Annotated in this window: 84 protein-coding genes, 5 tRNA genes, 1 rRNA gene and 1 other RNA gene (1 of these 91 cut by a window edge); 51 read left to right on the top strand and 40 right to left on the bottom strand. The window is 35.9% G+C overall.

What is annotated here, in order from left to right:
- Both rrf and QWY88_RS09835 read left to right on the top strand, forming a co-directional pair.
- A 5S ribosomal RNA gene (gene rrf, locus QWY88_RS09840) occupies positions 1-90 on the top strand; the annotation flags it as partial.
- Positions 91-169: 79 nt separating this feature from the next.
- Positions 170-246: transfer RNA gene (locus QWY88_RS09835), tRNA-Thr, on the top strand.
- A 7-nt stretch (positions 247-253) separates the two neighbouring features.
- On the opposite strand, the gene aat is transcribed toward QWY88_RS09835, so the two are convergent.
- Genes aat through QWY88_RS09815 form a run of 4 tightly spaced genes read right to left on the bottom strand, consistent with a single transcriptional unit; the run spans position 254 to position 4,661 of the window.
- The gene (aat, locus tag QWY88_RS09830; protein WP_304546212.1) at positions 254-931 is read right to left on the bottom strand and encodes a leucyl/phenylalanyl-tRNA--protein transferase; all 678 of its coding nucleotides are present in this window, start codon (positions 929-931) and stop codon (positions 254-256) included.
- On the bottom strand, positions 912-3,116 hold the full coding sequence (gene clpA, locus QWY88_RS09825; protein WP_304546211.1) for an ATP-dependent Clp protease ATP-binding subunit ClpA: 2,205 nt from the start codon (positions 3,114-3,116) through the stop codon (positions 912-914). The genes aat and clpA overlap by 20 nt, the downstream gene beginning before the upstream one ends.
- Positions 3,117-3,119: 3 nt before the next feature.
- A complete protein-coding gene (clpS, locus tag QWY88_RS09820) occupies positions 3,120-3,419 on the bottom strand; it encodes an ATP-dependent Clp protease adapter ClpS (RefSeq protein WP_304546210.1) in 300 nt (99 codons plus the stop codon).
- 6 nt (positions 3,420-3,425) lie between these two features.
- Positions 3,426-4,661, bottom strand: a complete 1,236-nt coding sequence (locus tag QWY88_RS09815; RefSeq protein ID WP_304546209.1) for an aminotransferase class I/II-fold pyridoxal phosphate-dependent enzyme — start codon at positions 4,659-4,661, stop codon at positions 3,426-3,428.
- 124 nt (positions 4,662-4,785) lie between these two features.
- Between QWY88_RS09815 and QWY88_RS09810 the strand changes: the two genes are divergently transcribed.
- The 5 genes from QWY88_RS09810 to QWY88_RS09790 all read left to right on the top strand — a co-directional run bounded on the left by QWY88_RS09810 (position 4,786) and on the right by QWY88_RS09790 (position 6,868).
- Positions 4,786-5,013 (top strand): hypothetical protein, encoded by a 228-nt coding sequence (locus tag QWY88_RS09810; RefSeq protein ID WP_304546208.1) that lies wholly within the window; start codon positions 4,786-4,788, stop codon positions 5,011-5,013.
- A 6-nt stretch (positions 5,014-5,019) separates the two neighbouring features.
- On the top strand, positions 5,020-5,238 hold the full coding sequence (locus QWY88_RS09805) for a hypothetical protein (RefSeq protein ID WP_304546207.1): 219 nt from the start codon (positions 5,020-5,022) through the stop codon (positions 5,236-5,238).
- Between the two features lie 63 nt (positions 5,239-5,301).
- Positions 5,302-5,378: transfer RNA gene (locus QWY88_RS09800), tRNA-Arg, on the top strand.
- A gap of 141 nt (positions 5,379-5,519) precedes the next feature.
- A complete protein-coding gene (locus QWY88_RS09795; protein ID WP_304546206.1) occupies positions 5,520-5,909 on the top strand; it encodes a hypothetical protein in 390 nt (129 codons plus the stop codon).
- A gap of 65 nt (positions 5,910-5,974) precedes the next feature.
- Positions 5,975-6,868 (top strand): esterase-like activity of phytase family protein, encoded by an 894-nt coding sequence (locus QWY88_RS09790; protein ID WP_304546205.1) that lies wholly within the window; start codon positions 5,975-5,977, stop codon positions 6,866-6,868.
- 7 nt (positions 6,869-6,875) lie between these two features.
- Here the strand turns inward: QWY88_RS09790 and trpA are convergent, their stop codons facing one another.
- Entirely contained in the window at positions 6,876-7,616 is a 741-nt protein-coding gene (trpA, locus tag QWY88_RS09785; protein WP_304546204.1) for a tryptophan synthase subunit alpha, read from the bottom strand.
- A 2-nt stretch (positions 7,617-7,618) separates the two neighbouring features.
- Complete coding sequence (locus QWY88_RS09780) at positions 7,619-8,020, bottom strand: Hpt domain-containing protein (protein WP_304546203.1); 402 nt, start codon at positions 8,018-8,020, stop codon at positions 7,619-7,621.
- 78 nt (positions 8,021-8,098) lie between these two features.
- Here QWY88_RS09780 and panB point away from each other — a divergent pair, with 78 nt between their 5' ends.
- The 3 genes from panB to QWY88_RS09765 all read left to right on the top strand — a co-directional run bounded on the left by panB (position 8,099) and on the right by QWY88_RS09765 (position 11,077).
- On the top strand, positions 8,099-8,890 hold the full coding sequence (gene panB / locus QWY88_RS09775) for a 3-methyl-2-oxobutanoate hydroxymethyltransferase (RefSeq protein ID WP_304546202.1): 792 nt from the start codon (positions 8,099-8,101) through the stop codon (positions 8,888-8,890).
- A gap of 20 nt (positions 8,891-8,910) precedes the next feature.
- Positions 8,911-9,924 (top strand): Holliday junction branch migration DNA helicase RuvB, encoded by a 1,014-nt coding sequence (gene ruvB, locus QWY88_RS09770; protein ID WP_304546201.1) that lies wholly within the window; start codon positions 8,911-8,913, stop codon positions 9,922-9,924.
- A gap of 91 nt (positions 9,925-10,015) precedes the next feature.
- Positions 10,016-11,077: an AI-2E family transporter gene (locus tag QWY88_RS09765; protein WP_304546200.1), complete on the top strand. Its 1,062-nt coding sequence runs from the start codon at positions 10,016-10,018 to the stop codon at positions 11,075-11,077.
- Here QWY88_RS09765 and QWY88_RS09760 read toward each other — a convergent pair.
- Complete coding sequence (locus QWY88_RS09760; protein WP_304546199.1) at positions 11,074-11,970, bottom strand: lipid A biosynthesis lauroyl acyltransferase; 897 nt, start codon at positions 11,968-11,970, stop codon at positions 11,074-11,076. The genes QWY88_RS09765 and QWY88_RS09760 overlap by 4 nt on opposite strands.
- Entirely contained in the window at positions 11,958-12,959 is a 1,002-nt protein-coding gene (gene waaC, locus QWY88_RS09755) for a lipopolysaccharide heptosyltransferase I (RefSeq protein WP_304546198.1), read from the bottom strand. The genes QWY88_RS09760 and waaC overlap by 13 nt, the downstream gene beginning before the upstream one ends.
- A gap of 82 nt (positions 12,960-13,041) precedes the next feature.
- Here waaC and QWY88_RS09750 point away from each other — a divergent pair, with 82 nt between their 5' ends.
- From QWY88_RS09750 to QWY88_RS09720, 7 genes are all read left to right on the top strand, one after another.
- A complete protein-coding gene (locus QWY88_RS09750; protein ID WP_304546197.1) occupies positions 13,042-13,947 on the top strand; it encodes a PDC sensor domain-containing protein in 906 nt (301 codons plus the stop codon).
- Positions 13,948-14,559 (top strand): imidazole glycerol phosphate synthase subunit HisH, encoded by a 612-nt coding sequence (gene hisH, locus QWY88_RS09745; protein ID WP_304546196.1) that lies wholly within the window; start codon positions 13,948-13,950, stop codon positions 14,557-14,559. It abuts the gene before it with no gap.
- A 25-nt stretch (positions 14,560-14,584) separates the two neighbouring features.
- The gene (gene hisA, locus QWY88_RS09740) at positions 14,585-15,295 is read left to right on the top strand and encodes a 1-(5-phosphoribosyl)-5-[(5-phosphoribosylamino)methylideneamino]imidazole-4-carboxamide isomerase (protein WP_304546195.1); all 711 of its coding nucleotides are present in this window, start codon (positions 14,585-14,587) and stop codon (positions 15,293-15,295) included.
- A gap of 69 nt (positions 15,296-15,364) precedes the next feature.
- Positions 15,365-15,739, top strand: coding sequence for a response regulator (locus tag QWY88_RS09735; protein ID WP_304546194.1), 375 nt, complete (start codon positions 15,365-15,367; stop codon positions 15,737-15,739).
- A complete protein-coding gene (locus tag QWY88_RS09730) occupies positions 15,739-16,566 on the top strand; it encodes a 50S ribosomal protein L11 methyltransferase (protein WP_304546193.1) in 828 nt (275 codons plus the stop codon). The genes QWY88_RS09735 and QWY88_RS09730 overlap by 1 nt, the downstream gene beginning before the upstream one ends.
- Positions 16,567-16,569: 3 nt before the next feature.
- Entirely contained in the window at positions 16,570-18,531 is a 1,962-nt protein-coding gene (ftsH, locus tag QWY88_RS09725) for an ATP-dependent zinc metalloprotease FtsH (protein WP_304546192.1), read from the top strand.
- Entirely contained in the window at positions 18,521-19,153 is a 633-nt protein-coding gene (locus QWY88_RS09720; RefSeq protein ID WP_304546191.1) for a phosphatidylserine decarboxylase, read from the top strand. The genes ftsH and QWY88_RS09720 overlap by 11 nt, the downstream gene beginning before the upstream one ends.
- Here QWY88_RS09720 and QWY88_RS09715 read toward each other — a convergent pair.
- From QWY88_RS09715 to QWY88_RS09705, 3 genes are all read right to left on the bottom strand, one after another.
- Entirely contained in the window at positions 19,141-21,477 is a 2,337-nt protein-coding gene (locus QWY88_RS09715; RefSeq protein ID WP_304546190.1) for a tetratricopeptide repeat protein, read from the bottom strand. The genes QWY88_RS09720 and QWY88_RS09715 overlap by 13 nt on opposite strands.
- 175 nt (positions 21,478-21,652) lie before the next feature.
- Positions 21,653-22,903: a serine--tRNA ligase gene (serS, locus tag QWY88_RS09710; protein ID WP_304546189.1), complete on the bottom strand. Its 1,251-nt coding sequence runs from the start codon at positions 22,901-22,903 to the stop codon at positions 21,653-21,655.
- A gap of 12 nt (positions 22,904-22,915) precedes the next feature.
- On the bottom strand, positions 22,916-23,827 hold the full coding sequence (locus QWY88_RS09705; protein WP_304546188.1) for a methylenetetrahydrofolate reductase: 912 nt from the start codon (positions 23,825-23,827) through the stop codon (positions 22,916-22,918).
- Positions 23,828-23,848: 21 nt separating this feature from the next.
- Here QWY88_RS09705 and serB point away from each other — a divergent pair, with 21 nt between their 5' ends.
- The 3 genes from serB to QWY88_RS09690 all read left to right on the top strand — a co-directional run bounded on the left by serB (position 23,849) and on the right by QWY88_RS09690 (position 25,241).
- Positions 23,849-24,505, top strand: coding sequence for a phosphoserine phosphatase SerB (serB, locus tag QWY88_RS09700; RefSeq protein ID WP_304546218.1), 657 nt, complete (start codon positions 23,849-23,851; stop codon positions 24,503-24,505).
- The gene (locus QWY88_RS09695; RefSeq protein ID WP_304546187.1) at positions 24,505-24,828 is read left to right on the top strand and encodes a hypothetical protein; all 324 of its coding nucleotides are present in this window, start codon (positions 24,505-24,507) and stop codon (positions 24,826-24,828) included. Before serB ends, QWY88_RS09695 begins: the two co-directional genes overlap by 1 nt.
- A 71-nt stretch (positions 24,829-24,899) precedes the next feature.
- Positions 24,900-25,241 carry a cytochrome C gene (locus tag QWY88_RS09690; RefSeq protein ID WP_304546186.1) on the top strand — a complete coding sequence of 114 codons (342 nt, stop codon included), beginning with the start codon at positions 24,900-24,902 and terminating at the stop codon, positions 25,239-25,241.
- Between the two features lie 25 nt (positions 25,242-25,266).
- On the opposite strand, the gene QWY88_RS09685 is transcribed toward QWY88_RS09690, so the two are convergent.
- From QWY88_RS09685 to rpsF, 4 genes are all read right to left on the bottom strand, one after another.
- Complete coding sequence (locus QWY88_RS09685) at positions 25,267-26,976, bottom strand: OmpA family protein (RefSeq protein WP_304546185.1); 1,710 nt, start codon at positions 26,974-26,976, stop codon at positions 25,267-25,269.
- A gap of 93 nt (positions 26,977-27,069) precedes the next feature.
- Positions 27,070-27,333, bottom strand: coding sequence for a 30S ribosomal protein S18 (gene rpsR / locus QWY88_RS09680; RefSeq protein WP_193113175.1), 264 nt, complete (start codon positions 27,331-27,333; stop codon positions 27,070-27,072).
- 27 nt (positions 27,334-27,360) lie between these two features.
- Positions 27,361-27,963, bottom strand: coding sequence for a single-stranded DNA-binding protein (locus QWY88_RS09675; protein ID WP_304546184.1), 603 nt, complete (start codon positions 27,961-27,963; stop codon positions 27,361-27,363).
- Between the two features lie 14 nt (positions 27,964-27,977).
- Positions 27,978-28,361 carry a 30S ribosomal protein S6 gene (gene rpsF, locus QWY88_RS09670; protein WP_304546183.1) on the bottom strand — a complete coding sequence of 128 codons (384 nt, stop codon included), beginning with the start codon at positions 28,359-28,361 and terminating at the stop codon, positions 27,978-27,980.
- 237 nt (positions 28,362-28,598) lie between these two features.
- On the opposite strand from rpsF, the gene QWY88_RS09665 reads away from it, so the two are divergent.
- From QWY88_RS09665 to QWY88_RS09645, 5 genes are all read left to right on the top strand, one after another.
- Positions 28,599-29,600 (top strand): divergent polysaccharide deacetylase family protein, encoded by a 1,002-nt coding sequence (locus tag QWY88_RS09665; RefSeq protein ID WP_304546182.1) that lies wholly within the window; start codon positions 28,599-28,601, stop codon positions 29,598-29,600.
- 2 nt (positions 29,601-29,602) lie between these two features.
- Positions 29,603-30,385: a DNA-processing protein DprA gene (locus tag QWY88_RS09660; RefSeq protein WP_304546181.1), complete on the top strand. Its 783-nt coding sequence runs from the start codon at positions 29,603-29,605 to the stop codon at positions 30,383-30,385.
- An 88-nt stretch (positions 30,386-30,473) separates the two neighbouring features.
- Positions 30,474-31,304 (top strand): PhnD/SsuA/transferrin family substrate-binding protein, encoded by an 831-nt coding sequence (locus QWY88_RS09655; protein ID WP_304546180.1) that lies wholly within the window; start codon positions 30,474-30,476, stop codon positions 31,302-31,304.
- Entirely contained in the window at positions 31,301-33,601 is a 2,301-nt protein-coding gene (locus tag QWY88_RS09650; RefSeq protein WP_304546179.1) for a sensor domain-containing diguanylate cyclase, read from the top strand. The genes QWY88_RS09655 and QWY88_RS09650 overlap by 4 nt, the downstream gene beginning before the upstream one ends.
- Before the next feature lie 122 nt (positions 33,602-33,723).
- Positions 33,724-34,287 (top strand): porin family protein, encoded by a 564-nt coding sequence (locus tag QWY88_RS09645; protein WP_304546178.1) that lies wholly within the window; start codon positions 33,724-33,726, stop codon positions 34,285-34,287.
- 116 nt (positions 34,288-34,403) lie between these two features.
- Here the strand turns inward: QWY88_RS09645 and QWY88_RS09640 are convergent, their stop codons facing one another.
- Together QWY88_RS09640 and QWY88_RS09635 are read right to left on the bottom strand one after the other, a co-directional pair.
- Positions 34,404-36,665 carry a bifunctional diguanylate cyclase/phosphodiesterase gene (locus QWY88_RS09640; protein WP_304546177.1) on the bottom strand — a complete coding sequence of 754 codons (2,262 nt, stop codon included), beginning with the start codon at positions 36,663-36,665 and terminating at the stop codon, positions 34,404-34,406.
- 18 nt (positions 36,666-36,683) lie between these two features.
- A complete protein-coding gene (locus tag QWY88_RS09635) occupies positions 36,684-38,840 on the bottom strand; it encodes a DctP family TRAP transporter solute-binding subunit (protein ID WP_304546176.1) in 2,157 nt (718 codons plus the stop codon).
- Positions 38,841-38,927: 87 nt separating this feature from the next.
- Here QWY88_RS09635 and uvrB point away from each other — a divergent pair, with 87 nt between their 5' ends.
- Positions 38,928-40,910 carry an excinuclease ABC subunit UvrB gene (gene uvrB / locus QWY88_RS09630; RefSeq protein ID WP_304546175.1) on the top strand — a complete coding sequence of 661 codons (1,983 nt, stop codon included), beginning with the start codon at positions 38,928-38,930 and terminating at the stop codon, positions 40,908-40,910.
- A 15-nt stretch (positions 40,911-40,925) separates the two neighbouring features.
- Entirely contained in the window at positions 40,926-41,483 is a 558-nt protein-coding gene (locus QWY88_RS09625; protein ID WP_304546174.1) for a DedA family protein, read from the top strand.
- A 20-nt stretch (positions 41,484-41,503) separates the two neighbouring features.
- Here the strand turns inward: QWY88_RS09625 and pckA are convergent, their stop codons facing one another.
- Entirely contained in the window at positions 41,504-43,087 is a 1,584-nt protein-coding gene (gene pckA, locus QWY88_RS09620) for a phosphoenolpyruvate carboxykinase (ATP) (protein WP_304546173.1), read from the bottom strand.
- Positions 43,088-43,295: 208 nt separating this feature from the next.
- Here pckA and QWY88_RS09615 point away from each other — a divergent pair.
- Positions 43,296-43,370 (top strand) — tRNA-Val (locus QWY88_RS09615).
- Between the two features lie 28 nt (positions 43,371-43,398).
- On the opposite strand, the gene QWY88_RS09610 is transcribed toward QWY88_RS09615, so the two are convergent.
- Entirely contained in the window at positions 43,399-44,769 is a 1,371-nt protein-coding gene (locus QWY88_RS09610) for a methyltransferase domain-containing protein (protein WP_304546172.1), read from the bottom strand.
- Positions 44,770-44,944: 175 nt separating this feature from the next.
- Here QWY88_RS09610 and QWY88_RS09605 point away from each other — a divergent pair, with 175 nt between their 5' ends.
- The 7 genes from QWY88_RS09605 to QWY88_RS09575 all read left to right on the top strand — a co-directional run bounded on the left by QWY88_RS09605 (position 44,945) and on the right by QWY88_RS09575 (position 55,891).
- Complete coding sequence (locus QWY88_RS09605; protein ID WP_304546171.1) at positions 44,945-45,535, top strand: TetR/AcrR family transcriptional regulator; 591 nt, start codon at positions 44,945-44,947, stop codon at positions 45,533-45,535.
- Positions 45,536-45,546: 11 nt separating this feature from the next.
- The gene (locus QWY88_RS09600) at positions 45,547-47,901 is read left to right on the top strand and encodes a TolC family protein (protein WP_304546170.1); all 2,355 of its coding nucleotides are present in this window, start codon (positions 45,547-45,549) and stop codon (positions 47,899-47,901) included.
- Positions 47,898-48,896 carry an HlyD family secretion protein gene (locus QWY88_RS09595; RefSeq protein ID WP_304546169.1) on the top strand — a complete coding sequence of 333 codons (999 nt, stop codon included), beginning with the start codon at positions 47,898-47,900 and terminating at the stop codon, positions 48,894-48,896. Before QWY88_RS09600 ends, QWY88_RS09595 begins: the two co-directional genes overlap by 4 nt.
- Entirely contained in the window at positions 48,893-51,613 is a 2,721-nt protein-coding gene (rbbA, locus tag QWY88_RS09590; protein WP_304546168.1) for a ribosome-associated ATPase/putative transporter RbbA, read from the top strand. Before QWY88_RS09595 ends, rbbA begins: the two co-directional genes overlap by 4 nt.
- On the top strand, positions 51,613-52,737 hold the full coding sequence (locus QWY88_RS09585; RefSeq protein WP_304546167.1) for an ABC transporter permease: 1,125 nt from the start codon (positions 51,613-51,615) through the stop codon (positions 52,735-52,737). The genes rbbA and QWY88_RS09585 overlap by 1 nt, the downstream gene beginning before the upstream one ends.
- Before the next feature lie 38 nt (positions 52,738-52,775).
- Positions 52,776-53,732, top strand: coding sequence for a lipid A deacylase LpxR family protein (locus QWY88_RS09580; protein WP_304546166.1), 957 nt, complete (start codon positions 52,776-52,778; stop codon positions 53,730-53,732).
- Between the two features lie 179 nt (positions 53,733-53,911).
- Positions 53,912-55,891, top strand: a complete 1,980-nt coding sequence (locus tag QWY88_RS09575) for a molybdopterin oxidoreductase family protein (protein ID WP_304546165.1) — start codon at positions 53,912-53,914, stop codon at positions 55,889-55,891.
- 20 nt (positions 55,892-55,911) lie between these two features.
- On the opposite strand, the gene QWY88_RS09570 is transcribed toward QWY88_RS09575, so the two are convergent.
- A complete protein-coding gene (locus QWY88_RS09570; RefSeq protein ID WP_304546164.1) occupies positions 55,912-57,813 on the bottom strand; it encodes a ferredoxin--nitrite reductase in 1,902 nt (633 codons plus the stop codon).
- A gap of 2 nt (positions 57,814-57,815) precedes the next feature.
- Positions 57,816-59,069, bottom strand: a complete 1,254-nt coding sequence (gene cobA / locus QWY88_RS09565) for a uroporphyrinogen-III C-methyltransferase (RefSeq protein WP_304546163.1) — start codon at positions 59,067-59,069, stop codon at positions 57,816-57,818.
- Positions 59,070-59,242: 173 nt separating this feature from the next.
- On the opposite strand from cobA, the gene QWY88_RS09560 reads away from it, so the two are divergent.
- The 3 genes from QWY88_RS09560 to QWY88_RS09550 all read left to right on the top strand — a co-directional run bounded on the left by QWY88_RS09560 (position 59,243) and on the right by QWY88_RS09550 (position 63,521).
- Positions 59,243-60,523 carry an MFS transporter gene (locus QWY88_RS09560; protein ID WP_304546162.1) on the top strand — a complete coding sequence of 427 codons (1,281 nt, stop codon included), beginning with the start codon at positions 59,243-59,245 and terminating at the stop codon, positions 60,521-60,523.
- 63 nt (positions 60,524-60,586) lie between these two features.
- Entirely contained in the window at positions 60,587-61,840 is a 1,254-nt protein-coding gene (locus QWY88_RS09555) for a hypothetical protein (protein WP_304546161.1), read from the top strand.
- A gap of 46 nt (positions 61,841-61,886) precedes the next feature.
- Positions 61,887-63,521 (top strand): bifunctional protein-serine/threonine kinase/phosphatase, encoded by a 1,635-nt coding sequence (locus tag QWY88_RS09550; RefSeq protein ID WP_304546160.1) that lies wholly within the window; start codon positions 61,887-61,889, stop codon positions 63,519-63,521.
- A 69-nt stretch (positions 63,522-63,590) separates the two neighbouring features.
- Here QWY88_RS09550 and QWY88_RS09545 read toward each other — a convergent pair whose 3' ends face one another.
- Complete coding sequence (locus QWY88_RS09545) at positions 63,591-64,763, bottom strand: OmpP1/FadL family transporter (protein WP_304546159.1); 1,173 nt, start codon at positions 64,761-64,763, stop codon at positions 63,591-63,593.
- A gap of 117 nt (positions 64,764-64,880) precedes the next feature.
- Between QWY88_RS09545 and QWY88_RS09540 the strand changes: the two genes are divergently transcribed.
- Positions 64,881-65,756, top strand: coding sequence for an AraC family transcriptional regulator (locus tag QWY88_RS09540; RefSeq protein WP_304546158.1), 876 nt, complete (start codon positions 64,881-64,883; stop codon positions 65,754-65,756).
- A gap of 18 nt (positions 65,757-65,774) precedes the next feature.
- On the opposite strand, the gene QWY88_RS09535 is transcribed toward QWY88_RS09540, so the two are convergent.
- Positions 65,775-66,344, bottom strand: coding sequence for a cytochrome b/b6 domain-containing protein (locus QWY88_RS09535; RefSeq protein ID WP_304546157.1), 570 nt, complete (start codon positions 66,342-66,344; stop codon positions 65,775-65,777).
- 259 nt (positions 66,345-66,603) lie between these two features.
- On the opposite strand from QWY88_RS09535, the gene QWY88_RS09530 reads away from it, so the two are divergent.
- Genes QWY88_RS09530 through QWY88_RS09520 form a run of 3 tightly spaced genes read left to right on the top strand, consistent with a single transcriptional unit; the run spans position 66,604 to position 69,215 of the window.
- Positions 66,604-67,872 carry a sensor domain-containing diguanylate cyclase gene (locus tag QWY88_RS09530; RefSeq protein ID WP_304546156.1) on the top strand — a complete coding sequence of 423 codons (1,269 nt, stop codon included), beginning with the start codon at positions 66,604-66,606 and terminating at the stop codon, positions 67,870-67,872.
- 52 nt (positions 67,873-67,924) lie between these two features.
- A complete protein-coding gene (locus QWY88_RS09525; RefSeq protein ID WP_304546155.1) occupies positions 67,925-68,266 on the top strand; it encodes a DsrE family protein in 342 nt (113 codons plus the stop codon).
- 28 nt (positions 68,267-68,294) lie between these two features.
- Positions 68,295-69,215: an A/G-specific adenine glycosylase gene (locus QWY88_RS09520; RefSeq protein WP_304546217.1), complete on the top strand. Its 921-nt coding sequence runs from the start codon at positions 68,295-68,297 to the stop codon at positions 69,213-69,215.
- A 4-nt stretch (positions 69,216-69,219) separates the two neighbouring features.
- On the opposite strand, the gene QWY88_RS09515 is transcribed toward QWY88_RS09520, so the two are convergent.
- Genes QWY88_RS09515 through QWY88_RS09500 form a run of 4 tightly spaced genes read right to left on the bottom strand, consistent with a single transcriptional unit; the run spans position 69,220 to position 74,082 of the window.
- Positions 69,220-70,314 carry an ABC transporter permease gene (locus QWY88_RS09515; protein WP_304546154.1) on the bottom strand — a complete coding sequence of 365 codons (1,095 nt, stop codon included), beginning with the start codon at positions 70,312-70,314 and terminating at the stop codon, positions 69,220-69,222.
- Positions 70,311-71,402: an ABC transporter permease gene (locus QWY88_RS09510; protein WP_304546153.1), complete on the bottom strand. Its 1,092-nt coding sequence runs from the start codon at positions 71,400-71,402 to the stop codon at positions 70,311-70,313. The genes QWY88_RS09515 and QWY88_RS09510 overlap by 4 nt, the downstream gene beginning before the upstream one ends.
- The gene (locus QWY88_RS09505; protein ID WP_304546152.1) at positions 71,399-73,105 is read right to left on the bottom strand and encodes an ATP-binding cassette domain-containing protein; all 1,707 of its coding nucleotides are present in this window, start codon (positions 73,103-73,105) and stop codon (positions 71,399-71,401) included. Before QWY88_RS09505 ends, QWY88_RS09510 begins: the two co-directional genes overlap by 4 nt.
- An 8-nt stretch (positions 73,106-73,113) precedes the next feature.
- Positions 73,114-74,082, bottom strand: a complete 969-nt coding sequence (locus QWY88_RS09500) for an HlyD family secretion protein (RefSeq protein WP_304546151.1) — start codon at positions 74,080-74,082, stop codon at positions 73,114-73,116.
- Between the two features lie 101 nt (positions 74,083-74,183).
- On the opposite strand from QWY88_RS09500, the gene QWY88_RS09495 reads away from it, so the two are divergent.
- A complete protein-coding gene (locus QWY88_RS09495) occupies positions 74,184-75,311 on the top strand; it encodes a hypothetical protein (protein ID WP_304546150.1) in 1,128 nt (375 codons plus the stop codon).
- Here the strand turns inward: QWY88_RS09495 and QWY88_RS09490 are convergent.
- Complete coding sequence (locus QWY88_RS09490) at positions 75,301-75,588, bottom strand: type II toxin-antitoxin system HicB family antitoxin (RefSeq protein ID WP_304546149.1); 288 nt, start codon at positions 75,586-75,588, stop codon at positions 75,301-75,303. The genes QWY88_RS09495 and QWY88_RS09490 overlap by 11 nt on opposite strands.
- Before the next feature lie 98 nt (positions 75,589-75,686).
- On the opposite strand from QWY88_RS09490, the gene QWY88_RS09485 reads away from it, so the two are divergent.
- On the top strand, positions 75,687-76,037 hold the full coding sequence (locus QWY88_RS09485; RefSeq protein ID WP_304546148.1) for a DUF3147 family protein: 351 nt from the start codon (positions 75,687-75,689) through the stop codon (positions 76,035-76,037).
- Here the strand turns inward: QWY88_RS09485 and QWY88_RS09480 are convergent.
- From QWY88_RS09480 to QWY88_RS09465, 4 genes are all read right to left on the bottom strand, one after another.
- A complete protein-coding gene (locus QWY88_RS09480; protein ID WP_304546147.1) occupies positions 76,032-76,583 on the bottom strand; it encodes a protein-methionine-sulfoxide reductase heme-binding subunit MsrQ in 552 nt (183 codons plus the stop codon). The two genes, QWY88_RS09485 and QWY88_RS09480, sit on opposite strands and share 6 nt — an antisense overlap.
- Complete coding sequence (msrP, locus tag QWY88_RS09475; RefSeq protein WP_304546146.1) at positions 76,580-77,536, bottom strand: protein-methionine-sulfoxide reductase catalytic subunit MsrP; 957 nt, start codon at positions 77,534-77,536, stop codon at positions 76,580-76,582. The genes QWY88_RS09480 and msrP overlap by 4 nt, the downstream gene beginning before the upstream one ends.
- Positions 77,537-77,760: 224 nt before the next feature.
- A complete protein-coding gene (locus tag QWY88_RS09470) occupies positions 77,761-78,495 on the bottom strand; it encodes a hypothetical protein (protein ID WP_304546145.1) in 735 nt (244 codons plus the stop codon).
- A 529-nt stretch (positions 78,496-79,024) separates the two neighbouring features.
- The gene (locus QWY88_RS09465) at positions 79,025-79,504 is read right to left on the bottom strand and encodes a hypothetical protein (protein WP_304546144.1); all 480 of its coding nucleotides are present in this window, start codon (positions 79,502-79,504) and stop codon (positions 79,025-79,027) included.
- A gap of 552 nt (positions 79,505-80,056) precedes the next feature.
- Here QWY88_RS09465 and QWY88_RS09460 point away from each other — a divergent pair.
- The 4 genes from QWY88_RS09460 (at position 80,057) to QWY88_RS09445 (ending at position 81,829) form a co-directional block, all read left to right on the top strand.
- On the top strand, positions 80,057-80,227 hold the full coding sequence (locus QWY88_RS09460) for a helix-turn-helix transcriptional regulator (RefSeq protein WP_304546143.1): 171 nt from the start codon (positions 80,057-80,059) through the stop codon (positions 80,225-80,227).
- Positions 80,228-80,240: 13 nt separating this feature from the next.
- Positions 80,241-80,903: a hypothetical protein gene (locus QWY88_RS09455; protein WP_304546142.1), complete on the top strand. Its 663-nt coding sequence runs from the start codon at positions 80,241-80,243 to the stop codon at positions 80,901-80,903.
- Positions 80,900-81,217 carry a hypothetical protein gene (locus QWY88_RS09450; protein WP_304546141.1) on the top strand — a complete coding sequence of 106 codons (318 nt, stop codon included), beginning with the start codon at positions 80,900-80,902 and terminating at the stop codon, positions 81,215-81,217. The genes QWY88_RS09455 and QWY88_RS09450 overlap by 4 nt, the downstream gene beginning before the upstream one ends.
- 171 nt (positions 81,218-81,388) lie before the next feature.
- On the top strand, positions 81,389-81,829 hold the full coding sequence (locus QWY88_RS09445) for a hypothetical protein (RefSeq protein WP_304546140.1): 441 nt from the start codon (positions 81,389-81,391) through the stop codon (positions 81,827-81,829).
- Here QWY88_RS09445 and QWY88_RS09440 read toward each other — a convergent pair whose 3' ends face one another.
- The 8 genes from QWY88_RS09440 to mraY form a co-directional block, all read right to left on the bottom strand.
- Positions 81,830-82,726: a tyrosine-type recombinase/integrase gene (locus QWY88_RS09440; protein WP_304546139.1), complete on the bottom strand. Its 897-nt coding sequence runs from the start codon at positions 82,724-82,726 to the stop codon at positions 81,830-81,832.
- On the bottom strand, positions 82,723-83,985 hold the full coding sequence (locus QWY88_RS09435; RefSeq protein ID WP_304546138.1) for a tyrosine-type recombinase/integrase: 1,263 nt from the start codon (positions 83,983-83,985) through the stop codon (positions 82,723-82,725). The genes QWY88_RS09440 and QWY88_RS09435 overlap by 4 nt, the downstream gene beginning before the upstream one ends.
- Positions 83,986-84,170: 185 nt before the next feature.
- Positions 84,171-84,545, bottom strand: a transfer-messenger RNA (tmRNA) gene (gene ssrA / locus QWY88_RS09430).
- 86 nt (positions 84,546-84,631) lie between these two features.
- Positions 84,632-84,707, bottom strand: a tRNA-Phe gene (locus QWY88_RS09425).
- Positions 84,708-84,731: 24 nt separating this feature from the next.
- A tRNA-Phe gene (locus QWY88_RS09420) sits at positions 84,732-84,807 on the bottom strand.
- 45 nt (positions 84,808-84,852) lie between these two features.
- Positions 84,853-85,452 carry a trimeric intracellular cation channel family protein gene (locus QWY88_RS09415; protein ID WP_304546137.1) on the bottom strand — a complete coding sequence of 200 codons (600 nt, stop codon included), beginning with the start codon at positions 85,450-85,452 and terminating at the stop codon, positions 84,853-84,855.
- Positions 85,440-86,003, bottom strand: a complete 564-nt coding sequence (purN, locus tag QWY88_RS09410) for a phosphoribosylglycinamide formyltransferase (protein WP_304546136.1) — start codon at positions 86,001-86,003, stop codon at positions 85,440-85,442. The genes QWY88_RS09415 and purN overlap by 13 nt, the downstream gene beginning before the upstream one ends.
- A complete protein-coding gene (gene mraY, locus QWY88_RS09405) occupies positions 86,000-87,061 on the bottom strand; it encodes a phospho-N-acetylmuramoyl-pentapeptide-transferase (RefSeq protein WP_304546135.1) in 1,062 nt (353 codons plus the stop codon). The genes purN and mraY overlap by 4 nt, the downstream gene beginning before the upstream one ends.
- A gap of 83 nt (positions 87,062-87,144) precedes the next feature.
- On the opposite strand from mraY, the gene gpmI reads away from it, so the two are divergent.
- The 3 genes from gpmI to acpP form a co-directional block, all read left to right on the top strand.
- Complete coding sequence (gene gpmI / locus QWY88_RS09400; protein WP_304546134.1) at positions 87,145-88,620, top strand: 2,3-bisphosphoglycerate-independent phosphoglycerate mutase; 1,476 nt, start codon at positions 87,145-87,147, stop codon at positions 88,618-88,620.
- Between the two features lie 27 nt (positions 88,621-88,647).
- A complete protein-coding gene (fabG, locus tag QWY88_RS09395) occupies positions 88,648-89,394 on the top strand; it encodes a 3-oxoacyl-ACP reductase FabG (RefSeq protein WP_304546133.1) in 747 nt (248 codons plus the stop codon).
- Positions 89,395-89,456: 62 nt separating this feature from the next.
- Positions 89,457-89,483 carry the 5' portion of an acyl carrier protein gene (gene acpP, locus QWY88_RS09390; protein WP_193113119.1) on the top strand. The gene runs 204 nt beyond the window's last position, so only the first 27 of its 231 coding nucleotides appear in the window; the start codon lies at positions 89,457-89,459; the stop codon falls past the right edge of the window.

Below are 89,483 nucleotides of genomic sequence, written 5' to 3'. Positions count from 1 at the left end.
GCCTGGTCCCATTCCGAACCCAGAAGCTAAGCCTCTCATCGCTGATAATACTGCACCCCACGGGTGTGGGAATGTAGGTCGCTGCCTAGTTCGATCAAATTCTTTTTATTTCACATTTTACTTACTATTCATTTGAAAAACTAGAAGAGTATAGAAGTGTTGAAAATTTGCCGACATAGCTCAGTTGGCTAGAGCAGCTGATTTGTAATCAGCAGGCCCGGGGTTCAAATCCTCGTGTCGGCACCACTCAAAACTAATCCTTTATTCCCCATTGATGATCTAAATTTTCAAAAGCAGATTGTTCTAATCTATAAAGAAAATAATCTCTTGCAACCTCTTTAGCACCTAAACTTTTAAGATGATTGGTTGGGACTTGACAGTCGATAAAATCGTATCCCCATTCTTTAAGATGTAGGATAAGAGTAGCATAAGCAGCTTTTGAAGCATCACTCATATGAGCAAACATAGATTCACCGCAAAATACTTTACCAACTACTACTCCATACAGACCACCGACTAATTCACCGTCATAGTAACTCTCAATAGAATGGGCATACCCCATATGATGAAGCTCAGTATATGCTTCAATAACATCATTGTTGATCCACGTACCCATTTGGTCTTTTCTCGGTGTAGCAGCACATTTAATCATCACTTCTCGAAAGTTTGTATCAAACTTATATGTAAACTTTTTCATACTTTTTTTGAGTGACTTGGAGAGTTTAAAGTCTTTAAGTTCCATAATAAGTCTAGGATCCGGTGACCACCAAAGAATAGGATCACCGTGTGAGTACCAAGGGAATATACCGTTTTGGTAAGCACGAAGAAGTCTAGAAGGGTTTAAGTCACCACCCCAAGCCAAAATACCGTCTTCGTTGGTATCTCTTGGATTTGGGAATGTCAGGGAGTATTTATTGAGCTCCGGTATCATCTGTCTCAATTGCTCTAAAAGCAAGTTCTAAATTATCTGTAGTAGCTGTAACATCTACATAGCCACCGTTTTTGAGTTTTCCAAAGAGTATCTCGTTGCTGAGTTTATTTGTAATATTGTCTTGTATATATCTTTTAAGCGGTCGAGCACCCATCTCTTTAGAATAAGCAGATTTAGCAATGAATTTTTTTGCATCTTCATTAATAGTTACAACGATTTTTTTCTTTTTAAGTTCACTATTTAAATCGTTTATAAATTTCTCAACAATTCCCTCTACGATCTCTTGTGTCAGTTGATTGAACTCTACAATGGCATCTAGTCTATTTCTAAACTCCGGTGCAAAGAAAGATTTTAGTTCCTCATCTTTTGAAAGAGAATCATCTTTATTAAATCCCATAACAGCTCTTGAACCTGCTGTAATGTTTGAGGTCATAATAAGTACTACATTTTGGAAGTTTGCTTTATATCCATTGTTATCGGTCAATGTTGCACTATCCATAATTTGAAGTAAAATATTTACAAGATCGGGATGCGCTTTTTCTATCTCATCAAGTAAAAGTACACAATAAGGGTGTTTTTTGATAGCTTCTGTAAGCAATCCGCCTTGCTCATATCCTACATATCCTGGAGGTGCACCTACTAAGCGAGAAAGTGCATGTTTCTCCATATATTCACTCATATCAAATTTTTCAAAATGGATACCAAGTGTTTGACTCAAAGCAAGAGCTAGTTCAGTTTTACCTACACCTGTAGGACCAGAGAATAAAAATGATGCAATAGGTTTATTCTCTGGTGTGAGTCCCGCTTTAGATATTTTGATCGCTTGGGCTACAATATCGACTGCTTTGTCTTGTCCTATCACTCTTTGTTTGAGTTTACTTTCGAAATCTTCTAAGAGTTTAATATCGTTACTGCTCATCTGCCCATTTGATATTCCTACCATCTTTGAGATAGTATTTTGTATATCTTTTGCACTCACTTTTACTTTATGAGATTTTTTAAGATGGAAAGATGCTGCTGTCTCATCGATTAGATCAATAGCTTTATCTGGTAAAAATCTGTCGGTAATATATCTTTTTGAAAGATCTACGGCTGTTTTTAATGCTTTGTTTGTGTATTCAACATTATGGTGTTGTTCATACTTACTTTTTAGACCTTTTAAGATTCGGTAACTTATATCTGCAGATGGTTCATCAACATCAACTTTTGAAAATCTACGGCTTAATGCCTTGTCTTTCTCAAAACCGTTTCTATACTCGGCAAAAGTAGTAGCACCCATACATTTGATCTCACCTGAAGCCAGAGCCGGTTTTAGCTGATTTGCTGCATCCATAGTCCCGCTTGTGCTTCCTGCTCCTATGAGTGTATGTATCTCATCAATAAATAAAATAGCTTTAGGCTTTTTCTTGAGTTCATCCATTACGGCTTTAAGACGTTTTTCAAAATCACCTCTGTATTTAGTACCTGCTAGTAAAGCTCCTAGATCAAGTGCGTAGAGCTCAGACCCTTGAAGAAGTTGTGGTACATTATCTGCAGCAATATTAAGAGCTAGACCTTCTGCAATAGCAGTTTTACCGACACCCGGTTCACCAACTAAAATAGGATTGTTCTTTTTACGTCTACATAAAATTTGTGTAACACGTCTGATCTCTTCATCGCGACCGATAACGGGATCGATTTTTCCCTCTTTTGCTTTTTTGATTAGGTTAATAGAATACTTTTCTAATGCTGATTCTTTATCTTCTTGGATATCTTCTTTTATATCTGTATGGGAGATCATCTCTAGAATATCGAGTCTAGAGATCTGGTAGTGCTCTAGCAGCATATATGCAAAGCTGTTTTCTTCTTCATATAAAGCGGCGATCAGATCACCTACATCGGCACTCATCTGTCCAGCTGATTGGATATGACGTACCATTTTATCGATCAAGCGTGAAAGAGCTACACTTTCGTACGGCTCTTGATGTACATTCTCCGGCAGTTTTTCAATATTGTCTTTGATGTAGTTTGCCAAAGCAGTTTTCATCTGAAGAACATCTCCACCACATGCCTCAATAATATAAGCCCCTTCAGATGAAGATAGAAGAAGATAAAATACATGCTCAATTGTTAAGTATTCATGGCGTGATTCTTTAGCGAACAGTATAGACTTTTGAAAGATATCATTTAAAGTAGGGCTTATCATAGCTTATTCCTCTTCCATAGTGGCTTTTAAAGGGAAACCATTGTCTTTAGCTTTAGTGAGCACTTGCATCACTTTCGTCTCTGCGATTTCGTGTGTATAAACACCACAAAGACCTCTCTCTTTTTTGTGTACCTCTAACATTATATCTTGTGCTTCTTCATAACTTTTACGAAAGATATTCATCAGCACGTCGATCACAAAATCCATAGTAGTATAGTCGTCATTTAAAAGATAAACTTTATATTTTTTTGGATACTGTAGTTTTAAATCTTGTGAAACTTCATATATTGTATCAGTTGCCATCTTTAATTACCTTGCTGCGTTTAAAAAATCTTCAATGATATCCTGTGGATTTTCTAGTCCGATAGAGACACGGATAAGTCCATCTGTTATACCTAGGAATTCTCTCTCATCTTCATTAAAATCACTATAAATTGTAGATGCCATATGAAGAGCGAGAGTTCTGCTGTCTCCGATATTTGCTGTTATAGTTGCAAGTTTTGTTCTATTGAGAAACTGGTATGCTTTTTCTTTTGAACCCATATCGATAGTAAGCAGTGTTCCACACCCGTTTTTAAAGTCACTGTTATAACGTTCGTGATGTGGATGAGATTCTAAACAAGGGTGGTTGATCGCCAGACCGTTTTTGCTTAACTCTTTTGCAATAACCTCTACACTATTTACGACTCTTGGCATTCTAAGAGCTAAAGTTTCTAAGCCTAGCATTGTTTGATACGATGCATGTGCATTTGCACTCATCCCGAAATCTCTAAGTGCTCTTTTTTTAGCATTTGGTACAAGTGCCATTTTCCCGGCACCTTTAATAAATTTCGCCATAAAAGGGTATCTTTCAGACTTAAATTTGTCATCCCCTTCATTGATTGGACGGAAAACTGCACATCCGCCAAGTGCTGAAGCATTTCCAGAGATAATTTTTGTTGTTGAATAGACTACTATGTCTGCACCTAACTCTAGCGGTTTAATACTAAGGGGTGTAATTGTATTGTCAACAATTAAAGCAACACCTGCATCATTTGCGATCTGAGCAACTGCTTTGATATCCGGCAGTCTCATATTTGGATTACCTACACTCTCTAAAAATATGATTTTAGTATTTGCATTGATCGCTTTTTTGATATTATCTAATTCATCAACATCGAAAAAGTGTGTTTTAATCCCAAATCTTGAGACTGTTTCATTGAAGAATGAATATGTCCCGCCAAAGAGACCACCGATACTTATAACTTCATCCCCGCTAGAAAGTAAGCTCATAACACTTAAACTGATAGCGCCCATTCCTGAACTTGTAGCTACTGCACCCACTCCATCATCCATCATTGCCATTAAAGATTCTAATTTTGCACTTGTTGGATTGCCGACACGAGAATATAAAGGCTTTTTTACACTGCCGTTAAATATACCTTCTGCTGTCTCACAATCACCATATGCAAATGATGCTGAAGAAGTTATTGTTGGAGAAATTGCCCCTTCTTTAGAGCCAACCTCTTGAACAAACTGAGTACAATATTTTTCAAAGTTATCCATCTTGATTCATACCTAATTCTTAATTTTATAAATTATATCCAATTTGATATAAAAAATATCCTATTGTATTGAATTATGATAGAATTACAAGAATATAAATGAGAAATAAATTTTAGGATTACAGATGGAAGAAAAAACTTCTTTAGATGTTTTAAGTGAGAAGGTTTCAGAGATTTTACAACAGTTATACGACTTAAAAGGTGAGAATGAAATTCTTAGAAATGAACTGGTGACTTTAAAAGCTGAGAAAGAGCTCAAAGACCAAGAGATCGAAAAGTTAACAGAGTTAAATTTACAAAAAGATCAAGAGATTGATGAGATTGTAAACAAAATTGAAAGTATATTGGACTAAATCTTAATGAGTAAAAAGTTAGGCTTGCATATTGGCGGTAGAAGATTTGACGTAGATGTTGATGATGATTTTGCCAAGTTTTTACAATCACAGATGGAGAGAGATTTCAACTATGATGGAAATAATGATGCAAAGACTATGCTTCAAGCTTATGTAAGACAGTCGTATGAACTTTACATGCAAAATAAAAAAATAGATGAAATTATGGAGAAAATAGATAAATAGCTTTTTGTTTTAGGAAACTCTAAGCTTTAGGTGCTATAATTTCAGCCTCCTTTAAATGGATGTGCGCTCGTAGCTCAGCTGGATAGAGCACCGGTTTGCGGTACCGGCGGTCAGGAGTTCGAATCTCTTCGGGCGCACCATTAACTTTCTTTAATAAACTTCAAAATATAATAAATAATCAACTTTTCATTTAATTAACAATTGAAACGGGCTTATAGTACAGTTACAAGTGGTCATCTTAAGTTTGATCAAAATTTATCACCGTATATTAGGTTAGGAATATGAAAATATTTGCTTTACAGTCACCGGCAGGTGGTTTTTTAGATGAGGATCTTCATCATTTTAACAAAAAATTTGATGATTGGTGTGTTCAGTGTGAGACTTTTGAAGATGCTGAGATACTAGCAGAGAGTCTAAAGAAAAGAGAGAGTGTCGAGATCGTTGAAATTACACCTTTGAGTTATCCACAATATTTTTTCCCGACGCTTCAAGGCAATATTCATGCAACACGTCAAATAGGGGAGAAAATTATCTGTATTGTCGAACCGTATATGGGTTCAAGTTTTCGTATAGCGGTTTGTGATCTAAAAACAAAACGGGTACAGCTTACAAATACAAAATATAAAAGTGTTCTCAGCGTTGAAGGTGCATTTGCTAATTTTACTGAGTAAAGTTAGTAGATTTCTTTTGACGCACCATTAAGTTACACAAACTTCAAACACGCTATAATCATAATATGAAACTTTTAATTATCCCCTTTTTACTCTTAAGCAATTTATTCGCATATACAATTTGTCCAAATGGAGAACAAGAGTGTCAAATAGGGAAGATCCATATATTAGATACAAAAAAACTCTCTTCATTCGATGATAAACTGAGTGAATTTTCTGCACTGGTCTTAAAAGAGAATACTCTTTACTGCTTAAGTGATAAAGGAAGATTACTTCATTTTGATTTTGCTATCAAAGATAAAAAGATTGAAACATTTAAATATAAAAACAGTTACTCTTTAAAAGATAAACAGGGTAAAAAACTCTCTAAAAATTTTCGAGATGCAGAGGGGATGGATATCTACGGTAAAGGTGTAGCTATCTCTTTTGAGGGAAAAAACAGAGTTGAACTGTATGATCTTTACGGAAATTGTTATAAATCGATTAAGCTCAATAAAAAACTTCGAAAAAATGAGAACTATGAGAGTATAAACAAAGGCTTAGAATCAGTTGCTTACAGCTCTTTGTATGGAATTATTACCGCACCCGAAGCCCCTTTGAAAAAGAAGAAGAAACATAGAATTTATTCGAGAGATTTTACTTGGAAATTTGATGCAGAGGGATTTATCACCGATATCAAGTTTATAGATACCCACAATGTAATAGTGTTGATGAGAGATACTAATATCTTTACAAGAGCAAGAACTACACAGATCTTAAAAATTGATCTCTCAAGTTGTATAGATGGTACTTGTAGTACAGAATCATTGGCTAAGATAAGTTCTCAAGATGGATGGAAAATAGATAATTTCGAGGGGATTGAAAAAGTAGACAAAAACACTTACCTGATGGTAAGTGACGATAATGACAGTTTATTTCAAAATACCCTTTTAGTATTGTTTGAAATAGTAAAAGGGTAAAGTTTACTTAACTGTTGATTTTATCTTTGATCTCTCTTGCAAGATCGGAACATCTGTGGATCTTTTCGTTGAAAGAGAGAGAGTCTTGAAGCAAGATATTGATAAATGCACTTCCGACAATTACACCGTCAGCACCTTTTACTTTATCTTTTGCCGTTTTTTCATTTACACCGAAACCTACATAAACAGGAGTTTGCGTAAACTTTTTGATCGTAGCTAAAAACGGTTGTAAATCTTCACTCACACCTGCACCTGTAATTCCAGTATATGCAACCATATAGATAAATTTTTGTGCATCACTTACAACTTCTTTAATACGTTCAGGACTATCTGTAGGTGCTACAAAGCTAATGTTTGCAAGGTTGTTTGCATCAAACAGGTCTTTATATCTCAGTGCTTCTTCGTGAGGAAGATCGGGAATAATTAGTCCGTTTACACCAAGCTCTTGTGCTTTTGGAAGAAGCAAGTCCATATTTTGCTGATAAAAACTGTTAAAATACCCCATCCATAAAGTATCTACCGCAGGAGCAACTGCGTGTGAGATCTCAAGTAAGTCTTTAAACTTGAATCCAAGTGATAATGCTTTATGATTTGCAGCTTCAATTGCCGGTCCGTCTGCAACGGGATCGGAAAACGGTACACCTAACTCTAGTGTATCTACACCGTTTTCTCCTAAAGAGAGTGCTAAATCAATCGTAAAGTCTTTTTCTGGATAGCCAGAAGTTATATATGCTACTAAGTCTTTCAAAGTTATTTGTCCGTATCTGGGATTTTTAATAAAGAGAATTTTATTTTAGAGAGCTCGTTATCGAGCTTTAGATCATCTTGCCATGCTGCAAACATATCACTTACTTCAAGAAGCCAGTTAATTGTTTCATCATTTATAGGGGGTTCTTTTTCACGTAACTCTTCAAGTTCCGATTCAACAAAGGCAGCAAGTTTTGCCATAGGTTCAATTTTTAAATAGCTTGAAGCAGATTTGATATTGTGAAATACGCGGAAAAGTTCGCTTACGCTTCTTTTATACATATTTGGCTTGTCAAGGTCTATAACCATCACTTCCATACTATCGATCATCATAGAGTAGTGATCCAGAAACTCATCGACTATTTCAAAATCAAAATTGGCATCTAAATCACTTCTTATACCCATTAAATAATTCTCCTGTATTGTTCAAATTATAGCAATTTTTGGTTAAAATACTAGAATTAATATAAAAAGAGTCTTTAAATGGGTAAAAAATTAACTATATCTTCTATAAAAAAGCAAAAAGGTGTAAAACCGTTAGTAATGATCACTGCATATGATGCGCTTTTTGCGAAACTTTTTGAAAATAGTGCAGATATGATTTTAGTGGGTGATAGTTTAAATATGAGCTTTGCAGGCAAAGGCGATACTATTAGTGCTACACTTGATCAGATGATCTACCATACAAATGCAGTATGTAATGGGGCAAAAGATACTTTTGTCGTATGTGACATGCCTTTTGGTACATATTTAAACAAAAAAGAAGCACTGAAAAATGCCACAAAAGTGTTTCAAAACACTTCAGCTGACTGTGTGAAGATTGAGGGTGGAAAAGATAAAGCCGACATTATCAAACACCTTACAACAAATGGGATCGCTGTATGTGGTCACATAGGGCTTTTACCACAGTCTGTAAGAAGTGAAGGCGGGTACAAAGTTAAAGGCAAATCCGAAGAGGAAAAAGAGCAGCTTTTAAAAGATGCTAAAGCGGTTGAAAAAGCGGGTGCTTTTTGTATGGTGATCGAGGGTACTAAAGCAGATGTTGCCAAAGAGATTGCAGAGTCTGTTGCTATCCCTGTAATTGGGATAGGTGCAGGTGCCGATGTTGATGGACAGGTGTTGGTATTTTCTGATATGCTTGGATTTTTCGAAGAGTTTACTCCGAAGTTCGTAAAAAAATATCTTGACGGTGCGACAGTGGTAAAAGATGCAGTTGCACAGTATGCCGATGAGGTACAAAACAAAACATTTCCAAAAGAGGAACATACCTATTAAGATGAAGAAGAGTTGCTAAGATGGAACGCGTAGTAGAGATTGAGACATTTAATGCTGAAGAGGAGAGTTCTGAAGTAACTTTACGCCCTGATGCTTGGAGTGAGTATATCGGCCAAGATCAGATCAAAAAAAATCTTGGCGTATTTATAGAAGCGAGTAAAAAGCGTGATGAAGCGCTTGACCATGTTCTCTTTTACGGCCCTCCGGGACTAGGGAAAACTACACTCGCCCTTATTATCGCTAATGAGATGCAAAGTAATATAAAAGTAACTGCCGCACCTATGATAGAAAAAAGCGGGGATCTTGCCGCAATTTTGACAAACTTGGAAGAGGGTGATATCCTTTTTATTGATGAGATTCATAGACTATCCCCTGCGGTTGAAGAGATTCTTTATTCCTCTATGGAAGATTATCGCATTGATATTATCATTGGAAGTGGTCCCGCAGCTCAAACGGTAAAAATAGATTTACCTCGTTTTACACTCATCGGTGCGACAACACGTGCCGGGATGCTTTCAAACCCATTACGTGATAGATTCGGTATGAATTTTCGCATGAATTTTTATACTCCGGATGAGTTGGCACAAATTATTGCGCAAGCTTCAAGAAAACTCGATAAAGAGATCGTTCATGAGTCTGCTTTAGAGATCGCAAAAAGAAGTCGTGGAACTCCCCGTATCGCTTTAAGATTACTGCGTCGTGTACGAGATTTTGCTGATGTTGCAGATGAGCGGACTATTACATTTGATACGACTCAGTATGCCTTAAATGAACTAGGAATCAATTCACACGGGTTTGACGAGATGGATATAAAACTGTTAAATCTTTTGGTGAGCTCAAAAGGAAAGCCTATGGGGCTTAGTACTATTGCAGCAGCACTGAGTGAAGATGAGGGGACGGTTGAAGATGTTCTTGAACCGTACTTGATCGCAAACGGATACTTGGAAAGAACAGCAAAAGGGAGACGTGCTACACGTGCAACTTTTGATGTTCTTAATATGGATTATGTAAATGCAGACGGGACTTTATTTTGAAAAGCGAAATGAAAAATCTCGCCGTAAGGCGTAGCTTTAGTGAGAGGAATTTTACAAAGAATTTACTTCTTTGTAAAAGGAGACAAAAATAATGAAACCACAATATTTTATAGCAATACTATTTGCAACGGCACTATACTGGATGTATCTGTTATATGCACCGTATCTAATGGCTATTACGATCGCTGCACTTTTAGCAATTTCAACATCCAATATTCAAAACTACCTGGAAAAACATCTTCATTCTAAACTGGCTGCTTCATTTGTCTCAAGCTTATTACTTGCAGCACTCTTTTTTGCACCTTTAGGATACTTTCTAACTACATTAACATTACAATTAAATAACCTTGAAGCAGATACTATTAAAAAGGTTGAAGATTATATTCGTGAACTGATTGCTAATCCTCCAAGTTATTTACTCTTTTTTAAGCCTTATATAGCAGGAGGTTTGGAAGACTTAGATGTAAATGCTTTAACGGCGGGAGCAATAAAATTTGCAGGGAAAGTAGGAACATTTTCGGCAGGATTTTTAAAGAATGCATTTTTAGTAATTGTATTTTACTTTTTCGCACAATATAACGGTTCAACAATTGTTTCATTTTTAAAACGTGTAGTACAGATGTCTTCAGAAGACGGAACTTTACTTTCACGTGAACTTTCATCTGTTATGAGTGTTGTGTTTTACTCTATCATTACTACTGCGATGTTTGAGGGTGCTTTATTTGGATTAGCTATCTCTTACATCGGTTATAATGGCCTTTTGTTTGGGATTATGTACGGTTTTGCATCACTCATCCCAGTAGTGGGCGGTATCATAATGTGGTTACCGTTTATGTTATATGAATTTTCAATAGGAAATAGTACGAATGCCTGGTTTATAGCGCTCTATTCAATTGTTATGATCTCGATTATTGCCGATACGTTTATAAAACCTATCATTATTAAAGAGATCAATAAAAAGCTTTTAAATGATGATGATGCGAAACTGAATGAGTTGGTGATTTTCTTTGCAATCATTGCAGGACTGACAACATTCGGTTTTTGGGGAATGATACTTGGACCTGCAATTACTGCATTTTTCTTGACTATTTTAAAACTTTTTGAGGCTAGAACTGCGGAGTGTGAACGAAAACAAATTATCGTAGAGGACTAATTTTTTTCGTAGATCTCCGGATAGTCCCCTTTAAATCTTCTATGCAGCCAAAACCAGAATTTTGGCTCTTTTGTAATAACTGAAGTAAGCCAATCTGCTTGAAGTTGTGTTGCTTTTTGAATGTCTGCCGTTTCATCATCTGTTTTTTCAACAGGAATCTCATCGTATAACGTAAGTGTAAAGTTCTCTTCATCTTCAGTATGAATAACACCTGGAATAATTGCAGCATCAAATTTACGTGCTAAAAATGCCGGAGTTGAAGTTTGACGAATATCTTTTCCAAAGAACTTTACCATTACACCCTCTTTAGGGTTGATGTTGGTATCTATCAATAAAGCGGGTGCATACCCTTTTTTGAGGTACTTAACTAAAGGTCGAACTACATTTGTCTTTTCTAAAGAGATATTTCCAAAATGATCACGTGATTCTAAAAGCCACTCTTGATATGTCTGATTTTTCATCTTTTTGTATACCGGCAAGATAGGGCTTATAAGCCCACCTATACTATTTCCTGCAAGTTCCCATGAAGAGTAGTGTGGCGTAACGTAAACTATCGGTCTGTTCTCTTTTTTTGCCTTCTCTACAACTTCGATATTCTCAATTTTTACACGCTTTTTAAGTTCATCCAAACTCATATGACGAATCTCCATCACATGTAAAAAGTTTAAAGCAAGATTTTTAAAAGCATATTTTGTAATGGAAACTTTTTCCTCGTAGGAGAGTTTGTCACCAAATATAAAGTCAAGATTTTGAAAAGATACCTCTCTGTATCTTTTTGAAAAAAGATACCCTAAAGAAGCCAGAGAGAAGAAAAACTTTTTTCTTATAAAATGGGGTAGGAGCATTAAAAATTTTTCAAAAAGAAGAAAAATATAATAACCTAACATTTGCATAAAAGATCCTTTGCAGTTTGAACAATATCCTCATAAGGGATATCTTTAATAGAGTAATCATCTTTGTTGATTTTTAAAATATCTACTTCAGAAGATGATTTAATCCCTATGTTTTTAGGGGTTTCGTATATCATACGCTTTGTTGTCGGTCCCAGTAGCGTGATTGAAGGGATGTTCTGTGCCCAGGCGATATGTGTAGGACCTGTGTCATTTCCGATTAAGAGATCTACGCTTGAGATAAACGATACAAGTTCATCAAGCTGCATCTTTGGAGCGAGTGTCGCATATTCTGTTTGTTCACATATCCACTCGGCTTCACTTTTTTCTTGCTCATTTCCCCAGATAATATAGACTTGTTCTTGTAAACTTTCACAAATTTTTGCAACAAGCTCTTTTGGATAGATCTTAGATGGCCATGATGCACCGATAACAAAAGCGATATTCTTTTTATCTTTCATCAGCGTATAATGATTTGTAATAGGAAATACAGCCTTTTTTTCTAAAAGCATAGTGTCTGTAATCGAAAAATCAAGTGCATCTGCTACAACAAAACAGTTTCTTTTTACAACATTGTACTCGTAAGGGATATCTGAAGTCGTTTTATAAAAAAGAGATGCCAAAGATTCTCTTGTGGAGTATTTGTTAAATCCATGAGTGTTTTTAGAAACTATTCTTGCAACAATTGCCGACTTGATAAGTCCCTGCATATCTATAACGAGATCGTACTTAGGAAGCGAACGCAGTTTTGAAATTAACGCTTTGAGTTTTGAGAAGCTTTTCTCTTTTTTAATCTCTTTGATATTTACCGTGTGAACCATGTTCAGTTCCGGATTATGTTTTAAGATAGGAGCAAAAACCTCTTCTGTAATCCAGTCAATTTCAACGTTAGGGTAAAGTTGTTTAATAAATTGTAATACTACAGCACTGTTAACAATGTCTCCAAGGGCGGAGAGTCTAACGATAGCTATTTTTTTTATTTCTTGTTTCATTAATGTAATTATAGCTAAAGTAATAAAGTTGTTATGTTCAATTTGCTATAATAATTTCATAAATTTCAAGGAGTCGAACTTAATGGTACCTATAGATATCCAAAAGTTTTCAGAAAGTCGTACAAAAGCAAGAGCTTATTTTTGCTATCTTTTATCTAAAAATATTCCCAACAGACTTCCGTCAATTACGCAAGAGATGATTATCCCAAGGCTGCTAAAAATTAAGGCAGAATTGAATAAATGTGAAGGGGTATATCTACTTGACAGTAAAGGTGTACAGGTTTCACCGACATATACTGATACTAAAACGATTGAAGAGAATATAGGACAGATACTTGCACACCGTGCATACTACTACCGTGCCGTAAGAGAAGAACGTTGTACAATTACCGATCCGTATCCGTCACTTATCACGGGTGATTTAACGGTAACAGCTTCAGCTCCTATTTTCTGTGAAAACGGAAACTTAAAATATGTAGCATGTATAGATATGCCGCTTGGTGAAGTTTTAAACCTTGCGCAGCTCACAAAACTCGACAGTGGTTTTAGTAACTTTTTCAAATATGCATACGGAACATTTTCATTCGCACTTTTAGCTGTCGCAATTCTTCTATTTTTAAAAGGGGTACAGAGCTTTTTTATACATGAAATTACACCAACAAGCTTTGATATTAAGCATGTATTTGAAGCGACAATTTTACTTACACTCTCCTTGGCCATCTTTGATCTCTCCAAAACCTTGATCGAAGAGGAGATACTCGGGCGGCATAAAGAGCACAATATTGCCGGACCGCATAAAACGATGGTGCGCTTTTTAGGTTCTATCATTATCGCACTTTCTATTGAAGCGTTGATGCTGGTCTTTAAATTCGCGATCACCGATCCGGACAAATTGCAGTATGCGATGTTTATCGTAGCTGGCGTTGGCTTTTTACTTATAAGTTTGGCAGTTTATATAAAATTTACAAAATTAAAGATAGAAGAATAGATGATAGCAATAGTTGACTACAATATGGGAAATTTGGCAAGTGTACAAAATGCATTTGCTACTTTAGGAAAAGATACGGTTGTAGAGAGCGATCCTGCAAAGTTTAAAAATTACGATAAATTGATCTTACCGGGTGTTGGAGCATTCGGTGATGCGATGGAGCATCTTAGAGAGAGAAACATGATCGATGCGATTAAAGAGTTTGCCGCAAGCGGTAAGCCGATGCTCGGAATATGTCTTGGAATGCAGCTTCTGTTTGAAAGCAGTGAAGAGTTTGGTGCACACGAGGGGCTTGGACTTATTAAGGGAAAAGTGACACGTTTTGATGAGTCTAAATTTGATGAAAAACTCAAAGTACCTCATATGGGTTGGAACAGAATGTTTACAACAGACCACCCTTTATTTAAAGGGCTCGATGATATGCATTACCTTTACTTTGTACATACGTACCACGTAAATTGCGATGATGAAAACGACATTATCGGGAGAACAAACTATGGGTATGAATTTACATCGGCAGTGGCACATAATAACGTAATGGGAATTCAGCCACACCCAGAAAAAAGCCATACAAACGGCTTAAAAATATTAGAAAATTTTATCAATTTATAACAAGAAACAAAGGAACAAACACTTTATGACTTTATATCCGGCAATAGACTTAAAAGATGGACAAGCGGTAAGACTTACAAAAGGGCTGATGGATAGTGCTAAAATATACTCTAACGAGCCGTGGGAACTTGTAAAAAAGTTTGAAGAGATGGGTGCAGAGTGGGTACACTTGGTTGACCTAAACGGTGCATTTGCAGGGGAGCCTAAAAATTTAGAGCAGATTAAAAAAATTCGTGCAAACTGTAACGTAAAACTAGAACTCGGCGGTGGAATTCGTGATGAAGAGACTATCAAGAAGATGCTTGAGATCGGAATTGATAGAATCATTTTAGGTTCTATCGCGGTAAAAGATCCTCAATTTGTAAGAGATATGGCTGCAAAATATCCGATAGCTGTAGGTATTGATGCGATTGACGGTTATGTTGCAGTAGAAGGATGGGGCGAAGTTTCATCTATGAAAGCAACTGATTTAGCACGCGAATTTGCTAATGCCGGAGTTGATGCTATAATCTGTACAGATGTCGGTAAAGACGGAACGCTTAGCGGTGTTAATGTTGAGTTTACTCTGGAGATTGCTCGTGCGAGTGGCGTAAGTACAATCGCGAGTGGCGGTGTGAAAGATGAGAACGATATTAAAGCACTTATTGATACTAAAGAGGTTGATGGGGTAATTATTGGAAAAGCATATTATGAAGGTACTTTAGACTTGCCTAAGATGTTTAAATTATTGGATTAATAGTAAAACAATAAAAATTTCGATATTATTACCGAAATTAATTTGCAAATTATATAAAAAGGATTTCGCTTGAAATTACTTGTTGTTGATGATAGCTCTACAATGCGTCGTATTATTAAAAATACTTTAGCTCGTTTAGGATACAAAGATGTTCTAGAAGGTGCTGATGGTGTTGAGGGTTGGGAACAAATGAATTCAAACCCGGATATTGAGATGTTAATTACTGACTGGAATATGCCTGAGATGAATGGATTAGAGCTTGTGAAAAAAGTTCGTGCAGATGCACGTTTTACAGATCTTCCGATCATTATGGTTACTACAGAAGGTGGTAAAGCAGAGGTTATTACAGCTTTAAAAGCGGGTGTAAATAACTATATTGTAAAACCGTTTACGCCACAAGTTTTAAAAGAGAAACTTGGTGCAGTTATGGGTATCGCTGATTAATGCAAGAGCATTATTATGAACTCACTGTAAAAGTTTCCTCTCATCATTCACTATTTTCAGATTTTTTATCCGATACGCTTCCTGTTGGTTTTGAAGAAACCAATGATGGGTTTATCATTAGAAGTGAAGATGACTTAGAAACTATCGCTTGGGGATTGGAACAGTTTCGTGAAGCACTGCAAAAGGCTTTAGGTGTTACAATCGAGTTAGAGGCTACACAGAAAAAGCTGCAAAACAATGATTGGGTTCAAATGTATAGAGACAGCATTGAACCACTTGCAATAGAAAAATTTTACATCCATCCTACATGGAGTGAAGATAATCCGGATTTAATTAATATTGTAATAGACCCTGCATTAGCATTTGGTACAGGTCATCACCCAACAACGGCTTCAGTACTTAAAGCAATATCAAAATATGTAAAAACTGGAGATAGTGTTTTAGACGTTGGATGCGGTAGTGGTATACTCTCTTTAGCGGCAATGAAACTTGGAGCAAGTGTAGAAGCTTGTGATACGGATGAAATATCTGTAAAAAATTCTCTAGAAAATGCACAACTGAATAATTTAGAATTTGATAAAATTTGGGAAGGTTCGTGCTCAAACTTAGAGAAGCAATATGATGTAGTCGTGGCAAATATAGTTGCAGACGTATTAATATTTTTAGCAAATGATTTGAAAAAAGCTTTAAAAGATGATGGTATATTAATCTTATCAGGTATATTAGATAAGTATGAGGATAAAGTTTTAAAATCGTATTCTGATTGTGAGATCGTTGAGAAGATCTATCAAGATGAATGGGTGAGTTTAGTAGTAAAAAAGAGATAAATAATGGCAGATAAACAAGATAATAATAAAAATAATAACTTTTTTAATCAAAATCCCCTTATAACGTTTGCAATTTTTTCAGTTGCGGTGATTTTGATATTTAAAATGATGATAGGTGAAGGTGGCGGTTCATCTTCAACACTAGGCGGTGGAGCTAAAGTAAAGCAGGTTAGTTATTCTGAATTAAAAGCTCTAGTGGAAAATAAAGAACTAAGCAATGTTGAGATTGGACAAAGTTATATCCGTGCAAAATCAACTGACGGTGCTACACTTTATACTACAAGAGTAATTCCTGAAGATAACGGTCTTGTAGAACTCCTAGATAAAAATAAGATAGAGTATACAGGTTTTAGTGAATCAAACTGGTTTACAGAGATGTTTGGATGGTTGTTCCCATTTTTACTAATCCTCGGTATCTGGATGTTTTTTGCATCGAGAATGCAAAAATCTATGGGTGGCGGTATGCTTGGTATGGGTGCCAACAAAAAGATGGTGAACTCTGAAAAGCCGAGTACGAAGTTTGATGATGTAGCCGGTGTTCAAGAAGCAAAAGAGGAAGTTCACGAGATCGTTGACTTTCTAAAATACCCGGGTCGTTATGTAGAGATTGGTGCTAAGATCCCTAAAGGGGTACTATTAGTTGGTTCTCCCGGTACTGGTAAGACACTTTTAGCAAAAGCGGTAGCGGGTGAAGCAGAAGTACCTTTCTTCTCTGTAAGCGGTTCTAGTTTTATCGAGATGTTTGTGGGTGTGGGTGCTGCACGTGTACGTGACCTGTTTGAACAAGCTAAAAAAGATGCACCTTCTATTATCTTTATCGATGAGATCGATGCTATCGGTAAAAGTCGTGCTGCCGGCGGTGTAATGGGCGGAAATGACGAACGTGAACAAACTTTGAATCAACTACTTGCTGAGATGGATGGATTTGGTACTGATACGCCTGTAATTATTTTAGCGGCAACTAACAGACCTGAGATCCTTGACCAAGCACTTCTTCGTCCTGGTCGTTTTGACAGACAAGTTCTTGTTGACAAACCTGATTTTGCAGGACGTATTCAGATTTTAAAAGTACATGTTAAAGATGTAAAAATGGATGATGATGTAGATCTTGAAGAGGTTGCTCGTTTAACTGCCGGATTAGCAGGAGCTGATTTAGCAAACGTTGTAAACGAAGCAGCACTATTAGCAGGGCGTAAAAGTCAAAAAACAGTAAAACAACAAGACCTTTTTGAATCTGTTGAGAGAGCATTAGCTGGACTTGCTAAAAAATCACGTCGTATTAATCCGAAAGAGAAAAAAATCGTAGCATATCATGAAAGTGGACATGCACTTTTAGCTGAGACTACTGAAGGTGCAAAAAAAGTTTCAAAAGTTTCTATTGTGCCTCGCGGACTTGCAGCTCTTGGATACACTCTAAACAAACCTGAAGAGGATAAGTTTATGATGCAACGCCATGAGTTATGGGCAGAAGTAGATGTTCTTCTTGGCGGACGTGCAGCTGAACAAGTGTTCTTAGGTGAGATATCTACAGGTGCCGGAAACGATTTAGAACGTGCAACTGACATCATTAAGTCTATGGTGCAAACGTACGGTATGACAGATATTGCAGGACTTATGGTTCTTGAAAAATCTCGTCAATCGTTCTTAGGACCAACAGGTGGAAGTACTCGTGAGTATAGTGATAAGATGGCCGAAGATATGGATACATTTATCAAAAACTCTTTACAAGAGCGTTATGAAGCTGTTATAGCACGTTTAGAAGAGTATCGCGAAGCAATCGAAGATATGGTATCATTACTCTATAAAGAAGAGAACATCACAGGTGAGGATGTTCGTAAAATCATTAAAGATTTCGAAGAGAGAGCCGGAATAGAGTCTAAACTTGTTGAAGAAGTTGAAGGGATAGAAGAGGAACTTAAAGAGGATGCTTCTATGAGTGACAAAGAGCAGAAAGATGAACAATAATCTCTTAATCATTGCAAAATATTCTTTTAGTTATGTAGGTTATTCTGCATTAGCTTTTATAATATTTTATATGTTTGGTTTTGAGTTTTTAGCAACACTTGCTTTTTTTGTAACGCTCTTTTTTGGATATATTTTTAGAAACCCGGAAAGAGAATTACAAATCTTTGATAAAAGTAGTATTATAGCTCCATGTGATGGTGTTGTAAGTACTATTGAAGAGATAGAAAGCGGTAAATATAGATACAAAATTGAGATAGAATCTAGTTTTACCGATGTAGGACTTTTACGTGCACCATTGAATGGAAAAGTTGAAAATCTGGCACTTATCAAAGGGACAAAATCCGCGAAGACTTCTAAACTTTTTTCTGATCTTAACGAGTCTTTATCACTTGAAATAGTAAATGAGAAAGAAGAGAATGTAAAAGTAGTTCACACACTAAAACAATCTCCAGTTCCTATCTTTTGTGATCTACATGAAGAGCAAGAGGTTATCAAATCTATGAGATACGGTTTTGCTACAAACTGTGTAACAACAATTTATCTTCCTTCCAATGTTCGATTAAATCTACATATTTCTGAAAGAGTAAAAGCATCAGAGAGCTTAATAGCTTACTTCTCTTGATGCTGTTTTTCAAATAACAATTTCTGAGTATCTATCCCAAAGTCAAAATAGCTTGATCTATAGTTATTTGAATTGATTCCAGAGAGCTGGATAACGGCAGCTTCATAGTTTTTCGCTTCTAAATACAGAAGTGCAAGAGCAAATCTACTTTCATAAAATGATCTATTCTTTACTTTTGCAAGCTCTAAGAGTGCTATAGCATTGCTATGATGTCCTGCAGCTGTAGATGCTACAGCACCAAGATAGAGTGTATAGGCATCAGTTATTTTTCTTTCATCAATAAGATGGTTATATAAACTATATGACTCTTCAAACTGTTTATCAAAAAGCGATGCAAGTGCAAGAGTGTTCTCTATCTCAAGCGTGTAACTGTCTGAAGTGGCTAATTTCTCTTTGAGTTGCTGACGAAGATAGTAAAGTCTACCTGTTAACAGATTGATCTGGATATAAAGATATCTTGTAATATACGGTCCGTAATAAAGATCGTTATAGTCGAAACTTTGATCTTTAAGATAACTGATAATCTCTTTAGCATATTTTACATCATCATACTTATGGAAATGGGTGTCCATATACATAATATGAGGAAGAATATCGTTTGGCAGTAAAGAAACAAGCTCTGAGGTTGCAGCATTAGCTATATCATAGTTATTCGTGTGTGTACCTATGATTGCATTCAGTACTAAATATAAAGGTCTTTTTTTATCACTTACTTGAAGCCAGTCAGCAGCCAATAGATAGTTGTTTTGAGAGATAGTTAAAAGTGCTTTATATAGTTCTTTCTCCTCACTGTCATTTTCCATATGGATTGAGTCTGAGAGGATAGAACGTAGTTTTAGATATTTGTTGTTAGTCAGTTGTGCAGTAAACACGGCATAAAGACCCGCTAAAAAGTTTTTTGAATCAAGATAGTATGATCGTAAAAAGTGTTCATGTGCTTTGTTGAGATTCCCAAGCTGAGCATACGTTAATCCTAAATTATATTGGAGGATAGAGTGTTTTGGTTGGATCCTCACCAGTTTTTGAAAATCCTCATTTGCCTCACGAAGTTGCAGGTTTAATGCTTTTTTAATAGCAAGAGTCATCCCTTTGTTTACATTTGATGAAGAGGAGCTTTTTTTGAGATATTCTTGAGCCGACTTAATATTATCGATAAAAGTATTGGCGTTTCCTTTTCTTATATAGCTGATCGTTTGATCGGCATTAAACATTTTGTATGGTGAATAATAAAATATTTTTTGATAATCCATACTTTTTGAAGTAAGGGTTACATTTCTATAAATTTTTTGTGCCTCTTTTGGATCAAAGAGTGAGTCCTTAAGTTTCACAACTACAGGATAAGGTTTCATAACCTCCTCTGGAAAATCCTTAGAAGCTTTTTTTAGCTCCATATTCGCTTTTTCAACTTGTCCGGCTTTGAGCAATGTAAATGCCATTGCCAATCTTGAACGAAGCACCTCTTTCTCTGCTAGCAGGGATGCTTCAAAATGTTTGACAGCCAAAGTGGCATCACCGACTCTTGAATACAATAACCCTAAAGAAAAATCATTAATCTCATCTGTATTCATCTCTAGAGCATCGATAGCATCATAGTTATTCTCATAAAGTGCATTTATTTTTGCTTTAAGGTTGCTCTGAACCGTTGGATAGGTGTTAGTTGTAGCATTGTTTAAACTATTTAATGCAGAAAGGTAGTCACGTTTATAGTAATTGATTAAACTATAATAGTATGAATAAAGCGGTGAGTTAATTTCGTAAGGGAGATAAGCATAGGCTAAATCGATATAGTATGTAAAACTCTCTTTGTCTTTGAGGTAAAGAGAACAAACTGCTGCATTGATAGCACTTACACATCTCTTTTCATCGTTTTCTATCGCCTTTTGAAAAGTCTCTAATGCTAGTTTATATTGTTTGTCTTTAAGTTGTGCCACCCCTAGGTTATACATAGAGATTGCTTGTGAGTATTGTGCTATTTTTTGATAGAGTGAAAGTGCTTTAAGCTTGTCACCGTTTGAATAGAGATAGTTGGCTTTTGCAATCATTTTTTCTAGTTTACTAGGTTCAACTCTTATCTCTTGTGGAGTTTTAAGTTTTTCCTCTAAAATGCTCTGGCTTGAGAGTGTTGTTAACTCTTCATCAGAAGAGCTTGAGAATATAACAATAGCTAAAATTAAAGTGATTAAAATAATTGCAATCGAGATAAAGATTATAAGTTTCTGTTTTGAAGCATCTTCTCCATCTTCTTTGGCTTCATTGTCAGACGCATCCTTGACCGCATCAATGTCTTCAATGATAATTATCTCTTCTTCTTGTTCGTTAGCCATAGGTACCTAGTTTTTGAAATTATATCACATCAAGCAATTTTAATACCATAGATAGAAAATACGTTAGTAATATAATGAAAAAAGTAAAAAGTATAAGGTTTTATATAGGTAAAGGTTAAAAAAGAAGGAGAAGTAAGTAGAGGGGATTGAACTCAAAGAACGTAATAAGGACGCTTTACATCCCTAAATAAGGGTGTAAAGCTTGAGGGATTGTAATAGTCCCGTCTTCTTGTTGGAAGTTTTCCATAATAGCTACAAGTGTACGCCCAACTGCTAAAGATGAACCGTTAAGTGTATGCACCATATCATTTTTCTTGCCGTTTTTAAAACGGATTTTTGCACGACGTGCTTGGAACTCTCTTGTGTTTGAGATAGAAGAGATTTCACGGTAAGTATTTTGTCCCGGTAACCAAACTTCGATGTCCGTAGTATGAGCAGCACCGAAACCAAGATCACCCGTACACAGGTTTACTAAACGGTGAGGTAATTCTAGTGCAGTTAAAAGGTCAGATGCACACGCTACCATCTCATCGAAAACTTTTTCACTCTCGTCAGGGTGTGTGATCGCAACAAGTTCAACTTTATGGAACTGGTGTTGACGAATCATACCGCGAGTATCACGTCCTGCTGCTCCTGCTTCTTTTCTAAAACAAGATGTATAAGCCGTCATCTTTTTAGGAAGCTCTTGCTCTGTTAAGATCTCATCTTGGTAAAGGTTAGTAACCGGTACTTCAGCAGTTGGAATAAGGAAAAGCTCTGGGTCTTGTACCTTGTAAAGATCATCTTCAAATTTAGGAAGCTGTCCAGTTCCCTCTAACGCTTCTCTGTTAACAAGTGCAGGTACACTTACTTCATCAAATCCGCGTCCACGGTTAAAGTCAAGCATAAAGTTTATAAGTGCACGCTCGAGTCTTGCACCCATACCAAACTGCACACTAAAACGGCTAGTTGCCAGTTTTACACCACGTTCAAAATCGATCCAGCCGTTTTGTTCTGCAAGTTCCCAGTGCTCTTTTGGCGTAAAAGTAAACTCACGAGGAGTAAGTACTTTTTTTAGCTCAATATTATCCTCTTCATCAGCACCATCTGGAACGTTATCATCCGGCATATTAGGGATAGCCATTGCGATAGATTCAAGTTCCTCTTGTTTTACACGCTGCACTTCAATAGCCTCTGCAACTTTTACTTTATTTTCATCAACACGAGCTTTTAGTTCAGAGATATCTTTTCCCTCACGTTTATATACACCAAACTCTTTACTCATAGCATTTTGTGCAGCTTGAAGCGCTTCAAAGTTTTTCTTTGCTTCTTTTAATTCTTCGTTTTTTACTCTTAAAGTTTCAAGTGTAGACTCTTCAACACCTTTTCTTAGTAGTTTTCTTTTTACTTCGTCAAAATCTTTTTGTAATAATTTTAAATCAATCATATCTTCCCTTATCTATACTAATATATCTTTTGCTATTTGAAACTGGTTTGCAGTCATTAAGTGTACTTTTGGATGGAGTTCTTGTAAGTCATCAAAGAGTTTTTTACTGAGTTCAAAACCGACTTTGTACTCCTCTTCTAAACCGCCTTTACTTGCTTTACGCAATTTTTCAAGCCAACAGTCAGGTACGTTAATACCCGGAACATGTGCTGAGAGAAACTGTGCAGTACGAAGTTTCGTAATTGGAAAAACTCCCATGATTAGCTCAGCACTTTTATTCTCAGAACAACACTCTTTATTGGCATTCTCTTTTAACTCTAAAAGTTGTTTTGCATTTTCAATATCATACACCGGTTGCGTGATAATTCCGATTGCACCGTGTTTGATCTTCTTTTGCATCTTTTTTTGTAGCGTTTTAGGATTTTTTGCATAAGAGTTTACAACTGCAAACGGATAGATCGGTTGAGGCCCTATATTGAAAGGTTTACCCGCATAATCCATCCCCGAGTTAAATGCACTGATTATATCTAGGAGTAAAGTGCTGTCACCTTCAAAAACACCTTTTGTATTTGGCTGATCGGAGATAGTCGCAGGATCTCCAGTCAGAGCGAGAATTGCCCTTATGTCAAACTCGTTAGCACCTAAAAGATCGGATTGCAATGCTATCTTATTGCGATCACGCATACTCATTGTTGCTATTACAGGCTTATTAAATCTATCTTGAAGCAGTTTTGCACCAAAAAGAGCGTTAAATTTAAGCTTTGCAAGAGGGTTGTCTGTTGTAGAGAATCCATCTACGAGTTTATCTAAACCAAGATCTTGAATTTTATCTATCGTCGGAGAAAACTGGGCATTGTGTCCTGGAGTTGTCTCTAAAGTTAAATATCTGCCGTTTTTTAGTTTATCTGTCAGTTTTTCAAACAAAAAAAGTCCTATTTCGCTATAATTTCGAAATTATATAATAAACAGAGGAAATTTATGCTAAAACTTGCAGTATTTGACTTTGATTCTACTCTAATGGACGGTGAAACGATCGATTTTTTTGCCGATGAATTAGGGATAGGGGAACAAGTAGCGCAAATTACAGAAGAAGCAATGAGCGGAAGACTCGACTTCTTTGAATCACTTCAACAGAGGGTAGGGCTTTTAAAAGGGCTTGACTTTTCAGTTGTTGAAAAGATTGCACACAACTTGCCTTATATGCCGGGAGCAATCGAGACAATCGCTGAGCTGAAAAAAAGAGGGATGACGGTTGTATGTTTCTCAGGTGGCTTTAGAACGGCAACTAGTTATGCCAAAGATATTTTAGGATACGACGCAGACTTCTCAAATGCCCTTCATGTAAAAGACGGCAAGCTTACAGGTTTAGTAGGTGGAGATATGATGTTCAACTTCTCAAAAGGTGATATGCTTGTACGTCTGCAAAACATCTTAGGTGTAAGTGAAGAGGAAACTTTAGTGTGCGGTGACGGTGCAAACGATTTGAGTATGTTTGCTCATGCCGGAACACGTGTAGCATTTTGTGGTAGAGAAATCTTAAAAAAAGAAGCCAATATCATCGTAGATGAGAAAGACTTAACAAAAATTTTGGAGCATATATAGTGTTAGAAAAAACAGTGTGGAGACAATACCACGACGAAAATAATTTTAGAGAAAAGTTGGCAGAATTTACAAAATTAGATCTTATCGATTTGATTGAAGACGATAAAGCACTTTATGCAGTGTTGAAATCAAAACTGACAAAAAAAGAGTTGAAACTTTTTGCTATGGATACTGCTAGTATCAATGATGAAAACATCAAAGCGGAGTTTGAATATACAGATGACGATCTGGAAAAAGCAAAATTCAAACTCTATAAAAAACTCAAGCAAGATAAAACTAGACTTGCATTTCGCCAAAGCAACTTTGACGAGTTCGGTGAATAGTTTTTGAATTAATCTACTCTTTAAGTAGATGATTGTAATATAATGCAGTTTTATATTTAAAGGGAAATGTTATGACAAAAACTACTTCTTTAGTGTTATCGGCGTTAGTAGCCGGTTCTGTATTTGCTACAAGTGCTATGGCAGATGCTTCAAAAGGGCAAAGAGTTTATTTAAAGAAACTTAAAAGTTCTTGTAAAAAAGATGGACTCAAAACGGGTGCAGATTTATCTAAAAAGAAAAATAGAAAAGAATGGGAAGCTATTCATGAAGCTGGTAAGCTGAAAGAAGAATGGATCGGTATGTGTCCAAGCGGTGAGAAAAAAATTAATAAACTGAGAGACAAAGACATAGAAGATCTTTATGATTTTTGTTGGAAATATGCTAATGACGGTGAAATGCCGGCATGTGGTTAATTTTAGACTCTTTTGAGTCTAAAATCTACTGAGTAATTATTTTAAAACTTACCCTTCTCGATAATCTTTTATTTTCAATATAATTAAAAACCTCTTTTTTTGAAGAACTAAAACCACTCCCGACAATAATCTTACTTAACCATTTTTGTGTAGTTGTATCTTGTGTACGAAATAGTGTCGAAAAAACAGAATAGGCACGTTGCATTGAAAGCTTTTCATTCTTAAGGTATCTGCTAGTGTACTCCTCTTTTGCCCATTCACTTGACGTATGCCCATTGATTTGTAATTGTGCTACAGACTCTTGATGTTTGATCAGAAAAGGGATAAGCTTTTTTCCAAAACTTTTGATAAACTGCTTTTGTTTATCTGTCAGCTTGTATACACCCACTTGAAAAAACAAACTGCTATCAAGTAGTTCTATATCTAGGTCTTGTGTTATTTTTATCTGTTTATTGTGAATCTCTTGTGCAAAAAGTTCACAAAGTTTATCATATAGAGATTTGGAATTGAGTTGAACTTTTGTAATCGTAGTATCTCTGTTTAGCTTCATGATCCACATATTTGTTTCTTGTGAATCGTTATCTGTATGGATGCCTGCTGCCGCAATTTCAGAATTGTTTAAAATTACCAATGAGGTAAAGAGATCATAATTGTCTTCACCGTAATGCTCTTGTCTAAGCATTGCTAGGTTTGAGTCGAGCAACATAGCCAAAGCATCGGTATTGAATGCATCCTTGACATATCCTACACCCATTATAGTTCCGTCTGAGAACTCTTTTATATCATTAAGACCACTTGGATATGTAGTAAATATTTTTTTATCGAGTAAAACATTTTTATAGAGGTCAAATTTAATAAGACGGATATGCTCTTGTTGGAGAGCATTGTATTCTACCAAAGAGACAAGAAAGTTGTTGTCACGAAGTTTGAGTATCCTTTTTGGAGTGAGCAAGTTTTCTGATTTGTATTGTTTGAGCCAAAGTTTATTTCCGTTTTCTGTAACCCTCATCAATGTAGCATCTGTGTGTTGGTTGTAAGAGGTAGTACTGATAACTACAAAACTGCCGTCAGCGGCTTCTACAGCATCTATACCCTTGTCATCATCTTTTGTCCCAAACTTTTTACTCCATTGCATATGGCCGTTTTTTGAAAATCTTGTAAGAAATATATCACTCACTCCAAGACCTGTTTCAAACATATTGTCACTTGTATCTCTTGTTGTAAAAGATGAACCCACTGCCAATACTCCGCCGTCACTTAAAAGTACCAGCTTATTCATACGATCGTAGTTTTTAGTACCGAATATCTTTGTAAAAACTACATTTGCTTTTGCATCAAGTTTAACAACTATGAGCTCTCCGTCTAAAGTGTAACCACCTACAAAGTACCCATCATCAGGTGTTTTAACAAGTGCCACGGCTTTATTGAAACGAGATAATTTTGCGACTTTTGAAAGAACAATGTTAGCTTGGTCATCTACTTGGACCAGATGCATCTGCATCCCGTACTGTCCTGAAACACTGGCAAGATATTCAAATGGGTCGGAGTATGTTTTAGAGTGGTGTGTTGTTTGTATGTTTTGATTTGAAAAACCGATAGCCGAGATTGTTCTATCGTAGTTTTGAGTAATATCTAAGAGTGCTGCATCAAACGGTTTATGAATAATAATAGAGAATTCTTTTTGTTGTGCAAATAGGGAGATAAAAAGTAGAAAGGGTAAAAGGAAATGTTTCATATGCTCACTTTTTAAAAAAGTAAAAGCAAAAAATATTCCTAATTATAGGTTTTAGGAGTAAAAGACCTCAAAAAGAGGTCTTTCGTCATTTGACTATTTTAAATTTTCAAATGGATTAGTTACAACTGCTTTACGAGTTACAGTGTATGGTACTAATGCAGCTGCACGAGCACGTTTGATCACAGTTGAGATCATGTCTTGGTGACGTTTACAGTTACCTGTTAAACGACGTGGCATGATTTTATATCTCTCTGAAAGAGAAAAACGTAAGTTTGCTACATCTTTATAATCGATGAAGTCAACTTTTGCTTCACAATATTTACAATATCTTTTTTTGTATTTTCTTTTTTCTGACATGTTATTACCTTTTATATCTAGTTTTTTCTAAAATGGAATTTCATCTTCATCTATATCTATTTCAGGTATAGAGTTGCTACTAGGCATCTCTCTACTTTGTTGAGCCGCAACTTGTTGCTGAGAGTAGCCTTGATTTTGTTGACCGTAGTTTTGAGTAGGTTGTTGCTCATAACTTGGCTGTTGTTGCATTTGTGGTGCTTGGTATGATTGCGCTTGCCCCTGCATAGGAGCATTGTAATCATTACCACCAAAATTACCCTGTGGCATATCTTGAGACATTCCAGGTGCACCCATTGATGGGTTTGTACCTTTAGCATCAAGCATTTGCATAGACTCAACTATAACAGAGTGTTTAGATCTTTTTTGTCCATTTTGGTCAACCCATTGTTCAAAATTCAATCTTCCCTCTACTAGGATTTTACTCCCTTTACGAAGGTATTGGTTTGCGATCTCTCCGCTTCTTCCGAAGAAAGTGATATCTACGAAACATACTTCCTCTTTTCTTTCACCGTTACTTGTGAATTTACGAGTTGTAGCGATTGCAGATTTTGCAATTGAACTACCACCTTGAGAGTATCTAAGTTCGATATCGCGAGTTAAGTTCCCAACCAAGATTATTTTATTGAACATTAGTTTTCCTTAAATTATTCAGCAGCTTCTTCTGTAGCTGGTGCTTCTTCTTTAGCAACTGGAGCTTTTTTAGCTTTTTCAACTAATGCATCCCATGCTTTTACTTCACTGTTTTTTTCGTATTTGATAGTTACGAAACGAAGAATTTCCTCGTTAATACGGAAACGTCTTTCAATTTCAGTAATTGAAGATGGTGCTACTGAATAGTAGATAACATGGTAATAACCACGTTCGTTTTTAGCGATTGGGTAAGCAAGTTTTCTCATTCCCATTGCATCTGTAGCAGCGATTTCACCACCGTTAGAAGTGATTACTTCTTCGATAGCAGCAATGCTAGCTTGAATCTCTTCAGCAGTTAATGTAGGTTTTACGATTACTAGGTTTTCGTATTTTCTCATATCGTATGATCTCCTCTTGGTATTGCCTGTTTCTAGGCTTTTGTTTCCCTTTCGGATCTGAATATAGTGTCATTATTTGACATTACAAAGAGAAAGGAACTCGGAATTATACATAAGTTATGCTTAAATAAACCACATAGTATTTGTACTAATTTTATGACAAATTGCCATAGATTTTAGTGATTTAATTTTTTTAGGATATAGTTTCAAAAATAAGATAGATAAAGTTTTAAAAATATGGCAAGAAAAAGAAAAAAGAAAACATCGTCAAGTTCAAAAATACTTACTTATACGGCTTGGTTTTTAGCTATTGTAGCATTGATGCTGAGTTCATTGGTAGCTGGGTACTATTTTGGGTTTAACGAAGGAAAAGAGCAGATTAGCACTCTTGTAAAAAAAGAGCAGCAAAAGCAAAAAGAGTTACTGAAAAAACTTGAAAAAACGGCTAAAATTGAAAAACAGGATGTGACAAAAAGATTACAAGAAGTCTTGAAAAAAGAGTCTAAATCATATACATCGGCTTCACATGAAATTGAAGACACTACACTTGTTAATCCTCCAAAGAAGGTAGTTGAAAAAAGAGTTGTCACTACTCATAAACCGGAGTTGACAATTATTATTGATGACGTAAGTACAGCTTCGCAGGTTCGCGCTATAAAATCTTTGCAAATACCATTGACTATGTCTTTCTTGCCACCTAGTCCTGCACGTCCTAACTCTGCAAAGTTGGCTGCAAAAGAGAGCGGCTATATGGTTCACTTACCGATGGAGGCACAACATTTTTCCAAAGAAGAACCATATACTTTACGTGTGCATGATTCGCAACAAGAGATCTTTAAAAGAGTAGAAGATATAAAACAACTTTTCCCAAAAGTGGAGTATATCAATAACCATACAGGTAGCAAGTTTACCTCAAATGAAGTGGCTATGAACAGACTCTACTTTGCATTTCAAAAGTTAGGATTACATTTTGTAGACAGTAGAACAACTGCACAAACACAAGCACCGAAAGTCTCAAAAAATTACGGTGTAAAATATGTTGCCCGTGATGTTTTTCTAGATCATCATATGGAAAAAGAGTATGTAAAAGAGCAGATCAAAAAAGCTGTAGAGTTTGCAAAAACACATGGAAAAGCTATAGCGATCGGCCATCCGCATAAAAATACTTTACAAGCTTTAGCCGAGTCAAAAGCACTCCTTAAAAGTGTACAGCTTGTAAAAATAGGTACCATGTACTAGTTATGATTGCAAAAATAGATTTTGAGATAGATAGTTTAAACGCTATGAAAAAATATCCTGAAAATCTCTACTATAAAGGTAACATTGAGTTATTGGAATCTAAAAAAATATCGGTTGTAGGAAGTAGAAAACCAAATCAATATGCCCGAAATATCACACAGGAACTTTGTTCCAAATTAGCCTTAAGAGGTATTAAAATAGTCAGCGGCGGAGCAATTGGAATAGATGCTATTGCACATAAAAGTGCGGGGGCTGCAAATACTATTATGGTAGCAGGGACAGGTTTAGATGTCCGCTATCCTGCTGTGAATAAAAACCTGATCCAAGAGATAGAAAACAAAGGGTTAGTGTTAAGTCAGTTTGCCAAGGGTGAACCCTCAAGAAGATATAACTTCCCTCTTCGAAATGAGTTGATCGTAGCTTTGAGCGATATCTTGATCGTAGCGTATGCTGATTTAGATAGTGGAACGATGAGAAGTGTAGAGTATGCTTTAAAGATGGAAAAAGAGATCTATGTGTTTCCTCATAGGTTAGGTGAAAGCGAAGGGAGTTCTCAACTTCTTAAAGAGGGTAAGGCTAAGCTTATCTATAACATTGATGAATTTATAGAACAGTTTGGTACGAGAGAAAAAAATGAAGTTGATGAAGATGAGTTTTTACTCTTTTGTAAAACAAATCCAACGTATGAAGAGGCGATGAAGAAAGATGCTACAAAACTTTTTGAGTATGAGCTTCTTGGTAAAGTAGAGGTAAAAAACTCAAAAGTCTACATCGTATCACTATAAAAAATTAAAGTGGATTTATTAGATTCAATTAAGATTTGATTATATATTTTTTAGTTACAATCAAATTAATTTGATAAAAGTAGGTAAAATGAGCCTTGTTAAAAGAACACTTCTTTTTATAGTTCTATTGTCAATACCACTTTTAGCAACTCAAAAAAGGGAGATTTATTTTTCTCCCCTGCCTATGAAAAATGAGCAAAAAACTATTCAAGCTTTTATCCCTCTTATAGACTACCTGCAAAAGAACAGCTCCTTAACCATCAAGTTTAACTATCAAAATAACTATGAAGATATTTTAAAAGGTTTTGAAGATGGAACCATCGATATAGCTTATCTTGGACCTTTACCATATGCAATATTAAAATCAAAATATCCAGATATTGAACCGATCGTTTCATTTAAACAAAAAGATGGAAAAGCTTTTTATAGATGTGCACTATCTAAATTTAGTGAAGATAAGATTGATTTTGATAAAAAATTAAAGATTGCACTTACACAGCCGCTTTCTACCTGCGGTTACTACGCTACAAGAAAACTGCTAAAGAAAAAATTTGGAGTTGCCCTTGAAGAGCAGCTGTATAACTATACAATGTCACATACAAATGCATTAACTTCTGTAATGAGAGAGGAGTTTGTCCTTGCCGGCTCAACCGAAGCTATTGCTAAGCAGTATGAATCACTCGGTATGGATATTGTAGCTGTAAGTGAACTGCTTCCGGGATTTACTATAGTTGTCAATAAAAAAACGCTTTCAGATCAAGAGATCACAAAGCTTACCTATACACTTTTAAGTATTCCAAAAACAACTTATGAAAAGTGGGACCTTAGTTTAAGATATGGTGTAGTACCTGCAGATACAAAATTATATGATAGTTTAAATATAGATTGTGAGATACCAAAAGAGGGGAATATGAAATGATAAAAAAGGTTCTCCTTAGTTCTATTGTTTTTATTGTTTTCGTATTTTGTTTATTTAAATATCTGGATCATATGAAAGAGGTGGCGATAGTTGACTATAATCACCATGCGCTTCTAACTACTAAGGCAACCTATAACGGTGTTATAAATACTTATGAGGTTGCAGGTCAAAAAGATTTTAATTTTCTTTTACATAACGATACTGTGATGAATCTGTTACACAGTTTTAAAAACTCTAAAAGTGAAGAAAAACGCAATCTTCTACGAGGAAAACTCTACAGGGCTTTATATAAATCATATGATGCGATGAAAGGGATGTATGTACGTCAGTTTCATATACATACTGATGATGGAAAAAGTTTATTGCGAATGAATATGCCTTGTGAAAACGGGGATTCTCTTATAGATTTAAGAAAGTCTATTCAAATGGTGAATCGTGAACATAAACAAGTGATAGGGTTTGAAGGGGGAAGGCTCTTCTCAGGTTACAGATATGTTTTTCCAATAATAGATAAAGGTGAATATCTAGGAAGTGCGGAGTTCTCGATCGCATTTGAAGGGATAGAAGCAAAACTAAGTAAACTGATGCCAAACTCTGTTTTTGCATTGATTGTAACAAAGCATGAAAGTTACGACAAAGTATTTAAGTGGCATAGAGGATTGATCTCCATATCGGATTTTGATAAAAACTATTATATAGAGAATCCTGAAATATCAGCTATTACAAAGCGTAACTCAGAAAATAAACTTGTGTCAAAATTGACTGAATTAGCAAAACAATCTCCTCACTTTTATGAGGAACTTCAGGAACACAAAGATTTTTCGGTCTCTATTATCGATAACGACAAAGGGTATACAGTTAACTTTATCAGTTTTGTAAATACTGATCAAAAACATGCCGGGTATTTGATCTCCTTTAGTTTACAAAATGAGATATTAGATATACAGCATGAGTACTTAATCTATAAAATTATTGCATTTGTAATAAGTGCAGTGATGTTTATATTGTTATTTATAATTTTATATCAGATTGAAAAATTACGTAAAAATAGATATAGATTGCAAGCAATAAACGACTCTTTTTATCATGCACAAAAAATTGCTCATTTCGGTTCTTTAACGTACGATCATATAAAACAAAAGTTTTATTTAACTGATGAGGTCTATAAGATCCTTGATATCACGCCTGAAACATTCAGACCTTCATATAAAGCGTTTTTATCACTTGTACACCCTGAGGACCGTAAAAAAGTACACAAGGCATACACGGAATCGATTAAAAACAAAACTACCTATGAGATACATCATCGTATCGTGACAAAGGATGGGGAGATACGTTTTGTAGAGGAACATGGAAGTCATGAATTAAACAGTAACGGTGACATTGTTAAAAGCTTTGGCAGTCTTTATGATATTACGGAAAGAGCAGCAGCATATGAAAATTTGGAAAAGTTTATTGACCTTCAAAGCTCGATAGTTGTTTTAACAGATGGTAAGCAGTTTAAATTTGCAAACAAAAGTTTTTACCATTTTTTTGGCTTTGAAAACCTAAAAGCATTTAAAGAAAAGTATGACTGTATATGTGAACGTTTTATAGATCATGAAGGTTTCTTCTCTTTAAAAGATGTGAAAGAGGGGGAGGAGCATTGGATTGAGAGTTTGTTAAATCTTTCCAGAAGACAAAGAATCGTCTCTATGTTAGACAGTACTGCGACTCCTCATGCTTTTAGTGTCACAATCAACAAGTATAATAATGAAAATTATGTAGTTGAGTTTAATGATATAAGTGACTCGATGCTTGAAAGGCTGCAGCTTGAAAGACAACTCAACCGTGACCAACTTACAAGCGCACACAACCGTGTATATTTTGAAACGAATATAAAAAATATAATGAAGTTAAATCAAGATAACAATGCAAAAACCGGAATAGTGTTCTTTGATATAGACCATTTTAAATTGATCAACGATACCTACGGACATGATGTGGGTGATGATGTTTTAATCGCTTTAGTTCAGGTTGTAAAAGAGGAGATCCGTAAATATGATCATCTTATACGCTGGGGTGGTGAAGAGTTTATTATAGTTACACGTGTAGACTCCAAAGAGAGTCTTCAACAAATGACTGAACATATTAGAGTAAAAATTCAAAACCATTACTTTAAAGATATATCAACGCTTACTTGTAGTTTCGGTCTTGCTATACATAATGAGGGTGAAAATATTAAACAAACTATAACTCGAGCTGATGAAAAACTCTATGAAGCAAAAGAAAATGGGCGAAACCAAGTCCGAATATAAAATTATTTGAACAATAATTAACTATAAAAATAACAAAAATAGATAACTTTACAAACAAAAATAGTAAAGAGTTAAATTTTTAATTATCCTATAATCTCATTAAAATATAGAAGGAATAGGGAATGATTAAAAAAATAGCACTTGCATCGTCTGCATTAATGATTTGTGCATCAACAATCATGGCAGAAGAGCATCATCATGCTAAGTCTGGTGAGTTTTACGTAGTTGTAAAAGGTCTATATACTACAGGTGAGACTATAAAAGAGGGTACAGATATCACACTTGATGGGAAAGCAGGTCGTGGTTTGGGTATTGATGTTGGTTATACTCTACCATACCACTTTGCGGTTGAACTTGATACATCATATAGTAAAAATGATGTAACTGAAGATGACGGTGTTGACATTGTAAACGGCGTTGCAAAATACTGGACATATGCAGCAGACGTTACATATACATATCCTCTAACTCACAGTATCGGGATTATGGGAAAACTTGGATACGAGTTTGAACATGAAAAAATCGATGAACTTAATGTTGATCTAAATGACAACGGCATGGTATATGGTGCAGGTGTAGAGTATCATATCAATGAGCATTATGAAGCATTAGTAGAGTATGAAGGCAGCACTATCGATTCAGTTCGCGGGTCAAGTGTTTATGCAGGGATTAAATACATTTTTTAATTTTTATAGAGATGCCTATTGAAATTTTATATTTCAGTGGGCAATTCTCTCAATGCTGATAGTGTTTTGAACTATCTTTAGATGTTTGTCCAGTTTATTGGTAGTTCAAAGTAGTATCAGCTCTTTGTTAATATTTTCGTCAGAGTTATAACATCCAAAGGTTTATAATAGAAATAACCTTGTGCTTCAACACATCCGTTTTTAACTAAAAATTCCGCTTGTTCTTTCGTTTCTACACCCTCGGCAATAACTTCAAGATTTAAACTGTTGGCTATAGAGATAATAGCTCTTGTTAATTCTCTATCATCTTTATCGACTAATGCATCCATAACAAAAGATTGATCTATTTTTAGTTTGTCTATCGGTAACTTTTTAATATAAGAAAGAGAAGAGTGTCCTGTTCCAAAGTCATCAATGGCAAGTTTTATACCGATATCTTTAAGTTGCTGAAGCATAATGATAGCTTGTTTAGGGTTTTTCATGACCTGTGTTTCCGTTACTTCAAACATTAGGTTTTCTGTAGATATTCCTGTGTTTTTAATAGTAGTCTTAACAAAATCTATAAAATCTTCATGGTTAAGTTGTATCATTGAAAGGTTTATAGATAAGATACCCACTTCAAGCCCAAGATCAATCCACTCTTGAAACTGTTTCATTGCATCTTGCATAACCTGTCTGTCTATCTCAACAATCAGTCCCGTATCTTCAGCTAATGGGATAAACTTTCCTGGAGGTACTAAACCAACTTCCGGATGATTCCATCTTATAAGAGCTTCCATACCGATGATCTTATTGTCGTTAATATTTACCTGCGGTTGAAAATAGACCTCAAATTCTCTGTTGACAATCGCTTCTCTTAGTTGTGTCTCTAAAGTTATACGCTCATAGGCTTTTTCAGTCATATCGTTGGTATAGAACTGATAAGTATTTCGACCTTTGTCTTTTGCTTTATACATTGCCGCATCAGCATTTTTTAGTAACTCTTCAGGAGTTTTCCCATGTAGAGGATAAAGCGCAATCCCAATACTACATGTGACATAAAATTGACGATGTGCAATCACAAACGGTTTTGTAAATAGCTGCATGATTTTTTGCAGGATATTAATAATATCGTTTTCATTATGCAAATCATTGAGTAATACCGTAAACTCATCACCACCCATACGAGCAACAGAGTCACTTTCTCTGACAATACTTTCAATATATTCCCCAACTATTATTAAGAGTTTATCGCCAAAATCATGGCCGAAAGAATCGTTAATCTCTTTGAAGTGATCGAGGTCAATAAATAAAACGGCAAATTTTTCTTTAGTACGCAGTGTGCTTTTTATACTCTGTTCGAGTCTGTCAAGAAATAGGACCCTGTTTGGAAGATCTGTCAACGCATCGTACTGTGCCTGGTGTTGCAGCAGGAGTGAACGTTCATCAAATGCTTTGGCAAGTTCCTCTAGCTCATCATGGGTTCCCAGTGGGCTACAAAACACTTCACTTTTGTGATCGGAATTTTTAACTCTATTAAAAAGTGTAAGAATTGGATCTGTAATACCGTTAGCCAACATATTTGACAAGATCATCCCAATTGAAATAAATACTACTCCAAGAATTAAGAGTTTTAAAAATATATCTTGCAGTGGAGCCATATATATCTTTTTAGGGACCCCTATCTCTAGAACTACATCTAGTTGTTTTAAAAACGAATCATTCTCTACCGTATGTAAAGATGAATGGTAGGTTATATCTTTTTGAAAGTTCAATGAGAAAATATTTTTATTGTCATGAAAGAGTTTTATGTATATATCATCGTTATTTATTAAAACTCTTTTTGCTATTTCATCCATTTTAAATACGACTATAGCTGCACCCTGTGTTGTGTTGTAGTACTCGATCGGTGCAATGATCACTAGTTTATCATCACCATCTTTGATATAGTAAGATACTTTTCCTAGAGCAAGAGCGGCTCTGAGTCTTGTAGATTGGTTGTAAAGGGGTATGTCTTTTTGCGTCTGAAAAATTGCCCTGCCGTCAAAGTCGACAATGTTTAAGTAAAGGACATCTTTCCCTTTCATAAAGTTGTCTACTAAAGGGGGCAGGTAAGTTTTTCTACCGTTTTTATCTATAAGAGAATTAACGATGAGTTCATTTTTTGTTAATAGAACACTGTTATCTATTAAATAACCTATCCTTTGATCAAGTTTTTCATAAATTGAGTGTGCTCTTGTTTTTAGAAGTGTATTCATTTGAGCACTCATATGGGAGTTGACAATGAACAATACAAGTAATGTTATGGAAAAAAGAGCAAAAGCAATAAGAGCACTGATAAGAACTACCACTCTTATTTTTATACTTTTAAAAGTTAATGATCTTAGTAAAAAACCCATATTTAATTACTCTTTCTTTTATTTATTTTTAATTGGTACAAGATGACCATCCTGATTGTATTTTGCCATATAATAATCTTTACCGTCTAACGCATCATGTCTTTTTTTACTAAAAGCCGGAGTATAGTTTTTAAGAACCCCTTGATAGTTTGGTAAATTCTCAAGTGCATTTTTGATTTTTACTTTGTCAGTCGTTCCCGCTTTTTCAATGGCAAGAGCTAACAGATAAACAATGTCATAAGCTTGAGCAACTCCAATAGGTGCTTTAATGTTTGCAGATTTTTTTACCATATATCTATTTTTATAGTTATCTAAAAGATGTTTCCCTTTAGCATTTAACTTACCGTCAAAAGAGAATGTCTGAAACACGCTTAAATTTAACTCTTTTAAAATATCTTCATTCTTTTGGAAAAAATCTCCACTTGTAATACCCCAATGGGAAACTATAGGTAAAGTTTTCTTTTGAACGTACAACGCTTGAAGTATTTTTGAAGCTTCTAATGGATTTGCAACCATAATAACAGAATCTGCCTGTGAATTTACAACTTGAGTAATCTCTTTGTCAAAACTGTTTTGTCCACGGTTGAAAACAATTTCAATAGCATCTATAATATTGTGTTTTTTGCAATACTGCTTCATTAGTTTTAGATTACTTCTACCCCAGACAGAGTTTTCAACTATAATAGCTGGTCTTGAATATTTTTGTGTTGTATACTTTACGATATATTCAGAAGCTAGTTTATCATTCGCAGATACACGAAAAATATAATTATCTTCATAGCCGTTTTGTACAATTCCCGCCGTAGCAGCCCAAGGAATTAAATAAGGTACTTTTAGTTCTTGGATAGTATCCATCTCTGCTGATATTACAGCACCGTGAACTCCTCCAATGATAGCTGCAAGATGTTTGTTTTTAGCGAATTCTTGAACATTTTGGATCCCTCTGCTGGCAATAGCTCTATGATCTTTGACGATAACTTTTAGAGGTTTTCCAAGTACACCGCCTTTGCTATTGATCTCTTCAACGGCTAATTCAGCTCCACGTTTTATGGCTAAACCGGCAACTTTTGAGTCTACCGAGACATCAGTGTCTATCCCTATTAGGATATGATCGTCAAACTTGAAATTTACTCCGTATTTGTTATATAGCAACTCTTGAGTCTTTGAGATAGTGTCTACTCCGATAATCTCTTCAAATTGTCCCGGAATATGAGCTGTTTTTGCTGCAAATTTTTGACGCTCTAGAGCACTTATTTGATGAATACGGACGCCACTTTGTTCGATTGTGTCTAAAAGTTTTGCTTCACGTCTTTGTGTCTCTTCTCTTTCCCACGGAGTAACCTCTTTAGCTGTATCGATAAGTATCATTTGAATATCTTGGGGAAGCTTATTAAATGTTTTTTCACTGAAAGATAATACATATCCAAGATATGCATGCTCACTTAATGTAAGATCGGACTGCTCCTTATGAAAGCCCATACTTACTATGGCTACTAAAGGATTTTCCTGCCCGTCTACAACTTTGTCATGCAGTGCTTGTTTTGTAGAGTAGAAGTCTATCGGAACAGGTTCTGCTCCAAATGACTTAAACTGTTCCATAATAATACGGCTTTTCATAACACGGATTTTTTTATCTTTAAAATCTTCTACCGAAAGGATAGGTTCATTTGCAGTAAAGTGTTTAAAACCATTTTCCCAGAATGAAACGCCGATAAGTCCGATAGACTTTAGTTTATGAAGTATCATCTCTCCCGGTTCGCCGTCTAACATATCGTATACGTCTTGACGTGTCGGAAAATAAAACGGCAGATCGGCATATTGTATAGAAGGAACTGCTACACTCATCTTTGCCGTAGGTGTCAAGATGATATCGATCTCTCCATCTCTTGCCATCTCTACCATCTGATGGTCGTTTCCTAATTGTTGCGCTGGAAATATATCTATAACGACTTTCCCGTTTGTTTTACGTTTTACCTCGTTTGCAAATTTTACGGATGCTTCATGTAAAGCACTGTCCACGGGAGTATTGTGTCCAAATTTTAAATGTATTAGATCATTGTTTGTAGACTTTTTTACTGTAGATGGCATGACATCTTTACCAAGAGACAAGTAGAATGCCCAAACTATTAAAATAGTTACAAGTAGTATTAGAAAAAGAGTAGCAATTTTTTTCATTATGAATCACTTTATAATATATAGGATTTAATTATATACAAAAAGACTTAAAATATTTATTGTCCCCATTTAGTTATAATTCGATTTATGAAAAAAGAACCGAATTTTACAGTAGTATCACCATATCAGCCGGCAGGGGATCAGCCAGAAGCGATCGAAAAATTAGCCAACTCCATCTTGGCCGGGAACCAATACCAAACACTAGAAGGTGTAACAGGTAGTGGAAAAACCCATACAATGGCGCGAATTATTGAAAAAGTAAAACGTCCTACGATCATTATGACCCATAACAAAACACTGGCAGCACAGCTTTATTCTGAGTTTCGTCAGTTTTTCCCAAACAATCATGTAGAGTACTTTGTCTCATACTACGATTACTATCAGCCTGAAGCTTACATCCCTCGTCAAGATCTTTTTATTGAAAAAGACAGTGCAATCAATGATGAGTTGGAGCGTCTTCGTTTAAGTTCGACGGCTAATCTGCTTTCATATGATGATGTTATTGTGATCGCGTCGGTTTCTGCTAACTACGGTTTGGGGGATCCAGAAGAATATATGACGATGGTCCAAGCTATTGAAGTTGGGGATGAGATCAATCAAAAACAGCTTCTTCTTCGTTTGGTAGAGATGGGATATAGCAGAAATGACAGTTATTTTGACAGCGGTCATATTCGTGTAAACGGTGAGTCTATTGATGTGTATCCACCTTATTTTGAACAAGAAGCGATCCGTATCGAGTTTTTTGGAGATGAGATCGAATCTATCTATACATTTGATGTAATCGATAACAAAAAACTAGAAGAGCATAAAAGTTTTACGATCTATGCAACAAGTCAGTTTAGCGTCTCTCAAGATAAGATGGCTGTAGCAATTAAGAGAATTGAAGAGGAACTTGACGAGAGGCTTGAGTACTTTCAAAAAGAGGGTAAACTTGTTGAATATCAGCGTTTAAAACAACGTGTAGAGTTTGACTTAGAGATGCTGGAAACTACAGGGATGTGTAAAGGGATCGAGAACTATTCAAGACTTTTGACAAATAAAAAGCCCGGTGAAGCACCTTTTACATTGCTAGATTACTTTGAAGTGAATCATAAAGATTATCTTGTGATCGTAGATGAATCGCACGTATCACTACCTCAGTACCGTGGAATGTATGCAGGAGACCGTGCGAGAAAAGAGGTGTTGGTTGAGTATGGTTTTAGACTCCCTTCAGCGCTTGACAACCGTCCATTAAAACTTGATGAGTACATCCACAAAGCACCACATTATCTTTTTGTTTCAGCGACACCAAATGAGTATGAACTGGAACTCTCTGCCGTAAAAGCAGAACAGATCATCCGTCCTACAGGGTTACTTGATCCGATCGTTGAGGTAAAACCATCAGACAATCAAGTGGAAGATGTTCACGATGAGATCAAGAAAACAGTTGCAAAAGATGAACGTGTTTTGATTACGGTTCTTACAAAGAAAATGGCAGAAGCTCTAACAAAATATTTGGCAGACCTTGGAATAAAAGTACAGTATATGCACTCCGATATAGATACGATCGAGAGGAACCAGATCATCCGTTCATTACGACTTGGAGAGTTTGAAGTACTGATCGGAATTAACTTGCTTCGTGAAGGTTTGGACTTGCCTGAGGTAAGTTTAGTTGCTATTTTAGATGCCGACAAAGAGGGCTTTTTAAGAAGTGAAACGGCACTGATTCAGACGATCGGACGTGCGGCAAGAAACGAAAACGGTCGTGTAATTTTGTATGCAAATAAGGTGACAGGTTCGATGCAAAGAGCTATGGATACAACAGCACACAGACGTGAAGTGCAAGAGAATTTCAATAAAGAACACGGCATCACTCCAAAAACAACGAAAAGAACACTCGATGAAAACTTGAAGATTGAAGATGGTGGCGGACTTTATCAAAAACACAAAAAAATGGATAAAATGCCCGCTAGTGAGAAAAAAGCAGTAGTAAAAGAGTTGTCATTAAAAATGAAACAAGCTGCAAAAGAGTTAAACTTTGAAGAAGCTGCTCGCCTGCGTGACGAAATCGCAAAAATAAAACAATTATAAAAGGAAAAACTTTTAATGGAAGAAACATTTAGCTCTTTAGCTACATACGGATATATAGCACTATTTTTATACTCACTTGGCGGTGGGTTTGTTGGACTTATTGCAGCAGGAGTGCTGAGTTACATGGGAAAAATGGATTTGGCAACTTCAATGGCTGTCGCTTTTATGGGGAATATGCTTGGTGATGTACTGCTGTTTTGGTTGACTAGAAATCAAAAGCACATGATGATGGAGGGGCTTAGAAAACATAGACGTAAACTGGCACTATCTCATATGATGATGAAAAAACACGGAGACTGGGTTATATTTATTCAAAAATATATCTATGGTCTTAAAACGATTATTCCGATCGCAATTGCACTTACAAAGTATGATTTTAAAAAGTTTGCAGTGTTGAACTTTTTTGCAGCGGCTGTATGGGCACTTGCTTTCGGGCTTGCAAGTTACTTTTTCGGAGCACCGCTTAAGGCCTTTGCACTGTATATATCTGATAATAAATGGTTAGCACCGGTGATTGTTTTTAGTATCGGGGGATTAATTTGGATGTATCTAACAAAGGCTACTAAAAAGTAGTCTTTGTAATTAGAAGTGTTTTATTTGATTTTCGGACCAGCTGCCGAGTAATCAAACTCGCTGTCTTCACTTTGATATTTGTGGAAGTTTTCTACAAACATGTTTGCAAGAGTGTTTCTTGTTTTATTGAACTCTTCAGTATCTTTCCAAGCATTTTTCGGATTAAGGACACTTGGTTTGATATCACCTAAAGTTTTTGGAATATTTAAACCAAATACCTCAGTAGTTTCAAATTCACAGTTATTGATCGAACCGTCTAAGATAGAGTTGATACATTCACGAGTATCTTTGATGCTCATGCGTTTACCAGTACCGTATTTTCCACCAGTCCAACCAGTGTTCACAAGGTAAACATTTACACCGTGTTTATCGATTTTTTCACCTAAAAGTTTTGCATAAACTGTTGGGTGTAACGGTAAGAAAGCTTCTCCAAAACATGCAGAGAATGTTGCTACCGGCTCAGTAATACCACGCTCAGTTCCTGCAACTTTTGCAGTATAACCGCTTAAGAAGTAGTACATTGCTTGTTCACGAGTAAGTTTTGATACAGGAGGTAATACACCGAATGCATCAGCTGTTAAGAAGATGATATTTTTCGGATGACCTGCCATAAGATCTGTTTTGTGATTTGGAATATGTTCAATTGGATAAGAAACACGAGTGTTTTCTGTTTTTGAACCATCATCGTAATCAACTTCACCGTCGTCATTTGTTACAACGTTTTCTAAAAGTGCATCTTTTTTTATTGCGCTGTAGATCTCTGGTTCACTTTTTGGATCAAGGTTGATAACTTTTGCATAGCATCCACCTTCAAAGTTAAATACCCCGTGGTTATCCCAACCATGCTCATCATCACCGATTAAAGCGCGGTTTGGATCAGTAGAAAGTGTAGTTTTTCCTGTTCCTGAAAGACCAAAGAATAGTGCAGTATCACCATCTTTACCTACATTTGCAGAACAGTGCATAGAAAGTTTACCCTCTAAAGGTAACCAGTAGTTCATCATCGAGAAGATACCTTTTTTCATCTCTCCACCGTAGTATGTACCACCAATGATCGCTAAGTTGTTTTCAACATCGAACATAACGAAAACTTCTGAGTTTAGTCCGTGCTCTTTCCATTTGTCATTTACTGTTTTACAAGCATTAAGTACTGTAAAATCAGATTTGAAAACTTCAAGTTCAGCAGAAGTTGGGCGGATAAACATGTTTTTTACAAAGTGAGATTGCCATGCGATTTCTGATACGAAACGTACAGAACGCTTAGAAGCCGGAGATGAGCCACAGAAAACATCTGTAACATATAAGTCTTTATTTGAAAGTTGTTCACATGCAACTTCATAAAGTTCTTCAAAAATATCTTGAGATACGGGTTTATTCACATCGCCCCATGCGATATATTTATTTGATGGATCGCGTTCGACAAAGTATTTGTCCATTGGACTACGTCCTGTGAAAATACCTGTGTCGACTGCGGTCGCACCTTGGTTGGTTGCTTCCACTTCATGATTGGCCAGCTCATGTTTATGAAGCTCGTCATAGCTTAAGTTGTGAAAGACTTGACCAATACTTTTTAGTCCTAAATCTTCTAATTCTTTAATGTCCATTTTTTACCTTCGGGGTATTTTAAAAAATTGATACCTGTATCTTAGTATCATCTAAGAGGTGAAATTATACAATGTGTATACCTAAATTAAAAGTAAAATGTTGAGAATATTCCAATATTTTACAAAATATTTCAAAGATTGAATGTTTTTTTAAATATCCAAATTAGTTTAAGATTTTTTAGATAAAATTCCTTTCTCTTTTTTTAATGGTCGCGTAACTCAGTGGTAGAGTGCTTCCTTGACATGGAAGTGGTCGTTGGTTCAAGTCCAATCGTGACCACCATCTATTTTAAACTTCCTTACTTAATTTTCTATGCTTCATTATCCGGTTTTATAAAGAATGCACAATATTTTTGTTCAGTATTTTTTGGTGTAATATGGATGAACTCTTCACTTTTAACCAAACTCAAACCTTTAGGCAACTCATTTTTGATAATATCGCTGCTATATTGTGCTGTTTTTAAACCAGCACACTCTGTCTCTCCGTTTAGTGCAAAAGTATTTATGATTGCTATTCCATCAGGTAGTAAACTTTCCTTTAATACCTCAAAATATTTTTTTCTATCCGAACTGTTTAGTAAAAAGTGAAACATCGCTCTGTCATGCCAGACTTTAAATTTTTGCTTCGGTTTGAAGTTGACAATATCTGAACAGTTAAAAGTAGGGATCTCTGCATTCTCACCAAGTCTTTTTTTGACAGTTTCTAAAGGTTCATGAGCTGCATCAAGTAAAGAGATGTTTTTATACCCATCTGCGATCAAGTTGTCAACAAGTAAAGATGCCCCGCAGCCAACATCTATAATGGCATCATCTTTAGATGCATATTGTTGAATCTGTTCGAGCGATCTGCTTGGATGTGTCTGGTGCCATAGTACCTGAGTATAATCTCTTGTATTAAAAAAGTTATTCCAGTAATTTTGACGTACTTCATCTAAAGGTTTTTTGGTGGCTTTAAAGAGGGCTCCCTGAGTGGTTTCGGCTGTTGTGTAATGTGTTAAGCCCCCAAATTCAATATTTTCAAAACCGGCTTGTTTCATTATGTTGAGTAGTTCATCTTTGCGTAATGTTCCGGCGACGCAGTTAGCCCAATCCTCTTTTTCAGAAGAACAACAAGCAGTTAGCTCTTTGGAACAACACTCACTTGAATTTTCCGTAATATCGATCATATCTGCGAACATCAACCTTCCATTAGGTTTTAGTATTCTGTGAATCTCAGCAAAGACACTCTCTTTACAACCCGTTAAATTAATCGCTCCATTTGAGATCACAACATCTATGCTGTTTTCTTCAAGACCGGTATCATCAAAGCTAGATTCTTTTACAATTACATTTGTAAGTCCGGCAAGTTCAGCGTGATATTTTGCTTTTTCAACCATTTTTGGAGTTATATCTATGCCGATTGCCTGACCTTTATCTCCTACTTTTAATGCGCTTACAAGTAAATCAACACCTGCACCGCATCCAAGATCAACAACACTCTCTCCTTCATGAATCTCACCCAAAGTAAAAGGATTACCTACTGCGGCACAATACTCCCATACCTCAGAAGGAAGTTTCTCAATCCATTCTTGTTTATAACCGTGAGCTTTGGCGTTTTCAAGACCTTTGTCCCATCCAAAATCTTTTTGTGGATTATTTGCCAGTTCTGTATAGAGGGTGATTATTTGTGTTGTATCTGCCATTTAAGGGTACTCCATATATGATGCTAAAAATTTAAATAAGATCGCAATTATAGTATAAACCAGATATTTGTCTTCGTAAAACTCTAAATATTTTTAATATTGTATTTAGAATGAATTAAGTTCATTTTATGAATTGCTGCACTACAATGAGTGGAATATTCCAAAGGAAAATAGTATGAGTTTAAAAAAGAAAGTTCAAGAGCTCAAAAGAGACTTAATACTTGAAGAGGCATCAAAACTCTTCCAAAATGAGGGTTATGAAAATATGAAAGTAGCAGAACTGGCCTCAAATGTCGGTGTGTCAGTTGGCTCTATCTACACAATTTTCGGTTCAAAAGAGAACCTTTACAACAACTATATATTGAATCAAATTGATTACTATCTTGAAATACTGGAAAACAAAATTAAAGATGTAAACGACCCGTATAAAAAACTTCAAATATTAACAAACATTAAATTTCAAGCCTTTACCTCCCATAAAAACGTACTACATATAGGTGTGAACCATCCATTGTTTTATATAAATACTTACAACTTTACAGATGAAGATGATGTGATGATGCATGTATATAGATTTATTAGTGAAAATATCATGGAGTCTTTGAGAGAAAAAGTAAACACTTCTAAAACTTCAATGGAAATGACTTTATTATATGATAGTATTAGTACTGCGATGGTAAAACACTGGGTCATTGTAAACGATGATTTAATGCAAAAAAGCGATGAGCTGGTGGAAAGTTTTTTATTACTGGTTAAAAACAGATGAGAGGGAGTGTTATGAAGAAGATGAAACTACTTTTATTGACAGTTTTTGCAACTATCAGCCTATGGGGTGCACCACAATCTTCAGAGGTAAAAATCAGTATTGTTATGGACGCTCAAACCTCTCAATATCAAAAGATAAAAGATGAACTCTCAACAGAACTCAAAGTGATGACACAGGGTGAATTTAAAATAGATTTTACGAAGCCTATTATTATTGATTGGTCAACTTCTAAGGCCCAAGAAGCAATAGACAGATTACAAAACGAACCTAATGTAGATATGATCATAACGATTGGCCTTGTATCTACAAACACCGCTTTGAAAGAAAAAGCACTTAAAAAACCAACTTTTGCACCTTATTTACTAGATTTTAAACAGCAGCAATCTCAATCAAATAAGCAGAACCTGAATTACCTTGCTTTTGGTACCCCTTTTGATATTGCTCTTAAAGACTTTTTAGATGTTGTAAACTTTAAAAACATGACACTGATCGTAGATGAAAAACTATCATCATCCCTTCCTGATGCAATGGATAGTTTGAAAAAATCTACTTTAAACAAAGGTATAAATCTTCATGTAATTGTAAGCGGTTCTAAAAATCCACTTGAACAAATACCTGCAGATACTCAGGCTGTTATGCTTACGCCGCTTCCCTCTTTAAGTGCTGCATCAAAACAAAAGCTAATAGAGACTTTAGTACAGAATCGTCTTCCAAGTTACTCTTTTGGAGATGATCTAAGCGTTTATGACGGGGTTATGATGTCATCGGTATCGACTGAGAATACCTCTAGAAGAATTAGACAGTTAGCACTGAATATTCAAGCAGTATTGCGAGGTGAAAATCTTCAGCAACTCCCTACAAAATTTGAAGATAAACACGAACTCCTGATTAATTTAAATACTACAAATAAAATTGGTGTCTATCCCTCTTTTGAACTTCTTAATAAAGCAAAGGTGATAGGGGACGGCGAACGGATAGAAGGAAAGGCTCTTAGTTTAAGCGATGTTGCCAAACTTGCAATAAAAAACAATCTTTACATTATTGCTGGAGAGCTGGGAGTAAAACAGGAAGATGAAAACATCAAAGAGGTTCGATCTGTCTTACTTCCTCAAATTAGAGGTAGTGTCTCCTATACGCAGCAAAATAGTGACAATGTATACGTAAAAAACGGTTTTTATGCTGAGAAAAGTTCAATGGGTGCTATTAAAGTTCATCAGGTTCTTTTTTCAGAAAAAGCTTTGGCTGCTTTAGAGATACAAAAAAAAGTAAAAGCTGCCACTGTAGCACAGCAGCGTACATTGGAGATGGATGTTGTAGAACAAGCTACGACAATGTTTTTAAATATACTTATAGCTCAAACACAATTGAAAGTAGAAAAAGAGAATCTAAAATTAACAAAGTCAAATCTAGAGATGGCACAAGCCCGTGTAGATGCAGGGACATCTGACCTTTCAGATCTTTATCATTGGGAGAGTAGAATAGCTACCTCAAAACAGCGTGTACTTCAGGCGAAAGCTGGTGTAGAACAGGCTCAAGATGCACTTAATTTGATTTTACACTATCCTATAACACAGAGAATAAAGACCGTTCCCGCTACATTGGAGGATCCGGCGTTACTTATCAGTAACAAAGAGCTTCTCTCTTTGATCTCAAATGAAAACGATCTAAAGCGTATAAATGATTATATTGTTCAAGAAGGCTTGAAAAATGCATCGGAATTGCAGATGTACAACGGTTACATAGCTGCTCAAAAGCGTAAACTGACATCGGACCGCAGAACGTACTTCTCACCAGATGTTGAGTTTGTGGGAGAGGTATCGAGAGTTTTTGATGAACAACGTAACCCTGCATCAGGTTTTAGTTTGGAAGATCAAACCAATTGGAGTGCAAGTGTTGTCCTTTCACTCCCTTTATACGAGGGGAGTGCTAGAGGTGCCCGTTCATCACATTCTCAGCTTAAATTGCAGCAATTGCAACTCTCAAAAGAGCAGGAGGAAAACTCAATAGAGCAACAGATCCGTTACGATCTTCATACTATCCGCTCTAGTTATCCCTCTATCGAACTGACTGAACAGGCGGCAAAAGCGGCAAGAAAAAGTTTTGAACTTGTGCAAAACAACTATGCAAAAGGGACTCGTTCTATGACCGATCTGCTTGTAGCCCAAAATGAAACCCTTTTGGCTGATCAAAGATCTGCAAGTGCCATCTATAAGTTTCTAACAGATCTGATGAACTTGCAAAGAGATATGGGAAGGTTTGACTTTTTTATGGATGAATCTGAGCGTAAATCGTTTACAAAAGAGTTTTTCTCAACTTTAGAAAATTCGCATAACCAATCACACAAAACATCAAAGGTAAAAGAATGAATAAAACTGTTTTAAAAAAGGTTCTCTTCGGAGTTTTAGTTGTTGGCGCTTTCATCATATATTACATGATGGAAAACTTAAATTCAAATCAGCTGAGTGATGCCTTTGCATCAGGAAACGGGCGCCTTGAGATGACGGAAGTTGATATAGCTACGAAGTATCCGGGACGGGTAAAAGATGTATTGGTGCAAGAGGGTGAGATAGTTTCAAAAGGTCAGTTAATGGCTAAACTCGATACCAAAGAGTTAGAGGCAAGGTTAAAACAAACAGAAGCGATGGTGCAGCAGGCTATTCAGCAAAAAGAGTATTCAAAAGCAATAGTAGCTCAACGCAAAAGCGAATTGTCTCTTGCACAAAAGAATTTAGAACGTTCAAAATTACTCTATGTAAATAAAAATATTTCTTTAGTACAGCTGCAACAAGATGAAACAAGACTCAAAAGTGCAAAAGCAGCTCTAGCAGCTGCAAAAGCTCAGGTTATCAGTGCCGAGGCTTCAATAGAAGCGGCAAAGGCGCAAGTAGAGACTATAAAGGTTAATATTGAGGAGTGTAGTTTATATGCTCCGATCAACGCTAGGGTGTTATATAAACTAGTTGAACCGGGTGAGATTGTAGGCAGCGGTACAAAACTATATACTCTTTTAGATGTAACAGATACATTTATGACAATATTTCTACCTACTGCCGATGCAGGACGTGTAGCAATTGGAAGTGAAGCACGTATTATGATCGATGCATTGCCAAACAAGCCGATACCCGCTTTTGTATCTTTTGTTTCTCCTGAGGCACAGTTTACTCCAAAGGAGATTGAAACTGATAAGGAGCGTGCAAAACTTATGTTCCGCATAAAAGTAAAGGTTGATCCAAAAATTATAAAAGATGGTTTTAAAAGTGCCAAAAGCGGTCTTCCGGGTGTAGCTTATGTGCGTTTAGAGAGTTCAACATCGTGGCCTGAGTATCTTCAAGTGACAGAGAATAATAAAACTACTCCATGAAACCTGTTGTCCATATAGAAAACCTTTCTCATCACTATGGCAGCACAGTTGCGGTAGATAATGTAAGTTTAGATATCCCATCAGGATGTATGGTCGGGTTTATAGGCCCTGATGGTGTGGGGAAATCAAGTATGCTTGCATTGGTCTCAGGTGTGCGTAAACTCCAAGAAGGTTCTATCGAAGTACTTGATTATAATATTGATTTGCAAAATGACAGAAATGCTATAGGGCCACGCATTGCATTTATGCCTCAAGGTTTAGGCAAAAACCTTTATATGTCACTTTCAGTTGAAGAGAACATCGATTTTTTCGGCCGTCTGTTTGGTCAAAGCAAGGCTGAGAGAAAAGCTAGAATCACAGAACTATTAGCCAGTACGGGGCTGACTCCCTTTAGAGATCGTCCGGCAGGAAAATTATCTGGAGGGATGAAACAAAAACTGGGACTTTGTTGTGCCCTGATTCACGATCCGGAACTTTTAATACTTGATGAGCCGACAACGGGTGTAGACCCACTCTCCAGACGTCAGTTTTGGGAGCTTGTTGAGAGAATTCGAAAAAGACGTGAAGGGATGAGTGTCATTATTGCAACGGCTTATATGGAAGAGGCTGAGCGCTTTGACTGGCTTGTTGCGATGGATGAGGGTAAAATTCTCTCTACGGGAACACCTAAAGAACTTCTCTTACAAACGAAAACTACTAATCTTGATGAAGCATTTATCGCTTTACTTCCTGAAGCAAAACGACAAGGGCATGAACTTTTACAAATTCCTCCACGAAAAGTTCAAGAAGATGAAACTAAAGCTATCGTTGCCAAAGGTTTGACCATGCGTTTTGGCGACTTTACCGCCGTTAATGATGTAAGCTTCTCTATTGAACGCGGTGAAATTTTTGGATTTTTAGGTTCCAACGGTTGCGGGAAGACAACGACAATGAAGATGTTAACGGGACTGTTAACCCCTTCAAGTGGAGAATCATGGTTATTTGAACAACCGACAGATGCTCAGGATATGGCTACGAGAAATCAAGTAGGCTATATGACACAATCTTTTTCTCTTTATAGCGAGCTGACAGTACTCCAAAACCTTATGCTCCATGCACGATTGTTTCACATTCCAAAAGAGAAGATTAAAAAGCGTATTGATGAGATGATAGAGCGTTTTGATTTAGAGCATTACAAAGACTCTTTAACAGCTGATCTTCCTTTAGGAATCCGCCAGCGCCTCTCTTTAGCCGTAGCGGTTGTACACCATCCTAAAATGCTTATACTTGACGAACCGACTTCCGGAGTTGACCCGATATCTAGGGATCGTTTCTGGGAGCTGCTGATAGACCTCTCTCGTAATGACGGTGTAACTATATTTGTCTCAACTCACTTTATGAATGAGGGTGAGCGCTGTGACAGAATATCTCTGATGCATGAGGGGCGTGTACTTGCAAGTGATACACCTGAAGCACTAACAAAACAACGAAATAAAGAAACACTTGAAGAAGCATTTATTGAGTATTTGGAAGAAGCAAGCGGAGTTAAGGGACAAAAAGAGAGTGAAGCTGAAGTGGTAGAGTTTGAACAGTCAAAACAACCGAACCGTTTTTTTAGCCCGCTGCGTCTTTTTGGTTACAGCTATCGTGAAACACTAGAACTTTTGCGTGATCCGATACGCCTTATGTTCGCTTCATTAGGTACGATTTTGCTTATGCTCACTTTGGGATACGGGATCACAATGGATGTAGAGGATCTGCGTTTTGCAGTGCTCGATCAAGATCGCACACCTCAAAGCCGTGACTATATTCAAAACCTTTCAGGATCCAGATATTTTCTCGAACAATCCCCTATCTATTCCCAAGATGAACTCGAAGACCGGATGCGAAGTGGAAAGATTGCCGTTGCCCTTGAGATACCGCCCGGTTTTGGGCGTAATTTGAAACAGGGACGAGATGTTGAGATCGGTGTATGGATCGATGGAGCTATGCCTTTTAGGGCAGAGACTATTAAAGGGTATATAAGCGGGATGCATTATAACTATATACTTTCATTAGCTCGTCAAACTTTAGGATATACTCCAAGTTTGTCTGCTGCAAATATCGAAATGCGTTACCGTTATAACCAAGACTTTAAAAGTATCTATGCAATGGTTCCTGCTGTAATTCCGATGTTACTGGTTTTTATACCTTCTATTTTAATGGCACTGAGTATTGTACGTGAAAAAGAGCTCGGCTCCATTACTAACTTCTATGCAACTCCTGTGACCCGCTTTGAGTTTTTACTCGGGAAGCAGCTTCCGTATATCGTGATCAGTATGATAGGTTTTTTAGGACTGATTCTTTTTGCAATATTTCTTTTTGGAGTGCCGCTAAAAGGGAGCTTGACAACTCTTATTGTTGGAGCACTGCTTTTTGTTACCACTACAACGGGGATGGGACTGTTAATATCGGCTTTTGCCAGAACACAGATTGCAGCGATTGCCGGGACAGCCATACTTACGCTTTTACCGACAATCAGTTTTTCAGGATTAAAAGACCCCGTGAGTTCCTTAGAAGGGGTAGGGGCTTTTATCGGGGAGATATTCCCGGCAACATTTTTTATTAATATCAGTCGGGGTGTTTTTAGTAAGGCCTTGGAGTTCAAAGATTTAACCCATGACTTGATGGGATTAACTGCAGCCGTGATTGTAATTACGCTGCTTAGCGCATTAGCACTGAAAAAACAGGAACAGTAATGAAAAAAAGGCTATTAAACATATGGTATTTAGGTCTCAAAGAACTTCAAAGTCTTTGGCAGGATAAAGTTATGCTGTTTTTGATCATATATTCATTTTCTCTAGGTATTTACATAGGTGCAACCTCTGCAAGTTCAGAGTTAAATAAAGTGCCCATCGCCTTTGTAGATGAAGATCGTTCACCCCTTTCAGCACGTTTGATGAAAGCTTTTCATGAACCTGAATTCCTCTCTCCTGACGTTATAGATGCTGATGAGATCGATAAAAATATGGATGAGGGGATTTATACTTTTGTTATAACTATTCCGCCATCTTTTGAAAAAGAGCTTTTACAGGGGAAACACCCGACTGTGCAAGTCAATATTGATGCGACACGGATGTCTCAGGCGGGAATCGGAGCCGGGTATATTCAACAGATGATCAATGATGAACTCAATATCTTTTTAAACGGTTACAAAACAAGTGCATCATTGCCGATCAACTTGGTAACGAGAATAAAGTTCAATCCTACACTCGATAGTCTGTGGTTTGGAAGTGTAATGAAACTAATTGAGCAGATCTCAATGCTTTCAATCATACTCTCAGGTGCGGCACTAATCCGTGAACGAGAGCATGGAACACTCGAACACCTATTGGTTATGCCACTTAGTGCTACAGAGATAATGCTTTCTAAAGTATGGTCTATGGGGCTGGTAGTTGTTGTGTCATCAGCGCTTTCTTTATTTTTTCTCATTAAATGGATATTGGCAGTTCCTATTATAGGGTCTGAATGGCTATTTTTATTTGGTGCCTTACTGATGCTTTTTGCTACTACCTCAATGGGGATCTTTATGGGGACTGTTGCTAGAACAATGCCGCAGCTTGGACTCATTGTTATTTTGACAATCTTACCGCTGCAAGTACTCTCAGGAAGCGTTACCCCTTTTGACAGTATGCCTGAAGGGATTCAAGATGTGATGCTTTTAATGCCTACAAGTCATTTTGTAAGTATGGCTCAAGCTGTTTTATACCGAGGAGCAGGGATCGATGTTGTATGGACTGAACTTTTAGCTATTGTTGCTATCGGTATGCTGTTTTTCCTTATCTCTTTGGCAATTTTTCGTAAAAGTTTAGCGAGCGAATAGTGATACAAAAGTTTTTATTTTTTAGTTTGATGATTTGTTTGCCGTTATATGGCGATAGTTTATATATTTTACATGATAATGATTTACCTTTTAATTCGGATGATCATTATACAAGCGGTGTACAGTTTGGTTGGATTAGTGAGGGCTATAGTGGTGAGTTAAACGATAGCTTTACTCAAAACTACATACAATCTTTGAGCAGCATTGTAGAGCTTGTCGGTGTCTCTTTTTCTGAGCGTAAACGTGCAGGAAGTATTAGTGTACAAGGGATGATGATCACTCCAAATAATCTTGAAAGAACAGATGCGATATATGATGATGTACCATATATGGGGACATTAAGCAGTGCTTTTTCACTTTTATCATGGGATAGTGATGATTTTGATGAATACCGTTTTACAATAGGAGTAGCAGGACCGAATTCAGGAGCGGAGCAGTTACAAAAAACTGTTCACAAGATCACAGGTTCGATCGATCCAAAAGGGTGGGACAATCAAATCGGCACAAGAATCATTATGCAGCTGGAGTACGTACACGGGATCAAACAGTATACAGGAAACTTTGGAGATTCAAAACGTTTTGAATGGTTTAATAGCTATTATGCCGATGTCGGGAGTTTTTATTGTGGAGCGGGAGTAGGCAGCTCAGTACGATATGGAGAGAATATGCCCTTGAATTTTAAAAGTTCAAGCGGATTGTTAAGTGGTTCAAAAAGTGATATGGTTGAACTTGAGCATAAAAACAGTTCTTTTGGCTGGGATGTTCACGGGGGAGTTCATCTGAATTTCGTAGGATATTTATATCTTTATGAAGAGAGTAAGCGTCTCGGATACAGTTTTGACAGACCAAATATATTGCCGGTATTGAATGCCGGAGCAACTATCTATCTCAAAAACTTTACAGCATCATTAGATTTCTTTCCATCTAGATCGACTGTTGCAAACCCTACATCGACAAGTTTTGCCAGAATAAATTTATCCTGGCAGTTTAATTAGCAGCAAGTATTTCAAAATATTATTTTTTTAATATTTAATTCTTTTTTTTACATAAAAATATAATATATATCCTTTGTATAATATCAATTGATGAAAAAAACACCACTAATACTCTTAAAAATACATTAAATATTGTTATAATGCCTATAAATATTGAAAAAGCTTGAAAAAGGTATTTTATGATTAAGTCTGTATGTGGATATTGTGGTGTTGGATGCGGTTTAGAATATGATGAAAAGAATTTAATTGGAGATATAACCTATCCTATAAATGATGGAAAAGTTTGTTCAAAAGGGGTGTCTGAACTCATTAGCATTCAAACAGACACGCGATTGCTAAGACCTTTTATACGAGAAAATATTGAAAACGACTTTGAACTTTGTAAATGGGATGATGCGATCACTCATATTGCCAACAAGATAAAGGCTACGACAAAAGATAAAATCGGTTTCTATCTTTCAGGGCAGCTTTTAACAGAAGACTATTATGTTGCCAACAAACTTGGAAAAGGCTTTATTGGTACAGCTAACGTCGATACAAACAGTCGTACATGTATGGCGAGTGCCGTAGTTGGATATAAAAAAAGTATAGGTGCTGATTTTGTACCTTTGAGAATGAATGATATTTACAGTGCGAACCTTTTAATATTGACCGGTGCAAATACTGCAGAAGCTCATGTCGTATTTCATAATAAAATAAAAAAAGCGATTAAAAATGGACTTAAAGTTGTTGTTATAGATCCTCGTTTTACTGAAACTGCAAAAAGTGCCGACCTTTATTTACCTATTAAACCGGGAAGCGATATAGACTTTTTTAACCTTTTGTCAAAACGTTTGATAGATGAGGAGCTATATAATAAAGAGTTTGTTGAAAATCATGTAAATAATTTTGAACTTCTAAAAAACAAGTTTAAAAGACTTCCTGTAACAAAGATGTTAAAACGTACAGGACTTTCAAAAGAGCAGTTTGAAAAGTTTTTTCAACTTTATAAAGAAAGTGAAAATATTATAACAGCATGGACAATGGGACTTAATCAGTCTGTCCAGGGTGTAGATAAAAACTTAGCACTTATAAATACTCATCTTTTAACCGGAAAAATTTTCAAAAAAGGGAATGGCCCGCTTAGTTTGACAGGTCAGCCAAATGCTATGGGTGGTAGGGAAGTTGGCGGACTCGCTACGATGTTGGCAGTTCACCTTGGATTTGATGAAGAGAGTGTTAAAAAAGTGTCTGAATTTTGGAAGAGTGACAATGTGGCTCAGGAAAAAGGACTAACTGCAACACAAATGTTAGAATCAGATCTGGATGTACTTATTGTGTGTCATACCGATCCGATTTATCATTTGCCAAACAGAAATAAGATGGAGGAATTGATCAAGAAGATTCCGTTAGTGGTTGAAATAAATGCATATGAAAATTCGGAGACTTCAAAGTTTGCCCACATAAAACTCCCTGCAGCTCCATGGGGTGAAAAAGAGGGGACTCAGACAAATCTCGATCGTACTATTACAAAACAGGAACGTTTAACACGGCAGTCGATTGATGCAAAACTTGACTGGGAAATTTTCCAGCTTATAGGACAGGAACTCGGATATAAAGAAGCATTTAATTACCAAAACTCAAAAGAGATATTTCAAGAGTACCAAGCAATGACAAAACTCAATCCTTACATGGATATCGCCGATGCAGATTATGACAAGATCGGTATGATGCCGTTTGTTTGGGGAGAAAATATTAAAGAATTCCTAACTCCCGATAAGAAAGGGAATCTGTTCTTTGTAGAAAATAAACTCTTAAGTGAAAAAACATCGTTAGAGTATCCGTTTATTTTATTGACGGGTCGTACAAGGGATCAGTGGCACAGTGGAACGAAAACAAATTTACCCCGAACTTTATTAAAGTATAAACCTTTGGATTTTTGTGAAATTCACCCAAATGATGCAGATGTATTAGGAATAAAAGATGGTGAGCAAATAAAAGTTATCTCAAAACGCGGAGAGATTATTACTACTGCTTTGGTAACGGAGAATATACATGAAAAGAATATTTTTATTCCATTAAGTAATAGAGATATTAACTATCTGACAAATGATCTGTATGATCCGGAATCATTAGAACCTGACTATAATCATGCAGCTGTTAAAATTGTGAAGATTTAGCTTAAATGGAGAAATCCCATTTAAGCACTTAAAGCTATATATCTTGTAAGTTCTGAAAATACTTTTGCACGTGTTTGATTGCCGATCATCGACTCTATCATAGTTGCAAGGTTTGTATCTATCTCTTTTTGAGAGAGTTCTTGAAGCAGTTCTCTCGGATTCTCATTTGTAAAACGCTCATATGCTGAATATGCCTCCTCTTTAAAAGACTGGTAGTAGAGTTTTCGTCCAAGTTCAAAGATCTCAAACTCCTCGTTTTTTCCGGTACCTGATATTTTATTGATATCAAATTCTATCGAGATGTTCTTCGATCGAAGATACGCTTTAAGCTGCATAACAAATCCGATATATGCAGAACTGTATTGAGTTAAGATGCGATCATGAAATTTTTCAAAACTCTCTTTTGGCAATCTGAGTTTTTTAAACTCCAACATCAATGTCTCTACAAAGTAAGGTGCATAAACAAGCGGTGCCGATTTGATGACGGTATAACCCTCTAAACCTTCACTAACCAGTTTTCCCCCGATGCTGATATGTACACCGTCAACAGTATTGCCGTCAAGTTTTGCTTTACATCCTTCAAAACCGATGTCACCGAGTCCATGAAGTCCACACCCTTTAACACACGCAGACCAGTAAAAGCGTACCCTTGCATCTTTAAGCGGTACTTGTTTGCTGAGGTATTCAGCCATGTTTTTTGCATCTTCTTTATTCTCTATCACGCCAAAAGAGCAGTGTTTTGTACCTGCGCAGGCTATAAGGTTATTAAAGTAAGGTGTATTGACGTTCTTATATTCTTTAAAAAATGGTTGTGCAAGTGCAGTATCAACATCTTTAACACCTAAAATATAGAGATTTTGCTCTACTGAAAAACGAAGTTCTGAGTTCCCGTAAGTTTTTGCAATCTGCGCAGCCTCAATAAGTGAAGAGCCGCTAAATATTCCTGAAGGTACAACTACATGTAAACCAAAACTACTGTCTTTAAGCTGTACTTTTCCGTGATCGGCATCACTAAAGTCAAGTGTCGTTAAACTCTCCCCTGCAGTAGAAAAATCAATTCCTGCATTTTCACGGATAGCTGATGATAGTTCTTCCATTCCAACCTCTTGTATCAAATAGTGAAGACGATTTTTGTTTCTATTGTCACGAAAACCGAAGCGTTTAAAAAGATCAATGATTGAGCCATACGCTTTTAAAACTTCATCCTCATTTTTCAAAAAGATGTCGGCATTTTTTGCCACTTCTCCAACTTTACCGCCAAGATACATATTGTATCCGTACACACCATCTTTTTGAGCCAGTACAAAACAGCAGTCATGTCCATACACATTACAGCGGTTTGATATTGAGCCTGAGATCGAAGTATTAAACTTTCTTGGTAATGCTCCAATCCATTGGGGATCGTGTAAGAAGATACTTTGAATCTTTGTAAGGAGCTCTTGTGATGGTAAGATGTTGTCAAATGCGTATTTATCAAGCGGATCGTTTACAATATTTCTAAAATTATCTACTCCTGTTTGGTATGCATCTATACCAACTGTCTTTAGCTCTGATAAAAGGGTAGGGATATTTTCAATATCGAGATAACGTAATTCGATCTGTGCACGTGTTGTGATGTCTATGTAGTCTTGAGCGTATTTTTTCGCAACATTTCCGATTGTCTCGGCTTGCTTAGCAGTGAGGTGACCTCCCGGCACACGAACACGCATCATAAACTGCTTAGGGGTAAGTCCGTCTTTATCGAAAATACCAAAACATTTTAAAAAGTATTTTTTATCTTCATCAGGGATTGAATCATAACCGTTTTGAGCGTAGTATTCTAACTGTTCATAAGCTTCATTAGGAGTTTTTAACTCTTTGATCTTCTCAATTTTATTTATTTTTTTATTTCTAGCAATACTTATTTCTTCTAACTTTTTCATAATTATTCTCCAAATTTAGGTAATACACTGTGAAGATTTACAACATCTCCAAAGACTATAAGTGCAGGACGCTTGGCATTTGTGCACAACTCTTCTAAGTTTTCCAAAGTACCTGTATTGACACTTTGGTTTGTTCGCGAGGCGTTTGATATCACCGCCACGGGTTTAGTGATATCTGTCCCGATTTTTATAGCACACTCTTTGATCTCTTTTGCACGTGATACACCCATAAGTACGACAACTGTATGGTTAGGATATTTTAAAAGTGGTATCCATTCCAAGTTCACTCTATTACCGGCTAAGTGTGCAGAAACTATTGATAAGTTCGTTGCATATCCTCTGGCTGTAGGAGCGATACCGCTTAAAAGGGGTGCTGCAATGGCTGAAGAGATACCCGGAATAACTTCGACCTTGATCCCATTTTCAACCATAGATATAGCTTCTTCACTCCCTCTGCCAAATATATATGGATCACCGCTTTTAAGTCTTGCAATGCTCAGCCCCTGTTTGGCATGTTCTAAAAGAAGTTCGTTTATCTCTTCTTGTTTGACAGAGTGAAACCCTTTTTGCTTACCGACAAAAACACGTTTTGTCTCTTTTGGAATGATCTCTAAAATCTCATCTGCAATTAAGTGATCGATAAATACAACATCTACACTTTGAATAATTCTGTACGCTTTGAGTGTTAAAAGCTCTACATCACCAGTCCCACATCCTACGAGGTACACTTTTCCAAGAAGTTGTTGTGTCTCTTGTTTTGTCTTTTGCGGCTCTATGATATTTTGCTTACGAAGTTGCAGTTTTTCTTCTGTGAGTTGTTCTAGTTCGCGTGGAAGCATAGATTTGATCTTGTCACGTACAACTTGAGTGATTGTCGGAGACGCACCTCCAGAACTGACTGCAATCTTTAATGGACCGTATTGTACAAGTGATGCAAAATAAAAGTCACAAAGTTCAGGTACATCTACAACATTGAGTAAGATATTTCTTTGTTTTTTTAACTCTAACAATAAAGAAGTAACATCTTCATTACCAGTTGCATCGATCACTATTTCATAATCTTTAAGATCAGAGCTTTGAAATGTTTTATATTTCAATTTTGATGTGAACTCTTCTATATTAGTAGTAACATCTTGTGCTATCACTTCAAAGTCTATATTATTATTGTGTAACACTTTTGCTTTTTGCAATGCCACTTTTCCAGCACCTATAAGCAAAATCTTTTTATTATGTAATACTATAGGTAATGTTTTCATCCTATATCCTTTAATTTAACTATCTGACTGATAAAATTCTAGCATCTGTTTAATGTAAAATTAAAGATAAAATGATTAAAAAGTAATCAATATAGTGTTTAAATAGATATTTTATTGGTATATAATTTTATATCTCGAATGAGTTAATGTAAAATTAAGATAAGGAACACCAAATGGCAGGGTTTAAAGATTTAATAGGAAAGGGACATACTCCAACATTGTTTATGGCCTTTTTATATTTTGATATGAGTTTTATGGTGTGGACAATGTTAGGTCCATTAAGTACAGAAATAGCTGAAGCTTTAGCTCTGGGTGGTCATATTATGACAGCGGGAGAAAAAGCAACTTTACTATCTCTTCCTATACTTTCAGGAGCACTTCTTAGAATATTACTTGGTTTTGGAGTAGACAAACTTGGGGCTAAGCTAACCGCTCTTTTAGCTCAAGGTGTAGTTATTACAGCATTACTAACTGCATATTTACAAGGAAACAGCATAACATATGAAACATTACTGCTGGTAGCTCTTGGTCTTGGATTTGCCGGAGCTTCTTTTGCAGTGGCATTGCCGCAAGCAGGGCAATGGTATCCGGCAAAACTGCAAGGTGTTGTTTTAGGTATTGCAGGCGCTGGTAATATCGGGGTTGTTATTGATTTCTTATTCGCTCCAAAAATTGCTGAGTATTATGGTTGGGAATCAGTATTTGGTGTGGGTGCTGTGATGGCTATCGTTGTCTTTATAGCTTACGCATTTTTAGCTAAGAATGCTCCTGAATCTGTATACAAAGCAAACCCTAAAAAGTTAAAAGACTATATGAAACTTTTACGTGATAAAGACACATGGTGGTTTAACCTTTTTTATGCGGTAAGTTTTGGTGGTTTTGTAGGTTTTGCAGGATATATGAAAGTTTATCTTATGAACACATATCAAGCTGATATGTCTGCTTTTGGTCTAGATGTTCTTAACGAAGAGAATGTAAAAGTTATAGCAGGGTATTTTGGAGCATTATGTATATTCGCAGGTGCTGTTCTTCGTCCGGTAGGTGGAGCAATCGCTGATAAACTTGGTGGAATTAAATCACTTTATATCTTTTTTGGAACAGTAACTCTTTTAGCTATGGTAAATGCAACTATCACGCTTCCGTTTGGAGTAGCAATTGTAGTTTTATTCTTGATCATGGCAAACCTTGGTATGGCTAACGGTGCTGTTTTTCAATTAGTACCACAGCGTTTTGGTAAAGATATTGGAATTATGACTGGAATTATCGGTGCTGCAGGTGGTCTGGGTGGTACAGCCCTTATTAAAACACTTGGATGGTCAAAAGGTGCATTTGACGGCTATGCTGCAGGATTTACTATTTTTGCCATTGTTGTACTTATTGCAATTAGTGGAATTTCATTAGTAAAAACTAGATGGAGAACAACTTGGGGTGTACAAGCAGGAGGAAGAATTTAATTCTTCACCAGCTTTTTTACCAATAAGAATATTAAAAAGATAAAGATAAAAAAGGATAACGTAATGAAAAAAATAATGGTATCAGCTGTTGCTCTATATTCGTTAATGGGTTCTTACTCAGTTGCTAGTGCAGCGGATGGCGTAAACGTTTTTAGTGATCTGAAATTAGATGGAGAAATCCGTCCTAGATATGAGTATGCAGAGGTTAAAGATAATGGAAAAGATGCTGCAAATGCATATACTGCAAGAACAAAATTAACTATCAATGCAAAGCTTTTTGATGTTGATGGATTAAGTACAAATATCGGTGTGATATCTGTAAACAATTTTGGATCGGATAAATATAACAGTACTGCTAACGGTGAGACACAGTATGATGTAATTAAAGATCCTCAAAAAGCAATGATCTCAAATGCAGATATTAACTACAAAATTGGGAAAACTACTTTACATGCAGGTCGTTCACAAGTAAATCTGGATAATCAGCGTTTTATTGGTACAGTGGGATGGAGACAATTTGAACGTTCATATGATACTTTATATGTTTCGGATAACTCTGTAAAAAATCTTTCAGTGCTTGCAGCCTGGGTGTATGGTCTACAAGGTGTAGGTGCAGGTGATACAGATGATACTAACAGTGTACTGTTGAATGCAAGCTATACGGTTATGCCGGAATTGAAAATTACAGCATATGACTATATGATAGCCGAACTAGGTGATATTTATGGTCTTGCATTAACAGGGGATGTGGCTACAAATGGTGTAAAACTTAATTACAGAGCTGAGTATGCCATACAAAACGATGCTACTATGAATATTAATGGCGGGGCAAAAGCAAAAGCTGATGCTTCATACTACAATCTTGACTTTGGTGTAAATATCTCAGGTATTTTAGCAGGTGTAAATTATGAATTTTTAAGTGGTACAACAGGGAGTGACGGTAAAACTGCATTCAATCCTTCACTCGGCACGAATCACAAGTTTAACGGCTGGGCAGATGTGTTTTATGTAGCAAGCGTTCCGCAAGGAGGTCTGGAAGATCTCAACATTCGTTTAGGATATGCAAATAAAGATTTTGGGAAACTTTTAGCCGTATATCATAAATTTACTGCCGATAAAGCTATGGCTTCGGGAAGTGGAACAACGGATGATCTAGGAAGTGAAATTGACTTTTTATACACACATCCTCTACCTTTTGTAAAAGATGTTGGCGCTTTAATTAAGTATGCTTCATATTCAAAGGGAAAAGCGACAGGTTATACAAATGATGTGCAAAAAGCATGGGTAATGTTGGATTACAAATTTTCAATAAAATAGTTCTGATTTGAGTATAATATAAAACACAAGATAAGACGGGATAACAATGGTAGCAAACATTCAAAATAGCGGATTTTCACTTGCAAAAAGAAAGAACTTAACCGGTGATGATTTTTATGATGTACAATCTGTAGGTGGGCTTACCATTGCCGTTGTTTGTGATGGAGTCGGTAGTGCCGCTGAAGGTGCTGAGGCTGCAAAACGAACTACTACATACCTTATCAACAATTTTAAAAATCGTCCAAAATCATGGTCGATAGAAAAATCGATGAAGAGCTTTATAAAATCTATTAACAATATCCTCTATAAAGAATCACTCATAAATTACGAAAGAGTTGAGTTGGTCACTACTCTTGCAATTGTAGTGATTGAAGGCAATAGGCTTTACGGCGCTAATATTGGGGATACAAGAATTTATTTATATAGGGATCAAAGTTTAACACAAGTGTCGTTTGATCACTCTATGAATGAATCCGGATATGAAGGTGTACTGACTCAGGCAATTGGTATTAATGAAAACATAGAACCATATTATTTTGAAAACATAATTCAAAACGGTGACAAAATTTTACTTTGTAGTGATGGCCTTTATAACGTACTAAGTGAGAATATCATTGAAAACAGTATAGTTTCCGGTGCATATAATCTAGTGAAAAAAGCTAGTAGGGTGATGAATGAAGACCTTGCTGACGATACAACAGCAGTAGTGTTGAATGTCGATAGAATTAATGAACTTACTGAATTAAAAAATCAAAATTTACAAATTCCTGTTTCTTTAAAAAGAGAGGAAATAATAGATGGTTATACATTAGAGAAATCACTTATACAAAACAATAGAACCTGGTTAGCAAACAAGGATGGGATAAAGTATGTACTTAAGTTTGCTCCCGTAGAAGCATTAGATGATGAAGAGATTTTAGACCTGTATGTTAAAGAGGTTTGGAATGCAAAGCGGCTTAAAACAGTATTGTTTCCAACTGTACATATACCCGAAAATAGAACGTTTCGTTATTATGTAATGCAATACTGTAACGGGTCTGATCTCAAAACGTATATTGAGCATAGACACTTAAGTGTAGATGATACTATACAACTTGCAAAAACATTATTGCAACTTTCTCAGTATCTTTTAAAATATGACCTTGTACATGGAGATATAAAACCTGAGAATATTATAGTAAACCTTGTGGAGGATCAAAAAGAGTTTAAAATAGTTGACTTCGGCAGCATCACTGAATTGTTTTCGATTCAATCTCGTGCCGGGACGCCTAGTTTTCTTGCACCTGAACGTTTTATAGAGGGAAGCATTAATGAAAGCACGGAAATATTTGCTATAGGTGTAACCTTATACAAAGCGTTAACCAAACATTATCCCTATGGAGAGGTTGAACCATTTTCAACCCCTACATTTAAAGAAGCTAAAAAACCAAGTGTATATAATAATAACATTCCATCTTGGCTTGATAGTGTCATTTTAAGAGCGATTGCAATTGAGTCAGACAGAAGATATAAACATTATTCCGAAATGACATACGAATTAGAATCTCCACAAAATGTAAAACCTTATTTTACAAAAAGCAGTTCTTTAATAGAACGCTCTCCAATCTTGTTTTATAGGATAGCTTTTACAATTATGTTTCTAATAAATATTCTTTTATTTATTCTTCTTCTAGAAAAGTAACAGTTACATATAATTTAATTTTGCAATCTTTTTGGGGGATTTTCCCCCGTATTTTATTTTAGATAAGATTTAAAACGTAAAATTAGCCTGAAGAGTTACACTTGATTGGCTGTGTTTTGAACCTATAGATGCGAAATTTTCTTCGATCTCAGGTGCATACACAAACGCTGCATCGAATGAAAACTTCTCATTGAAAGCATACGTAGCACCTACAGTATAGTGTTGTTCAACGGTTGCAGGGAACCCTAAAAGGTTGAACATGTTTAATGCAGCACCGCCATTTACCGTCGGGTTTAATTCGTCAATAGGATTTTTTGCATAGTTATACCCTAAACGCACCTGCCAGTCTGTAAATGCATATTGATACCCGAGTACATAAACATTCTGATCTTGCCAACCAAAGTTTTCATACCCTTTAGCATCGCTCCAAAGGATGCGTTTGTAATCAAATGCAACAGTGTGGGCATTAAAGTTATAAGATATACCTGCACCGTATTCAACAGGTTGTTCAAGTTGTTGTGGAATTCCTGTAACACCGGCTACTGCAAAAGGAGCAGTTGCATTTGTCAGTTGATCGTTATAGTCCATCTCAATTGCCGATTTATATACCACACCAAGAGTAAGACCTGATACCCCTACGTTCTCAAAGTCGTAAGCTGCACCTACAGAGTAACCAAAAGCGATATCTTGAGCAAATCCTGCACCTACATTTGAGCCATATACATAATTGATATCTAGTGCACCGTATTGCATAATACCTGTCACACCGAGACTTAGACCATTATATTTGTATGCTACAGGGATACCAAACTGCATTAATTGTAAGTTTGTTACCATCTGCATCGTAGTTCCTGTTGTATCGTTACGATAGTCAGTACCCATCCCCGCAGTACCCCAAATACCTATTCCGATATAAAGGTTTTCATCAATTTTAGATGCTATAGATACTTCAGGAATTACATTTAAGTCTGCATCACTTTGCTGATAGCCTGCTCCTGCATTATATTTAACATCAGGCATAAAAACTGTTCCCCCAAAAGAGATCTCAGTTGATTTTACAGAAGTGATCATTGCAGGGTTGGCTAGTCCAGACTCTGCTCCATGACTCATACCTATACCTATTCCACCCATTCCTCGTGATTTTGCACCAAGACCGATGAGGTTGTCTCCGTTAGTTGCATACAGTGCGGTAGTTCCTAAAATTAGTGTTGCTACAATTGATTTTAGTATTGTTTGATTCATCTATTCTCCTAATGAAATTAAAAATATTTTTTGAATAATAGTGTATAATTTAAATAAAATGAATGGGTAATTCTCTATATTTTTTGCCTATTCGTATCAATTAAGGAAAAAATTTCCATGAAAGAGATTTTGATTCAAGAGTTACTTACAAAGTACGGATGTGGAAAAAGGCAGGGGTTTAAACACACTTTTTTGGATGAAGTTAAACTGTTTCAGATAAATCATCACGAGCAGGGGAAACCGCTACTCTATAAAAGGGGAATTATTTTAATAGCGAGTGGGCAAAAAAGAGGCTATATAGATAACCAGCAAGTAACACTTAGCAGCGATCATTATGTCATAATCGCTGCGGTACAGCCTTTTGAATGTGCATCTTTTGTATTTGACAAAGTAACTAAAGGACTTTATATTGACCTTGATATGCAAAGGTTACAAAGAATTACTGCTTTACTTGATGAAATACCTCAGAGTAAAACTAAGAAAATGCCACAAAATGTAGTTACCGGTGATATGAATAATGAGCTTGATTCAGCTTTTAACAGTTTAATGAAAAGCTTGCTTGACCCTCAAGACAGCAGAGTATTAGGTGAACATATATTAGATGAAATTTACTATAGAATTATTCAAAGTGAAGCCGGAAAACATTTAGTGGAACTATGTAGTAAAAACACTCAGTTCTCTAGAATATCCAACATTGTAGACGATATACAAGACCATCTTGAAGATACTATCAGCATTGATGAACTTGCAAGAAAAACAGGGATGAGTAAAGCTAATTTTCATAGAAAGTTCAAAGAGATCTTTAACGACTCTCCTATTCAATACATAAAAAAAGTAAAATTAAATAAAGCAAGACAGTACATTTTATTTGAAAAGATGAAAGTTGTCGATGCAGCATATAAAGTAGGGTATGAAAGCCCTGCTCAGTTTAGCCGTGAATTTAAAAGCCAGTTCGGATTTCCTCCATCTGAGTTGAAGAAAATCGTTTTATAGGCTTATAAATTCGGCTTATTATTTCTCCCCGTTAATCATAGTAGAGACTAATCCTTTTTCATCCCGCGTCTCTGCAACTATTACACCGATTATGTGTAAAGGAACAAAGTAAAGGATTACGTTATACACAAGTTCATGTATCTCTTTGAGTGAACCTACAAAATCTTTAGTTAATTCCAACTCTTTATAAAAGTGGATAGCAAGACCGCTTACAGCCATAAAAAACAGTGTTACATACACTATGTAGTAAGAGATTTTAACACCTTTTTTATGTAGAGTTAAAGAGCTGAAACTCTCTTGTTCACTTTTATCCATAAAAAACAGATAGATTCTATAGATAATTAAAAATGCCAGAGCATATCCGAGTATGATGTGCCACTCCCACATACCTGCACGTATAGCTTTTGCAAGTACTTTTGCCTGTTCGGAAGTTATCTCTATGTTGATCTCAGCTAGTTTTGTCATCAAGATCTCAGAGTTTGTTCTCCAACTTAAAAAAGTTTTTCTTAAAAAGACTGTTCCTAATAAACCAAGAACTATGATAGCGTTTAACCAGTGCCAGATTCTAAATTGTAAAGTGTATTTCATAAGAACTCCTATTAATTTATTTTACCTAATTATTACCGATTTTTTTCAACATAATTAGTTGTTTTTATCAAATATATTATTTCTAAATATGATAATTAAAATAAAATAGCTATAAAATTAAACAGTTATATGAACTTATTCTGTGCAATAGGTGTTATAATAGATATATTATTAGGTTTTAATGGATAGGTGAATATAATAAGGTATTAAAATATCTGTATTTGTACTCTGATACACGTAAAAGTAAAGTGAAGAATAGATGGAACAGCTTACATCATTATTGAATGTAGTGGATGAAAAATCTTTATATGAAGTTTTTGAAGCCTCTTTTGACTCTGTTGTAGTTACAGATGCGAATTGGGATAAAGGCATTCAAATTCTCTATGTAAATAAAACATTTTGTGAAGCAACAGGTTATACAAAAGAGGAAGTCCTTGGAAAAAATCCAAAAATGTTTCAAGGTACGGAATCGAACTATGAAGTTTTACAAGAACTCAAAGAGAGATTGAAAAGAGGGGAGAAGTTTGTAGGACAAACTGTAAACTATAAGAAAAACAGAGCCCCTTATTATGTAAAATGGTCCATTACCCCTTTAAAAAATAAAGAACAAGAGCTAATAGGCTATGTCTCTTTTCAAAGAATTATAGATAAAAAGGGACTAGAACTAAAACACGAAAAACTTTTAAGCTCGATCGTAGATATCTCTAATAACCTGATTTTAGTAACTGATCTAGAAGGTTTTATAGTTTACATAAACAACTCTTTTAGTGAAAAATTAGGATATAAAAAAGAGGAATTGATCGGAAGACATTCGAGAGTTTTAAAGTCTAATGAACAAGATAAAGAGTTCTATTCAAAGATGTGGCACTCTATTTTGACAAGGGGTACATTTAGTGATGTATTTGTAAGTAGAAAAAAAGACGGTTCACTCTTTTACGATAAAAAAGATATTAGTACCATTGTCGACGATATGGGAAATCCTCTTTATTATGTGAGTATCAGCCAAGATGTTACTCAGCAGATGGAGAAGGAGAAACAGCTCCAAACCCAAGCCTTTAAAGATACACTTACAAAACTCTACAATAGAAGAAAGTACAATGACGTGATCGAAGAAAAACTTTCTGCTTATCATAACAACGGGGATATTTTCTCTTTAATTTTGATCGATATAGATCATTTTAAAAAGATTAACGATACGCACGGACATGATGTTGGAGATGGTATCTTAAAAGATTTGGCGAAGTTATTAAAAAACAATATTCGAAGTGATGACCTTGTTTTTAGATGGGGTGGTGAAGAGTTTGTGTTGATTGTTAATAAACCAAGCTCATCTGCTTATTTACTTGCCGAAAAATTAAGAGTGGCAATCAGTGAAACACCGCTTGCATTTATTAAGATAACGGCAAGTTTCGGTGTCGCTGAAATTACTCACGATATGGATGCTCAAACTTTATTTAATTCAGCAGATAAAGCCTTGTATCTGGCAAAAGAGAGTGGTAGAAATCAGGTGAAAGTTCACAAAAAATAGCTTCTAAAGTATCATAATTCTGTGATATAATTCCGGGAATTGTGAGGATATGATGAAAGATAAATTACTTATAGTTATCAGTACTGATAATGTTGATACTATTGTTAAGTTTCCATTACTATACGGAAGTGTCTCGATGCCTAGAGAATATTGGAAACACGTTCATGTTATGTTCTGGGGTGCATCTATTATCCCTGCTAAAAATAATAGCTTTGTTAGAGAAAAAGTCGTAGAGATGCAAAAAGAGAATGTAGAATTTAGTTCATGCATCTTGTGTACGGAAGAGTATGAAGGTATTGAGCTTTTAGAAGAGATAGGGATCAAGGTTCGTCATACAGGTGAGTTTTTAACTGAAGCGTTGAAAAATAGCGAGTGGGCAGTTTTAAATATCTAGTGTCTAAAGGATAAAAAGATTGCATAATGTGCAAGAAAAACTCTTAAAGTGGTATGAAAAAGAGGGTAGACACTCTTTACTCTGGAGAAATACCACAGATATCTACCATATCTATCTCAGCGAGATCATGCTGCAACAAACCCAGGTAAATCGTGTTGAACAGGAATACTACCCGCGATTTTTAGAAAAATTTCCAACTCTTGAAAAACTGGCAGATTCACCGCTTGATGAGGTATTTGCTTGTTGGAGCGGATTGGGCTACTATTCTCGGGCACGAAATCTTCATGCTACGGCACAATCTGTTCAAAACTCTCTGCCGTGTGATCTAAAAGAGTTACTCAAACTTCCGGGAATCGGAAAATATACTGCAAGTGCGATCTGCAGTTTCGGATATAAACAGAGTGTCCCTGTTGTAGATACAAACATCGCAAGGGTGCTTAAACGATTTTTTGCACTTTTGGATGTAAAAGAGGGCGTGATCTGGGAAAAAGCAGAGGAGCTGTTAAATGAACAAGCTCCGCGTGAACATAACCTTGCATTAATGGACCTCGGCTCGATGATCTGTTTGCCGAAAAATCCAAAATGTGAGGAGTGCCCGCTTTTTGACGAATGTGAAGGGAAAAACGAGCCGGAACTATATACAGAGACTAAGAAAAAAGAGTATGAATCATTAGAACTATTTTACGCCTTGTCGGTCAAAGATGGTAAGATAGCTCTTAAACTTTCCCACGGTCCTATGTATAAAAATATGCTTGAACTTCCAACAGTTGAACCGGTTGAAGAGAACTTGATCGGAGTATTTAAACACTCCTATACAAAGTACCGTTTGAGTGTTCATCTTTATAAAATGGAAGATATATCAGATGAGATTGAATGGTTTGAACTCGATAAGATAGAGAGTGCACCGATCTCGTCACTTACAAAAAAAGCATTAAGGTTTATAAAGTAAGCGCTTATCTCGAGCGTTTGCGAAAAAACATCATCGCAATTAACATAAAAACTATTCCAAGTCCAACCATCGGCATTAAAAGTGTAAAAGCTTCATCCCACGAGATATCTTTTAAAAATACCCCTTTAATTAAAACCAGATAGTATTTAAGCGGGAAAAGTGACGAAAAAGATTGTAACCACGAGGGCATATTCTCAACGGGTGTCGCAAATCCGGAGATTAAAAACGATGGGAGTAAAACTACAAAAGAACCGAGAATCGCTTGTTGCTGTGTATTTGAGATCGAAGAGATAAGCAGTCCCACTCCAGACATAGAGAATAAAAATACAATTACACCCGTATAGAGTATAAATATAGAACCAACAAAAGGTACATCAAAAATAAATATAGCCGCAAAGAGGATAAGGGTAGACTCTAAGGTACTGATAAAAAGTGCAGGTAGCAGTTTTCCAAGAAGAATTTCATATGGGCGAAGCGGGGAGACAAGCACCTGATCAAATGTTCCAAGCTCCCTTTCTCTTGCAATGGAGAGGGAGGTTAGAAGCATTGCAACCACCATTGTAACAGAGCCGAAAAGGTTGGGAACTATCCACCAAAAGTTATTGAGGTTCTGGTTATATAAAAAGTGGCTCTGCAGCTTGATTGGAAGCTCTTTTTGTTGCAAGCTTGCAGAGTAACTGTTGATGATACTTGTAAGATACCCCTCGGCTATTTGTGCCGTATTTGAGTGGCGTCCGTCAAAAATGATTCCGATTTTTGCATCGGCTGAGCGTAGATCTTTCCCAAAAGCTTGAGGGATAATGAGCGTAGCCAAAATCTTTTCACGATCAATAAGATCTTCATACTCCTCTTTAGTCTCTACACGCTTTAGTGTTTGTATATAGGATGAGGATTTTAAGTGTTGAATGAGTTGCAAACTTGCACGAGAACCGTCTTTATCCATCACCGCCAAATCAATATGTTTAACCTCTAAAGTTGCTGCAAAAGCAAATATGAATACCTGTATAAGGGGTGGTACAATCACCACAAAAAGACTTTTTTTGTCGTTTTTGATCGCTAAGAACTCTTTTATTATAAGTGCAAGCAGCCGTCGAATCATTCCAAACCTTTTTTACTTTTTCTCATAACAAGTATAAAGACAAATGTTCCTACCAGGGTCATTGCAAAAATATCTTTGAGAAAAAGGGAGGGGATATTTCCCACTAAAAAGATGGTCTGTAACGACTCTACAAAATAGCGTGCAGGGAAGATATAGGTAACGAGTTGTAGCCAGTAGGGCATATTTTCGATCTCAAATAAAAACCCTGAGAGTAAAAATGCGGGAAGAAAACCGATTATGAGTGAAACCTGTGCAGCTACAAACTGGTTTTTTGCCAAAGTTGAGATCAGCAGTCCGATGCTCAGTGAAGGGAAGAGATAAAATGCCCCTAGTATAAAGAGGAGAAAGATATTTCCCTCAAACGGGATCTCATACCAAAAGTAGGCCACCACAAAACACAGTAACATTGAACCCAGACCCAAAAGGAAGTAGGGAAGGAGTTTACCGACAATGATCTCCGTCATAGAAACAGGTGTAGCCATTAATGCTTCCATAGTGCCGCGCTCCCACTCTCTGGCAATTACCAAAGCGGTAAGCAAAGTGCCGATTAACGTCATAATAACTGCGATCGAGCCGGGGAGTAAAAAATAGCGGCTTGATGTTTCGGGATTAAACCAGTACCTAGGTTTGATAGCAATAGGGAGTTTGGCAACTATTCCCTCTTCAACCGACCAGTTTTGAATAATTCCAGAGGTGTATTTTTGCAGTAGCCCTGCCGTATTTGGATCGCTTGCATCGACCAGGAGTTGAAATTTGTACTCATTGTTAAGTCCGAAATCCTCATCTATTATAAGAAGGCCTTTAAGATGGTTTGTCTCTATATCTTTGAGAAGTTTCTTTTCGTTATAAGCAAAAGTGGTTTTAAAAAAGGGTGATGCGGCAAACTTTTGGATCAAAGTATGGGAGCTGAGTGTTGCACTTTTATTGATGATTCCAAAAGGGAGTTTTTTTGCATCGAGAGAAACGGCATATCCCATTAAAAAAAGGAGGATCAAAGGGAGTATGAATGCGATAAGTATAGCACTGGGATCTCGGACGATCTGGAAAGTCTCTTTTACTAAAAGGGCACTCAGTCTGCGGAATTTCATAGTGTTTTCCTTTGTTCATATCTCTCGATCAGTTGTATAAAAGCATCTTCCATTGTAGCGTTTTTGGAAACTTTATGTTTGAGTTCATCGGGAGTTCCCACGGCGATAGCTTTACCCTGGTAGATGAGCATTATACGATCGCAGTATTGTGCCTCGTCCATAAAATGGGTCGTAACCATAACTGAGATCCCTTTTTTAATAATTCCGTTGATGTGGGTCCAGAACTCTTTTCGGGTGATCGGATCGACACCGCTTGTGGGTTCATCTAAAAACAAAACGGAGGGTTCGTGCATTAAGGCACACGAGAGTGCCAGACGTTGTTTTAGCCCAAGAGGAAGCAGTTCTGTCCTTGTATTTAAATGGGGTGTAAAATCAAAAGTCTCTACGATTGCATCGATCTTCTTTTTTCGCTCTGATCGTGAGAGTCCATAAACACCTGCAAAAAACTCTAAGTTATCTTTGACGCTGAGTGTTTGATACAAAGAGAACTTTTGCGCCATATACCCGATCTGCTCCCTTGCATTTGTGTTTGTCAGATAGAGATTTTCCCCCATTACCGTTGCAGTACCTTTTGTAGGTGTAAGCAAGCCGCACAGCATCTTAAATGTGGTCGATTTTCCAGCACCGTTTGGTCCCAAGAAACCAAATATCTCCCCTTCGCCGATCGAGAAGTCGATATCTTCGGTTGCGGTAAAATCACCGAACTTTTTCGTCAGACTTTTTGCTTCGATGAGCTTTGCATCCGTCACAGGTTTTTGCTGCATCTGCTGGGCGAGTAAAGAGGTGGCAATGGTTTTTACCCCCAGCATCTTTATAAAGGCATCTTCAAAGGTAGGCTCTGTAATTTTAGTAGTTGCTTTAGGATCGGCTTCTTGCAGATAGCTAAGGGGAAAAGGGGTGTCAGGCATAAGGTTTACACGGATCGATTCTCCCACTAAAACGGCATCCATAATTGAGCTTGATTCTAAAAGTTTAGAGAGCAAAGAGCGTTTTTCTACCCTGATGTTTTCGATGAGATAGACCTCGTTTTTGATCGGTTTTTTCATAAGCTCGGGAGTCCCGTGGTAGAGCATAGAACCTTCGTTGAGCAAGATAATCTCATCACACTGATCCGCTTCATCAAGATAAGATGTACTCCAAAGTATGGCGACTTCATCATCTAAAAGTGTCTGTACAAGATTCCATAATGCGCGTCTTGAGATCGGATCGACTCCTACGCTCGGCTCATCCAAAAGAAGCAGTTTCGGTTTTTTAATGAGTGCACATGCAAGTCCGAGTTTTTGTTTCATCCCTCCTGAGAGGTCTCCCGCTTTTCTTGTTCGAAAAGGTTTGAGTTCCGTAAACTCTAAAAGCTCTTCGATCCTCTCTTTTGGTGAGGGGATATCTTGCAGATTTGCATAGAGGTTGAGATTTTCATCAATGCTGAGCTCCTCGTACAAACCAAAGCGCTGCGGCATATAACCGATATCTTGTAAAAAATCATCTTTTTTAGATGGGAGGGCAGTTCCAAGAACTTCTAAAGAGCCTTGCGAGAGCTCAAGCAGCCCTGCAATGAGACGTATGAGTGTTGATTTTCCAGCACCGTCTGGTCCTACAACTCCGGTAATCTTTCCACACTCAATAGAAAAACTTATATCATTTAACGCAGGGGAGTCCTGCTCTTGAAAAGTTTTAGAAAGATTTTGCGCAGTGACCAGCTTCATGGAGTCTCTTATAAAGTTTTGATCGTTACAGGAAGCCCTTGTTTTAGCTCAGGCGTAGGGTTTGTAATGATAACGCGAAACCTATAAACGAGATCGGGACGTAACTGTGGTGTTTCGATGTTTTTAGGGGTAAACTCTGCAATAGGTGAGATAAACCCTACATACCCTTGATAAGGCTCACCTCTTGCGTCGCTGTAAATAAGCATCTTTTGCCCTTGTTTGATCTCTCCTAGCTCTGCTTCACTGATGTATGCGCGTACCCAGTATTCATTTTGAAGTGCTATTTCTAAGATACTCTGTGCAGCTACAATGACGGAGTTAGGCTCTACGTAGCGAGTAAGAACCGTACCGTTTGTCGGTGCGTAGATAGTTGACTCTTTGAGATTGTACTCTAAGCTCTTTTTTTGGAGCTTGAGTGCTGCTACTTTTTTCTCTTGCGCTAGAATATCCTCTTTTTGATAACCGTTTTGTAGCAGCTTGTATGAGCTTGCAGCTTTGTCATATGAAGCTTGTGCCTTTTCATAGGCTGTTTTTGTGAGAATGTAGGTTTGCTCGGCTGTCGTTTTACTCTCATAGAGTTGTTTTTGACGTGTATATGTATCTTTTGCCCCATCAAGAAGAGCCTTAGCCTCTTGCATAGCCGCTTTTGCCTGGGCAATATCCTCTTTTCTGTACCCGGCTCGAAGTTTATTTAAGATGCTTGTCTCACCATCGATCTGTGTTTGGAGTTGTTCGATCTCATAGAGCAGGGGTGTAGTATCAAGTGTCGCTAAGAGATCCCCTTTTAAGAATTGTTCCCCCTCATCTTTTGGAACTGTTTTTATAGTCCCAAGGAAGCGAAATGAGAGCTTTTGCGTACGGTTTTCGATGTTTCCGTAAAACGTAGATTGTTGATCGGAAGATTGTGAATTGTTTTGAAAAATATACACTCCAAATGCACTTAAAACAATCACCGTAAGGAGAACAATTTTCTTCATTTTTAGCCTTAAAATTTGTCTGTTTTTTATTATAGCACTTTTTATATTGGTAAAGATCTATGATATAATCAATACGGTTTTATGTTTGCAAGGAGTGACGAATGAGGTTGATTTTTCTTCTCTTAATAGCTTTTTTACTCTCATCTTGTGTTCCAAATTTTTATGGAGGATATTATAAACCAAGTTATGCCGATAAAACAGCAAAAGAGGTGTTGGCATATTGCGGCGGTCAGGCAGGACCACCTTCAGGCGTTACGTTTGAATTACCCAGTAATGTTACAGTTAATGTTAAAACGAGAAAAACCTATAAAAGCGCGGAGGATGATTATAGGTATGAGATCATATTAAAGGCACCTTCCGGGGTTGATCTTCGTTTTCTTTCAGATACTATTACACTCAATTACCCAGATCGACAAACACTCCAGGAGAATACTACGATGCGAATGCACGCAAGTGGCAAAGTAAAAATCGATACTCCTTTGCAGTTTGAACAGTTTTGTCCAGTTGTAAAAAACAGTATGACTACTTTAAGTGAATCTACTTTTATGAGTGTAGAGTTCTGGTTTAAAGAGGAGCATAACTTAACAGAAAAGCCTGCATCTGTTGAGATGGTACTTCCTCCAATTGAGTACAAAGATAGTGTATATCCTAGCTCTTCGATCGTAATGAAAGCTCATTCACTGGGTAAAAATGCTGACTATCTGACAGAAGCTATAGAGAGTAAAAAACTTCATAGATATAACGAATGTAGAAGACTTACACCCCATTTGTCTTGTAAAAATATACTCGAAACTATGGAAAATAAAGGGTTTGAAAAACAGGTAGGTGATTTTGACATATTTGGACGAGTTAACTGGCGACAATGGAGTACAAACAACGAACTAAACATTTTGTTGAAAATAAAAACTAATGTGACTGAACCTTGGAGGATTGGTGCTAAAAATATTAGGTTGAAAAATTTATCGGATAATTCAACAATTACAACTGATTTTATTTTTGGAAATGTTTATTGTCAAAACAACTCCCTTCCTTTAAGTACGCCGATAAACAATAAAGAGACGAATTCTACTGTAACATTGGTGATTGAGGGAGGTATTGGCAGCACTCCAAATAAAGAGGTGGAGATTCTACTGCCAGAGTTATTTATTAACAAAAAAGTGTATAAGTTTAAACCTATACGCTTAGAGTTAAGAACATTCGATGTGGGAATAGACCCCTTTAACTGCTAATCTTTGCACTGTATGAGTTCTCACCCTCATCTTCTACATCTACAACGTATCTCGAAGCGTTTAAAGGAAGACCCAGCTTGTTTAGAACTTCATCTGTAAAATACTCAAGTGTATTTGCTGTGGGAAGCTTTTCATCTTCAAGGCATAACTCGACAGCATCTAGAATTGCCTCACATGCCTCTTCTTCTGTATCGTCTGAAGCTATACAGCCAGAAATGTCGGGAACAACAGCCGTAAACTCATCTTCATCTTGAAAAACAAATGCAACATATTTCAAAATATTTCCTTTTTTATTTCGCATTATGCACATAAAATGCTTTGATCACAATAAGGTTGTGTATAATTCTTAGAAGATAGAAAACAGAGAGAAAAATAATGGCTTATTATGTAGTTAAATTACTAATCACGACAGTGCTGATCGTACTTATATCTGAAATAGGGAAAAGGTACTCTTTAGCGGGTGCATTACTTGCGGCAATACCTTTGGTATCGATCCTCGCTATGACTTGGATGTATGTCGATACTGGAAGTTCAAACAGTGCAGTAGAGTTTTCCCAAAGAATAGTTTGGCTCATAGCACCTTCTATGACTTTGTTTATAGTATTTCCAATCCTCATTAAAAAAGGTATTGGATTTCCGTTGAGTATGTTTATTGCAACTGCATTAACGATAGTGGCATATTACAGTGTGATTTATGTAGTTGGGAAGTTTGGGATTGAATTATAACTTTATCAGATTTGTTCTCTGAAGTATCTTCAATACTACTATAATCCCCATTATCAAAAGGTAACCGAATTGTTCAAGACTAAGTGCCTTTTGCGCCATAATAAAGTGTATAGTTACTAGTATGATGGCTACATATATCACTTTATGATATTTGTAAAACTTGGAAAATAGTTTTTTAAGTGATGTAATGGCCATAAAAAGCAATATGAAAAATGCACTCATCCCCAGATATATAAAAGGCTTGTCTAAAGTCTCTTGAATGGCAAACTCTAAATCAAGCTCCATATCCAATATTATAAAATTCAGCATATGCAGTAAAGCGTAAAAAAAACTAAAAAGTCCGACAGTTCGACGATATTTGATAAAGTTGACAATCTTTTTAACTAAAGAGATAGTAGTTGTAGCATATAAAAGGGTGATAGCTGTTGCCCCTGTTACAGTATAGATATATTTAATCGGATCGTCTACCCCAGCTACAAACAGCATATATAATAAAAACACTAAAGGAAATAACAAAGCTATAACTAAAAAGAGATGTTTATTCAAAAGTTTTTCCTAAGATCCATATTTTTATAGAGATAAGCAACCTCTTTTTCATAGCCGTTAAACATAAGTGTATCTTGTTTGAAAAATTTACCTAAAAGGCGTTCACGTTTTTGTGACCAGCGAGGATGATCCACATTCGGATTTACATTGGCATAAAAGCCGTATTCATAAGGTGCAGCTTTGTGCCATGTGTTTAAGGGCATAGTATCTGTAAAAGTGATCTTTACGATTGATTTTATACTTTTAAAACCGTATTTCCAGGGTGTTATAAGTCTAATGGGTGCTCCGTTTTGGGGTGGTAGTGTATGCCCATAAAGCCCTACAGCTATAATAGCCAAAGGATTCATCGCCTCATCCATCCTCAGCCCTTCAACATAAGGGTACTTAATAGATCCAAAGCTATGCTGTTGGTTAGGGAATTGCTCGGGGTCATAAAGGGTCTCAAAACGTATATATTTCGCATTTAAAAGTGGCTTTGCATATTTAATCAGTTCTGAGAGTTCAAACCCGATCCATGGAACCACCATTGACCAACCTTCGACACATCTAAATCTATATATACGCTCTTCTAGAGTAAATTTCTTTATAAGTTGCTCCATGTCTATATCAAACGGTTTTTCTACAAGTCCGTCAACAGATATCTTCCAAGGTTCAGATCTGAAATTTTTGGCTTTTTCTTTAACGGCTTTTTTACTTGTGGTAAATTCATAAAAGTTATTGTAGGAGGTGATTTGCTCATAAGAGTTTGGAGTGAGATTATTTCTGTTTAAATCTTTTGTGTATTGCAGGTTTGGCAACGGTGTAAACTCTTTGGCAGCAAGTTCCATAACTGCAGAGGTACTCACAGCAAGAGCAGCTCCTAGTTTTAGGAACTTTCTCCTACTGTTAAAGATACTCTCATCTGTGACAAAATTCTCTTCTAATTCCCAGCTTTTTCTTTTTATATAGTTCATGAAGTATCCTTTTTTTCTATCTACCTCACATGTAACTAAATATAGTATGCTTTTAATTTATAAGATTTATTTATAAGAAGATACTAAGAGCCAAAGCTTAGAAAAAATTAATTTTAAAATATTGTACTTTTGGATTTTGAAGGTGTGAAATTTAATAGAAATGGTGGAGCTACGTGAAATTACCTTATGCCTAATATATAGGAAGTCTATTAATACCTCCTAAGTTATTTTTCTTGTAGATTAGTAGTTGTTTCCAAAGCTACATCAATAGCATTTTTTAGCTCTGAAATACGTTTAGATAAGCTATTAGTTAATTCATTATCGGCTCCTTCAGTCATGGATAATACTAGGTCTATTCTTTCTAAAGTGGATTGTAAAGCTTTGAAATGGTCTATTAAATTTTCATTTCTACTTTTTAAATTTTTAATCTCATTTTGTAGTTCTTTTGTTTTGTCATTAATTTTTTGTTGCTCAAGATTCTTTTTGTATTCTAAAACTTTAATTATTTCTTTTTCTAAATCTATAGCACGTTGCTTTTCATTATTTTCTTCTACTTTTTTTTGCTGTTCCATATCTCTTTTTACGAAAGTAACAGCATTGTGTCGTGCTTCTTCTTCTTTCTTTTTATGTAGAAAACTTTGAATACGTTTTTGATGCTCATGTTCCTTAATCCAATAATGAATATAAGAATCATATAATTTAACTATACCAAGGTTAATTAGTGGGATAAGATAAATATAAAGAAGTGCTATTGAAAGAGGAAAAAATATATAACTCCACCATGAGAATTCTAACTTATTTAAAAAGGATATTTTTTCTTGGATTGTTTCAGAACTAAAAGCTAGTCGTAATGTAATATTGTAATTAATAATTATCCATGCAAAAACAAAATTCATAAAAAACATATTTTTAACTCTTGAATCTAAAAATTCTTTAAAACTGGCAATTATTTGTTCCATCTACTCACTCATTATAATAATTTTTCATATTATAACAAAATGTATTAAGAGCTAAAGCTTAGAAAAAATTAATTTAAAATATTGTACTTTTGAAATTTGAAGGTGTAAAATTAAATAGAAATGGTGGAGCTGTGCGGAACTTTACTTAACTAAAATAAAGTGTTTAGAATAAAATTTTTAAAATAAAACCCCTAAATAAACCCCTATTGATTATTATTCATCTATTAAATTATTTATCTCATCACAATTTATAAATATAGATTTACAATTTCTTTGATCTTTTATAATTCGCTCATATTCTCTATGTTTTCCAATCCAGGAACAAATAGAAATAGAAGTAGAATCACAAGCTTTTATATTAATCAAAATTCTGATTTGAGTGTCAGGTATTGTGATAGATACTATATGATGATTTTTTTTACAGTTTATTTTATGAGGTCTTATTTTTGGATCGTTAGGATTCTTTTTATATAACTTTAGAGTCTTTTCATATTCCTCTAAAGTTATAATTCCTTTAGTTATTAGTCGATCACGCTTCTTGAAGAAGTTCTGGGTCGCTTTTACCGTCAAGATAAGCCTGTGCTATTTTTTGAGATATTGCAAAATCTATATTTACAAGTGTTGAATACAATTCTTCAAATGCATTTAGAAGAGTTGATTGAAAAGTTTTATCTATTTGATGTATATCTTCACGTTCTAGAACATCTTCAATTTCATCTTTTAGCTCTAAGACAGTTTCATTTACTTCATTAAGAATTATTTGGTCTGCTTCAATATCATTTATATGATATATTTCGATAAAGTCACGAATTGCTTCACATTTTGCATTTGAATCGTGAACTTTCGAAGTTAAAGCAATTACATTTTTTTCAATGTTTTGTAATTCTCTTTTAAGAGCTTGTTTCTCTGTATACTCAAAAATAGAATCTACAATGCTTTTTAAAGTTTCTTGAACATTAAAGGATGGTAGTGTAATACTACTGTTATTAGCATAAGTTGATGCAACCATAATTACCACCTCCTGAAAAAATTGTCGAATTATATTCTTTAAAGCTTCATATATATTGAATTTTACAGAATACGTGTTACAAATATCGACATTTTATAAAAAATTTAAAGATATGAATACAAAAAACACTCTTTAAATGTTTCACGATGTTTCACACTGAATAAAGGATAATATCATATTTCATATAAATTAGCTTATAAAAAATATTATTAATTTAAAAGTGTGTAAATAATACACTATATATTATATATTCAAATTCTATTCTCCTAATAAATCAAAATAACTTATCTGTCAGTTTAGCGTGTTTAATAGACAAAAAGTGTGAATTTTAACAACATTCGATCGTTGTGGTTTAGCATCATATTTTAATATGCTGCTAAAAATATTCATCGCTTTTTTTCGTTGTTTTTGTTTTGGACAACTTTTTATAAAATTATTCCCCATAAACTCGATGTTTTCAAAGCCTTACTATTAAATTTATTGGACAAGTTCAGTTCAACTTCAATGCGATAATTTTAACATTCGTCTAACACAACACAAAAAGGTTTAATGATGGACAAGTTAATCAGAATAAATCAAGTAATGGATTTAGTAGGCATTAAAAAAAGTACTGTGTGGCTTTGGGTCAAACAAGGAAAGCTCCCACAACCTAAAAAACTTTCTCCACGTGTAACAGTTTGGAAAGAGTCTGATATCTTGGAATATATACAACAAGCTATATAGTGAAAGGTAAGTAATGGGCATTCTTGAGAAAGATTTTAATACTAACTTTACACAAGTTCCAAATAATATTTTAAATGATTTAAACGTTTCTTGTAAAGCAAAAGGTCTTTATACGTTTATGGTCTCTAAACCTGATAAGTGGGATTTTAAACTTAGTGGTTTACAAAGTCAATTAAAAGAGGGTCGGAATGCAATTTTAAATATAATTGATGAACTTTCAAGTTGTGGATATCTTACAAAAGTTCAGTCACGAGTTAATGGACGATTTCAAACTAATAAATACATATTGCATTTAGAGCCTAAAACTTCGAAAAACCCGTCCAAGTTTAGAAACTCAACTCGGGAAAACCAACTCGGTTTTTCCAACTCGGAAAACGCAACTACTAGTAATACTATAGGAAACAATACTAAAAGAAGTAATACTAAAACTACTTCTAAGAAGAAGATTTCTTTTGATCATTTTAGGGATATTTTTATTAATGAATTTAGTGAGGGGTTTACTATAAGTGATTTAAGTTGGCGTAGTGATACTGTTTTTACTATACAAGATGGAAAGATTTTTAATACTGTTTCTAATCGTCTTTTAACTAAAGAAGATAGTTATGAGATATGGAACTATCTTTATACTAAATTCCAAAATGATGAAATAGCACAATTAAAGGATATAGAATTATGAATATTTATCAAGCGTATGTGGATAATGGAAATAAAACGGGCTTTTTTATTTCAAGTGATATTTGGAGTAAAGTTATAGCTCATATTACAAAAGTTCAAGGGAAAACATTTGGCGAATTAATTGGCCGTCCTCCATATTATGGTTATCCAAAAGTATTTGCAAATTTATATAAATTAGATGTAAATAAAAATCAATATACGCTAGCGATTGAAAATATTGTTTTGTCTTGTCCTGATTCATATACATATTTTATCTTTAACGGACAGAATTTCCTCAGCGATCGAGAGACGAGCGCATTAGCGAGGAACGAGTAAGCGAGGAAATTTAGCGAGGCTGAGCCGAGCGTCTAGTCAAATTAACAAAAGTTTACCGATAAAAGGAAAAAGGTTAAATAAATCCCTAAATATAGGGCTATAAAAAAATCATCATATTATAACGGTGTTTTTTAGAATAAAAGTATAAATTCAATGATAAAGGGGTTTACTATGGATATAAATGAACAAAAGATTTTAGAAGCTTTAAAAGAAAAAAGATTAAATCATTTAAAAAAGTCGTATGAGTTATTAATTCCGCATTTAACAAGAAATCAACATGCATCTATTAGAAAGAAAGCTAAAGGTAGTTCTCCATTGGTTTATTCTGCATTACTTATTTCATATTTTGAGAAATACAATATCAAATATAAAGATAAAGAAATAAAAGAAAAATCAAAAGAAGATTTAGAGAAAGTTGCAGAACGACAAAGAGCTTATGTTCAAAGACAAAAAGAACGTAAGATGAAAATGTTACAAGTTTATATTTCTCCTAGTGCTTTTAAGTGTTTGGAAGAAATGCAGATAAATAGTGGAAAAACATTTAGTGAGATTGTAAGTATGTCTTTACAAAATCAATTAGCCAGAAAACCATCTTGGCAAACTAGAAGATGATTATGTATTTATTGACGGAAAGTTTTTATTAACCGTTTCTTGTAGATGCTGTGGCTGGATATGTGTATAAATTTGAGTTGTTGCGAGGTCTGAATGTCCTAAGAACTCTGAAACAATATATACGTCACAACCGTTTTGTATAAGATGCGTTGCAAAAGTGTGACGCAACAGGTGAGGATTTAATCCAAATACTCCTTTAAAATGCATCCATAAAGTTGTTTTATCAAATACTCGTAAAGTATCGGAAATAAAAAGGGGTGTAGAAAGTGATTTTAAATAACTTGGCATATATTTATAAAGTTCTTCTAATGCTCGTATAGCTCTTGGAGCAATTGGAACATATCTATCTTTTGAACCTTTGCCATTTTCAATTCTAATAAATCCGCTTTGTTTATCTAAATCACTCATTTTAAATCTACATATTTCAGTTGCTCTCATTCCCGTAGCGTATGCAAAAATTAAAAGTGCATAATCTCTTCTAGCTTTCCAAATATTTGGAGCTGTTCTTATAGCTCTTTGGTATTTATTTAAAATATTTGTCATTTCATCTTCTGAAATGTAAGGTGGTATCTTTGGATTAGTTGTAATATAAGGTAACTCAAATTTACAGTTTTCGTAACCCAAAGAGTATAAATATTTTAAAATCGTACGCATAAAAGAACTCTGTTTATTTTTACTTGAAGAACTAGAACCGGATGTCACACTTTCTAAAAATTGAATAACTAAATTTCTACTTATATCTTTAGGACAATAAACAGATAAAAAAGAAAGTGCTAGTTTTGTTCTTCCATCGTGAGTAGTCTTTGACTTTTTTTGTATCAATGAATAATTAAAAAAGTCATTGATAAGTCGTGCTGCTAAGTCACAATTAGGCAGAGGTAAAGAAAATATATTCATTTTTTAGCCTTTAAAGCATCTAAATAGTCACTCCACCATTGCATAAGCTTTACACGTTCTTCGAGGTATTTAGCTCTGTTATATGCTTTAGAAACACTATTCCCTACACTATGTGCTAATTGAGTTTCAATTACATCATGTAAAAAAGGACTTTTCTCATGTGCGATAGTGGAAAACATAGCTCTAAATCCGTGAGGAACAAATTCATCTTTTGAATAGCCTAATCTTCTTATAGCTCCTAAAAGGGTGTTGTCACTCATTGGGGCATTTTTATTTTTTAAACTTGGGAATATATATTGTCCATCTCCGCTAAAGGGTTTCATCTCTTCTAAAATTTTAATGACACTATTTGTTAAGGGTACGATTAACTCGTGTTTAGTTTTCATCTTTGTCCCTGGTATAGTCCATTGTTTATTTTTTAAGTCAATTTCGTTCCACTCTGCATAACGAATATTATAAGGGCGTACAAAAACATATGGGAGCATTCTTAAAGCTTGTTTTGTTGTATAGTCGCCTGTGTATTCATCTATGTTTAATAATAGTGCTTTGATGTCATTATCTTTTATAAAAGTAGGGTAGTTCTGTTTTGTTCGTTTACCCACTAAACTTTCTAGGTCTAAAGGAGCTGGAGGATTAGTTATTTGATAGTTATAATCGGGGTTTTGTGGGTTATCTCTTGTAATGAGTGTTTTAAATGTTTTTGAAAGGGCATAATAGAGTTTTCTTGCTGACTCGTTCGCTCCCCGTTCTGCAACTTTAGTAATGATTGTTTTGATATCGTTTGTTGTAACGTTTTTTATCGGTTTATTTTCTATAAATGGGTAAGCGTCATTTTTAAAAGCGTTTAACATCCTTTTGTAGTGTACATCGCTTATATCGTTATTTGTAAGTCTTTCTAGTAGTAATTGCTCGGCTAAGTTTTTAAAAGTAAAGCGTGTGTTTTCTTCTTCTGCTATATGCTTTTCTTTTATGGCTTTCTTTTTGTTTTGCCTCTGTTCCGATGGATTGATCCCCTCTGCTATTTGTTGTCTATATTTTGATTTAAGCTCTCTTGCTTTTGCTAGTGGAATATCTGTGAAGTTTCCTATAACCAGTAATTTTTCTTTTCCCTCAAAAGTATATTTGAGCTTCCAAGTTTTTACACCGTTCTTTTTAATAAGTAAAAAAAGTCCTTCTCCATCAAAAAGTTTATAGTCCTTTTCTTTTGGTTGTGCATTTTTAATTTCATTCACTGTTAGGGGTTTTGTATATCTAGCCATCAAAATTCCTTTAGGGGTTTATTTAAAGCTTTGTTGGGATAATGATATCATAAACCCCGTGAAAAACCCCTATAAAATTTAGACACCCCTAAATATCAATAGACAGTTGTAGACAATAAAACCGACTTAAAGTACTTATTTTAGGTTATTATATGGATTTTGTTAGATTGTTAAATATTGATTGATGGTGGAGCTGTGCGGAATTGAACCGCAGTCCGAAACTCAGCTACTCCTAACGTCTACATGCTTAGAGAAGTTGTTTAGTTTAATCCTGCTTCACACAACTTGCAAAGCTACACAAGACGAGTCTCGGAGGTTCTTCTTGAGCTGAGACAGACACAAGATATATCTACATAAGGGTTATACTTCGAGTCCTGCCTATCTAGAGTCAACAGGTGAAGCAGCCCGCCTCTTGCGAGGGGTTAAAAACTTAAGCTACTGCTAAAGCTGGGCGATAATTTGTATTGTTTGCGTTTATTCGCGTTGAGCCGTGTAACGGAAGTGCTCAGTCCGACATGCAGTTAAAAGCTACCAAATCCCGTCGAAACCAGGTCAGCCCCAAACTAAAATGCTAAAGTGTATAGCGTAATGGAATTATATCAAAAAGATTGTTATTTAAGATATGATTTTTTGAGTTTTTTTGAAGTGGTGGCCAATCTCGGAATCGAACCAAGGACACAGTGATTTTCAGTCACTTGCTCTACCGACTGAGCTAATTGGCCATTATTGTAAAAGTTTAAAAGAAGTGGTGGCCTGTCTCGGAATCGAACCAAGGACACAGTGATTTTCAGTCACTTGCTCTACCGACTGAGCTAACAGGCCGTCTTTTAAGGCTGAAAGTATATCTACTGTGGACTGAAAGTTAGCTTATGTCAGAGGGATCGACCATTTTTTATAATAGGCAAACAGTCGAAGGGTTAAAAAAAGAAAGAAAAGAGCGGTACTTGTTACAAGGTTTAGAACCCCAAATGTCTCTAAAAGATATACACTCAGCGCAATAAGTATGGCAATCGTACCGTAAAATCCCGTTTTAAGTACAAATGGGATCTCGTTGATGATCACGTCTCTTGCTATCCCTCCACCAACGGCGGTGATAAAAGAAGTTGCAATTACACCTGTAAGATTAAATCCTGCTTCTAAACCTATGATAGCTCCCGATATACTAAACGATACTAGCCCGATTGAATCACTTAGTATAAAAAGGGGTTTGTTCTCGATAGAGTTACGTTTATGGTATTGAAATATGATGAGTCCCAACATTACAAGCAAGATAGTAAGTGCAGGGTAGGTGTGTGTAAATGTAAAAGGGGGACGATCGACGATCACATCACGAATAACGCCGCCGCCAAGAGCCGTTAAAAATGTTGAAATAAGTACACCGAGAAGATCGAGTCTGTTTTTGACACCGACAAAAAAACCACTCATTGCAAAAGCGATAATACCGATATATTCACTTATCTCAAACATGTCTCTAAAGCTTCCACTATAGCTTGTTTTTCTAGTTCTTTTATGCGAGTTTCCAATGAGCTTGGAGTTTCATTTTCTGTTAAAAGAATCTCTTTTTGTAAGATGATCTCCCCCTCATCATACGCTTCGTTTACAAAATGGATACTCACACCGCTTTTTGTCTCATTGTTCGCGATTACTGCTTCGTGAACAAAGCGTCCGTACATTCCAGAACCACCGTATTTCGGTAAAAGAGAAGGGTGGGAGTTGATTATTTTAAAACCTCTTGTCAGTGAAGATGAGAGTTTTTTCATGTACCCGGATAAGACGATCATATCGATCTCATTTTCAAGGCATAGATCATAAATACTCTGATCGGGATCGCTTACCGTTTTCGCATTTATAAGGTGACTTTGCAGTGCAAGTTTTTGTGCTTTTTTTAATACATTTGCATCTGTATTGTTCGAGATAACCAGCGAGATCGAAGCATCTAGTCTGTTGGCTTGGATCGCCTCATAAATGGGTTCTAAATTACTCCCGTTATGTGAGGCTAAAATGGCAATTTTTATCATCTGATTTTTAGTGTAATAAGGGCAAGAATGTTAGAAAGGATAGCTATGATCCAAAAACGTACAATTATTTTGTTTTCAGCCCAGTTTTTCATCTCGAAATGGTGGTGGATAGGAGCCATTAAAAAGACTCTTTTATTTCTAAGTTTGTAGCTTCCCACCTGTAAGATAACAGAGAGTGTCTCGATCACGAAAATAGAACCGATAAGTAGTAAAAGTATCTCACTTTTTGAGATAACGGCAAGGTAGCCTAAAAATGCACCGATTGTCAGTGAACCGCTGTCTCCCATAAATACTTCCGCAGGGTGGCAGTTGTACCATAAAAAGCCTGCAAGTGCCCCAACAAGTGCACTTGCAACGATGCTTACTTCACCTACAGGAATGTTTGGAATTAAAAGATATTCACTGATCTTTGCATGACCCGTTGCATAGAGGATAATGGCAAAAGAACTTAGTGCTGCGATCGATGGAACAGTAGCAAGACCGTCAAGACCGTCAGTTAAATTAACTGCATTTGAAGTTGCAACGATTACTAAGATCCATAAAGCTATTGCAAAGGCTCCCATATCAAAAAGAGGAGTCTTAAGAAACGGTACATAAAGTTCTGTATTGAAACCTGCGAAAAAACAGAGATATGCCGCAATGATTAAAGCAGAAGTTATCTGTAAAACAAGCTTTGTTCGTGCTTTTAATCCTGCTAAGTTTTCACTTTTTTTGATCTTTGCGAAATCATCTTGAAAACCTATGAGTGAGAAAAGTAGTAAAGTAAGGATTGCACCCAGAGCAAAAAGGTTCTCAAAGTTAATAGTTAAAAGTGATGCAAAAACCGTTGCACCGATGAAAACAATACCGCCCATTGTAGGTGTTTTTGCTTTCTCCTGATGTCGATCGGGAGCCCACTCATTGATCGGTTGTACACTAGATGTTCTTTGTGCCCATTTTATAAACTTAGGCATCAAAAAAAGAGTAAATAAAAGAGCGATAAAGAACGCTATACCTGCACGGATAGTAATATATCCTAAAATGTTAATATCTAAAAACTGGTGTAAGTAATAAATCAATATATGTCCTATTTTAGCTTTGTTTGTAAAAATGAAAGTGTATTATAGTATAATACGTTAAATTTTTATAGCTAGGAATAAAATTGAGTAAAAAAGCAGTTTTAGTGATTACGGATGGAATTGGTTACTGTGCAAAAACAGAAAACAATGCATTCTATCATGCAAATAAACCTACATATGACAAACTTTTTGAGAACACTCCCCACTCTTTGATCGATACATTTGGACTTAGTGTCGGTTTACCTGAAGGTCAGATGGGTAACTCAGAAGTTGGGCATATGACTATAGGAAGCGGAAGAGTTTTATATCAAGATTTAGTAAAGATCTCTTTGGCATTAGAGGAGCAAACTCTAGAGCATAATGAAGAGTTGGTAAATCTTCTTGGCACTTCTGACAGATTACATCTTGTTGGTCTTATGAGTGACGGTGGTGTACACTCTCACATCGACCACTTTATGGGGATAGCTGACATTGCGGCTCGTCAAGGAAAAAAAGTATTTTTACACCTTATTACAGACGGTAGAGACGTATCTCCGACATCGGCGAACAAATATCTTAAAATCGTACACGAACATCTAAACGATAATATCTCTATAGCAACTATATCTGGACGTTTTTACTCTATGGATAGAGATAACAGATGGGAAAGAATCAAGCGTGGATACGATGCGATCGTACATGCCCAACCAAAAACTTCAATGAACCCTGAAGCGTATGTTGGACATTCGTATTCATTAGGTGAAACAGATGAGTTTATGGAACCTACTGCTTTTGATGGTTATGAAGGGATGCAAGAGGGTGATGCAGTTTTAACTGTTAACTTTAGAAGTGACAGAATGCGTGAAATGGTAACTGCTCTTGCTTCAAATGAATTTAGCGAATTTGAAAGAAAAGCAATCAATATAAATCTAGCTACAATTACAGAATATGATAAAAGTTTTACTTATCCTGTACTTTTCAGAAAAGAAGCGCCGAAAAATACTTTGGCAGAGGTGATTAGCAATAATAACCTTCGCCAATTACATACGGCAGAGACGGAAAAATATGCACATGTTACATTTTTCTTAAACGGTGGAATCGATGAGCCTTACGCAAACGAAACACGTGTTTTAATTCCGTCACCAAATGTTAAAACTTACGATATGAAACCTGAAATGAGTGCAGCAGAAGTGGGTGAAGCGGTACTTAATGCAATGGATGAAGAGTACGACTTTATCGTAGTAAACTTTGCAAACGGTGACATGGTTGGTCATACGGGAGATTTCGACGCTGCTGTAAAAGCTGTTGAAGCTGTAGATGCTGAACTTGGCAAAATCTTTACAAAAGCAAAAGAGAAAGAGTATGCATTTGTACTGACATCTGATCATGGAAACTGTGAAGAGATGAAAGATGACGAGGGGAATATCCTGACAAACCATACGGTTGGAAAAGTTTGGTGTTTCGTAGAAGCTGAAGGTGTAAGTAAAGTTGAATCTGGCGGTTTAAACAACATCGCACCGACTGTTTTAAAACTTATGGATCTTGAAGTTCCGGCAGAGATGGATCACAGTTTAATATAATCAATTTAAAAAGGGAGAAAAATTTTAATGAAATTTAGTGGAAAAAATGTATTAGTTACAGGTTCAAGTCGTGGTATCGGTGCTGAAGTTGCAAAAACTTTAGCAGGTTTCGGTTTAAAAGTATGGGTTAACTATAGAAGCGGTGCCGAGGCAGCTGATAAAGTAAAAGAAGAGATCGAAGCAGCAGGCGGTTCTGCGGCAGTAATCGGTTTTGACGTAAGTGATGAAGCTGCGTTTACTGATGCTATAAAAACTATTATCGACAGCGACGGAGAACTTTCATACCTAGTAAACAATGCAGGTATCACAAACGATAAACTTGCTCTTCGTATGAAAACAGAAGATTTTATGTCTGTAATCAATGCAAACCTAACATCTTGTTTCATTGGATGTCGTGAATTTTTCAAAGGGGCTAGAAAGAAAAAATTCGGTTCAGTTGTAAATATCGCTTCGATCGTAGGTGAAACTGGAAATGCGGGACAAACAAACTACTCTGCAAGTAAAGGTGGAGTTATCGCTATGACTAAATCGTTTGCACTAGAAGCTGCAACAAGCGGAATCAGATTTAACACTGTTACTCCTGGTTTCATCTCAACTGAAATGACAGAAGTTTTAAGTGATGATGTAAAAGCAGAATTGAACTCAAAAATTCCAATGCAGAGAATGGGTGAGGCTAGAGAAATTGCCGAATCTGTAGCATTTTTACTATCTGACCATGCATCGTATATTACGGGTGAAACGCTGAAAGTCAACGGCGGAATGAATATGGCATAAATCTTTATCTAAGATATTTATGCTATAATTACGAGATTTTAAACTTAAATATAGGAGCTATAATGGCACTTTTAGATGATATTAAAGAA

This window comes from Sulfurimonas sp. hsl 1-7, assembly GCF_030577135.1.
GTDB classification, from domain to species: domain Bacteria; phylum Campylobacterota; class Campylobacteria; order Campylobacterales; family Sulfurimonadaceae; genus Sulfurimonas; species Sulfurimonas microaerophilus.
Note: the sequence above shows the minus strand (reverse complement) of the source record. Positions and strands in the feature narration are given on the sequence as shown.

Coding starts and splice junctions, on each gene's coding strand:
- aat (WP_304546212.1), bottom strand. CDS start 931: ATGATACCGGAGCTCAATAAATACTCCCTGACATTCCCAAATCCAAGA.
- clpA (WP_304546211.1), bottom strand. CDS start 3,116: ATGATAAGCCCTACTTTAAATGATATCTTTCAAAAGTCTATACTGTTC.
- clpS (WP_304546210.1), bottom strand. CDS start 3,419: ATGGCAACTGATACAATATATGAAGTTTCACAAGATTTAAAACTACAG.
- QWY88_RS09815 (WP_304546209.1), bottom strand. CDS start 4,661: ATGGATAACTTTGAAAAATATTGTACTCAGTTTGTTCAAGAGGTTGGC.
- QWY88_RS09810 (WP_304546208.1), top strand. CDS start 4,786: ATGGAAGAAAAAACTTCTTTAGATGTTTTAAGTGAGAAGGTTTCAGAG.
- QWY88_RS09805 (WP_304546207.1), top strand. CDS start 5,020: ATGAGTAAAAAGTTAGGCTTGCATATTGGCGGTAGAAGATTTGACGTA.
- QWY88_RS09795 (WP_304546206.1), top strand. CDS start 5,520: ATGAAAATATTTGCTTTACAGTCACCGGCAGGTGGTTTTTTAGATGAG.
- QWY88_RS09790 (WP_304546205.1), top strand. CDS start 5,975: ATGAAACTTTTAATTATCCCCTTTTTACTCTTAAGCAATTTATTCGCA.
- QWY88_RS09780 (WP_304546203.1), bottom strand. CDS start 8,020: ATGGGTATAAGAAGTGATTTAGATGCCAATTTTGATTTTGAAATAGTC.
- panB (WP_304546202.1), top strand. CDS start 8,099: ATGGGTAAAAAATTAACTATATCTTCTATAAAAAAGCAAAAAGGTGTA.
- ruvB (WP_304546201.1), top strand. CDS start 8,911: ATGGAACGCGTAGTAGAGATTGAGACATTTAATGCTGAAGAGGAGAGT.
- QWY88_RS09765 (WP_304546200.1), top strand. CDS start 10,016: ATGAAACCACAATATTTTATAGCAATACTATTTGCAACGGCACTATAC.
- QWY88_RS09760 (WP_304546199.1), bottom strand. CDS start 11,970: ATGCAAATGTTAGGTTATTATATTTTTCTTCTTTTTGAAAAATTTTTA.
- waaC (WP_304546198.1), bottom strand. CDS start 12,959: ATGAAACAAGAAATAAAAAAAATAGCTATCGTTAGACTCTCCGCCCTT.
- QWY88_RS09750 (WP_304546197.1), top strand. CDS start 13,042: ATGGTACCTATAGATATCCAAAAGTTTTCAGAAAGTCGTACAAAAGCA.
- hisH (WP_304546196.1), top strand. CDS start 13,948: ATGATAGCAATAGTTGACTACAATATGGGAAATTTGGCAAGTGTACAA.
- hisA (WP_304546195.1), top strand. CDS start 14,585: ATGACTTTATATCCGGCAATAGACTTAAAAGATGGACAAGCGGTAAGA.
- QWY88_RS09730 (WP_304546193.1), top strand. CDS start 15,739: ATGCAAGAGCATTATTATGAACTCACTGTAAAAGTTTCCTCTCATCAT.
- ftsH (WP_304546192.1), top strand. CDS start 16,570: ATGGCAGATAAACAAGATAATAATAAAAATAATAACTTTTTTAATCAA.
- QWY88_RS09720 (WP_304546191.1), top strand. CDS start 18,521: ATGAACAATAATCTCTTAATCATTGCAAAATATTCTTTTAGTTATGTA.
- QWY88_RS09715 (WP_304546190.1), bottom strand. CDS start 21,477: ATGGCTAACGAACAAGAAGAAGAGATAATTATCATTGAAGACATTGAT.
- serS (WP_304546189.1), bottom strand. CDS start 22,903: ATGATTGATTTAAAATTATTACAAAAAGATTTTGACGAAGTAAAAAGA.
- QWY88_RS09690 (WP_304546186.1), top strand. CDS start 24,900: ATGACAAAAACTACTTCTTTAGTGTTATCGGCGTTAGTAGCCGGTTCT.
- QWY88_RS09685 (WP_304546185.1), bottom strand. CDS start 26,976: ATGAAACATTTCCTTTTACCCTTTCTACTTTTTATCTCCCTATTTGCA.
- rpsR (WP_193113175.1), bottom strand. CDS start 27,333: ATGTCAGAAAAAAGAAAATACAAAAAAAGATATTGTAAATATTGTGAA.
- QWY88_RS09675 (WP_304546184.1), bottom strand. CDS start 27,963: ATGTTCAATAAAATAATCTTGGTTGGGAACTTAACTCGCGATATCGAA.
- rpsF (WP_304546183.1), bottom strand. CDS start 28,361: ATGAGAAAATACGAAAACCTAGTAATCGTAAAACCTACATTAACTGCT.
- QWY88_RS09665 (WP_304546182.1), top strand. CDS start 28,599: ATGGCAAGAAAAAGAAAAAAGAAAACATCGTCAAGTTCAAAAATACTT.
- QWY88_RS09660 (WP_304546181.1), top strand. CDS start 29,603: ATGATTGCAAAAATAGATTTTGAGATAGATAGTTTAAACGCTATGAAA.
- QWY88_RS09655 (WP_304546180.1), top strand. CDS start 30,474: ATGAGCCTTGTTAAAAGAACACTTCTTTTTATAGTTCTATTGTCAATA.
- QWY88_RS09650 (WP_304546179.1), top strand. CDS start 31,301: ATGATAAAAAAGGTTCTCCTTAGTTCTATTGTTTTTATTGTTTTCGTA.
- QWY88_RS09645 (WP_304546178.1), top strand. CDS start 33,724: ATGATTAAAAAAATAGCACTTGCATCGTCTGCATTAATGATTTGTGCA.
- QWY88_RS09640 (WP_304546177.1), bottom strand. CDS start 36,665: ATGGGTTTTTTACTAAGATCATTAACTTTTAAAAGTATAAAAATAAGA.
- QWY88_RS09635 (WP_304546176.1), bottom strand. CDS start 38,840: ATGAAAAAAATTGCTACTCTTTTTCTAATACTACTTGTAACTATTTTA.
- uvrB (WP_304546175.1), top strand. CDS start 38,928: ATGAAAAAAGAACCGAATTTTACAGTAGTATCACCATATCAGCCGGCA.
- QWY88_RS09625 (WP_304546174.1), top strand. CDS start 40,926: ATGGAAGAAACATTTAGCTCTTTAGCTACATACGGATATATAGCACTA.
- pckA (WP_304546173.1), bottom strand. CDS start 43,087: ATGGACATTAAAGAATTAGAAGATTTAGGACTAAAAAGTATTGGTCAA.
- QWY88_RS09610 (WP_304546172.1), bottom strand. CDS start 44,769: ATGGCAGATACAACACAAATAATCACCCTCTATACAGAACTGGCAAAT.
- QWY88_RS09605 (WP_304546171.1), top strand. CDS start 44,945: ATGAGTTTAAAAAAGAAAGTTCAAGAGCTCAAAAGAGACTTAATACTT.
- QWY88_RS09600 (WP_304546170.1), top strand. CDS start 45,547: ATGAAGAAGATGAAACTACTTTTATTGACAGTTTTTGCAACTATCAGC.
- QWY88_RS09595 (WP_304546169.1), top strand. CDS start 47,898: ATGAATAAAACTGTTTTAAAAAAGGTTCTCTTCGGAGTTTTAGTTGTT.
- rbbA (WP_304546168.1), top strand. CDS start 48,893: ATGAAACCTGTTGTCCATATAGAAAACCTTTCTCATCACTATGGCAGC.
- QWY88_RS09585 (WP_304546167.1), top strand. CDS start 51,613: ATGAAAAAAAGGCTATTAAACATATGGTATTTAGGTCTCAAAGAACTT.
- QWY88_RS09575 (WP_304546165.1), top strand. CDS start 53,912: ATGATTAAGTCTGTATGTGGATATTGTGGTGTTGGATGCGGTTTAGAA.
- QWY88_RS09570 (WP_304546164.1), bottom strand. CDS start 57,813: ATGAAAAAGTTAGAAGAAATAAGTATTGCTAGAAATAAAAAAATAAAT.
- cobA (WP_304546163.1), bottom strand. CDS start 59,069: ATGAAAACATTACCTATAGTATTACATAATAAAAAGATTTTGCTTATA.
- QWY88_RS09560 (WP_304546162.1), top strand. CDS start 59,243: ATGGCAGGGTTTAAAGATTTAATAGGAAAGGGACATACTCCAACATTG.
- QWY88_RS09555 (WP_304546161.1), top strand. CDS start 60,587: ATGAAAAAAATAATGGTATCAGCTGTTGCTCTATATTCGTTAATGGGT.
- QWY88_RS09550 (WP_304546160.1), top strand. CDS start 61,887: ATGGTAGCAAACATTCAAAATAGCGGATTTTCACTTGCAAAAAGAAAG.
- QWY88_RS09545 (WP_304546159.1), bottom strand. CDS start 64,763: ATGAATCAAACAATACTAAAATCAATTGTAGCAACACTAATTTTAGGA.
- QWY88_RS09540 (WP_304546158.1), top strand. CDS start 64,881: ATGAAAGAGATTTTGATTCAAGAGTTACTTACAAAGTACGGATGTGGA.
- QWY88_RS09535 (WP_304546157.1), bottom strand. CDS start 66,344: ATGAAATACACTTTACAATTTAGAATCTGGCACTGGTTAAACGCTATC.
- QWY88_RS09530 (WP_304546156.1), top strand. CDS start 66,604: ATGGAACAGCTTACATCATTATTGAATGTAGTGGATGAAAAATCTTTA.
- QWY88_RS09525 (WP_304546155.1), top strand. CDS start 67,925: ATGAAAGATAAATTACTTATAGTTATCAGTACTGATAATGTTGATACT.
- QWY88_RS09515 (WP_304546154.1), bottom strand. CDS start 70,314: ATGATTCGACGGCTGCTTGCACTTATAATAAAAGAGTTCTTAGCGATC.
- QWY88_RS09510 (WP_304546153.1), bottom strand. CDS start 71,402: ATGAAATTCCGCAGACTGAGTGCCCTTTTAGTAAAAGAGACTTTCCAG.
- QWY88_RS09505 (WP_304546152.1), bottom strand. CDS start 73,105: ATGAAGCTGGTCACTGCGCAAAATCTTTCTAAAACTTTTCAAGAGCAG.
- QWY88_RS09500 (WP_304546151.1), bottom strand. CDS start 74,082: ATGAAGAAAATTGTTCTCCTTACGGTGATTGTTTTAAGTGCATTTGGA.
- QWY88_RS09495 (WP_304546150.1), top strand. CDS start 74,184: ATGAGGTTGATTTTTCTTCTCTTAATAGCTTTTTTACTCTCATCTTGT.
- QWY88_RS09485 (WP_304546148.1), top strand. CDS start 75,687: ATGGCTTATTATGTAGTTAAATTACTAATCACGACAGTGCTGATCGTA.
- msrP (WP_304546146.1), bottom strand. CDS start 77,536: ATGAACTATATAAAAAGAAAAAGCTGGGAATTAGAAGAGAATTTTGTC.
- QWY88_RS09470 (WP_304546145.1), bottom strand. CDS start 78,495: ATGGAACAAATAATTGCCAGTTTTAAAGAATTTTTAGATTCAAGAGTT.
- QWY88_RS09465 (WP_304546144.1), bottom strand. CDS start 79,504: ATGGTTGCATCAACTTATGCTAATAACAGTAGTATTACACTACCATCC.
- QWY88_RS09460 (WP_304546143.1), top strand. CDS start 80,057: ATGGACAAGTTAATCAGAATAAATCAAGTAATGGATTTAGTAGGCATT.
- QWY88_RS09455 (WP_304546142.1), top strand. CDS start 80,241: ATGGGCATTCTTGAGAAAGATTTTAATACTAACTTTACACAAGTTCCA.
- QWY88_RS09450 (WP_304546141.1), top strand. CDS start 80,900: ATGAATATTTATCAAGCGTATGTGGATAATGGAAATAAAACGGGCTTT.
- QWY88_RS09445 (WP_304546140.1), top strand. CDS start 81,389: ATGGATATAAATGAACAAAAGATTTTAGAAGCTTTAAAAGAAAAAAGA.
- QWY88_RS09440 (WP_304546139.1), bottom strand. CDS start 82,726: ATGAATATATTTTCTTTACCTCTGCCTAATTGTGACTTAGCAGCACGA.
- QWY88_RS09435 (WP_304546138.1), bottom strand. CDS start 83,985: ATGGCTAGATATACAAAACCCCTAACAGTGAATGAAATTAAAAATGCA.
- QWY88_RS09415 (WP_304546137.1), bottom strand. CDS start 85,452: ATGTTTGAGATAAGTGAATATATCGGTATTATCGCTTTTGCAATGAGT.
- purN (WP_304546136.1), bottom strand. CDS start 86,003: ATGATAAAAATTGCCATTTTAGCCTCACATAACGGGAGTAATTTAGAA.
- fabG (WP_304546133.1), top strand. CDS start 88,648: ATGAAATTTAGTGGAAAAAATGTATTAGTTACAGGTTCAAGTCGTGGT.